Here is a 115,343-nt window from a genome sequence, read left to right as displayed (position 1 = left end):
ATCATCGACGGGCCGGCGGATTTCAGCACCCCGGCCGAACCGAGGAACAGTCCGGTACCGATCGCGCCACCGAGAGCGATCAGTTGAATGTGGCGATTTTTCAGGCCGCGTTTAAGCTCGCCTGAATGCGAGTTTTGTCCACTCATGAAAAGGGTCTCACGCAAGGTTTGATGATGTTCAGTAGACGTTGCTGCTCATTTGCAATTTCAAGCAGCGCCGATCAAACCCCAGCGCAAGCACCAGGAGTTCAGCGTATTTACAACGGTCATGCGTCACCTGTTTGTTTTTATCTGTGACGAAATCGAACCCGACACGCTTGTGGCGCGGCGGAATGAACAAGACGGGTAGCCTTGAAGTTTGCGCAGATGCGCAGGAGGTCACAGTTAAAACGCGGCGCATTGTACACCGCTAACCCCCTGCTGCCAGACACTGCTGGATCAGCGCGTCGGTTGCCGGGATTGCCTGTGTCCGCGTCGAGGGTCTCGGGCGGCTGCAAAAAGGAAGTCAGACCTTTGCAGGTCATCGACGCAGGGGATCAAACAATCCGCCCACGGGGAGAGATGGAGATGAGTCACGGCGTTCATTGCGCCTCCTTCTTGTTATGCACCTGCACGACAGGCATGGGGCGCATCTCACCCTTCAAACGCCGCTGAAACAAGCGCGCCAGAGCCCTGCGCAGCGCCTGACCCGACGGGCTTCGGCAGCTTTTCCTTACACCCTCGATGGACTCGGCCATTCACTGGCCTTTGACGTGATTTTCGTAAATATTTCTTTACGCGGCGTAACGTTAAATTGCCGTTCGAGAAATTTCTGTAGGACGTCTGCAAATTGACGGTCGCTAGCTGGCTAATGAAATAACCCATTTAGTTTTATGTTTTTAAATAAGAAAAACACGCCTGAAAAACAGAATAAAAAGTCTATTTAAAAATTAAATAAATAATTTTTTGCATAACAAAAAACCCTCAACTAGGTTCTCCACGTCTCGTCGGCCATCTGACCGGCCAGTCACCGCGCTGCTCGAAGATGAGCGCGCGACGCTTTGATAACCGTGAAAGTCATCTAGGAGATTCACAATGCAAGTAATTGAAAAAGACTTGGAAACTGAACTGCAACTGGACGATTGGTTTGAAGCGCCGACCCATGACGCCGCCGTTGAAATGATGCAAGCCGACGCGATTGTTCCGTTCGGCACAGCGATGTGGCCTCTGTAAGACATCCCGGCAGGTACGATCCGGCCGGTCGTGCCTGCCACTTTTTCTCGGTTTGTCAGGGAGGACTACATGGATAAGCAACGCGCCATTTCGCATTTCCTTTACTACCTCGAACACCACCCGGCCCTTGTCGGCATCAACCCGGCGAAGGTCTTGCTCGGCCACACCGCTGATTACGAGGCACTGACTGGCAACATCGCCGAACAGGCCGGTAACAGCCCACAATTCAGCTTCAGCGCCATGCGTCTGGACCTGGAGCCCACGGATTTGCTGGCCCAGGCGATTGCCGACAGCGATCTGTACATTTTCTTCTACGACTCTTCCACCCTGCCCAACCCTCGCCCCGACGGCCCGGAGTTTGTCCGTGCGCTGCAAGGCGTCATGGCGGAAAACTGGAAGAAGTCGCTGCTGTTCAAGGATTACGGCGATTACTTCTACGACACCTTCAGTGTCACGCCTCAGCGTATTGCCGGGCTCAATAGCCACTTGATCCAGCGCATGTCCCACGCCACAACATTAAGTTTCAAGGATGACCACGGCTCGTGGTTTGAAACACCGCTGAGCAGTATCAAGAAGTGGACGGACATCAACGGCGTCGGCAACTTTGACCTGGCGCCCGGCGAAATCGCGACCCACAGTGAGGAGATTAATGGCCGGGTGAAGTTTATGGGGACGTTCCTCAGCACGATCCCCTTCGCCCGCAAGTACGGGGTACTGGAGTCGCCGCTGGAGTTGTGGATCGAGAACTCGACTATCAGAAAAATCGCCACGGATGTGCCGGGGCTTGGGCATGACTTCAACAAATACCTGGACGCCAATCCGTCGAATCGGCGGATTGAGGAGCTGGGCATTGGCACCAACGAAGGCGTGAAGGAGCTCTATGCGCGCAACGCCGGGTTCGAGGAGCGCCATTGCGGCTTGCACCTGGGGTTGGGGGCGGGGCCAAGGGCAGCCATCATCTGGATCTGATCTTTTCTGGCGGAGTGTTGGCGCTGGATGACAAGCCGTTGTTTGACGGACGGTTTGTGTTCTGAGCGACTGGCGCCTTCGCGAGCAGGCTCGCTCCCACAGGGGGATTGTGTACGACACAGATTCAATATGGGAGCGAGCCTGCTCGCGAAGAGGCCGGATCGGGCAACACAAATCTTCTGGCAGACGAAAAAAACGCCAACGCTGCGGTTGGCGTTTTCGCTTTAGCTTGAAGCTTGTCGCTAGAAGCTCACAGCTGCCTTATTCCGGCTTTTTGCGACCGAAACCTGGACGCTGACCGGAACCTGCCGGTGCACCGCGTCGCTTGCCCGACGGCTTGTCACCGTCGACCAGCTTGATGCCCGGACGCTTCGGCGCAGGCTTGGCCGGACGCTTGTTGGTAGTGTCCGCTGGACGATCCGCCACTGGCGTACCACGACCGGCAGGAGCCCCACGTTCGCCACCCTCAGTGCGACCGTTGGCCGGACGCGGAGCGCGCTCGCCGTCACGGGCGACTGGCTTGCGACCTGGGCGCTCGCCTTCGATCTGCGGCTCACGGCTCGGACGAGGGCCAGTCGGCGCGCCAGCGGCTGGACGCAACGAGCGCACGCGCTCGGTCTTGCCCATCGGACGCGACGATTTACGCTGCATGCGGTCGAGTTTGTCTTTGCTCTTGGCGTTCATCTGCGGCATGGCCACAGGCGTCAGGCCCACTTCAGCACTCAGAATGTCGACTTCGTACTGGCTCATTTCGCGCCAGCGACCCATCGGCAGGTCGGAGTTAAGGAACACCGGACCGAAACGCACGCGCTTCAGACGGCTGACCACCAAGCCCTGGGATTCCCACAGACGACGAACTTCGCGGTTGCGACCTTCCATCACCACGCAGTGGTACCAGTGGTTGAAACCTTCGCCACCTGGAGCCTGCTTGATGTCGGTGAACTTGGCCGGGCCGTCCTCGAGGACGACGCCTGCCTTCAGACGCTCGATCATTTCGTCGTCAACTTCGCCACGGACACGTACCGCGTATTCACGGTCCATTTCGTAGGAAGGGTGCATCAGGCGGTTAGCCAATTCACCGTCAGTGGTGAACATCAGCAGACCGGTGGTGTTGATGTCGAGACGACCGATGTTGATCCAGCGACCTTCTTTGGGGCGCGGCATCTTGTCGAAAACGGTTGGACGGCCTTCCGGATCAAGGCGGGTGCAGATTTCGCCGTCGGGCTTGTTGTACATGATCACGCGGCGTACCGACTCGGCGGCTTCTTCGCGCTTGATCACCTTGCCATCAATGGTGATGGCGTCGTGCATGTCGACGCGCTGCCCGAGGGTGGCGTCTTTGCCATTGACCTTGATGCGGCCGTGGCTGATCCAGGCTTCTACGTCACGGCGCGAGCCGACGCCGATACGGGCGAGGACTTTCTGCAGTTTTTCGCCTGCTGGGCCGATTTCGGCGTCGTCTTTCTGGTCGTTGATACTCATCTGGGCACCTCCCGGTGTGGTCTGTTCAGGCAGCTCTGAAGTGAGGGTCCTGAAGCGATGTAAAACTGGGCACTCGGGCGAAGGGATCGCCGGAGGGTCGCGAATCATACGCTCATGCAAGCGTTTGCGCATCAGAGACTAGCTGATCAATGGAGACTTACTTGCCTTTGCGCCGAACGGTGGCACCGAGCTTGATCAAACGCAGCGCCGCTTCGGCGAGTACGGTGCGTTTGTCGGTCTTGTCGAGCTTCTTCCAGGCCTTGATTTCGCGCTTGCTGCGGCCGCAGCCAAGGCAAATGTCGTCGGTGAACTTGCAGACGCTGATGCAGGGGTCTTTGGTTGAGGTCATCAAATACTCCAGTCAACACCAATCACTGTGGGAGCGAGCCTGCTCGCGAAGGGGCCGTGTCAGTCGACATCATTGTTGACTGACACTCCGCTTTCGCGAGCAAGCTCAGCTCCTACAAAAGAACGAGCAGCGGTCAGTCTTCGAACTCGCGGCGTTCGGCTTCGATGGCTTCGGCCAGGGCGCGGGCTTCGGCTTCTTCTTCGCTCAGTTCGGGTTCTGGCGCGGATTGTCCGAGGGCGGCGACAGCGGCCAACAGCTTTTCGCGGGCTTCGGCGACGCCAAGAATGTCCTCTTCCCGTTCGGCTTCTGGCTCGGCTTCAAGTTCAACTTCGATGGTTGGCTCGGCGATCTGTGGTTCAGACTCAGTCTTGATTTCTGCTTCAACCGTCGGTGCCTCGCCATCGGCGGCATCACGCAGCAAATCGTCGAAGTCGGTCTTGATCCCCTCTTCCATGCTGTCCAGTTCGAGCAGCAAGGTATGGAAACTGGTCTCTTCCTTCTCCTCTTCCGGCTCGGCGCTGGCGTCGACCCGTTCCTGCAAGCTCTGCGGCACCGGGGCGTCGTCGAAATCGAGCACCGGGTCCGGTTCCATCTCCCGCAGCTCGGCCAGCGGTGGCAAATCGTCGAGGTTTTTCAGGTTGAAGTGGTCGAGAAACGCCTTGGTGGTGGCGAACATCGCCGGTTTGCCGGGTACGTCGCGGTAACCGACGATGCGAATCCACTCGCGCTCCAGCAAGGTCTTGACGATGTGACTGTTGACCGCCACGCCGCGCACGTCTTCGATCTCGCCCCGGGTGATCGGCTGGCGATAGGCGATCAGCGCGATGGTTTCGAGCATGGCGCGGGAATAACGTTGCGGGCGCTCTTCCCACAAGCGGCCGACCCACGGCGAGAACTTCTCGCGGATCTGCAAGCGATAGCCAGAGGCGACCTCTTTGAGCTCGAAGGCACGGCCGTCGCAGGACTTGGCGAGAATCGTCAGGGCTTTCTTGAAGACCGGCGGCTCTGGCCGTTCGCCTTCTTCGAAGAGTTCGAACAGGCGTTCAAGCGATTGCGGTTTTCCCGAGGCCAACAGAAAGGCTTCAAGCAGTGGCGCCAGCTCGCGGGGTTCAGTCAGGTTCATGGTTCAACTCGTTATTCGGCTCGGGCCCGCACGTGGATCGGCGCGTACGGCTCATTCTGTACCAGCTCGACCAAGGATTCCTTGACCAGTTCAAGGATCGCCATAAAGGTCACGACCACGCCCAGCCGCCCTTCTTCGGCGGTGAACAGCTCGACAAACGGCACGAAGCCGCCGCCCTTGAGCCGTTCCAGCACGTCGCTCATACGCTCGCGGGTGGACAGCGCCTCGCGGCTGACCTGGTGGCTTTCGAACATGTCGCCCCGGCGCAGGACCTCGGCCATGGACATCAGCAATTCCCCCAGGCTCACGTCCGGCACCAGCTTGCGCGCCCGGGCTTCTGGGGCATCCAGCTTGGGCACCACCACATCGCGACCAACCCGGCTCAAGCCGTCGATGCCTTCAGCGGCAGCCTTGAAGCGTTCGTATTCCTGCAAGCGCCGGATCAGTTCGGCCCGGGGATCGTCTTCCTCGGCTTCGATGGATTCGGCGCGCGGCAGCAGCATCCGCGACTTGATCTCGGCCAGCATCGCGGCCATCACCAGGTACTCGGCGGCGAGTTCCAGGCGCACCGACTGCATCAACTCGACATACCCCATGTATTGACGGGTGATTTCCGCCACCGGGATGTCGAGGATATTGATGTTCTGTTTGCGGATCAGGTACAGCAGCAGGTCGAGCGGGCCTTCGAACGCTTCGAGGAACACCTCGAGGGCATCCGGCGGGATGTACAGGTCCAGCGGCATTTCCATGACCGCCTGGCCATAGACCATGGCGAAGGGCAGCTCTTGCTGGGCTCCGGCCTGACTGTCGACGGGTTCTACTGCAGACATCTAGGCCTCGGCCATGAACGGCGCAGGGTCGCCGCAACCGACGCGGATCACTTGCGGCTCGCCGTCGGCAAGGTTGATCACCGTGGACGCCTTGATCCCGCCGAAACCGCCGTCGATGATCAGGTCGACCTGGTGCTCCAGCAATTGGCGCATTTCGTGAGGGTCACTCAACGGATCGGTGTCGCCGGGCATGATCAGCGTCACGCTCATCAGCGGCTCGCCGAGCTCTTCCAGCAGCGCCAGCGCAATCGGATGGCTCGGCACCCGCAGGCCGATGGTGCGCTTCTTGGCGTGCAGCAACAGGCGCGGCACTTCGCGAGTGGCGTTGAGGATAAACGTATAAGGCCCAGGTAAATGGGCCTTAAGAATACGGAACGTACCAGTGTCGATCTTGGCGAATATGCCCAACTGCGACAGGTCGCTGCAAATCAGCGCGAAGTTGTGCTTGTCGTCCAGCTGACGCAAGCGGCGTACGCGTTCCACGGCATTCTTGTCGCCGATCTGGCAACCAATGGCGTAGGACGAGTCTGTGGGATAAATCACCACCCCGCCTTTGCGGATGATCTCGACCGCCTGTTTGATCAGGCGCGCTTGCGGGTTTTCCGGATGAATCTGGAAAAATTGACTCACATTTTCTACCTGTTCAGACGGCGGCAATAATTGGGTCATGTTTGAATCGACACCAAAGCGGTGGCAGATCCTCCGGAACCGGGCGGTATTCACCGATTTCCGACCAGCCTCCAGGGCCATGAAAATCACTGCCGGCGCTGACCAGCAGACCGAACTCGCGAGCGAGAATGGCCAGACTGCCCACCTGTTCTGCGGGCTGATGACCATTGACCACTTCGATAGCGTGGCCCCCTGCTTGAATATAGTCAGAAATCAGGCGGCGACGCTTGCTGCGAGTGAAATCGTAATGCCAAGGGTGCGCCAGGCTGACCCAGGCACCCGCCGCGCGCAGGGTCGCGACGGTGTCTTCCAGGGTCGGCCAGTGTTGCTTGACGTCCCCCAGCTTGCCGGCGCCCAGCCATTTGCGGAACGCTTCGGCGCGATCCTTGACGAAACCTTCACGCACCATCCAGTCGGCAAAATGCGGACGGGCCGGCGCGTTGCCGCTGTCGCCCAGCGCCTGCTGCATCTCCCGGGCGCCTTCCATCGCACCGGGCATGCCTTTCAACGCCAGTTTGCGACTTATTTCTTCGGACCGTAGCCAGCGGCCATCGTGCAATTTGGCGATCGCCTCGACCAACGGTGCGGCATTGACGTCGAAGCCGTAGCCCAGTACGTGAATGGTCGCGCCGCCCCAGGTGCAGGACAATTCGACGCCGTTGACCAGTTGCATCCCCAGCGCCGTTGCGGTGCTGCGGGCCTCGTCGAGCCCCTCAAGGGTGTCGTGATCGGTCAAGGCCAGGACTCGCACGCCTTTCTCGAACGCACGCGCAACCAGTACCGCAGGCGCCAGGGCGCCATCGGAGGCCGTGCTATGGCAGTGCAAATCAACATTCACAGGGCTTTGTAACCTCAAATCAGCTGGCGCTATCGCGCGCCAATATGTTTGTTATTATGCCGACACATCCTGCTTCTGGCTGCCACTGTGAAACAATTCATCGACTTCATCCCGCTTCTGCTGTTTTTCATCGTCTTCAAAATCGATCCACGGGTCGTCGACATCGCCGGACATGAGGTCACTGTAGGCGGTATTTACAGTGCCACCGCGATGCTGATCATCAGCTCCCTGGTGGTTTACGGCACGCTCTTCATCAAGCAGCGCAAGCTGGAGAAGAGCCAGTGGCTGACGCTCATAGCCTGCCTGGTCTTCGGTAGCCTGACCCTGGCGTTCCACAGCGAAACCTTCCTGAAATGGAAAGCCCCGGTGGTCAACTGGCTGTTCGCCCTGGCTTTCATTGGCAGCCACTTCATCGGCGACCAACTGCTGATCAAACGCATCATGGGCCACGCGCTGACCCTGCCGGACGCGGTCTGGACCCGTCTGAACATCGCCTGGATCGGCTTTTTCCTGTTCTGCGGTGCCGCCAACCTGTTCGTCGCGTTCACGTTCCAGAACTACTGGGTCGACTTCAAGGTCTTCGGCAGCCTGGGCATGACGCTGCTGTTCCTGGTCGCGCAGGGCATTTACCTGTCCCGCCACCTGCATGACGCCGATACCACAACACCAAAAACCGAGGACTGACATGCTTTACGCCATCGTTGCTACAGACGTCGCCAACTCCCTGGAAGCCCGCCTCGCTGCACGCCCGGCACACCTTGAGCGCCTGCAAGTGCTTAAAGGCGAAGGCCGCATCGTGCTGGCCGGCCCTAACCCTGCCGTCGACAGCAATGATCCGGGCGCTGCGGGTTTCACCGGCAGCCTGATCGTCGCCGAATTCGATTCCCTGAGCGCCGCGCAAGCCTGGGCCGATGCCGACCCGTACATCGCCGCAGGCGTCTACGCCAACGTTTCCGTGAAGCCGTTCAAGCAAGTCCTGCCTTAAAAGCCTCCCTCGCGATGAACCTTATCGGTTCATCGCGCTCTCAATCGCTCATTATTCTCGTTTGCCTGCCGACAACTTGCCCAATAACTCGATTGGAATCAGGAGTCGTGATGCGCAAGGGTCCGTTGTGTCTGATGTTGGTGACGTTGTCGATCGTGGCCCCCGTGCACGGTGAAGAAGCTGCCAATGGTGGCAACTCCACGCCGTTGTCCTTAAGCGCCGGTAGCCAGATCACCGAATTGCAGCAGCGTTTGAAAGCAAGCGAGCAGCAGCGAGAAGAACTGAGCAAACAACTGCAAAATGCCGATAGCGAGCGTGAAAGCGCCCAGTTGAGCCGGTTGCGCCAAGAGAACCAGCGTTTGAAGCTGCAACTCAAGGAAGCCCAGGCCAGCGGTCCGCTGCCGCGTCTGCTGACCGACCAGCAGCAATGGTTCGTCACCGGGGCCGGGGTAGCGCTATTGGCTCTGCTCTGCGGTATCTTTGCCAGTGGGGCAAGTCGAAAACGTCGGCAATGGCTAAATTGAGTGAGTCATGAGCGAGCTGTTATTAATTGATGATGATCAGGAGCTGTGCGAGCTCCTGAGCAGTTGGTTGAGTCAGGAAGGTTTCGTGGTCCGTGCCTGTCACGATGGCCAGAGTGCCCGCCGTGCGCTGGCTGAATTCTCCCCGGCGGCCGTGGTGCTGGACGTGATGCTGCCTGACGGCAGCGGCCTGGAACTGCTCAAGCAGTTGCGCAGCGACCACCCGGATTTGCCGGTGCTGATGCTCTCGGCCCGCGGCGAACCGCTGGACCGCATCCTCGGCCTCGAACTGGGTGCCGACGATTACCTGGCCAAGCCCTGCGACCCACGGGAACTGACAGCCCGGCTGCGCGCGGTATTGCGCCGCAGTCATCCGGCGGCAGTGTCCAGCCAGCTCGAACTGGGCGACCTGTGTTTCAGCCCGCAACGCGGCGTGGTCAGCATCGATGAACAGGAATTCACCCTTACCGTCTCCGAAAGTCGCCTGCTCGAAGCCCTGATCAAGCAACCTGGCGAACCCCTGGATAAACAGGAACTGGCGCAAATCGCCCTCGGTCGCAAGCTGACCCTGTACGACCGCAGCCTGGACATGCACGTCAGCAACCTGCGCAAAAAGATCGGCCCACACCCCGACGGTCGCCCGCGCATCGTGGCCCTGCGTAGCCGCGGTTATTACTACAGCCTCTAATTGCAACGCGATCCTCCTACGCAGACCGCGCACAGTCGTGTCGGCATCGTGTGATGGTCGGCGGGTGTGGCAGATTTGTCAGGTTCGCTGAAAATCGTCTTTACCCAAGCTTTACGCTCCGCTGACCGCCGCTGACCTTGATCTCCGTAATCTGAACTCATCCGGAACGTACCGGGAACGAGACAAGGAGATTCACCATGCGCAAGACTCTTATCGCTCTGATGTTCGCTGCCGCTCTGCCGACCGTTGCCATGGCCATGCCTGAAGGTACCGGCCCGATGGGTGGGCCGATGGACGGCTCGCACCATGGCGGTCAGATGCACGGCATGCACGGCAAAGGTCCGTACAGCCAACTGGACCTGAGCCGCGAACAGCGTGAGCAGATCCGCAAAATCATTGGCGAGCAAATGCACGGTCGTAAGCAACTGGTCGAGAAATACCTGGAGAAACTCTCCCCGGCTGACCAGAAAGCCATGAAAGATGAAATGACTGCCAAACATCAGAAAGCCGAAGCCGATGTGCGCGCCATTCTGAAACCGGATCAACAGAAGAAATTCGACGAGATCCAGAAAAAACAGGCAGAGCGTCGTGCCGAGTGGGCCGAATTCAAGGCCTGGAAAGCGCAACAGCCACAAAAAGCGCAATAATGCAGTAACCCCGAACCCGACGGCCAACGCCGTCGGGTTTGCCTTTGTGGCGAGGGGATTTATCCCCGTTCGGCTGCGGAGCAGTCGCCAAATCATTGCATGCGATATTTCTGATGTTTCTCAATCGCAGGTTTTGGGGTCGCTGCGCGACCCAGCGGGGATAAATCCCCTCGCCACAGGAGCCGCATCCAACATGGGCTTTTATGTTTGATTGAGGATTTACTGTGCGCTCATTGTTCTGGCGTATTCTGGCCAGCTTCTGGCTGGCCATCGCTCTGGTTGCAGGGCTCTCCCTATTGCTGGGGCACATGCTCAACCAGGACGCGTGGATTCTCAGCCGCCACCCGGGCCTCAACACCCTGGCCGAAGAGTGGACGCAAACTTACGAAGCCCAGGGCGAAGACGCTGCACAGGCCATCCTGGAACAACGCAAACGCCAGTATCACATCGACGTTCAGGTACTCAACGAGAGCGGCGACCCTGTGGTGCGCGGCACTTTCCCACGTCGGGCCGCAGCGTTTGAAGCTCGGCAGAACGATGATGATCGCCGCCTGCCGTGGCGTCGCCTGACCGCGGAGTACACCAGCGAAAAAACCGGCAACACTTACCTGCTGATCTACCGCATCCCGCATCCGGAACTGGACTCATGGCACCGCGAAAGCCTGCTCTGGCCGTTGAGTGCGCTGGGTATTGCGCTGGTGGTACTGACCTTGTTCAGCCTGTTGGTGACGCTCTCGATCACCCGCCCGCTCAACCGTTTGCGCGGCGCGGTGCATGATCTGGGGCAAACCACCTATCAGCAGAACAGCCTGGTCAAACTGGCCAACCGACGCGATGAGTTTGGTGTGCTGGCCAACGACTTCAACCGCATGGGTGCGCGCCTGCAAAGCCTGATCGGCAGCCAGCGGCAACTGCTGCGTGACGTGTCCCACGAACTGCGTTCGCCCCTGGCCCGATTACGTATTGCCTTGGCCCTGGCTGAACGCGCCAACCCTGAAGAGCGGGAAAAACTCTGGCCACGCCTGACCCGCGAATGCGACCGGTTGGAAGCCTTGATCAGCGAAATCCTGGTGTTGGCTCGGGTCGATGCGGATAACGCCAGCGCCGAAGATGTGGATCTCAACGTCTTGCTTCATACCCTGCAAAAGGATGCGCAACTGGGCTTCCCGGAACAGACCGTGCGCTTGGACGCCGAGTCGCAGCTAAGCCTCAAAGGCTGGCCAACCATGATCGAACGCGCCGTGGACAACCTGCTGCGCAATGCCCAGCGCTTTAACCCGGTGGGCCAACCGATTGAAATGCAGGCCTCGCGTCAGGGCGAGCGGATGGTGGTCAGCGTGCGTGACCACGGCCCGGGGGTCGAGGCCGCGCACTTGAACCTGTTGGGCGAACCGTTCTACCGAGCGCCGGGTCAGACAACGGCCGGACATGGCCTGGGGCTGGCCATTGCCCGACGTGCGGCGGAACGACATGGCGGGAGCCTGGTGTTGGCCAATCACCCGGAGGGCGGGTTTATTGCCAGCCTGGAATTGCCGTTGGTGCCGGGGGCTTTGGTCCAACCTTAATCCCCTGTGGGAGTGAGCTTGCTCGCGATGACTCAGGCACATTCAACATCGCAGTGCCTGACCTACCGCTTTCGCGAGCAAGCCCGCTCCCACATTAGATCAGTGTCTTCAGGCCTTGTCGGGCCAGGCGCTGACAAATTCAGCGAGGTCAACTTTCTCGGCAACCCGCGGCTCTTTCTGCGGTGTCCCGAGGTAGAGGAACGCAATCACTTCTTCACCCTCCGCCAGTCCCAGGCCTTTGGCGACATGCGCCGAATACGCCAGTTCACCAGTGCGCCACACCGCACCAATGCCTTGGGCATAAGCCGCCAACAAAATCCCGTGAGCGGCACAACCCGCCGCCAGCAATTGTTCCGACTTCGGGTATTTGACGTGATCCTGCACCCGCGCAATCACCACGACCACCAGCGGTGCCCGCAGCGGACCGTTGCGCGCCTTGTCCAGCGCCGCCTCAGCCGCATCGCTGTCCTGCAGCTTCGCCGCTTCGGCGAGCAACTCGCCCATTTGCTCGCGAGCCGCACCTTCGACTGTCAGGAAGCGCCAAGGCTGCAAATGGCCGTGGTCCGGCGCGCGCATCGCGGCAGCGAACAGCACTTCCCGTTGCTCGGCAGTCGGCGCTGGGTCCAGCAGTCGTGGAACGGAAACACGGTTGAGCAAAGCGTCGAGAGCCTGCATCGGCCACCTCCTGTAAAAAATGTTTGGCTATTCTAGCCAGAAGCGCTCCGGACTGCCGGTTTACATGGCAGACCTCGCAGGTAGAATGGCGCCCTCCTCACTTTCAGCCCGAGCAGACTTCATGGCGTTGCCGACCTTACGGATCATTGGTTTCATCATCGGCATCTTCCTGATTACCCTGGCCATCGCCATGGTCGTACCCATGGCCACCCTGGTGATTTTCGACCGCACCAGCGATCTGCCATCGTTCCTCTGGGCCAGCATGATCACCTTCGTCGCCGGCCTGGCCCTGGTCATTCCCGGTCGCCCCGAACACATACACCTGCGCCCCCGTGACATGTACCTGCTGACCGTCAGCAGTTGGCTGGTGGTGTGCATTTTCGCCGCGCTGCCGTTCCTGCTGACCCAGCACATCAGTTACACCGACTCGTTCTTCGAAAGCATGTCGGGCATCACCGCCACTGGCTCCACGGTGCTTAGCGGCCTGGACACCATGTCCCCCGGCATCCTGATATGGCGCTCATTGCTGCACTGGCTCGGCGGTATCGGCTTTATCGGCATGGCGGTAGCGATTTTGCCCTTGCTGCGCATCGGCGGAATGCGGCTGTTCCAGACCGAGTCCTCGGACCGTTCCGAAAAAGTCATGCCCCGCTCACACATGGTGGCGCGCTTGATCGTGGCGGCCTACGTCGGCATCACCATTGTCGGCAGCTTGGCGTTCTGGTGGGCCGGGATGAACCTGTTCGATGCGATCAACCACGCCATGTCGGCGATTTCCACCGGCGGTTTCTCCACCTCCGACGAGTCCCTGGCCCATTGGAAACAACCGGCGGTGCACTGGGTGGCGGTGGTGGTCATGATTCTCGGCAGCCTGCCGTTCACCCTGTACGTGGCGACGTTGCGCGGCAATCGTAAAGCCTTGATCCGGGATCAACAGGTTCAAGGCTTGCTCGGCATGTTGCTGGTGACCTGGCTGGTGCTCGGCACTTGGTACTGGTGGACCACCGACCTGCAATGGTTCGACGCATTGCGCCACGTGGCCGTGAACGTGACTTCGGTGGTCACCACCACGGGTTTTGCGCTGGGGGACTACAGCATCTGGGGAAATTTCTCGCTGATGCTGTTCTTTTATCTGGGCTTTGTCGGCGGGTGTTCAGGCTCGACGGCGGGCGGGATCAAGATATTTCGCTTCCAGGTCGCCTACATCCTGCTCAAGGCCAACCTGAATCAATTGATTCACCCGCGCGCGGTGATCAAGCAAAAGTACAACGGTCACCGGCTCGACGAAGAAATCGTAAGGTCGATCCTGACATTTTCGTTCTTCTTTGCCATCACCATCTGCGTGATCGCGCTGATGCTGTCGCTGTTGGGGCTGGACTGGATGACCGCACTGACCGGCGCGGCAAGTACTGTTTCCGGCGTCGGCCCGGGGCTGGGCGAGACCATTGGCCCGGCGGGCAACTTCGCGACCCTGCCGGATGCCGCCAAGTGGATTCTGTCGTTAGGCATGCTGCTGGGCCGGCTGGAGATCATTACGGTGTTTGTTCTGTGCATTCCGGCGTTTTGGCGTCACTGACCTGGTTGGGCGCGTCCAGCAAACGCGCCCGATACTCACCGGGGGTGGCATCGAACCAGCGGCGGAAGGCCCGGAAAAAGTTGCTCGGGTCGGCAAATCCCAACAGGTAGGCAATTTCCAGTAGCGTCATGCTCGGCTGCGCCAGGTATTGCTCGGCCAGTTCCCGTCGAGTGTCGTCCAGCAATGTCTGAAAACTCGTGCCTTCTTCCTGCAAGCGACGCTGCAAGGTGCGCTGCGACAGGTGCAGGGTCTGCGCCACCGTATCGCGTTTGGGTTCGCCCTGGGGCAGCAAACGGCAGAGTACCTGCCGGGCCTTGTGGGTCACGCGGCTTTCGGAAAATCGCGCCAGGTACTCGCCGGCAAACCGGTCATGCAGCAGCGCCATGGCCTCGTTGGCGGTGGGCAGCGGCGCCTCCATGTCGGCGCGCTCGAAGATCAGCGCATCGTAAGGTGCGTTGAACACCAACGGCGCGTGGAAGGCTTGTTTATAGGGTTCGAGGTCGGCGGGCTCATCTCCCTGCACCAACACCTTGCGCGGTTGCAGGGTGCGCCCGGTCAGCCAACCGCACAGGCCCAGCGCGCAGGCCAGTGACGCTTCGGCGCTTTGCCGGGTCGGCGGCAGGTGGTCGCCATGGACCGTCAGAATCAGTGCGTATCCCTCGTCGAGCAAGCGGAAACTCAGGTCGGCGCTTTCAGCAATGATCCGCTGATAACGCACCAGGCGTTGAAAGCCCTCGGCCAGGGTCTGACTGGACATCAACGCGTAACCCGCCACATGAAAGGACGCCGGTCGCACCACTTTGCCCATGTTCAGGCCGATCGCCGGGTTGCCGGACAGCTCGACCGCGCGCTGCCACAGCCGCGTCATGGAGTCTTGCGGGAAGCGCGCATCCGGATCATCCAACGAGGCGTAATCAAGCCCCAGTTGCTTGAACAGAACCCGGCAATCCAGGCCGTCCATCTCCAGTGCTTTGACAATCCCCATCGCCCAACTTGCAGAAGTCGTTCGTTCGCTCATGGCGTTTACTTACTTTATGAGCCGTCTGACGCGGCTAATTTGCGAAGGATACTAAAGTGGCGCCTATTGTCACTGGCTGATGCCATTGATCACTCTAGACTCAAATAGGCTACCCGCAGAACAACTTGCCGTCAGAACAATAACCACAGAGATCGCAGTCGTGGAAAACATAAAGCGTTTCAACAGCTTCGCTGAGTTTTACCCGTATTACCTGAGCGAACACAGCAACAGTACTTGCCGACGATTGCACTTTGTCGGCACCTCCCTGGTTATTTTCATTTTGGCGCTGACCATCGGCAAAGGCGCGTGGCCGCTGCTCATTGCCCTGCCGCTGGCCGGTTACAGCTTCGCCTGGGTCGGGCATTTCTTCTTCGAGAAGAATCGTCCTGCAACCTTCCAGCATCCGCTTTACAGCCTGCTCGGCGATTTCGTCATGTACCGCGACATGATCCTGGGCCGCGTGCCGTTCTAGGCTTCACGGGCCAGCAATGCGTCCCGCGCAGCCAGTGCGCCAGTGGATCCAAGTCCTACACTCGATACATCACTCGTCAAAAACAAGAAGATCGCCGATGAACGCCAACGCCCGCTTTACCCACATGAAGGACGGCACGCAGGAAGACTGGGCAATCATTGCCGCAGACTTCAGTGCCTATGCGCGGCAATTGCCAACACGGATTGTGGCGCATCTGAAACTGCTGGAGGGTGACTTTGGCGGCTTCCCGGTGGATCGCCTGACCCATTCCCTGCAAACCGCCACCCGCGCCTTTCGCGATGGCCGCGACGAAGAATACGTAATCTGCGCCCTGCTCCACGACATCGGCGACACCCTGGGTTCCTACAATCACCCGGACATTGCGGCGGCAATTCTCAGGCCGTTCGTCAGCGCCGAAAATTTGTGGATGGTGGAGAAGCACGGGATTTTCCAGGGGTACTACTTCTTCCATCACCTGGGCATGGATCGGCATCTGCGCGAGCAATTCAGCGGGCATCCGCAGTACCAGGCGACCATCGAGTTCTGCGCCAAATACGATGCCGCGGCGTTTGATCCGGGGTACGAGAATTTACCGCTGAGCTTCTTCGAACCGATGATGGAGCGGTTGTTTGCGCATCCGAAGAACTCGATTTACAAGGCTGCGATGGAAGAACACGCGCCGGCCTAAGATCAATGGTGATTGTGATGTCCCCTTCGCGGGCAAGCCTCGCTCCTACAGGTTATGGGGTGAGCACGTGATCGTGTACCACCACAAACCTGTAGGAGCGAGGCTTGCCCGCGAAGGCGCCAGACCTGCTTACGCTGGTTCCGCGACCTTCACCGCCTTCAACTCCGCCTCCCGCGCCTGGGCATCCGCCAGCCGATACAACTCGATCGACCCGTCCCAATGCTCGATCAACGCCGTACACGACTCCACCCAATCCCCGCAATTGAGGTAATCCACCCCGCCGACCTTGCGGATCTCGGCATGGTGAATATGCCCGCACACCACGCCATGCAACTCGCGTTTGACGCATTCGTGGGCGATGGCTTCTTCGAAGTCGCTGATGAAGCTGACCGCGGTTTTCACCTTGTGCTTGAGGTACGCCGACAGCGACCAGTAGCCATAGCCATAACGGGCGCGCCAGTGATTGAGCCAGCGGTTGAGGGTCAGGGTGAATTCGTAGGCCGAGTCGCCGAGAAAGGCCAGCCAACGGTGGTAGCGAGTAATGACGTCAAACTGATCGCCGTGGATCACCAGCAAGTGACGGCCATCGGCGGTCACGTGCACCGCCTCGTCCACTAACTGGATGTTGCCCAGGATCAACTTCGAATAGCGCCGCAAGAATTCGTCATGGTTGCCAGTGACGTAGATCACCTCGGTGCCGCGCTTGCTCATGGTCAGCAGACGGCGAATCACGTTGGTGTGGGCCTGGGGCCAATACATGCCGCCACGCAGTTTCCATCCGTCGATGATGTCGCCCACCAGGTAAATCTTGTCGGCGTGGTAGCCCTTGAGAAACTGCGACAGGTGCTCCGCCTGGCAATCCCTTGTGCCCAAATGCACATCGGAAATCCATAAGGTGCGCACACGTTGTTTACGGCTGGGTTTGGCGAGCTCGGCGCTGGTCATGGACAACCCTCTGCGATGTTTTTACAAGTTTGCGCCGGCCGGGTTAATTGCCCATGACAGTGACGAGTCAATCCTGTGACAGCGTCCGGCCGGTGTAGACTGGTCGCATCTTGCCAGGAGACCTGCGATGAGACCGATCCTCACGCTGCGCCAATACACCGAAGACCTGATCATCCACAGCCATGCCCACGCGCAACTGGTGTTCGGGCTGTCGGGTGCACTGGATTTCGAGGTCGACGGACGTGGCAGTCAGGTGGTGCAGCAAAGTTTCGTGGTGGTGCCGGCCGGCATGCATCACGCCTGCGGCAGCCCAAACGGCAGTCGTTGCCTGGTACTGGATGTGCCCGGCGATCAATGGATTGCCCAGTCGCTGGGGGAGCACGCCGACGCCAGCCGCCGCTTGCTCGACAACGCCGGACGACTGCCACTGGATGCCGGGCAAAGCCAATTGGTCAGTTGGCTGGCGGGCAGCCCGGTGAGCGATCCGCTGATCGCCCAGCAAGGCGCGGTGCTGTTGCTGGCCAGCCTTAATCATGCGCAACCAGCCGAGCTTGCCGCCCGTCGTTTGCCCTATGCGGCGCTGGATGCACACATCGAGCAAAACGCCGCTTATCCGCTACAGGTTGCCGATCTGGCGCGGGTCGCCGGGCTCTCAAGCGCGCGCCTGCATGCACGCTTCATGGCCGAATGCGGGCAGACGCCGATGGATTACATCCGCAGCCGGCGGCTGCATCTGGCCGTGCAAATGCTCCGCGACACGGTTTTGCCGATGGGCGAAATTGCCAACCGCGTCGGTTACAGCTCGCAGAGTGCCTTTTCAGCGGCGGTTCTGCGTGAGTTCGGCGCATCACCCGGCCAGATTCGGCGCGACTCCTGCGACAAACGACGATAGTCCGCCGACAGACTTACTGACCTCTACACGCTTAAATGTAGGAGCTGCCGCAGGCTGCGATCTTTTGATCTTGTTTGTTTCGAAGCAAGATCAAAAGATCGCAGCCTGCGGCAGCTCCTACATTTGAGATAGAAGGAATGCAATGACTCCCCGTACCGCCCTCGGCGCCCTGCATATCGGCGCATTGATGTTTGGCCTGACCGGTGTGTTCGGCAAACTCGCGGCCGCCTCCCCCGCCGTCATCGTTTTCGGTCGCGCGGCGTTCGCGGTGCTGGCGCTGGCGTTTTTTGCGCGGTTCGCCAGCAGCACCCGCTGGCAAAAACTCGAAGCCGTGGACTGGCGTCGTCTACTGCTCAGCGGCTTGCTGCTGGCCGGGCACTGGGTCAGCTTTTTCATTGCGGTAAAAGTCGCGGGCGTGGCGATTGCGACCCTGGGGTTTGCCAGTTTCCCGGCGTTTACCGTGATCCTCGAAGGACTGATCTTCCGCGAGCGAATTCGCGCCAATGAAATCCTGCTGGTAGTGCTGGTCAGCGTCGGTCTGGTGCTGGTCACGCCGGACTTCGACCTCGCCAGCGGCGCCACTATCGGCCTGCTCTGGGCGGTGGGTTCGGGCCTGCTGTTCGCCCTGCTGTCGCTGACCAATCGCGCCAGCTCCGGGCGCATCCCGGCGGTGCAGGCCGCGTTGTGCCAGAACGTGGTCGTCGCGTTGTGCCTGCTGCCGGTGGCGGCACCGCAATTGAGCGAAGTGCGCACCCTCGACTGGTTGTGGATCGGCCTGCTCGGGGTCTTCTGCACCGGGGTGGCCCACAGCCTGTTCGTCGCCAGCCTGGCGGTGATCAAGGCGCGGACCGCCGCGGTGGTGTTCGCCTTGGAGCCGGTCTATGGCATCACCGTGGCCTGGCTGCTGTTCGATGAAAACCCGACCCTGCGCATGTTGATCGGCGGGGCGTTGATCATCGTCGCGATCGTGGTGTCGAGCCGACTGTCAGGCAGCTCCAGCAAAAAAACCGTGGCCGCCGAAGCCGCCTCTCACTGAGTGCGATCGTTGTGCCCGAGGTCGCGGTCCGGGTCGATCTGATCCCGGACCCGCTGCTTGAGCACCTTGGCTTCGGGGAAACCACCGTCAGCCTTGCGCTCCCAGATCTGCACCTCGTTACAAAAAATATGAAACACGCCGCCAGTGCCCGGCACCAGGGAGACTTTGCCCAACTCATCGCCGAAGGTACTGAGCAGCTCCTGGGCCAACCAGGCGGCGCGCAACAGCCACTGGCATTGCGTGCAATAGGTGATGACGATTTCCGGTTTTTGTACGGTCATGTTCGTTGAAACTCCTGAGCCAGAGGGGCGCCGCTATAATAGCCGCCTTTATCGCTCGCCCCGAGATCCACGATGCGCCGTTTGCTGTGTTGCCTGTTGCTTTGCCTCTTCCCTTTGATCGCCCAAGCCGCCGATGCTCCCCGACCGAAAATCGGTCTGGTGCTGTCCGGCGGTGCTGCCCGTGGCCTGGCGCACATCGGTGTGCTCAAGGCTCTCGAAGAGCAAGGCATCAAGATCGATGCGATTGCCGGCACCAGCATGGGCGCGGTGGTCGGTGGGCTGTACGCTTCGGGTTACAAAATCGATGAGTTGGAAAAGCTCGCCTTGAACATCGACTGGCAACAAGCCCTGTCCGATGCCCCGCCGCGGGAAGACGTGCCATTCCGGCGCAAGCAGGATGACCGGGACTTCCTGGTCAAACAGAAACTGAGCTTTCGCGATGACGGCAGCCTTGGACTGCCGCTGGGAGTGATTCAGGGCCAGAACCTGGCGCTGCTGCTGGAAAGCCTGCTGGCCCACGCCAGTGACACACGTGATTTCGACAAGCTGCCGATTCCGTTTCGGGCCGTGGCAACGGACATCGCCAGCGGCGAAAAAGTGGTATTCCGCAAAGGTCATTTGCCCCAGGTGATTCGCGCCAGCATGTCGATCCCGGCCGTGTTCGCGCCCGTCGAACTGGACGGCCGCCTGCTGGTGGATGGCGGCATGACCGATAACATCCCGCTCGACGTCGCGCGTGAAATGGGCGTCGACATCGCCATCGTGGTCGACATCGGCACCCCGCTGCGCAATCGCAAACAACTGACCACCGTGGTCGATGTGCTAAACCAATCGATCACCCTGATGACCCGGCGCAACTCCGAAGAACAACTCGCCGCCCTGCACAAGGACGACGTGTTGATCCAGCCGTCGCTGGCGAGTTTCGGCGTGACCGACTTCGGCCGTGCCCAGGAAATGATCGACGCCGGTTACCGCGCGACCAAGATCCTCGAAGCGCGCCTGGCACGACTCAAACCGGTGCAACCACTGGACGCCGACCTGACCGCCGCCCGCACACCGAGCCAGCGCACGCCAATCATTACCGCGATCAAAGTGGAAAACGACTCGAAAGTCGGCGACGACGTGATCCGTTACTACATCCGGCAAAACGTCGGCGAACCGCTGGACATCGGCCGCCTGCAAACCGATATGGGCACCCTGTACGGCCTCGATTACTTCGAACAGGTGCAATACCGCGTGGTGCACAAGGGCCAGAATCACACGCTGGTGATCACCGCCCGAGGCAAACGCAGCGGCACCGATTACCTGCGGGTCGGTTTGAACCTGGCGGACGACATGCGTGGCGACAGCGCTTTCAACCTCGGCGCCAGTTACCGGGTCAACGGCATCAACCGCCTCGGCGCCGAATGGCTGACCCGGGCGCAAATCGGCGACAAACAGGAGCTCTACAGCGAGTTCTATCAACCGCTGGACGTCGGTTCACGCTACTTCATCGCGCCCTACGCCGCGTTTGAAGCGCAGAACGTCGAGTCGATCCTGGACAACGACCCGATTGCCCAGTACCGCGTCGAACGCTACGGGTTTGGCTTGAACGTCGGTCGACAGATCGGCAACAGCGGCGAGATCCGCTTCGGCGTCGGCGAGGCCTGGGGCAAGGCTGACGTACGCATTGGCGACCAGAATCTGCCGAGCGAAAGCTTTAACGAGGGGTTCTATCAGCTCAAGTATTCATTCGATTCGTTCGACAACGTCTACTTCCCCCATGAAGGCAAAGACATTGGCCTGACATTCCGTCAGTTCGAACCGGGACTGGGCTCAGACAAGCGTTACCGGCAATGGGAGTTCAAACTGGACAAGGCCATGAGCAGCGGCCCGGACACGTTTATTCTCGGCGGGCGCTACGGCCGAACCCTGGACAATGCCAACGTGGTCACTTCGAGCTTCCTGCTGGGCGGTGCGCGGCAGTTGTCGGGCTTTCGCGAGGATGCGGTTTCCGGGCAGAACATCAGCCTGATGCGCGGGGTTTACTACCGGCGCCTGACGCCACGTTCCTACCTGCCACTGGATTTCCCGCTGTACATCGGCGGCTCGCTGGAGCGCGGCCGGGCGTGGAACAACGACAATGAGTTCGACAGCGGCTACATCAACGCCGCCAGTGTGTTCATCGGTTTCGACACACCGCTGGGGCCACTGAACTTCAGCTATGGCTTCAACGATGCGGATGAGCAGGCGGTGTACCTCAACCTCGGCCAAACCTTCTGACCCACGATAGGAGCTGTCCCAGGCTGCGATCTTTTGACTGTGTTTTTGAAGATCAAAAAATCACAGCCTGCGGCAACTCCCACAGGTGATTTGTGAACACCATTCAAATGTGGGAGCGAGCCTGCTCGCGATAGCGTCGGCATGTTCACCCCATCAACAGCAGGCAAAAAACTCAGCGAATCCCTGCCAGCAACGTCCGCGCCGTTTGTTTGAGCGGCTCATCGCCTTCCTTGAGCAGCTCATTGAGCAAGGCAATCGCGCTGTCGATGTCACCGTCATCGATGCACGTCTGTGCCTGTTCGAGCTTGCCAGCAGCGGCCTCATCGACAGGATCGGCCAGTTGCAGATCCAGCGGCTCCAACGCCAGCGACGACGGCGGATCAGCGAACTCATTGAGAAAGTCATCGTCCAGCGGTTGCGCATCGGGCTCGGGAATCCATTCCAGCTCGGCTTCTTCACTGGCCGCCACCTGAGGCAGTTCGAAGTCCTGCGGCAGCACTTGCAGGCGTGCACCGAGACCCGACGCAGGTGCCGATGGCTCAATGGCTGCTGTTCGACTGTCGTCCAGATCCCAACTGGAGTCCATCGACAGCTCACCCAGATTCAATTCGAAATCATCCTTGACCGGCGCAGGTTCAGAGTCGGCTGCGACGAGGGGCACGACACTGGCGACCACTGGCGCAGCAGCCGCCAGCGGTGCAGCATTCAGCAGTTTCGGATAACGCTCGCGGATGGCATGCAATTGCTGCTCATCGACGCCCTGCTGCCGCAGCTGACTTTCCTGCTGCTCGTACGCCGCGCTATCGCCCTGTCGCCCGAGCACTTCCAGCAATTGCACACCGAGGTCGATGCGTTCCGGCTCTTTGTGCAAGGCTTCGCGCAGCAAACCGACAGCCTCCCCCAAACGCCCGTAGGCCAGATAAATCCCCACCGCTTCCAGCACATCGCCCGCCGCCGGCTCTTCGCGATGCTCGGCTGTGGCGTGTGTTCCAACCGCAGGGCTGCTGTCAGCTTGATCAACCTCAGGCTGATTGTCTGACGGCAGCACTGCCAGCGGCACTTCACCATGTGTTTGTTGACGACGGCGCAGGATCCATCCACCCACCAGCGCGCCGAGCAATAGCAACAATCCGCCGAGCAACCAGCCGTTCGGCGCGTCGTCAGCCGATTCAGCTGGAGCAACGACCGGCGCCGGAGTCGGCGTCACCACAGCCGGCGGCGGCGTCTTTTGCAGCTCGACCAGGCGCGTTTGCAGTTCGCTCATCTGCTTTTTGCCGTCAGCGATCAGCGCCTGTTGCTCCTGCAGTTTGGTATTCAACTCATCGATGTTTTTTTGCAACTGCTGGTTTTGCAGCACGCTGGCGGCCAGTTGCTCGGCGAGCGCATCGTTGGCGGGTGCCGCGAGTGGTGGTTGCGTCGGGACTGTTGCGGGCTTGCCCTGCGCTGCCTGGGGAGGCGCCGTGGCAGGTTCGACGGTGGGAAATGCGGAAGATTGCGGGCGCGGATCCGGCTCATCGGTCGCCGGCACAATCCCCGGTGAGCCCGGCGGATCGATCAGTACGGTGTACTCGCGCAGCAAGCGCCCGTTGGGCTGATTAAGCTGCACCACGAAATTCAGAAAGGGTTCATTGACCGGTTTGCTGGAGGTCACCCGGATCAGCGCGCGGTTGCCCCGCAGGATCGGTGCGAATTTCAGATTATTGAGGAAGAACAGCCGCTCGACGCCGGCACGGCTGAACTCCTCGGCCGTCGCCAAGCTGACCGAGATATCGTTTTGCGTCAGCGCACCGACATCCACTAAAGCGATGTCAGCCTTGAGCGGCTGATTGAGGGCTGAATGGACGGTGATGTCACCCAGCCCCAACGCCATCGACCCGGTCGAATAGCTGAATACGCCAGCGATCAGCAACCTTTTGGCGCCACCGCGCAGTACCACGTGCCAACTCTCGAGCATGAGCATCCCTTAGATTAAGCAGAACCAACCTGTATGCGTTCGCACATCCGGTACGAACACGATATTGCCTAGTAGTTCTTTATAGTCTGCCCAACGGGGTATCTCAAAAACACGGCGTAAGGTTTTGCCTCAAGACTTTTCGAGGTTGGCCAGGATGTGACCGTGAACCCGCATGCAAACCTTCAAATCCGCTTCATCAACGCCTTCGAACAGCTCGTGGCGCAGTTGCGTGGCAATGGTTTCAATTTGTTCGATCAACGGCCGGGCCGGAGCACACAGGACGATTTTTTTTGCCCGGCGGTCTTCCAGCACCGACTGGCGCTGCACCAAACCCTGGGATTCAAGGCTGTCGAGCAGTCGTGCCAGGGTCGGTCCTTCAACGCCGACGCTTTGTGCCAGTTCCCGCTGGGTCGGTGCGTCCTCGAAGCGAGCCAGGTGCAACAGCACCAGCCAGCGCGCCTGAGACAAACCCAGCCCAGCCAGACGGCGGTCCAGTTCGGCACGCCAGCCACGGGACATTTGGGCCAGTTGCATGCCAAAGCGGTGTTGATCGGTTAACGGCATAAAAAACTCATGATTAGACTGAAATAGAGAAAAACTAATTATTAGTCAGCTAAGCATGACCTTTGGCTATAGGCAAGGCTTGCTCTGTACTGAATCGTTACATCTATGAGTTCGGTCAGTTAAATCTCGAATTCAGATTGCAACGCAGCCCGTACGCAGTACAAAACCCCTTCCGGCACCCGACCGGCGAACAATGCGGCGATCTCCGCAACCGGTGGTAACTCGCCTTCGCCATCGAGGAACGCGTCCTGGATTTCGCCCATCAGCTCTTCTGGCAGGTCCAGCGCCTGCTCCAGCGACAACTGCTGCTTGCCGATCGCCTCGGCGAGCATGGTGTAGACGTTCTTTTCCGAGCATTGCAGTTGACCGGCGATCTGCAGCGGCGTCATGCCGGCCCGGGCCAGGGTGATCAGTTCGTGGCGCACGTCGGCCACCACTTTCGGCGCCTCGACCTGGCCGCCAAGCACTTCGAGGAAGGCCTCGCCGTAACGCTCGAGCTTGCGTGCGCCGACGCCGCTGACCGTGGCCATTTCCGCCAGCGAGGTCGGCTGGCTGCGGAGCATTTCCAGCAAGGTCGAGTCGGGGAAGATGACGTAAGGCGGCACACCGTGTTCTTCGGCGAGCTTGCGGCGCAGGGCACGCAGCGCTTCCCACTGTTCGCGCTCTTCGCCACGGACCAGTTGGCTCGCCGGGCTCTTGCTGCTTTTGGCGGTGGTTTGCGGCTTGAGATCGCGGCGCAGTTCCAGGGTCACTTCACCCTTGAGCAGCGGCCGGCACGTGTCGCTCAGGCGCAGGCCACCGTAGCCTTCAAGGTCGATGTCCGCCAGACCACGGGCAACCAGCTGTCGGAACAGGGAGCGCCATTCACTCTCCCCCAACGCCTTGCCGACGCCATACACCGACAGGTGCTGATGGCCGAAACTGCGGATTTTCTCGTTGTCCTTGCCCAGCAGCACATCCACCAGATGCCCGACGCCGTAGCGCTGGCCGGTACGGAAGATCGCCGAGAGCGCCTGACGGGCCGGCTCGGTGGCGTCCCAGGTCTGCACGCCATCGACGCAGTTGTCGCAATGGCCACACGGCTCGGGCATGTCTTCGTCGAAATAGGCCAGCAGCGTCTGGCGCCGGCAGCGGGTTTCTTCGCACAGCGAGAGCATCGCGTCGAGTTTGTGCTGCTCCAGGCGCTTGTGGCGCTCGTCACCTTCGGAGTTTTGCAGCATCTGCTTGAGCATCACCACGTCTTGCAGGCCGTAGGCCATCCAGGCGTCCGCCGGCAGGCCATCACGGCCGCCGCGACCGGTTTCCTGGTAATACGCTTCCAGGGATTTCGGCAAATCGAGGTGAGCGACAAAGCGCACGTTGGGTTTGTCGATGCCCATGCCGAACGCCACGGTGGCGACCATGATCAAGCCTTCCTCGTTGAGGAAGCGCTTTTGATGATGGGACCGCGTCTCGTTGGGCAGGCCGGCGTGGTACGGCAGCGCCGGAAAGCCTTGTTCGCTGAGGAACACTGCCACTTCGTCGACTTTCTTGCGCGACAGGCAATAAACGATGCCGGCATCGCTGCGCCGCTCGGCGAGGAACGCCAACAACTGCTTGCGCGGCTGTTCCTTGGGGACGATGCGATAAAAAATGTTCGGACGGTCGAAACTCGACAGGAAGCGCTCGGCATCCTGCAAATGCAGGCGATCGACGATTTCTTCCCGGGTGCGCTTATCGGCGGTAGCGGTCAGGGCAATACGCGGGACGTTGGGGAACAGCTCCGCCAACTGGCCCAGTTGCAGGTATTCGCGACGGAAGTCGTGGCCCCATTGGGACACACAGTGCGCTTCGTCGATGGCGAACAGGGCAATTTCAAGGCTTTGCAGGAAGGCCAGCATGCGCGGCTGCACCAGACGCTCGGGCGCGAGATACAACATTTTCACTTCGCCGCGTTTGATCCGCGCGGCCAGATCGCGCTGTTGCTCGGCGCTCAGGGTCGAGTTCAACGCAGCGGCCGCTACGCCCAGCTCTTCAAGGGTCGCGACCTGGTCATCCATCAAGGCGATCAGCGGCGACACCACCACCGCCAGGCCTTCGCGCAGCAGCGCCGGGACCTGGAAGCACAGGGATTTGCCGCCACCGGTAGGCATCAGCACCAGGGCGTCGCCGCCATTGGCCACGCGCTCAATGATTGCACCCTGGCGGCCACGGAAACTGTCGTAGCCGAAGATGTCCTTGAGGACGCGTTGAGCCTGTTCGAGCATAAAAACTCCAAAAATCACCGAAACATCCCTGCAAGGCTGGTTCAGAACCACGCAGGCTGCACTGACAAATCGTAAGTGCGCGTTGCATGACGCTTCACATCTTAGCCGCGACGCCAGCAGGGCATCACAAAACGCGGGAGTATACCCGAGCCCTCCCCGGCAAAGGGTGCCGCTGATAAGACACACAGGGGCAAATGCAGATCCCCTGTAGGAGCTGCCGAAGGCTGCGATCTTTTGATTTTGCTTTTAAAGACAAGATCAAAAGATCGCAGCCTTCGGCAGCTCCTACAGGGAATGGTGGCGTACATGGGCTGCAAATATGCCGCGCGGCTGGCCTGAGTGCTCAAGAAGGCCTAGAATTCCCGCATCTGTTTAATTCCCCAAGGTAGCTTTTAATGTCCTTCGCTGAGCAACTAACCCGCCTGCAAGTCTTCCTCGACGCTGATGAACTGCATGACGAGGCGCTGGACTACGTGGCCGCCCACGGCTACCTCACTGCGCTGTCGATCTGTTCCGAAAGCGTTCCCGACCGTGAATGGATCGACGCACTCTTCGCTGAAGAGCCGCACTACGCCGACGACACCGAGCGTGAAGCGATCGAATCCACCCTGCTGGCCCTCAAGGCTCACATCGCTCGCCAACTGGCGTCCGACGAAGAGTTCGAGCTGCCGTGCGACCTGGACCTGGGTGAAGAGCCGGATGATTCCGACTTGCGCGGCTGGTGCATCGGTTTCATGGAAGGCGTGTTCCTGCGCGAAGCCGCCTGGTTCGAAACCGCCGAAGACGAAGTCAGCGAAATGCTGCTGCCGATCATGGTCGGTTCCGGTCTGTTCGACGAACAGCCTGAGTTCGAAGACATCGCCAAGGACGCCAACCTGATGGACGATATGATCGTGCAGATCCCGGAAGCCCTGACCGCGCTCTACTTGCTGTGCCAGGCACCCGACGAAAAACCGGCGATCCTCAAGCCACGTCACCACTAAGGTTTTGCCTATGGACCACCCCATAGGCAACCGCTCCCTGGTGTTGCGCTACGTGCTGCTGGCCATCGGCTGGCTGAGCGTAGCGTTGGGGGTGATCGGGATTTTCCTGCCGGTATTGCCCACCACGCCTTTCCTGCTGCTGGCGGCCGCCTGTTTCGCCCGCAGTTCGCCGCGTTTCTACCAATGGCTGGTCGAGCATCCGCGCCTTGGGCCGTGGATTCGCGACTACCTGGACGGCAACGGCATCCCGCTCAAGGGCAAGGTCTACGCCATCGGCTTGATGTGGGCGAGCATTCTGTTCTCCTGCTACCTGGTGCCGCTGCCTTGGGCGCGGGGGTTTATGTTGACCAGTGCGTTACTGGTGACGGTTTACATCCTGCGGCAGAAGACTTTGCGCAAATTCTGATCCCCCTTGAACGGGTTAAAAAACACCGCCAGACACGTCTTTCAAGCTCCACATCCTTACGCCTTTGCCTACAGCTACGCCAGAATCCGCGGGCTTGTAAGTTTTCCCAACGGCTGCCGGCTCCTATACCAGCCCGCCACGCGCGGTCAGTGCCGGACTGGAAAGCGCCGTACCTCGTTCGGTTCTGGCCTACAGTCCGGGCAAGACCATCAGCGTGATTTACACCCTCATCCGCGATGGCATACCTACCCCGTCAACCGCACTGCGCTTGAACATTCTGGTATTGCCGGTAACTGCATTGATTCCGCCAAAGATCGTCGAGGCCGACGCCAACAACTTTCTGGATGTCACCGCGTTGGGCACAAACGCCTCACCGGCCCCTTTTATTACGCTTCAAAAAATCCCACGAAACCGTCGATCCGCGCTCGACCACTACAGCGGCCCGGCCTGCCGTGGGCTTCGCAGCACCAGACGCTGCTGGGATCGCCCAGTTGATCATGCTCGGTTAATGGGGAAGCAGTTAAGGGTGTTGCTGCGTTTATCCACCGTTAATCTGAAACCCTGATGTACCTGTCAGATATGACAGTAGGCAATGTCCTCGACCGGGGATCTAATCCGCCTTATTGGTGCCGCCGTTCATTCCAAAGGTGCCTCCTTAGGTGATACTTAGATGAACAGCCCCATAAGCAGCACCAGTTCAGCCGCCCATCAACAAATTCTGGTCTTCCCGCCAGGCCGCGGCATTGGCGTTCTATCGGTCTCCCCGCCCTTCCCGGTCAACTTCAAACCACAGGCAGACGGCGCGCTGGGGATCAACATCAACATGGTGTACGGCGACCGGAAAGGGCTGCTCGTCTACATCCTGGCCTACCTGAATATGGCCGTCGGCGACAGCCTCCGAGTGTTCATCGACACCGACAGAGTACCGGTGGCCGAGTTATCGGTCACCGATGCACATTTCGATGACCAAGGGCTGGCGAAAAACATTCCCTTCTACATTTCGGCCCAGAACATGGAAGCCCGTTTTGCGCCACTGAAGAACGAGAACAAGCTGCTCTGGTTCGTGGTTCAGCGCGTGAGCGGCAACCCCGGCGAGTCGTCACCGCGCGCACCGTTGTTTTACAAATATCCGGCGCCGGGCGAGGCCGACACAGATGGTGGCAAGCCATTCAATCAGGGTCTCAAGCTGCCCGTCGCCTCAGAGACCGTGGTCGATCAGTCGGTCATTGCCGAAGGCATGACGGTGACCGTCGCGCAATACTTCAATCAGTCCATCGGGGATGTGGTGGTGCTGGCCTTCGGCTCATTGCTGTTTGAGATTATCGTCACGGCACTGGGTGACGTGATCTTCGAACTGACCCCGCAGCAACTCGCCAGCCTTGCACCGACCAACAGCCTGGTGGTGCGCTGGGAAGTGTTTGATCGGGTGGAAAACGCCAGCGGCTGGTCGGATTCACTCAACCTTGCGTTCAAACCTGGCGTGGCGTTGCTGAACGCGCCGATTTTCGACCAGGCCGATATCGACAACGTGATTGATCACAACGCGCTGGCGGGCCGCCCGCTGGACATCCTGGTCACCGGGGTGTTCGCCAAAGACGATGTGATAGAGCTGACCCTGGAAGGGCTCACCCGGGGTGGGGATCCGGTTACCGAACTCAAAAGCCAGACGCTGGCAGTCACCAGCAGGTCAGTAAAATTCACGCTCGATAACGAACATGTGCGCAACCTGATTGGCGGGGCGCTGCATGCGCACTATCAGCTGATCAGGACCGGCAAGCCGCAACAGTCAAAACCGGCGGATGCGACCATCAGCGGCACTTCGCAGCTTCTGGGTTTACCGATTCTGGAACCGTTGGTGGACGGCAAATTGCCGGTCGACACTGCGCAAGCCACCGTACGCGTGGCCGCTTACTGGCCGCTGAAAAAAGGTGCCACGGTCGAACTGCGCTGGCAAACCACCGATCGGCAAGGGATTGTGGCGCTGTTCGTTTTCCGTCAGATCGTCACTGACACAACGCTGCCCATCACCTTTCACGTCGACGCCAACTATATCGCGCCCTATGCCAACACCCCACTGACGCTACAGAACACCATCGCCAACCCGGGTGAGGTCCAAGTGCAGTCCGAGTTGCTGCAGTCGAAGATTGGTGAAGAGACAAAGATCGAGTTGTTGCCACCGTTACTGCTGCCGCCGGCAGTCAGTCCGATCGATGTGCTGGCCTATGTGAATGGGCTGACGCTGCGGATTGAATATTTACTTGCACTGGCGGGGGACGAGGCGCAACTGGTGGAGATCAATCCGCCGGCCGGGTCGGCACCATTTCCTTTGCTGAAGTTTGGTGGCAGCAAGCGCATCGACACCGTACTGACAGCTGCTTTTCTGGCGGCTCGGCATGGCAGGGATCTTGAGCTTACGTGGCGTTTAAATCGTAACAATGCGGTGATTGGCACGTCGTCCGGGTTGAACTTGACTGTATTGCGGATAAAGGACAATGACTCCAGATTGCCCATGCCAAAGGTTATTCAAGCGCCGGACAACCTCAATTTCAATTTAGGCAATTTCACCGGAGATGCTGGAATACGACTGGCACCCTTGCCAGGTGCTCATTTGGGACAAAGAGTGTGGTTGAAATGCTCAGGGATCCTGGAGAGCGGCGCAAGTCACACCATCACTCTTCTAACCTCACACCTGCTCACCGCAACAGAAGTTGCTAACGGCTTTACGAATATCACTCTGCCGCGAAGTCAATTGACCCTACTGAAAAACGATAGTCTTTTCTCTGTAGACGCAAGCGTTGCATTCAATGGCGAAGCAGACCTTCTCAAGTCGACCCACCTCCCAACCTTGAAACTTAATTTTAAAAAGCCAAACCTGGTGTCGGGATCCGAAAATTTTGAAACAGTTCCCGTGCAGACCTTTAGACAAAATATCCCAGTCAAGCTTAACAGCGGCCTGACCGTTCGCGTGCTCGCCGATAGCCCTGGGTCGACTTATAACGTGCAAACACTACAAACTAACGGCCAATACACACCGAGGTTCGGAAACAGAACACTACTCGCAGACCATGGGGCCATTTTCAGATTGGAATTTAACGGAGAAGCAAGAAACGCCAGCATTGAGCTTTCTGTTGTAAACACAATCGGCACAACAGTATTTTTTTGCAACAAAAATAATTCAAATTTACAAATCACCGCCATCCCGATAACGGCACATCCAAATGTCCACATAGTTTCATACACAGCACAACCGGGGAAAGAAGCATCTTATATATTGATACAGGTAGGTCCCGAGGCTGATGGTGGGATCTGGGTCGACAATATAGTTTTTTGGAACTAGACAGTTCAGAAAAGAGTGCGGAGCCACCCACTTTTTTTAACTCCCTGAACAACCAATGTATTCAATCAACTTGCGGACGTGACTGGCAGACTACAAACCCCTGCGCCTCTGGATATAGCTACGCCAGAGTCCGCCGGCTTGTGCGCACCAGTGCTCCAAAGCTCATCGAAGACGATCTGTCTGCGATTGATGTCATGGCGGCTGTGCGTGGGAGACCAATTGCCGACTAAAAAACACACCCTGTAGGAGCTGCCGAAGGCTGCGATCTTTTGATGTTTCTTTTAAAAGACAAGATCAAGGGATCGCAGCCTTCGGCAGCTCCTGCAGCGGACGGTTTCAGTTCAGGAATCCACAACCGTACCCACCCGCCGGCCTCAGGCTGACCATTGGTCTTAAACGTTAGCGCACCTGTCAGATCTGACAGTAGGCGGTGTCGGTCAGTGCGGTTCTAATCGAGGAAATCAATGTCGCCCGCCAGGGCATCCGCCTCCCCGACGATGGGTTATTGCTCATGAGCCAGACCACCAGCAGCGCTAGCGCTTCAGAAGAACAGGTCGTCATCTTTCCACCGCCGTCCGGCAACATTGGCGTGCTTGCCGTACCACCGCCGTATGTCATCGGTTACAAACCGCTGAGCGATGGTGCGCTGGGAGTCAACTACAGCATGGTACACAGCGATGTTCAGGGCTTGCTGGTGTACATCCTCAGCTATCAGCAGATGGCTGTCGGTGACCATATCGATGTTTTTCTCGGCGATGTCTTTGTCCCCGTGGCCTCGTTTCCTGTAACCATTGAAAATTTCGATGCCGACGGCGCGCCCCGAGATGTGCCTTTCCATATCTGCGCCAGTGACATGAGTTCGAGGTATCCGCATCCGGGAAACCAGCCGCTGTCTATCACTGTGAAGCGCATCAGCGGTAACGCCGAAAGCTCAACGCCCTATTTGCTGTTCTACAAAAGTTTTCCGCCGGGCAAACCGGACATCGACGGTGGCAAGCCATTCAACCAGGGCTTGCCGCTGCCTATCGCCTCGGAAACGATCATTGACCAAAGCGTGATCGATAACGGCATGCGCGTGACCATAGAACCCTATTTGCATCAGGCTCTGGAGGATGTCGTGACACTCGCGTTCGGACCACTGACGCTGGTATTCACCGTCACCAATGCAGCGGCCGCCATTATTTTTGAACTGACACCCAAATTGCTCGCCACACTGCCACCAACCGATTCGCTGGTGGTGCGCTATCAGTTGACCGACAGGGTTCATAATCAGAGCGGCTGGTCGGACGCACTGCTCCTGCAAAGCAAACCGGGAATCACATTGCTGCCAGCCCCCGCCGTCGAAAGGGCACCGGGCAACATACTCAATCATGACCTGCTCCTTGGTGGGCCGGCGCGAGTGGTGATTTTCCTCAGCAACTATGCAAAGAATGACCAGTTGCAACTGACTCTGCAGGGCCTCACGGAAACGGGCGAAGCGGTCACGTTCACGTACACCCAGTCCTTGGACGGGATGAGCAGCGTGATTTATTTTGAAGTTGAAAATGAACGCGTGCTGGCGCTGATCCGGGGCTCTCTGCGCCTGACTTACACCCTCAGCAAAGGAGGCACTGGCGCGCCGCAACTGTCCAAACCGACCAATATCACCATCCAGGGCGGCGCCTTCACGCTACGCCCGCCGTTCATCGAGCAAGTCGTGGAGAACGAGCTACCCGCCAACACCAGCATGGCGAAGGTGTTCATTCCCGATTACTGGGCCTTGAAAGCCGGTGCGTCGGTGCAACTGTTCTGGCAGGTCGTCGATCCACTCGGGGTCACGCTTCGCTATATTTTCGGGCGCACCATTACTGACCCCAACCTGCCCCTGACCTTTGATGCAGGCAGCCGTTACATCGCACCTTTCGCCGGCAATCCTCTGACGGTGCACTACAAGGTGATCAACCCCGGCCGCGCGTCAGTGCAATCACCTTTGCTGGAACTGCGGATCGGCAAGGCGACCGAGCCGCCGCTGGAGCACGACCTGACAAATTTTGACCTATATGACTGGAATGGCTGGCGTCGGGGTCCAGCAACGCGTCCGAATGACTGGACCATCGTGTTCGAGCAAGGCAACTACAGGGCGCAAAATTACACCTACAGCGACAACTCGGCGGGCGTTGTGCTGCAGAAACAATTCGCCAATCTGAAGCCCGGTGGCCGATATTCGTTGACGATCAACTGCTTCCGTTTTCGCGGTGACTATGCTGCACCGTCGCTGTCGCTGAGCGCCGGAGGCGTTGCCATTACCGGGCCGATAACCCTCAGAAACCTGGTCTGGACAAACTTGTCAGGCAACTTCGTCGCCAGCGCCAGCGAGATGACTCTGGCTATTGTCAGTCATGTCGATTCGGGGGTCGGCAACGATTATCAGGTGGACAATCTGGAACTGCAGTTACTCGACTTATAGCGCCTGAAGAGCATGCCGTCAGAAAGACAAGACCGCCGTCCTGTTTCATCAGGGCGGCGGTCTTGTCGTCTCAGCCCTCGATCAAACCGTATCCACCTTCAACGAATGATCATTCAACATCCCGCTGATGATCGTCGCCGTGTCGTGCCCGCTGGCGATCATCCCGCCCGCCCCAGGCGTTACGCCGTAGTGGCTGGCAAGGTTGACGCCGGCGAGGTCGATGGTCTGGTTCGGCGTAGCGCCGGCCATCGCGCTGACGTCGATGCTGGTCACGACTGACGCGCCGGTACCGGTGACGGTGAAGTGCAGGTAGTCGTCCAGCGACGCTGTGGTGCCGTTTTCGCCTTGGAGCAGTTGCGACAGGTCGAGCTTGTCGGTGCCGGGGGTGAAGTCGGTGATGGTGTCGTGGCCGCTGTTGCCCTTGAGCCACTGGAAGGTGTCGGCTCCCGGCCCGCCAGTCATCGTGTTGTTGCCCATGCCGCCGATCAGCAAGTCATCGCCGCCACCGCCGTTGAGGATGTCGTTGCCCAATCCTCCGTTGATCACGTTGTTATTGTTGTCGCCGGTCAGGGTGTCGTTGAAGTTCGAGCCGACGAGGTTTTCGATGCCGGTGAGGGTGTCGGTGCCGGCACCGATGGTGTTTTGCGCACCGAGCAGGCTCAGGTTGACCGTCACCCCCGCTGTGGCGTGGGCGTAGCTGGCGGTGTCGATGCCGGTGCCGCCGTCGAGCAGGTCATTGCCCGGACCGCTGTAGAGCAAGTCGTTGCCGGCGCCGCCGTGCAGTTCGTTGTTGCCACTGCCTGCGGTGAGCACGTCGTTGCCGTCGCCACCGTTGAGGATGTTGTCGCCAGTACCGGCCACCAACACGTCATCCCCCGAGGTCCCGGTGAGAGTGTGGCCGTCCTGATAAGTGATGGTCACGTTGGCCGTGTCGCTGCCGCCATGGTTGTCGTTGGCGGTGTATGTGCCGTGGTAGTCCGGGGTGATGTCGTGCGCCCCGGCGTAGTTGACCGTCATGGTCAGTTGATAATTTTCCGCCGCCGTCGGGTTGCTGCCGCTGGTGTTGGTAATGTTGGTGATGTGGATCTGGTAGGTACCATCGGCGCTGGCGGTGATGGTGCCGCCGTCGGCAATGGCGACGAACGCGCCGCCATTGAGCGAATACTCCATGGTGATGTGCCCGGCCGCCAGGTTGTGATCCAGGTTGAGGGTTTCGCCCTGTTTCAGTTTGACGGTAATCAGGTCTTCATCGTTGGCATTGGCAGTGTTTACCGCGCCGAGATAGCCGCTGACCACAAGCATGGCGGTCATCGCCGCGGTGTTGGCGGCGAACGAATTGCGCACGTCGGCCAGGCTCTGGTTGGCTGCAGTGTTGCCCGTACCATTGAAGGTGATCGCACCTGTGCCGGTGAAGTCCGCACCTTTGGCGGCCCAACCGGTGTTGAAGGTGGTCGGCGAGGCGTTGAGCGTGTCGCCATTTGGATCGGTGTCGTTGGCCAGCAGCAGTTCGCCTGGCACGACGATGTTGCTCGACAGCACGTTGGTGATGACGTGGTCATCCGCTGCCACCGGAGGCGCGTTGGGGATCACTTTCACCGTCAGCGTCGAGCTGGCGAGGTCGCCGTCGTTGTCGCTGAGGGTGAAACCGATGTTCTCGGTGATCACCACCGCCGTGGTTTTCTGCGAGGTGTAGGTGTAGTCGCCGGTGTCGAGGTTGATCACCAGCGTGCCGCTGTTGTTGGTGGCGATGCTCAACGTGTTGTTCACAGTGTTGAAGGTGCCGTGGTTGACGCCTCCGGTCGCGGTCAACGAGCCTTGGCCGCTCAGGGCTTTCGGATCGTAGGTGTAGGTGGTGCCGTCAACGACGATGGATTTGATGAAGCCGCCATCGGCGCCGAACGTACCGCCCTCGCCCAACAGCGAACCGGTGACTGGCGCGCCTTCCACGGTGCCGGACAACACCGAGTTGAGCTGGTTGAGATCGGTGACCACCACCGCATTGGTGTTGGTGTGGCTGATGCCGTCATACGCCAGTGGATCCAGGTTGGCGTTGCTCACGCCGCTGCCGAGGCCGATCGCGTAGTTCTTGATGTTGTTGGCATCAAGGAACGCTTTGAGCGTGGCTTCATCGCTGGTGCCGATGTCCTGGCCATTGGTGGGTTTGCCATCGGAGAAGAAGTACCCGACGTTCTGCGCCCCGGTGAGTTTGCCCGAGGTGTTGAACGCGTTGTACATGGTCGCCACCGCGGCGTCATAGTTGGTGCCGCCACCGGCATTCAGGCCGGCGAGCAAGGCCTTCGCCGTCGCGACGTCGACCCATACCGAGGTGCGGTCGGTGGCGCTGCTGCTGAAGGTCACCAACTGTACTTTCACATCACCGAGATCATCGTATTTGTCGAGCAAGGCGCTGATCGCCTGTTTGGCCAGATCCAGCCGTGACAGGCCCGGCACGCCCGAGGCATCGGCCATACTGCCGGAGATGTCGAGGACGATGAGGATGTTCGAGTCGATCTCCACGGCGGCCACCGAACGATCCGAAGCGACCGCTTTCGGTACGTCGTCGACGATGTTGACGACGATGGTGCTGGTGGTGCTGTTGCCCAGTGCATCAGTGGCTTTGTAGGTGAAACTTTCGCTGAGGGTGTTCGCGCCGTCGTTAGCATTCGGCGTGGTTTTCGGTGCCGAGGTCAGCGTGTAGGTGTAGGTGCCGTCGGCGTTGAGCTGGATCTGCCCGTAAGTGCCGGTGGCGCTGCCGACGAGGGTGTAAGTGATCGCGCCGCTGCCGCCCGTGACCGCGCCGACCAGCGTGCCGGTGGCGGTTTCACCGGTGTTGGTCGGATCGCTGCCGGTGACCGTACCGGGGGCCAGATCCTGGCCGTCCTTGGTCAGGTCGAGGGCTTTTTCGTAGACCGTCACGTCCTGGTCGACCGAGGCCACCAATTTGCTGTCGGCGACGTTGACGGTGATGGTCGTGGTGCTTTCGTCGCCGTCACCGTCGCGGATGGTGTAGGTGAACGTGTCGGTCGCACCCGGTGGGCTCACCGAGTTCGGATTGCTGTGATAAACGGCGTTGCCCAAAGCATCCAGGGTCAGGTAACCGAAGTTGCCGTTGATGTTGCTGTTGAGTCCGCCGATCGCCGACGTCGCGGTGTTGCTGCCGGCGCGCACGCCCACCACCGCACCGCCCGCCGCTGCGCCATCGGCACCGGTGACGTCGTTGCCGAGCACGCTGATATTGACCGTGCCGCCCTCCGTCACCGAACCAGTGTCGGCTTTGGCGGTAGGCAAATCATCGATGATATTGACGTTGATCTGCCCGGACGCGGTGCTGCCGTCGCCGTCGGTGGCGACAACGTTGAAGTTCTCAGTGAGGCTGTTGGCACCGTTACCGGTCGGATGCGCTTCGTTATCGACCAGGGTGTAGCTGTAGCTAACGACGCCAGTGCTGGCGTTATAACCGGTGATGGTCAGCGTGCTGCCCAGCGGCGTGGTAACCGATTGCGGGAAGCCTGCGGCGACACCGTTGGTGACGACGGCAATGCCGCCCACGGTCAGGGTTTGCAAGCCATCGAGTGCGGTGACGGTGAAGGTGCCGCTTTGGGTCAGCGCCGTCGGGTTGGGGCTAGTGCCGTCGCTGAGGTTTTTCTCGTAGACGGTGAGTTCACCACCATTGACGTCGAGGCCGTTGAGGATCACCGGGTCGTCGTTGTTGTGGATGTTCAGCACCAGATTGGCAGTGCTGGTATCGCCGTCCGAATCGGTGATGGTGTAGGTGAAAGTTTCGGTGCCGTTGCCATTGCCGTGCAGGTTTTTGAAATCGGTATCGTTGGTGTTCAGCGTGTAGGTGTAAGTGCCGTTGGCATTCAGCACCAAGGTGCCGTAGGTGCCGGTGAAGGTCCCAGCGGTGACCGGGCCAGTCGGTACTCGGTCGGCGCCTTGTACGTCGTTGGTCAGGACATTGCCGGTGAGGATCAGATTGGTTTCCGAGGCGGTGCCGACGTTGCTGTCGTTCACGGCTTTTGGCAGGTCGTCGATGATGTTCACATCGAGCGTCGCGTTGGCGGTGGTGCCGTTGTCGTCGACCACGGTGACGGCGAACTGCTCAGGCAAGTTGTTCGCGCCGTTGGCGGATGGATGCGCTTCGTTGTCGACCAGGGTGTAGCTGTAGCTGACAACGCCAGTTGTGGCGTTGAACCCGGTGATGGTCAACGTGCTGCCCAGCGGAGTGGTAACCGATTGCGGGAAGCCTGCGGCCACGCCGTTGGTAACGACGGCAATGCCACCGACGGTCAGCGTGGTGACACCGTCCAATGCGGTGATGGTGAACGTGCCGTTTTGGGTCAACGCAGCGGAATCGGGTGCACTGCCGTCGCTGAGGTTTTTCTCGTAAACCGTCAGCTCACCACCGTTCACATCGAGACCGCTGATGACCACTGGATCGTCGTTGTTGTGGATCTGCAGGACGAGGTTCGCAGTGCTGGTGTCGCCATCGGAGTCAGTGATGGTGTAGGCGAAGGTTTCGGTGCCGTTGCCACCGCCGTGCAGGTTTTTGAAGTCGGCGTCGCTGGTGTTGAGGGTGTAGGTATAAGTGCCGTTGGCATTCAGCACCAAGGTGCCGTAGGTGCCGGTGAAGGTCCCGGCAGTGACGGGGCCGCTGGGAACGCGGTCGGCGCCTTGCACATCGTTGGTCAGGACGTTACCGGTGAGGATCAGATTGGTTTCCGATGCGGTGCCGGTGTTGCTGTCGTTCACCGCTTTTGGCAGGTCGTCGATGATGTTCACATCGAGAGTCGCGTTGGCGGTGGTGCCGTTGTCATCGACCACGGTGACGGCGAACTGCTCAGGCAGGTTGTTCGCGCCGTTGGCGGTTGGATGCGCTTCGTTGTCGACCAGGGTGTAGCTGTAGCTGACAACCCCGGTAGTAGCGTTGAAACCGGTGATGGTCAGTGTGCTGCCCAGCGGTGTGGTGACCGATTGCGGGAACCCGGCAGCCACGCCATTGGTGACGACGGCGATGCCACCGATGGTCAGCGTGGTGACACCGTCCAATGCGGTAATGGTGAACGTGCCGTTTTGGGTCAACGCAGCGGAGTCCGGGGCACTGCCATCGCTGAGGTTTTTCTCGTAAACCGTCAGCTCACCACCGTTCACATCGAGGCCGCTGATGACCACTGGATCGTCGTTGTTGTGGATCTGCAAGACGAGGTTCGCAGTGCTGGTATCGCCATCGGAATCGGTGATGGTGTAGGCGAAGGTTTCGGTGCCGTTGCCACCACCGTGCAGGTTTTTGAAGTCGGCGTCGTTGGTGTTGAGGGTGTAGGTGTAAGTGCCGTTGGCATTCAACACCAAAGTGCCGTAGGTGCCGGTAAAGGTCCCTGCGGTGACCGGGCCAGTCGGTACGCGGTCGGCGCCTTGTACGTCATTGGTCAGGACGTTGCCGGTGAGGATCAGATTGGTTTCCGAGGCGGTGCTGACGTTACTGTCATTCACCGCTTTTGGCAGGTCGTCGATGATGTTCACATCGAGAGTCGCGTTGGCCGTTGTGCCGTTGTCATCGACCACGGTGACGGCGAACTGCTCAGGCAGGTTATTCGCGCCATTGGCGGTTGGATGCGCTTCGTTGTCGACCAGGGTGTAGCTGTAGCTGACGACACCGGTTGTGGCGTTGAACCCAGTGATGGTCAACGTGCTGCCCAGCGGTGTGGTGACCGATTGCGGGAACCCGGCAGCCACGCCATTGGTGACGACGGCGATGCCACCGACGGTTAACGTTGTCACGCCATCGAGTGCTGTAATGGTGAAGGTGCCGTTTTGGGTCAACGCAGCGGAATCCGGCGCACTGCCGTCGCTGAGGTTTTTTCGTAAACCGTCAGCTCACCACCGTTCACATCGAGGCCGCTGATGACCACCGGATCGTCGTTGTTGTGGATCTGCAAGACGAGGTTCGCCGTGCTGGTGTCGCCATCGGAGTCAGTGATGGTGTAGGTGAAGGTCTCGGTCCCATTACCACCACCGTGCAAATTTTTGAAATCAGCGTCGGTCGGATTCAGCGTATAGGTGTACGTGCCATTGGCATTCAGCACCAAAGTCCCGTAGGTCCCGGTAAACGTACCCGCAGTCACCGGGCCGGTCGCTACACGGTCTGCGCCCTGCACATCGTTGGTCAGAACGTTGCCGGTCAACGTCAGATTGGTTTCCGACGCCGTGCCCGCATTCGAGTCATCCACGGCTTTTGGCAGGTCATCGACAATGTTCACGTCCAGCGAGGCATTGGCAGTGGTGCCGTTGTCATCGACCACCGTCACCGCGAACTGTTCGTTGAGCGTGTTGGCGCCATTGGCTGTCGGGTGCGCGTCGTTGTGATCCAGGGTGTAGCTGTAACTGACAACACCGGTCGCAGCGTTGAAACCGGTAATGGTCAGTGTGCTGCCCAGCGGCGTGGTGACCGATTGCGGGAACCCGGCAGCCACGCCATTGGTGACGACGGCGATACCACCAATGGTCAGCGTTGTGACGCCATCGAGTGCCGTGATGGTGAACGTGCCGTTTTGCGTCAACGCCGCAGAATCCGGTGCACTGCCGTCGCTGAGGTTTTTCTCGTAAACCGTCAGCTCGCCACCCTCGACGTTCAAGCCGTTGATGATCACTGGGTCATCGTTGTTGTGGATCTGCAAGACGAGGTTTGCGGTGCTTTTGTCACCATCCGAATCGGTGATGGTGTAGGTGAAGTTCTCTGTGCCGTTGCCGCCGCCGTGGAGGTTTTTGAAGTCGGCGTCGTTGGTGTTCAGCGTGTAGGTGTAAGTGCCGTTGGCGTTGAGTACCAGCGTGCCGTAAGTGCCGGTAAAAGTGCCAGCGGTGACGGGGCCGGTCGGTACGCGGTCGGCGCCTTGCACGTCATTGGTCAGCACGTTGCCGGTCAGCGTCAGCGAGGTTTCCGAAGCCGTCGAAGCGTTGCTGTCATCCACTGCTCTGGGCACGTCATCGGTGATATTGACGTCGAGCGTGCCAGTCGCGGTGTCGCCATTGCTGTCGCCGGCAATCACCGTGAACTGTTCGCTGAGGTTGTTCGCGCCATCACCGGCAGCGTGGGCCTCATTGCCGTTGAGGGTGTAGCTGTAAGTGACCACGCCGGTGGCCGGGTTGTACCCGGTGATGGTCAGGGTGTTGCCCAATTGTGTGGTGATCGACTGCGGAAAACCGACCGCCACCCCTGCATTGATCAGGTTGATGCCGCCAACACTGAGGCTGCTCAAACCGTCCGGCGCCGTCACCGTGAAGCTGCCGCTCTGCGTCAGCGCACCGGGATTGGCAGCCGAGCCGTCAGGCAGATTGGCTTCATTGAGAGTCAACTCACCGCCAGGCACGGCCAGGCCGCTGAGGGTCACGATGTTGTTGATCGGTGGCGGCACGATGGGCGCCGGGGTGCCGTTGTCGACGACAACGTTGTGCCGCTCTTCGGGAAACTCGGGAATACCGCCGAACCCGGCAGTCGGGAAGCCAATGATCGGGTCTACCCGCCCGCCGACTTCCGTCAGCAAGACAAAACTGTGACCGCCGCCCAATTCTCCAGGCGCGCCGCCCGGTGCGTTGGGGCCGGCGGCGGTGGCTTCAGCGGTTTTGGTCGGGTCGTCACCGGCGGCAATGGCTTTCTGGATCTGCTCGACGTCGGTCAGTTGCGCTTCGCTCGGCGTCACCGCCTCCGGCGCATTCACATGCGCGGCCTGATCGGCGAGCAATTGGCCGGTCATGGTCAGGCTGCTGTCGCGGCCCAGGGTCAGTTCCTGGCCATTTTGCAGATGAACGGCAACGGCGCCTTCCGCCCCGGTGATCAGTTGATCGCCGGCAAACAGGCGGTCGCCCTCAACCAGAGCACGACGGGTGCCGTCGGTTGCCTGGGCGAAAACCTGGCCAATGACTTTAATGACTGTACCGATGAGCGTTGCCATGTGAAATCCTCCGCTGCCGACCACCGTCGGCACTGGTAAGCGAAGCAGCCCATGGCTCAATCGGGTTGTCGGGGCGACGCTCGCACCCTCGACAGTTCGTTTCGCAGGTCGCGCCCGATGAGGAAATTTCAGTGCTATCAAGCACTTCCGAGCCCTGATCAAGACCGCTTGCCTGCTAACGCTACGTAACGGCGGTGAATCACCCGAGTGACAAAAAACTGTCGCTCATTTGCCGCTACGCGTCCCTCCCCTTCAGCAGTACTTCGCCGTATGTCGCAAAGTGAGTGGAACTTTCCTCAAGCCTTTTTGCGCTCCCTAAAGCACCTAAAACAAAGGCTTTCGTGCTGAACAATGTGCCGGTTTTTACAAAGCGCATAAGTTTTTTCGGCATAAGCCTTATGAAAATTTTTTCTTAGCTACGCTTCAGGATGTTCTTAGCTCTGTTGTTACAAGAGTGAAACGCTTACAGCTAAAAATATCGTCAAATATTTGGCGACAGTAACACACCATCAGGACTCAGGGAGATGCACCCATGCGCGTTCTAACCCCCCTCTGCAGCGCGGTTTTGCTGGCCATGGCTTGCACTTCTCAAGCCCAGGCCATGAACCTCACCGAGGCGATCCAAAGCACCATCGCCACCCACCCGGAACTCGCCTCGCGCGTGGACGCCCGCCTTTCAGCTGATGAACAAGTCAAAGTGGCCAAGGGCGGGTTCTATCCGTCCGTCGACTTGAACGCCGCTTACGGTCGCGGCTACAGCGATAACACCAACACTCGCGCGTTTGGCAATCACGACACGCGCATTCTCAATTACACCCAGTCCGAGCTGCGTCTGCGGCAAATGCTCTTCGACGGTTTCAACACCGCCAACGAGGTCGAGCGCACCAAGGGCGTGTCCAACTCGCGCGCTTACTACGCACAAGGCACTGCTCAGGATCTGGCGCTGCGCACCATTGAGGTCTACCTCGAAGTGCTCAAGCGCCGCGAACTGGTGACACTGGCCCGGAACAATTTGCAGGCGCACTTGCGGGTCAACGATCAGATCGGCCTGCGCACCGAGCGCGGCATTGGCAGCACCGCCGACTCCGATCAATCGGTCGCCCGTAAAGCGCTGGCGCAAAACAACCTCGACACTGCCGAAGTCGACCTGGCGGATGCCGAGTCGAATTTCTACAGCGTGGTCGGGCGCATGCCCGACGAGTTGGAAGCGCCACCGTCGACCCGTGGGGAATTGCCCACGAGCCTGCCTGAAGCCCAGCAGAGCATGGTCGAGAACAACCCGTATCTGAAATCGGCGCAGGCTGACGTGCAATCGGCCGAGAGCCAGTACGAAGTTGCCAAGTCGCCGTTTTATCCACGCTTCGACGCTGAAGCAGCGGTGGGCGCGAACAACAACGTGCAGGGCGACGAAGGCCACGACAACGAATGGCGTGTCGGCGTGATCATGAACTACAACCTGTTCCGTGGCGGCAGCGACAAGGCCCGACTGGCCTCCGACGCGCACCAGATCAATCAGGCGATGGACATCCGCAACAACGCCCTGCGTCAGCTCAACGAAAACATTCACCTGGCCTGGAACGCGATGGTCAATGCCAAGAAGCAAACCCCGACCGCCCGCGAATACGCCGAAACCACCAAACGCGTACGCGCCGCGTATCAGGATCAGTTCGGCCTCGGCCAACGTACCCTGCTCGACTTGCTCGACAGCGAAAACGAGCTCTACAACGCCAACCGCCGCTACACCGAAATTCGCTACACCGAGGAATACTCGATGTACCGCGTGCTGGCGAACATGGGTCAGTTGTTGAGCAAACAACGGGTGGTATTGCCAGCGGATGCGATCGCCGCGACCGAGGTGAAAAACGAAGCACGCCTGCCGGAACTGAAGTAACCCTTTATGTAGGAGCTGCCGAAGGCTGCGATCTTTTGATGTTTTTCAGCGTTCCCACGCTCCGGAATGTAGCCAGTGACGCTCCGCGTCACGGGACGCAGAGCGTCTCTAGAGGCGTTCCCACGCGCCGCGTGGGAACGATCAAAAGATCGCCGCCTGCGGCAGCTCCTACAGGGGTGATGTGTGGATACTCGAGCCAGTCCAACAGAGGCGATCAATATGACCAGCATGGAACCCGGCCACTCCGGGGTCGATCCGCGGCTGAGCTTCGATGATCCGTTACTCGACGGTCTGTTGATCCTCTGCAAACTCCATGGCGCGACAGTCAGTCGTGCCAGCCTGAGTGCCGGGCTGCCGTTGAACAAACAACGCCTGAGCCTCGACCTGCTGCCCCGCGCCGCCGCCAGGGCCGGTTTGCAGGCGCGGATTTTGCGCCGCGAACTGAAAAACATCTCGCCACTCAACCTGCCGATCCTGTTATTGCTCAACGACGGTCGCACCGCCGTGTTGCGGCGTTTTGGCGATGACGGCAAAGCGCTGATCCTGCCCAGTGAAGCCGATGGCGGCGAGCAGTGGGTCAGCCGCGACGAACTCAGCGAACACTACAGCGGCCAGGCGCTGTTCGCTCGGCCCCGGCATGAACTCGAAGACCTCCGTTCGCCGCTGGTACCCCGCGTGCATGCCTGGTTTCGCGACACCTTGAAGCTATCGAAATGGCTCTACAGCGACGCGATACTCGCCAGTTTCCTGATCAACCTGTTGGGCCTGATGGTGCCGCTGTTCGTCATGCAGACTTACGACCGCGTGGTGCCGAATCAAGCCACGTCGACCCTGTGGGTGCTGTCGATCGGCCTGCTCATCGGCACCGGTTTCGAACTGGTGCTGCGGGTGGTGCGCGCGCACTTGCTCGACACCGCCGGGAAGAAAACCGATGTGATTCTTTCTGCGACGTTGTTTGAACGCATCACTGGCATGTCGATGAAGGCACGGCCGGCGACCATCGGCGGTTTCGCGCAGAGCATTCATGACTTCCAGGGCCTGCGTGAGTTTCTGACAGCGGTGACGTTGACCAGCCTGATCGACTTGCCTTTTGTTGTACTGATGCTGGTGGTGATCGGTTTGCTCGGCGGCTGGCTGGTGGTCATTCCGTTGCTGGCGTTTCCGATCACCATCATCTTCGCGCTGGCGATTCAAGTGCGTCTGCGCGACACCGTACAGAAGAGCCTGAGCCTGGGCGCCGAACGTCAGGCGGTGCTGATCGAAACCCTCGGCGGGCTGGAAACCCTCAAGGCCTGCAGCGCCGAAAGCGAGCGTCAGCACAAATGGGAAAGTACCCACGGCGCCCTCACCCGCCTCGACAGCCACGCGCGCAATCTGTCGGCGCTGGCGACCAATGGCACACTGTTCATTCAGCAGTTTTCCGGGATGGCGACGATTGTTGCCGGGGTTTACAGCATCATCGCCGGCAACCTCAGTGTCGGCGCACTGGTCGCCAGTTACATGCTCGGCAGCCGTGTACTCGCGCCGCTGGGGCAGATCGCCGGGCTGATCACCCGTTACCAGCAAGCGCAACTGACCATGAAAAGCACCGATGCGCTGATGTCGCTGCCGCAAGAGCGCGACGGCAAACAGCGACCGCTGGAACGCACACAACTGCAAGGCGCTCTGGACGTGAGCGGCGTGACTTTTCACTACAACGGCCAGAATGCGCCGGCCCTGAGCAATGTCAGTTTCAGCCTCAAACCGGGTGAGCGGGTCGGCATCATTGGCCGCAGTGGTTCGGGCAAAAGCACCCTGGCGCGACTGGTGATGGGCTTCTACGAACCCGAAGAAGGCCAGTTGCTGCTCGATGGTCTTGACCTGCGGCAACTGGATGTCGCCGACCTGCGCCAGCAGATCGGATACGTCGCCCACGACCTGCCGCTGCTGGCCGGCAGCCTGCGCGACAACCTGACCCTCGGTGCGCGCTACATCAGCGATTCACGCATGCTCGAAGTGGCGGAGCTGACCGGTGTCACCGAGTTGGCCCGCCAGCATCCGCAAGGTTTCGACCGGCCAGTGGGCGAACGTGGACAACTGCTCTCCGGGGGCAACGCCAAGCGGTGTTGCTGGCGCGCTCGCTGCTACTCGACCCGCCGATCATGTTGCTCGACGAACCGACCAGCGCCATGGACAACAGCAGCGAAGACCAACTGCGGCAGAAACTGCATGACTGGGTACAAGGCAAAACCCTGCTGCTGGTCACCCACCGCACCTCGATGCTGAGCCTGGTGGATCGGCTGTTGGTGCTGGACAACGGTCGTGTCGTCGCCGACGGCCCGAAAGACGCGGTCATCGATGCACTGCGCAAGGGCCGCGTCGGCTCGGCGGCGGTGTAGATGCGTACACATGATCATGGCTTTCACCAACCCAATGGTTTGCATAGAACCTGTGGCTACACAGAACCTGTGGCCTGCACAGAGCCTGTGGTCTGCACAAAACCTGTGTCCTGCACAGAACCTGTGTCATGCACAGAGCCTGTTTCCTGCACAGAGCATGTGGCCTGCACAGAACCTGTGGCGAGGGGATTTATCCCCGTTTGGGTGCGCAGCGCCCATAAGATTTTTGGGGCTGCTGCGCAACCCAACGGGGATAAATCCCCTCGCCACGGGGAAACTCTCTGGCCACAGAGAAGTTTCTGGTCACTGGGAACTCTCTGGCCACAGAAAAGTTTCTGGTCACTGGGAACTCTCTGGCCACAGAGAAGTTTCTGGTCACCGGGAAGCTCTCTGGCCACAGAGAAATTTTCTGGTCACTGGGAAACTCTCTGGCCACAGAGAAGTTTTCTGGTCACAGGGAAATTCTCTGGCCCACAGGGAAGCTTTCTGCTCACTGGGAAGCGTATGGGTCACTGGTTTGTCATGCAGTTTGATTTTTCTTAATTGAGGGGTATCGCCCCATGTCGGCTTCTTCAGATAGCAAATCACGCGGCTACTTCGACAGCTTCGGCAAAAGCGCCGAGGCCGAGTTCATGCCGGAAACCGCCGGCGCCTCGTTGCAGGATTCGCCGCGCTGGTCGCGCGTTACCGTGTGGCTGGCGGCGGCGTTGCTGATCAGCGCACTGGTCTGGGCCAAGTTCGCCGTGCTCGAAGAAGTGACCATGGGCGAAGGCAAGGCGATTCCATCGAGCAAGGTCCAGGTGATCCAGAACCTTGAGGGCGGCATCGTTACCGAAATCTTCGTGCGTGAAGGGCAGATGGTGAACAAGGGCGACAAGCTGTTGCGCCTGGATGACACGCGTTTTCTATCGAACAAGGGTGAAAGCGAGGCCGATCGCTATGCGCTGACCGCGCAGGTTGAACGCCTCTCCGCCGAAGCCGAGGGACGTCCGTTCAAGCTGTCTGACGAGGTGGTCGCCAAGGCGCCACAGGTCGCCGAAGACGAACGGGCGCTGTACGACCAGCGCCAGCGCCGGCTGGCCAGTGAGCAACGCACCCTCACCGAACAACTGCGCCAGAAAACTCAGGAGCTGGCCGAATTTCGCTCCAAGCAAGGCCAGTTCAGCTCCAGCCTCGCGTTGCTGCAGCAAGAGATGAACATGTCGGCGCCGCTGGTCGGCACGGGCGCGGTATCGCCAGTGGAAATCCTGCGGCTCAAGCGCAGCGCGGTGGAAATTCGTGGCTCGCTGAACGCGACGACGCTGGCGATCCCCGGGCGGAATCGGCGATCAACGAGATCAAGAGCAAGATCGACGAATCGGAACAGACCTTCCGCTCCGACGCGGCCAAGGACCTCAATCAGAAACGCACCGACCTGTCGAAAATCACCGCTTCCAGCATCGCCATCGACGACCGAGTCAGCCGCACAACCGTCACTTCGCCGGTGCATGGCGTGATCAAGCAACTGAAGGTCAACACCATCGGCGGCGTGGTTCAGCCGGGCAGTGACATGGTCGAAATCGTGCCGCTGGAAGACAATTTGTTGATTGAAGCCAAGGTGCGGCCGCAGGACGTCGCGTTCCTGCATCCAGGTCAGAAAGCCATGGTCAAGTTCAGTGCTTATGACTACACGATTTACGGTGGGCTGAGCGCCAAGCTTGAGCTGATCGGCGCTGACACGATTACTGACGACAAGGGCAACAGCTTCTATCTGATTCAGGTCAGGACCGATAAAAACCATTTGGGCGGGGACGTGAAACCGTTGCTGATCATTCCGGGGATGGTGGCGACGGTGGATATTATTACCGGGGAGAAAAGTGTCCTGGATTATCTGCTGAAACCGGTGCTGAAGGCACGGACCGAGGCGATGCGCGAACGATAGACACTGCGAACAGTGCATGGATAGATCTGACGCATTCGCGAGCAGGCTCGCTCCCACAAGGGGATGACACAGAGTTTGTGCCCACCTTCGATCAAATGTGGGAGCGAGCCTGCTCGCGAAGAGGCCAGCCGCTTCAGCAATTATTTATCGCCATGATTACGCTGAAAGGTCTCCTCCCCCATCGCCGCAATCTGCCCCTCGATCAACGCCTCAAACGGTTTTAACAACGGCTCAAACGTCATCGGCGCCTCGAGTGTCTGCAACGCCTGCACAATCGCCTCCACCGTCGACAACGCCCCCGGCCCCGGCGCCTTGCGCAACCGATAGCGCGACACACCTCCATCCAGCAACGTCACTCGGGGCAACGCCGCCAGCAACGGATTAAGGTGCAGCATCTTGCGCGCCTTGCGCCAGGTGCCGTCCGGAACCACCAGCAGCAGCGGTTCATCGGATGCAGCGTAAGCCTGCAATGGCCGCGCCTCTTCGGCAGGAAACAACAACCGCGCCTGATAGCCCGGCCGGTTCAACAGCGCCGGCAAATCCTCGAACACTTCACCCACGATCAACTCGGCATTCTGCAATCCCAACGCCGCTAGTCGTGCGGTGTTCAGCGCATGGTTCACTTCGCTGGGATGCTGCAACAGCAACACCCGGGTGCGGCTGTCGAGGCTCGGGATCAGCGGACACAGGCAATGGGTTTGTGGGCGCAGGCAGCGCGGGCATTGGATTCTGGACATGCTTGCTTTTCCTTTAAGCAGCCGGGTTGAGCTGTGCTTTGAGCAAGTCGCGGAAGGTCTGGATCAGCGGTTCGCGGCTTCGGCCACGGCGCACGATCATCGAAAACGGTGCCTGATAGCCGAACGTCGCCGGCAGCAACACCCGCAGATCGCCCTTGTCGGCCCAAGCCTGGGCGTAGTGCTCCGGCAGGTAGCCGATGTAGGCGCCGGACAACACCAGAATCAGTTGGGCTTCCATACTTTCCACGGTGGCGGCGCTGTGTTTGAAGCCGTGACGCGCCAGTTCCGCCTGGCTCCAGTAACCGCGCCCGACCATGCGTTGCTGGGTGATGACTTGTTCGGGAATCCGCCGTTCGGTGAACAGCGGATGCCGACTGCTGCAATACAGCCAGTGCTGTTCGCGGTACAGCGGCATATAGACCAGCCCGCTCATGCGTGTGGAAAACGCACCGATGGCCAGATCGAGGCGGTTGTCCTGCACGCCGAGTTGCAGTTCGTAAGGGCTCATCACCGACAAGTGCAAATGCACGGCCGGGTGTTCCTGGGTGTAGGCGCCGATGGCTTCGGCGAAAGGCAACGCCTTGTCGCTGACGGTGGAATCGATGACGCCGAGGTTCAGCGTGCCGCGCAGTTCGCCCTTTAGCGCTGCCGCGTATTGTTCGAAGCCTTCGAGCTCGCCCAACAGACGCAGGGTTTCCTGGTGGAACAACTCGCCCTTGCTGGTCAGGCTGAAACCACCGCGACCACGATGGCAGAGCACCAGGCCAAGCGCGGCTTCGAGCTGGCTCATGTAAGTGCTGATCGCCGAGGTCGAGAGGTTGAGCTCTTGCTGGGCGTTGGCGAACCCCTGATGACGGACCACGCTGACGAAGATGCGTAATAGTTTCAGGTCGGGTAAAGCGTTGGCCATGTCTACTCCGGGCTTTGCCACTGTGTGTCTGTAGGAAAAGCCCCTCACCCCAGCCCTCTCCCCGAGGAGAGGGAGCTGATCTCCAAGGCTTTCAAATCCTGAGTTCGACTCGATTTTTCAGGTCGATGCAGATTCCGCCAACAACTCGGTCGGCCCCCTCTCCCTCTGGGAGAGGGCTGGGGTGAGGGGCGGCGATGTTCAGCCAGGCCAGAATCCCAAGAGGGCAAAGTCTAATCCGCCCACCACCATTAGTTTAGAAAAATCTGAACTAAGTATTTGCCCATAGCGATTCTTCCCGCCCACTACATTTCGCAGAATCGCCGCCACAAGGTTCGCCCGTGTCTCCCCGACCGGTGCAACCAACATAAATAAAACAACGACGATGAGGCCTTACCCGTGGACAAGATTCTTCACCAACCACTGGGCGGCAATGAAATGCCGCGCTTCGGCGGCATCGCCACCATGATGCGACTTCCCCATTTGCCTACCGCTGCCGGCCTGGATGCTGCCTTCATTGGCGTGCCGCTGGACATCGGCACCTCGCTGCGCCCCGGCACCCGTTTCGGACCCCGCGAAATCCGCGCTGAATCGGTGATGATCCGCCCGTACAACATGGCCACCGGCGCTGCACCATTCGATTCCCTGTCGGTCGCTGACATCGGTGATGTGGCAATCAACACGTTCAACCTGCTGGACGCCGTGCGGATCATCGAAGAGTCCTACCACAGCATCCTCGAACACGATGTGATCCCGCTGACCCTAGGCGGCGACCACACCATCACCCTGCCAATCCTGCGTGCGATCCATAAAAAGCACGGCAAGGTCGGCCTGGTGCACATCGACGCCCACGCCGATGTGAACGATCACATGTTCGGCGAGAAAATCGCCCACGGCACCACCTTCCGTCGCGCTGTCGAAGAAGGCCTGCTGGACCCGGACCGCGTCGTGCAAATTGGTCTGCGCGCCCAGGGCTACACCTCCGAAGACTTCAACTGGAGCCGCAAACAAGGCTTCCGCGTTGTTCAAGCCGAAGAGTGCTGGCACAAATCCCTGGCACCACTGATGGCCGAAGTTCGCGAGAAAGTCGGCGGCGGTCCGGTGTACCTGAGTTTCGACATCGACGGCATCGATCCGGCTTGGGCACCTGGCACCGGCACCCCGGAAATCGGCGGTCTGACGACCATTCAGGCGATTGAAATCGTCCGTGGCTGCCAAGGCCTCGACCTGGTCGGCTGCGATCTGGTAGAAGTCTCGCCCGCTTACGACACCACCGGCAACACCTCGCTGTTGGCTGCCAACCTGCTGTACGAAATGCTCTGCGTACTGCCTGGCGTGGCCCACCGCTGAGGATTGGTCATGAACGAACGCGATCAGGTTCTGAAAGCTGCCGCCGACCTGGTGACAGCCTTTACCCGTAACGATCGCGAAGCCTACTTCGGTGCGTTCAGCACCGACGCGAGCTTCGTGTTCTACACCCTCGAACAGCCCCTGCTGTCGCGCGATGCCTATCAGGCGTTGTGGGACAACTGGCGCGCCGAGGATGGCTTTGAAGTGCTCTCGTGCACCTCGAGCAACGCCTTCGTCAGCCTGCAGGGTGACGTGGCGATTTTCATCCATGACGTAGCCACCGAGCTGCGCATGCAAGGGGAGCAACACTTCAGCCAGGAGCGCGAGACGATTGTTTTCAAGAAACAAGCGTCTGGCCAAGAACAACAAGGCCATTGGCTGGCCTGCCACGAACATTTGTCCGCAATGCCGGAAGGGCTGCCATCCCCTTAGCCAAACAGGTGACGCTCACGCACGATGAGCGCGCCTTTATGATCGGAGCTGATCATGAATAAAAACAACAAAGACAAAGACCAAAGCCTTACGCAAATTGAAACCTACGGGGTCGAACAGATCCCGGACAGCGAACGTAACGCAGGCCCGACGGATTTGTTCCGGATGATCTTCGGCGGTTCGAATACCTTTGCCACCGCCGTGCTCGGCAGTTTCCCGGTGCTGTTCGGTCTGTCGTTTCAGGCCGGCGTCTGGGCGATTGTGTCGGGCGTATTGCTCGGCTCGCTGATCCTCGCGCCGATGGGCCTGTTCGGCCCGATCAACGGCACCAACAACGCCGTGTCCTCCGGCGCGCACTTCGGTGTGCACGGGCGGATCGTCGGTTCGTTCCTGTCGCTGTTGACCGCCATCGCCTTCTTCTCGCTCTCGGTGTGGAGTTCAGGTGATGCGCTGATCGGTGGTGCCAAACGCCTGATCGGCTTGCCGGAAACCGACCTGACACTGGGCCTGGCCTATGGTCTGTTCGCGATTCTGGTGCTGACGGTGTGCATCTACGGCTTCCGTTTCCTGCTGTGGGTCAACAAGATCGCGGTGTGGAGCGCCAGCCTGCTGTTCCTGCTGGGCATCTTCGCCTTCGCCGGGCCTTTCGATGTGAACTTCGCCGGCACCGTCAGCATGGGTCAACCGGGCTTCTGGGCCGCGTTCATCGGTGCTGCGCTGGTGGCGATGAGCAACCCGATTTCCTTCGGTGCGTTCCTCGGCGACTGGTCGCGCTACATCCCGCGCGATACACCAAAAGGCCGGATCATGGCGGCTGTGGTGATTTCGCAGATCGCGACCTTCATCCCGTTCCTGTTCGGCCTGGCCACCGCGACCATCGTGGCGATCAAGGCACCGGACTACATCGCGGCCAACAACTACGTCGGCGGTCTGCTGGCGGTGTCGCCGAACTGGTTCTTCCTGCCGGTGTGCATGATTGCGGTGATCGGCGGCATGTCCACCGGCACAACCTCGTTGTATGGCACCGGGCTGGACATTTCCAGCGTGTTCCCTCGGCTGCTGTCGCGGGTCAAGGCGACGTTGCTGATCGGCGTGATGTCGATTGCCTTCATCTTCATCGGGCGCTTTGCGGCGAATCTGGTGCAGAGCGTGTCGACCTTCGCCGTGCTGATCATCACCTGCACCACGCCATGGATGGTGATCATGATCATCGGCCTGGTCGTGCGCCGCGGCTTCTACTGCCCGGATGACCTGCAAGTGTTCACCCGCGGCGAGAAAGGTGGCCGCTACTGGTTCACCCACGGCTGGAACTGGCGTGGCCTGGGTGCCTGGATCCCGAGTGCGTTGGTAGGTTTGTGCTTCGTGAACCTGCCGGGGCAATTTGTGGGTGTGCTGGGCAACCTGGCCGGCGGTATCGACATCAGCCTGCCGGTGACCCTGGGCCTGGCGTCGCTGGTGTACCTGGCGTTGTTGAGCCTGTTCCCGGAATCGCGGGAAGTGTTTGGCCCGGACGATGTACGCAGCAAGGGCACGGATTCGCTCGCTAAACCGGCGATGCGCCAAGCCGCCTGATAAACAAAACATGCTGATGTGGTGAATACCTGTGGCGAGGAAGCTTGCTCCCGCTCGACTGCGCAGCAGTCGCAAAACAGGCGATTGGGTTTCCCCTGAAGAAACTCGGTTGCGGAATTTGGGGCTGCTTCGCAGCCCAGCGGGGGCAAGTCCCCTCGCCACAAAAGCCCGCATCACAGCAATGCTATTCAGCCTCACCATAAAAAAGACAATCGGAGACACGCCATCATGGCACTGGATTTAACCGTCGTACTCATCTACGCCGCCGCGATGCTGTTACTCGGCTACTACGGCATGCGCAAAGCCAAGACCAACGAAGACTTTTTGGTCGCCGGTCGTAACCTCGGCCCGAGCCTCTACATGGGCACCATGGCCGCCACCGTACTCGGCGGCGCGTCCACCGTTGGCACCGTACGCCTGGGCTACGTCCATGGCATCTCCGGTTTCTGGCTGTGCGCCGCACTGGGTTGCGGGATCGTCGCGCTGAACCTGTTCCTCGCCAAACCGCTGCTGAAACTGAAGATCTACACCGTTACCCAGGTGCTGGAAAAACGCTACAACCCGATGGCCCGCTCGGCGAGCGCGGTGATCATGCTGGCGTACGCGCTGATGATCGGCGTGGTCTCGATCCTGGCCATTGGCACCGTGCTGCAAGTGCTGTTCGGCCTGCCGTTCTGGATTTCGGTATTGCTCGGTGGTGGCGTGGTGGTGATCTACTCGGCCATCGGCGGCATGTGGTCGCTGACCCTGACCGACATCGTCCAGTTCGTGATCAAGACCGTGGGCCTGATGTTCATCCTGTTGCCAATCTGCCTGTACCGCGTCGGTGGTTGGGATCAGTTGGTGTTGAAACTGCCGGCGAGCGCCTTCAGCTTCACCACCATCGGCTGGGACACGATCATTACCTACTTCATGATCTACTTCTTCGGCATCCTGATCGGTCAGGACATCTGGCAACGGGTGTTCACCGTCAAGAGCGCCAAAGTGGCTCAGGTCGCCGGTACATTCGCAGGCTTCTACTGCATCCTTTACGGACTGGCCTGCGCCCTGATCGGCATGGCCGCTCACGTACTGATTCCGGACCTGGACAACGTCAACAACGCCTTCGCCGCCATCGTTAAGCTGTCCCTGCCGGACGGTATCCGTGGCTTGGTAATTGCCGCGGCACTGGCTGCGATGATGTCCACCGCCAGCGCCGGCCTGCTCGCCGCTGCCACCACCCTGACCGAAGACCTGCTACCGAAACTGCGCGGCGGTAAACAGTCGAGCCTGGGCATGAACCGTCTGTTCACCCTGCTGACCGGCCTGGTGGTGCTCGGCATCGCCCTGGTGGTCAACGACGTGATCAGCGCCCTGACCCTGGCGTACAACCTGCTGGTAGGTGGCATGCTGATCCCGTTGATCGGTGCGATTTTCTGGAAGCGCGCAACCACCGCCGGCGCCATCGCCAGCATGGGCATGGGCTTCGCCACCGCGCTGGTGTTCATGTTCAAGGACGGTCTGGACGCCAACACGCCGATCTATTACAGCCTCGGCGTAGGTCTGGTGAGCTTTGTGCTGGTCAGCCTGATGTCCCGTCGCCCTTCCGTGGTGGCGAGCGCCGTCTAAGCTTTCTATAGAGACTTGATGCTTTCTTCGACGGGTGTGGCGTCGGTTGCCACACCCGTTTTTTTTCGTCTGGAGAAAACCTTTGATGAAGATTGTTTCTCGTGATCAGTGGTTCGAGGTCAAACAGCTCAGTGACGGCATTCACCTGATTCACGAGCCTTACATCCGCCCCTTCTACCGCTGCAACCTCTGGCACATCCAGGGCCGCGACAAGGATTTGCTGCTGGACAGCGGCTCGGGGCTGGTGAGCCTGCGCGAGCAACTACCGTGGATCACCGAGCGGCCGCTGGTGGCGGTGGCCAGCCATTGCCATTTCGATCATATCGCCGGGCATCACGAATTTGCTGAACGACTGGTGCACCCGGCCGAAGCGCAGATTCTCGCTGCGCCCGACGGCGAGAACACCTTGAGCACGGCGTTTGTCGGCGACGAGATGTTCGAAGCGCATCCCGATTGCCCGCTGTGCTACGCCGAATACCGGGTCAAAGCCGCGCCGGCCACGGGCATGATTGAAGAAGGCGATGTGCTGGACCTGGGTGATCGCGTGCTGCAAGTGCTGCACACGCCGGGGCATTCGCCGGGTGGTATCAGCCTGTATGAAGCGGCAACCGAGACGCTGTTCAGCGGCGACATCATCTACGACGGGCCGCTGATCGAAGACGCCTACCACTCCAACCTCGACGACTACGCCCGCAGCCTGCAACGCTTGCATGCGTTGCCGATCCGCACGGTACATGGCGGGCATTTCGGGAGTTTTTCCGGGGAGCATTTACGCGGGATGATTGACGAGTGGCAGCGCTCGCACGGCTGAAGCCTGCTGTACTCAGCGCAGGGACAACAACAATAACGCCCTCGAAGAGCGACCATGAAAAGAGCTGCCGTTCGTGCTGCTGTGCATCGCTTTATCAGCCGCCTGCTGGAAGATCGGAAGGACTTCGACGACCACGTCAGCCTGGCGCAGTTGGGATTGGATAAAGAAGATATCGAGGAGCTGATCTTCCATCTGGAAGATGAGCTGGGGTTGACCGCGTTTACGGCGGAGGAAGACCGGATGCTCAAGACCGCCAGGACAGCGAATGATTTGAGTCGGTTTTTAATTGAGATTGGACAGCATTGAGAAGGAATGCCAAATACATCCATCAGGATGTTAGAGATCCCTGTGGCGAGGGGATTTATCCCCGTTGGGCTGCGAAGCAGCCCCAAAACTATTAAACCCGGTTCGACCTGTAAGAATGTGATTGCTGCGAATGTGATTGCTGCGAATGGGGCTGCTGCGAATGGGGCTGCTGCGCAGCCCAACGGGGATAAATCCCCTCGCCACAAATAACCCCATTCACCTGATGCTTACGTGTGCCTACCGCCGACGAGGCTGGCGTCGACGCTGTTCGTCGTCAGTGCGAATAGGCACAGGTTGCAGAGGCGGTTCGATCAAACCGAGTGCGACACCCAGGTCATGCAGCCAGTTTTGGATTTTCTCTTTCATGGTGCCCCCTTCAGGGTAGTGCCGAGTGGCCGGAATTCTGTAGCCACTTCGCACTGATAATAGTCCGAAGTCCTACGCAATGCTCGCCCAAGATCGCAATGATCTGTTACTGAATTGATCCAAATAGCTGACCGTTAGTTCAAGCCGTCGCCCGAGCCTGACTCGGCAGCGCCGGATAGACCGCTTGCTGCTGCTCAAGCCACGCGTTCAAGTTCGCCCCAAGCATGCCTTTACGCCACATCAGCCACGTGGTGGCGCTGGCAAATGGCTCGGCCAGCGGGTGCACCGCCACGCTTTCTCGACCCGGCAGGCTGGCGAGCATCGACTCCGACATCAACGCCACGCCGGAGCCAGCGATCACACAGGCGAGCATCCCCGGATAAGACTCGATCTCCATCGCCCGGCCCATGGCCGCGTGGTAATGGGCGAACCAGGCCTCCAGGCGCATCCGGTAGGAACAACCCTGCCGGAAGGTGAACACTGAACGCCCTTCCACATCCAGCGCACTGTGGATCGGCGGGTGATCGGCCTCGCTGATCAACACCAGCCGTTCGTCGCAAAACGGCACGCCGTCGAGGCCCGCGAGTTCCAGCGGACCGTCCACCAGTGCCGCATCGAGACGCCCGGTGAGCAAACCTTCGAGCAATTCGCCGCTGGGACCGGACTGCACTTGCAGGTTCACCGCCGGGTACGTGCGGTGATAGCGCGCCAACAGCCCCGGAAGGTGGATAGCCGCCGTGCTGTACATGGTGCCAAGCACGAAGTCACCGGCCGGTTGCCCGCCCTGCACCGCCGCGCTGGCTTCGTCGTGCAGGGCAAACAGCTTGGCGGTGTAATCCAGCAGGACTTTTCCCGCAGGCGACAACTGCAAACGCTGACGCTCGCGAAGGAAAAGTTCGACACCGAGTTGCTCTTCCAGTTGTTTGAGCCGAGTCGACAGATTCGACGGCACCCGGTGCAAGCGTTCGGCAGCGCGAGTGATCGAGCCCTCTTGCGCCACAGCCTGGAAAATCCGCAATTGGCTGAATTCCACACCATTCTCCAATACAGAACAAGTCACTCACTATTATTCATTTTAAAAGAAAGTCAATCAGTCCTAGCCTGACGGTCATTGATCCTCGAATGGAATTCAGACCATGTCCCCTCTGATTCGCTTAATCGCCAGCTTCATCGCCCTGATGATGGCCATGGGCATCGGGCGTTTCGCCCTGACGCCGCAACTTCCGCACCTGCTCAGCGAAGGGCAGATCGACCTGACCGCCGCCGGTCTGATTGCTGCGGCCAACTACCTCGGCTACTTCCTCGGTGCGGTGGACGCGATGTTCTCGCGCCGCCCCGAGCAAGTCCGCCGGCGCCTGCTCGGTGGCTTATGGCTCTGTGTGCTGCTGACCCTGGCGTCGTTCTGGGCCAACGGTTTCTGGTCTCATCTGCTGCTGCGCTTCGGCACCGGCGTCGCCAGCGCCTGGGTGTTGGTGATGATCACCGCATTGAGCCAGCCACTGGCAGCCGCGGCCGGTCGTCCACGGCTTGGCGCGCTGGTGTTTGCCGGACCGGGGTTGGGGATTTTTCTGACGGGGTTGCTGGCCTTGGGCTCGAACCTCCTCGGGCAATCCTCCGCGACCTTGTGGCTGGTGTATGCCGCTGTCGCGCTGGTGATGCTGCTGGTCATCCTGCCGTTCCTGCCACAATCGACTGCCGCAGCACCAACACCGACGGCCAATACATCAGGCAATCAAGGCATCGGCCGTTTAGGGGTGATCTACGCCTTGTACGGTTTGGGCTACATCATCCCGGCCACGTTTCTCTCGCAAATGGCCAACGCGCAGTTCCACGGTCAGTGGATGGCCGATCTGTTCTGGCCGTGCTTCGGTCTCGCGGCGGCGGCCGGGGTGTTGCTGGTGAGTTTGCGCCGGCACAACCCGAACGCCACGCGGCACTGGTTGATGGCGACGTTGTGGCTGCAAGCCGCTGGGGTGTTCGCCTGCTTGCTGGGCAGCGGCCCGGGCCTGGCGTTGGGCGTGATCCTCTGCGGCACGCCGTTCCTGGCCTGCATGCAATTGGTGATGCAACGCTCCCGGGAACTGGCACCCCACGCCACCCAGCGCAACGCCGGGCTGCTGACCGCGTGCTTTGCCGTGGGTCAGCTCAGCGGGCCGTTGCTGGCCGCATTGAGCAGCCATTTCAGTGGCGGTTTGCAACCCGCGCTGGTGATCGCCGGAAGCGGTTTGCTGATCGCAGGCGGTTTGCTGCTGGGCCCACTCACTGCTGGCCGAGGGCTTTGCGCAAACGACGGCGCACCCACTGTTCAGCGCTGACAAACGTGATGCCGAGCAGCACCAGCACCGCGCCGACCACAAAGTTGAGGCTCAGGTCTTCACCCAGCAACACCACGCCGAACGTGACGCCGAACAGCGGCGTCATAAACGAGAACACCGCAAGGTTGGCCGCCAGATAACGGCGCAACAGCCAGAACCAGGTCAGGTAACTGAAGAACGACACCACCAGGCCCTGGAACAGCACACTGGCCACCGCCACGGTGGTCAGGCTGACGTGGGTCACCTGGCCGCTAAGGATGGCGATCAGCAACAGGCCGACAAAACCGACGATCAGTTGATAGAACAGGGTCAGGGTCACCGGCGCTTCCGACAGGCGCGAAGCACGCACCACCACGGTGGTCGCACCCCAACTGGCACCGGCCAACACGCCCAAGGCATCGCCCATCAACATGCGGTGGTCGAGGTTGTCCCAGGACACACCGCCGGCAAACGCGATGGCGATCCCGACGAATGCGAGAAAAATCCCCAACCATTGCACCGGCCTTAAACGCTCACTCGGCAACAGCCAGTGAACGCCCAACGCGGTGAAGATCGGTGCGGTGTAGAGAAACACCGACATGTGCGCAGCGGTGGTCAGTTGCAGGCCTTCGGAAATGAAGAAGAACTCCAGGCCAAACAGCGCACCGGCCAGTAGTCCACCGCGCCAGGTTGTGCTGACCTGATCCCAACCGCCCTTCCAGCAGATGAGAAGTCCTACAAGCAACGCAGAAATACCCGAGCGCCCGGCAGCCTGCATGACCGGCGCGATGTCGGGCGCTGCCCACTTGATCATCACTTGTTGCACGCCCCAGATCAGGCACAGCCCGATCATCACTTGCAGGGCAAATTTATCGGCGCTACGCCGGGTGGCGCTCACCGGAACACCTCGACAACACAATCCATGGCAGGCCATCCAATGGTCAGAAATCAGTGTCGAGGATTATCAATGACTCGGGCGGAAAAAGCCGTCTGGAAAAGACATTTAGTTCTTCCGTTGCGTCAGCGGTGAATGGCTGTCGGCTGCGCCGCCAATCGCTGGCAAGCCAGCTCCCACAGTGACCGGGTTGCTCACTGATGGTTTATTCAACACCAAACCCTGTGGGAGTCTGGCTTGCCAGCGATGGCGTCAGTTCAATCAACCCTGCTCAAGGATTTGAATTCAGAAGTCGTTTAGCTAGCAAAAACCCGACGGTACACGCCACCGCCGTGGCCAAGGTGCCCCACGCCATATCCATCACCGCCAACTGCGCCGACCAGCCGTTCAGCGTCGCCCAGTTACTCAAGTCATAAGTGCCGTAAGCCACCAACCCCAATAACGCGCCCATCCGCGCAGCTCGCTGCCAGGTACTCGCGGGCAATACCACGAACACCACACAACCGATTACATAAAGGAGATAGAACACCGCTGCCGGAACCAGCAGCGGTTGATCGAGCATCAGGGGTCCGAGCAGCGCCCGGTAAGTCGGGGCCATCAACACGCCGAGCCAGAGGCCATCGAGCAGGAGAAACGCCAGCAAGGTGCCAGCGTAGGCGAACAAGGCTTTTTTCATAGCACCCGACCTCATGTGAACTCCGTGTAGGAGCTGCCGCAGGCTGCGATCTTTTGACTTTATAAGATCAAGATCAAAAGATCGCAGCCTTCGGCAGCTCCTACAGGGGCCGATGCGAGGTCAGCTTAGTTCAATGCGATCCGCATGAATGACGATCTGGCCGTTCTTGTACAACGCGCCGATAGCCTTCTTGAAGTTGCCTTTGCTGACGCCGAACATACTGCTGATCAGGGTCGGATCGCTCTTGTCGCTGATCGGCAACGTGCCGTTGTTGTCGCGCAGCTTGGCGAGGATCTTCGAGTTCAGGCTGGTGGCGGCTTCTTCGCCGACCGGTTGCAGGCTCAGGCTGATCTTGCCGTCGGTACGGACTTCTTTGATAAAGCCCTTCTCTTCTTTACCGGCGCGCATGAACTTGAAGATTTCATTCTTGTGAATCAGGCCCCAGTGCTTGTTGTTGATAATTGCCTTGAAGCCCATGTCCGTGGCTTCGGCAACCAGCAAATCAACTTCCTGGCCCGGGGTGTAGCTGGCCGGGGTCTTGTCCAGGTAACGGTCCAGACGCGCGGTCGCAGTGATGCGGCGGGTGTGCTTGTCGAGGTAGACGTGCACCACCACATATTCGCCGGCGGTCATCTGGCGTTTTTCTTCGGAGTACGGCAGCAACAGGTCCTTCGGCAGACCCCAATCCAGGAACACGCCGATGCTGTTGACTTCAACGACTTTCAAACTGGCGAATTCACCGACCTGAACTTTCGGCGTTTCGGTAGTTGCGATGAGTTTGTCATCGCTGTCCAGATAAACAAAAACGTTGAGCCAGTCTTCATCTTCGCTGGGAATATCTTTGGGGATATAACGATTAGGCAGAAGGATTTCACCATCCGCGCCACCGTCCAGATATAAACCGAAGTTAGTGTGTTTAACCACTTGCAAACTGTTGTAGCGCCCGACTAAAGCCATTTCCAATACCCTCATTGCGTGGGCGGCATTCTACCCGGTTTTACGGGCTGCGCTCGCCGGCCAGCCCGGTGGCGCGAGAAAATCCTCCGAAGGCCTTAATTTTCCTGGGTTTTGGCGCCAGGCTCGCGGCCGCTCGTCAGACTGACCTGGCGCCAATGGCCATCATCCGTCGAGCCGAAGGCGCTATTTTCCCAGCTGTCTTCTTATTTAAAACAGCAGCTTAGCCGGGTATTTCGAACAATAACTTGTGAATAATCGAGTGATGGCCCAGGTTATTTCAGGGGGATATTTACCAAGCAATTGTCAAGTATTTCCTGTACGATGCCTGGCCAAGTTAATTTTCTACAGGTTAATGGCCGCCATGCGTGTAAAAGCATCCAACAGCAAAGCAAAGCCAGCTCCAGCCGTTGAAACCAGCGAATCGATCAACAACCAGATTGCTGCGTTCCTCAAGTCCGGCGGTGAAATCCAGCAAATTGCCAAAGGCGTCAGCGGCCAGACATTCGGCCCGTCCAAGCAAATCACGCTCGGCAAAAAGTAACACGGTGCTTTAACTGGTCCATAAGCGCTTTGAGCTTCGAAGCGCTTGGACTGGAACCCTCCCGCAACACCCCGAAAAACCCATCAATATTCCAAAAATCGACGAACGGCCCTCGATGCCGAGCATTCGCCGGTATGCTTGCACACGTCTAGATTAAGCGTTTCAGCAGACTTTGATGACTGCTCCCTCGCTGATCATGGAGTGACGCATGTTCAAACCCTCCTGTTTATTGCTCTGCAGCCTTCTGCTGTCGTGCCCGCTTGCCAATGCGCAAATCTTCCAGCGCGAACTGGGCGACTTCAACCTCAAACTCGGCACCACTCCCAGCCGCAGCATGGCTCAGGGGTTGGTCAAGCCCGCCAGTACCGGCTCATTCCATGGCGGCCTCGACTTGAGCCATGACAGCGGATTCTACGTCGGCCAATGGTCACCAAGCGCAGGGTTGACCCCGGGCAGTAACCTCGAAGTCGATTCCTACATGAGCTTTAAACAGCCGTTCGATCACACCCTCGGCTACGAAGTCGGCATGATCCATTACAGCTATCCAAAACTGGACACGCTCGACAGCCAGGAGCTGTTCGGTGGCTTGACCTTCCTGGGCAGCCGTTTCGGCGCAGCCTTCAGCGACGACCCGGACAAACAGAACAGCACCGTGTTTGCCGATCTGGGTGGCAATCAGCCGTTCGGAATCGGGATCAGCCTGAAATACACCACCCACCAGCTCAATTCACCGGTCTCCGTCGACGGAGGCTCGGTCAGCAGTTTCAACGATTGGTCGTTGCAACTGTCCCGTGCGTTCATGGGGGTCGACCTGAACCTGATCTACAGCGATTCCAACCTCAGCGGCAGTGAATGCTCCGCCTACTCAGGGCACAACAGCCAGTGCGATGGGCTAGTGACCCTCAAGGCTGAACGCAGCTTTTATTGATCGGCTTGAACTGCCGGGCTTATCTTGCGTTCACATAAAGACCCTCATCAAAGAAGCCAGGCCTTCGCAAGGACTCGCCCATGTCGCGCTGGTTTAAACACATTGCCGTCCTGATTACCCTCTCCCTCGCCCTCGGCGCATGTAGCCGCGTGGGGCTGGCGTACCGCAATCTCGACGTGATCATTCCGTGGACGCTCAGCGACTATCTGGACATGAACGGCGAGCAAAAAGGCTGGTTCAACGAGCGCCTCAAGGAGCATCTGAGCTGGCACTGCACGACCCAACTGCCGGGCTACCTGGATTGGCTGGACCGTTTGCAGGCCATGGTCGAGACCAATCAAGTCACTGACGAAGCGCTGCAGGCCCGCACCCAGGAAGCCAAAAAAGCCATCGCCCAGACCGCTCGGGAAATAACCCCATCCGCCATCGAGTTGTTGCAGGGGCTGGATGACCAGCAGGTGGCGGAGATGAACGATGCCTTCGCCAAGGACCAGCGCAAACGTCAGGAGGAATACCTCAAGCCGTCCCTTGATCAGCAAATCAAGGAGCGTGGCGTGCGCATGGACAAACGTCTGAACGACTGGCTCGGCCCGCTCAACCCCAGTCAGCAACAACGGGTTGTGGCCTGGTCGAACGCCTTGGGTGACCAGAATCAGCAATGGATCGCCAACCGTGTCCATTGGCAAAAACAGTTCAGTGCGGCAGTCGCGCAGCGCCATAGTCCAGAATTCCCACAGCGAATCGAGACACTTCTGGTCAATCGCGAGAGTTTGTGGACAGCGGATTACCGCTTGGCCTACGCCAACACCGAGGCTCAAGCGCGGGGGTTGCTGGTGGATTTGATGGCCGAGAGCACACCGGCTCAGCGTCAGCGGTTGTTGAAGAAGATTGATGGGGTAAGGAAGGACTTCACTGATTTGAAATGTTTGAAGGCGGTGCAGCAGGGGTAAAAACAAGATCAAAAGATCGCAGCCTTCGGCAGCTCCAGTGTTTTGTGTACACCTGTAGGAGCTGCCGAAGGCTGCGATCTTTTGCTGTTTGCAGGAAGTCAGGCAATCTGTGCCTTCGACGCCACCTCATCAAACGTCACTTCATCCAGCGCATCCGCCTGTTCATCCAGCACCTGGCGCGGATGGTCATTGCCCGGAATGCTGCTGTCGATCAGGCTCAACAAACTCGAGCCACGAGGCGTCAAAACGAAGTTCTCGCCATTTCCCCCCTCGTCCTCAGGTCGCGATGCGATAAAGCCACGATCCAGCAGCAACTTTTCGTACTCGGTGGCGATCACTTTCAGGTGGTCGAGGTTGCCAATTAGCTCGCCCTCTTCCGCCTTTTCCGCCGAAAGCTGTTCAGCGTAGGGCCTTGGAGTAAAGCTATGGCCGGCACTGTTCTGCACTTCGTGCAGCAAGCGTTCAATCAAATCCCAGTTATAAGTCGTCATCCTGATTCAACCTCCAAAGCCAGTGAGTGTGATGGCCTTCATAGGTTGTGACCGACACGGCGGGAAGCCGTTCAGCCGAGGTTTTGAACGGCACCGATCGGCGGTATGTCGAATTTTGCATAGGTCAAACGACTAGGCTGTGTACGTCGCCTCCCAGCACCGCGCAGGAGAAACCCCCATGAACATTCAGAATCATCCGGTCGTATCGCGAGAAGAATGGCTCGCCGCCCGCAAACAACACCTGGCCAACGAAAAAGCCTTCACCAAGGAACGCGACAAACTCAGCGCTGAGCGTCGCGCCCTGCCCTGGGTGAAAATCGACAAGGACTACCGCTTTCAAAGCACCCATGGCGAACAGAAACTGGCCGACCTGTTCGGCGGTCGCAACCAGTTGGTCATCTACCACTTCATGTTCGCCCCAGGCTGGGATGAAGGCTGCCCCGGTTGCTCGTTTTTGTCCGACCACATCGACGGTGCCAACCAGCACCTGGCCCATCATGACGTGGCAGTAGTGGCGGTTTCCCACGCACCGCTCGCCGAATTCCAGGCCTTCAAGCAACGCATGGGCTGGAAGTTCGACTGGGTATCGTCCGAAAACAGCGACTTCAACTACGACTTTGGCGTGTCGGCCCGAGCCGAAGAGGTCGCCGCAGGCACGGCTACCTACAACTACGAAAAATCCGACGGTGCCGAAGAAGAACTCCCCGGCCTCAGCGTGTTTTATCGCAACGACGCCGGCGACATCTTCCACACCTATTCCACCTACGCCCGGGGCCTGGACATGTTGGTGGGCGCCTACAACTACCTGGACCTCACGCCCAAGGGCCGCAATGAAGAGGAAATCATGGAGTGGGTTCGGCACCATGACCGCTATGAGGGAGAGACAAAATCCAATTGTTGCCAGGGTCGTTGATGCCCCGACATTACTGAACTTTTGCCCGCTTAAAGGCCTCAACCGGATAACCCGCCTTAACCGGAACTGAGGCCTAGTCTATGAAAGCCCTGCTGAAACTCACCCTCGCCGCGACCCTTGCCTGCGCCCTCCCCGTTTGGGCTTGCACGCCAGAGGAAGCCACCGCCAAGCGCGAACAACTGGCCCAGGAAGTGGCCAAGCTCACGCAACAGAATCCGAAGAAGGCCAAGGAGATCAACGATGAGTTGCAGAAGATGGACTTGGGCACGGCCAGCGCGGATCTGCCGGACAAGTGCCAGTTGATCGATCAGCGTTTGAAGGAACTGGATGCGGCGGGCAAAAAGGCTGAGGGTTAACAGGCAAGATCAAGATCACGATCTTTCGAACTGGAATTTGCATTAGTGCATTTAATTATTTGCACAAACGCATATTCAGACCTAAGGTCACCTCGAGCCCGAGATCGGAGCCGCCATCAAACAGGGCAAACCGCACACGCCGATCGCTCAGCAACACCGCTACACACCCACAAGCTGGACGCTTGTTTTCACTCATGGAGGATTGAAAAAATGTTAACCACTGAAGCAACGCAATTCACCGGCGAGACACTGCCAAGGTGCCTGACCGGTCATCTGCTTAACCCGCAATTGTCCGACGTCGAATCGGCTGCACCGCTCAAGGCGTCGGCCGCTGCCAGCCTCAACTTCACGATGCAGAAGCAAACCCAGACCAACTGGTGCTGGGCGGCCGTTTCCGCCTCGGTCGGCAACTATTACGGCACCGGGTCCTGGACCCAATGCGGCGTTGCCACCGCTGCGCTGGACCGCAACTGCTGCAATCAACCGGGGCCGTGCAACGTTTACGGCTATCTGGATTCAGCGCTGACGATCACGCGCAGTTTCAACGGCATGAATCAAGGTTCGCTGCAGCTGTCGGCTATCGAAAACCAGATCAACATGGGCCGACCGATCGGCTTGCGTTGTGCCTGGTACGGCGGCGGTGCGCACTTTCTGGCGATCTATGGCACCAATGGCAACTACCTGCTGATCGCGGATTCCATCTACGGTTACTCGACCCGAGCGCTGAATGCATTCCCCGGTTCGTACAACGGTGGCGGCAACTGGACCAACACTTACTTCACCCGTAAAAACTAGGAGGGCACATCATGCAACTGACTTATCCAAAGGCGCCTTCCAACGGCGTGCAGACACTGCGTCCGGCGCTTCAAGCCGCCCTGCAATCCCAAGGCTTCGGCGTTAATCGCCAGTTCGCCAGCGCGACGGCCAGCAAGATTAGCCTCAGCGAAGCCTACCGCGGCTACTCGCTCAGCCTGGAGGACCTGACCCAAGGCAAAGGCCTGAAAGACGCCAAGGTTGGCGATTGGCATTACCTGGTGTTTTCCGGTGGCGTGACCATTGCCGATGCACAACTGGCGGAAGTCCGCGGCCATGTCGAGTTCTCCTCGCTGAACCACGGGGCCATGGCGGCCGCCACGGTCGCTGCGTTAAAACTGGCAGAGCAATCGCCGCAACTGCAGGGTAAAACCGTTGAACTGCGGGTGCTGTTTGTTTCGGCAGTTCACCTGGTCGCGATCTGGCTGCATGCCGACAGTGAAGACGTGCTGATCCCGATTGAGCCGACGCCCAAGGAGCTGGCGGTCACTCAGTTGTACAGCGAAGCCAAGCTGCTCGCCCGGCTCAAGCCAGCGGCTGATCAAGCCAAGCAACGCTTTGATGCAGACACCAGTGGGCTGTTGGGGAGCTGACAAACGCTAGCCATAAAAAAAACCGGACACTGTCCGGGTTTTTTCTGTGTGCCTGAAACGACTTATTCAGCAGTAGGCGCTTCCGGCTTGCGGCGCTTGAGCGGCGCCATGCCGTCCTTGCTGACCAGCGACAGAGCGTCGGTCTTCGGACGGTTAGCGATCTTGCGCTTGGTCGGTGCCTTGGCGCCGGTTTTCTTCTTGTCGCCTTTGGCGTCGACTTTTTTCTTCTTCACGCCAACGGCTTTGCCCGAAGCCTTGACCTTTTTCGGTCCGCCGTAGGTGCCTTTGACTTCCTTGATGGTGCGGCGCTCGAAGCTCTGCTTGAGGTAGCGCTCGACGCTCGACATCAGGTTCCAGTCGCCGTGGCAGATCAGCGAGATGGCCAGGCCATCGTTGCCGGCACGCCCGGTACGACCGATGCGGTGAACGTATTCGTCGCCGCTGCGCGGCATGTCGAAGTTGATCACCAGGTCCAGGCCTTCCACGTCGAGGCCGCGAGCGGCGACGTCGGTGGCAACCAGGATCTTCACGCCGCCCTGCTTCAGGCGGTCGATCGCCAGTTTGCGATCCTTCTGGTCCTTCTCACCGTGCAGCACGAACGCTTTGTATTCCTGCGCCACCAGCCGGCCGTAGATACGGTCGGCCATGGCCCGGGTGTTGGTGAACACGATGGCCTTCTGATAGGTCTCGTTGGCCAACAGCCAGTTCACGATCTGTTCTTTGTGCTGGTTGTGGTCAGCGGTGATGATCTGCTGACGCGTGGTCGCGTTCAGGTCGCTGACGTTGTTGAGCTGCAAGTGCTCAGGGTTGTTCAGGACCTTGGCGACCATGTCGCGCAGGCCTGAACCACCGGTGGTGGCGGAGAACAGCATAGTCTGCTGACGGTTGGTGCACTCTTCCACCAGACGTTGCACGTCTTCGGCAAAACCCATGTCGAGCATGCGGTCGGCTTCGTCGAGCACCAGCACTTCGACTTCTTTCAAATCGAGGTTGCCGGCGTTCAGTTGCTCGATCATCCGGCCCGGCGTACCGATCAGGATGTCCGGCACCTTGCGCAGCATGGCGGCCTGGACCTTGAAGTCTTCACCGCCAGTGATCAGGCCGGACTTGATGAACGTGTACTGGGCGAAGCGCTCGACTTCCTTGATGGTCTGCTGGGCCAACTCACGGGTCGGCAGCAGGATCAGGGTCTTGATGCTGACGCGGACTTTCGCCGGGCCGATCAGACGGTTGAGGATCGGCAAAACGAAAGCAGCGGTTTTGCCGCTACCGGTTTGCGCTGTCACCCGCAGGTCACGCCCTTGGAGCGCCAGCGGAATAGCCGCTGCTTGCACTGGCGTTGGCTCGACAAATTTAAGCTCGGCCACGGCTTTGAGCAGGCGTTCGTGCAGGGCGAATTGGGAAAACACGGGTGCTACCTCGAAGAAATACAAAAAAACAGCTGCATAGGGTAACGGTTTCGAGCGCCGAGGCCGAGTTTCTTTATGCAATCGACAGTAAACAGTGGCTTTTTTGTTGCCTGATTTGTCTCCAAACCTCATCGGCAACGTCTTAAATGCTCTAATCGCCCCGTCGCAACCTACAGAAGAATCGTTTTTACCCATGGATATGAAACAGCTCTGGCTCAATGCCCAAGACCTTTGGGGCGCCCTCGACCAGCACCCACTCCTGCATTCCAGCCTGGCGCTGATCCTGCTTTTAGTGGTGGCATTGGTCCTCGGACGAGTGGCGCGCTACCTCATTCTTCACGCGACCAAAATGCTCGGCCGCCAACCCGCGCTGCACTGGATCAACGACCTACGACACAACAAGGTCTTTCATCGGCTGGCGCAAATGACGCCGTCGCTGGTGATCCAGTTCGGTCTGTACCTGGTGCCGGAACTGAGCAAAACCAGCCTGATCTTCCTCGGCAACGTCGCCCTCGCCTTCACCATCCTGTTCCTGCTGCTGGCGGCCAGTGCCCTTCTCAGTGCGTTGCTGGACATCTACGCCCGCACCGAACACGCCCGCACCCGCTCAATCAAAGGCTACGTGCAACTGACGAAAATGGTCTTGTACGTGCTGGGCGCGATCATCATCGTCGCCACGTTGATCGACCGCTCGCCGCTGTTGCTGCTCTCGGGTCTGGGTGCGATGTCGGCGGTGATTCTGTTGGTCTACAAGGACACCCTGCTGTCGTTCGTCGCCAGCGTGCAACTGACCAGCAACGACATGCTGCGAGTCGGTGACTGGATCGAAATGCCGCAAGTCGGCGCTGACGGTGATGTGGTCGATATCACGCTGCACACGGTCAAGGTGCAGAATTTCGACAAGACAATTGTGTCGATCCCGACCTGGCGCCTGATGTCCGAATCGTTCAAAAACTGGCGCGGCATGCAGCAGTCTGGTGGACGACGGATCAAGCGCAGCCTGTTCATCGACGCCAGCGGCGTGCGGTTTGTGCGCGATGACGAAGAGGCGAAACTGGCCCAGGTGCACCTGCTGACCGACTACATCAGCCGCAAACAGGCAGAACTCAAGGCCTGGAACGAAGCCCAGGGCAACGTCGCGGCAATGTCAGCCAACCGCCGGCGCATGACCAACATCGGGACCTTCCGCGCCTATGCATTGGCGTATCTGAAAAGCCACCCGGAAATCCAGCCGAACATGACCTGCATGGTCCGCCAGATGCAGACCACCGCCCAAGGCATCCCGCTGGAAATCTACTGCTTCACCCGCACCACCGCGTGGGCCGATTACGAGCGGATCCAGGGCGATATCTTCGATTATCTGCTGGCGGTGCTGCCGGAGTTTGGGTTGAGTTTGTATCAGCAGCCGAGTGGCGGGGATTTGCGTTCGGGGCTGTTGCCGGCCGTACTCGGCTCAGCCCACATTCCCGAGCCACAAAAACACTTGATGTAACGCCACTGAAACCTGTGGGAGCGGGCTTGCCCGCGATGAGGGAGTGTCAGCGAGAAACTCATCGTCTGATACTCCGCTATCGCGGGCAAGCCCGCTCCCACAGAGATATTTGTCAGTCGGAAGTCAGCTGGTAACTGGTGATTTGCGGATGCCCAATCGGCTGATCCATACGGCGGCGAGGATGACGCTACCGCCAAGGAACAACCGCCCCAACTCTTCATGTTGATTCCAGATCAACAAATTGATCAGCAACCCCACTGGCACATGCAGGTTGTTCATCACCGCCAGCGTCCCGCCATTGACCAGGCACGCACCTTTGTTCCACCAGTACAAACCCAGCGCCGTCGACACCAGCCCGAGGAACACCAGCACGCCCCATTGCAGCAGCGCTTCAGGCAGGAAGTTCTGTTTGCCGAACAGCAGGAACGCCGGCAACGCCACCGCCAATGCACCGAGATAGAAGTAACCAAAGCGCCGGTAATGCGGCAGATCACTCGGGTGACGCGCCACCAGATGCTTATAAAGCACCTGCCCGGCGGCGTAGGTGAAGTTGGCCAGTTGCAGCAGCAGGAAACCCATGAAGAAGTCCGGGTTGATCCGGTCGTAGCGAATCACCGCCGCGCCCAGCACCGCCACCAATGCCGCGACCAATGCCCACGGATTGAAGCGCCGGTTCAACGCATCCTCGATCAACGTCACGTGCAGCGGCGTGAGGATGGTGAACAGCAGCACTTCCGGCACCGTCAGCACCCGAAAGCTCAGGTACAGGCAGACGTAGGTCACGCCGAACTGCAACGCGCCGATCAGCAACATGCCGCGCATGAAGGCAGGCTCGACCGAACGCCAGCGCGTCAGCGGAATAAACACCAGCCCGGCCAGCAACACGCGCACCAGCACCGCAAAGTAGCTGTCGACATGACCGGCAAGGTATTCGCCGATCAAGCTGAAGGAAAACGCCTGGATCAGCGTGACAAAAAGTAGATAGCCCATGCTCGCCTCGTTTTGAATGGCGGCGACGATAGCGGGTTTTACTCTTCACCGCGAATCGTCAGACCACACACAAATCCACTGTGGGAGCGGGCTTGCTCGCGAAGGGGCCGTGTCAGTCAACATCAATGGTGAATGACACACCGTTTTCGCGAGCAAGCCCGCTCCCACAGGGGTCGTGTGCCAACTCATCAAATCCCAGACAAAAAAAAGCCCGATCTCGCTAAAGCGTTCAATCGGGCTACACACTCAGGAGCAACAAGTGCAAAGGGAGGTCGATGCGCGTACAGGCTTGAAGGGTTGCGCCAGGTCACTAGACCATCCAGCGATTATCTGGCGATTAACGGATCAGGCGACCTGGGAAAGCTTGGCGTTGGCCTGGTTCAGGCCCTTCTCCTGGAAGTCGCCGCCCAGGTTCATGCCTTCGGCGTGAATGAAGGTCACGTCGTGGATACCGATGAAGCCCATGACCTGACGCAGGTACGGTTCCTGGTGATCCGCCGGGCCGCCAGCGTAGATCCCGCCGCGAGCAGTCAGCACGTAGGCACGTTTGCCGGTGAGCAGACCTTGCGGGCCGGTGTCGGTGTACTTGAAGGTCACGCCGGCACGCAGCACGTGGTCGAGCCAGGCTTTAAGGGTGCTCGGGATCGCAAAGTTGTACATCGGCGCAGCCATGACCAGCACGTCGGCGGCCAGCAATTCGTCGGTCAACTGGTTGGAGCGATCCAGGGACGCCTGTTCGATGTCGTTGCGTTGTTCGGCAGGTTTCATCCAGCCGCCCAGCAAGTTGATGTCCAGATGCGGCACTGGATTAACGGCCAGGTCACGAACGGTGATCTGATCGGCCGGGTGTGTAGCTTTCCATTGGCTGATGAAGGTCTGGGTCAACTGACGGGAAACCGAGTCTTGCTGACGGGCGCTGCTTTCGATGATCAGAACGCGGGACATGGGATGTAGCCTCCATCTGAGAATGCTGTAAGTCGATGGAGTGGAGATTAAACAGAGTCATATCGATGAAAAAGCGCAAATAACTGCTATAAAGCATCGATAAATTCGTTTATAAGCGGAGCATGCCCAGTGGGCCTGCTCCGCAGGACGTCATTTTGGGGTGCAGGTCAGATCGATTCGCATCTTGATAATGGTCCGGGTGAACTTGGCGGTAGCGTTGGTGTGCTTGCCGGCAGGCACATCGATATTGCGAGTTCGCGGCGCTTCCGGGCCATTGTTGAAAACCACCTTACAGATTGCGTCGGTGGTGCCGAAGTTGTTCACCTGAATGGAGGCCATGTCGCTATCCGTGTCATAGGAGTTGTAGTCGATGCTCAAGCCATTGAGCGTTTTCTGAACATCGATCGGATAGGCAAACGCAGTCAGCGGCAGCATCACCAGCAGCGCACAACCCGATACCACACAACAGAATTTTTTCATTCGGCAGTCTCCAATAAGGACTGCCAGCTTAGGACAAGAGGAGCTCATCATGAAAGCGCCCCGCGTGACCCTTGATCAATGGCGAACGTTGCAGGCCGTGGTCGACCACGGTGGTTTCGCCCAGGCCGCCGAAGCGCTGCACCGCTCGCAATCCTCGGTGAGCTACACCGTGGCACGCATGCAGGACCAGCTCGGTGTGCCGCTGTTGCGTATCGACGGCCGTAAAGCAGTGCTCACCGAAGCCGGCGGCGTGTTGCTGCGCCGTTCGCGGCAATTGGTGAAACAGGCCAGCCAACTGGAAGACCTGGCCCACCACATGGAGCAAGGCTGGGAAGCGGAAGTGCGGCTGGTGGTCGATGCCGCTTACCCGAGCGCCCGCCTCGTCCGCGCCTTGACCGCGTTCATGCCGCAAAGCCGTGGCTGCCGGGTGCGCTTGCGTGAAGAAGTATTGTCGGGTGTGGAAGAAGTCCTGCTCGAAGGCGTGGCCGACCTGGCCATCACCGGTCTCAGCATTCCCGGTTACCTGGGCGCCGAATTGAGTGACGTGGAATTTGTCGCCGTCGCTCACCCCGAACACCCGCTGCATCGCCTAAACCGCGAAATCAACTTCCAGGACCTGGAAACCCAGATGCAAGTGGTCATCCGCGACTCCGGCCGCCAGCAGCCACGGGACGTTGGCTGGCTCGGTGCCGAACAGCGCTGGACCGTCGGCAGCCTGGCCACGGCCGCCACGTTTGTGGGCAGCGGGTTGGGTTTTGCCTGGTTGCCCCGGCACATGATCGAACGGGAATTGAAGGAAGGTACGCTCAAGCTGCTACCGTTGGACCAGGGCGGCAGCCGCAACCCGAGCTTTTATCTGTACTCGAACAAGGACAAACCCTTGGGCCCGGCGACGCAGATCCTCATCGAACTGCTGCGCACCTTCGATACCGCGCCGCTGGATGCGCCCTTCGCCGCCCCTGAACAAGCCTGACACGGAGTTTTTGCATGGCCTATTTCGAACATGAAGGTTGTAACCTGCACTATGAGGAATATGGCCATGGCACTCCGCTGCTGTTGGTCCACGGGCTGGGTTCCAGCACTCTGGACTGGGAAATGCAGATCCCGGCGTTATCCGCCCACTACCGGGTGATCGTCCCGGATGTGCGCGGCCACGGTCGCTCGGACAAACCTCGCGAGCGCTATAGCATCGCCGGCTTCAGCGCCGACCTGATCGCACTGATGCAACACCTGAACCTCGGGCCGACCCATTACGTGGGCCTGTCCATGGGCGGCATGATCGGTTTTCAACTGGCCACGGATCAGCCGCAACTGCTCAAGAGCCTGTGCATCGTCAACAGCGCACCCGAAGTCAAACTGCGCAGCCGCGACGATTACTGGCAGTGGTTCAAACGCTGGAGCCTGATGCGCGCGCTTAGCCTCGGCACCATCGGCAAGGCCTTGGGTGGCAAGCTGTTCCCCAAACCGGAACAGGCCGATTTGCGACAAAAAATGGCCGAGCGCTGGGCAAAAAACGACAAACATGCTTATCTCGCCAGCTTCGATGCCATCGTTGGCTGGGGGGTTCAGGAACGACTTTCCAATGTGACCTGTCCAACCCTGATCGTCAGCGCCGACCGTGACTACACGCCGGCAGCGCTGAAAGAAACCTATGTAAAACTGCTGCCCGATGCGCGGCTGGTGGTGATCGCCGATTCGCGCCACGCCACCCCGCTGGATCAACCCGAACGTTTTAACCAAACCCTGCTCGAGTTTCTCACCGCAGTCGACACCACTACTCAGGATCACTGACCCATGTTGAAAAAAATCGCCCTCGTCGCCGGCTCCGTACTGTTTGCCGCCAACCTGATGGCTGCAACGCCTGCCAAGGCGCCACACGTTGAGTTGGTCACCACCAACGGCACCATCGAAATCGAACTGGACCCGGTCAAGGCGCCGATCAGTACCAAGAACTTTCTGGATTACGTCAACAGCGGCTTCTACAACAACACGATTTTCCACCGCGTGATCCCGGGCTTCATGGTTCAGGGCGGCGGTTTTACTCAACAGATGACGCAAAAAGACACCAAGGCGCCGATCAAGAACGAGTCCAAGAACGGTTTGCATAACGTCCGTGGCACGCTGTCCATGGCCCGCACTTCCGATCCGGATTCGGCCACCAGCCAATTCTTCGTCAACGTCAAAGACAACGACTTCCTCGACAGCGGCGACGGCTATGCCGTATTCGGCAAAGTGGTCAAAGGCATGGATGTGGTGGACGTCATCGTCAACTCGCCAACCACCACCAAAAGCGGCATGAAAGATGTGCCGGCCGATCCAGTGTTCATCAAGTCGGCCAAAGTCATCAACTAAGCTTCATTGGATGTTTTGAGCGGCTGTCGCTTTGCGGCACCGCTCACACTGTTCAAAGGAGAGCCCCAGCGCGGGCGGAGAACCAATGCTTTATCGCCGTTTTGAAAGACTGATCGACATCTTCCGCGATGCACCGACGGCGGCTCCGCCGGATCGGGTTCTCCCCTTCTACACCTATTACTTGAAGCAGGTCTGGCCGAGTTTCGCCGCCCTGCTGGTCGTCGGCCTGTTCGCCTCGTTGATCGAAGTGGCGCTGTTCAACTACCTGAGCCGCATCATCGACCTGGCCCAAGGCACGCCGAACCCCAACTTCTTCCAGGACCACGCGCTCGAACTGACCTGGATGGTGGTGGTCACCCTGATCCTGCGCCCGATTTTCTTCGGCCTGCACGACCTGCTGGTGCATCAAACCCTGACGCCGGGCATGACCAGCCTGATTCTCTGGCAGAACCACCGCTACGTGCTCAAACAGAGCCTGAATTTCTTCCAGAACGACTTCGCCGGGCGCATCGCCCAGCGCATCATGCAAACCGGCAACGCCCTGCGCGACTCCGCCGTGCAAGCCGTGGACGCCTTGTGGCATGTGCTGATCTACGCCATCAGCGCGCTGGTGCTGTTTGCCGAAGCCGACTGGCGCCTGATGATCCCGCTGATCACTTGGATCGCAGGCTTCATTGGTGCACTTTATTACTTCGTGCCACGGGTCAAGGATCGCTCGGTGCAGTCTTCCGATGCGCGCTCAAAACTCATGGGGCGGATCGTCGACGGCTACACCAACATCACCACCCTGAAGCTGTTCGCCCACACCAATTTTGAACAGCAGTACGCCAAGGAGGCCATCAAGGAGCAAACCGAAAAAGCCCAGTTGGCCGGCCGTGTGGTCACCAGCATGGACGTGGCCATCACCAGCATGAACGGCCTGCTGATCGTCGCCACCACCGGCCTGGCCCTGTGGTTGTGGTCTCAGTCACTGATCTCGGTCGGCGCGATTGCCCTGGCCACAGGCCTGGTGATCCGCATCGTCAACATGTCCGGCTGGATCATGTGGGTAGTCACCGGCATCTTCGAAAACATCGGCATGGTCCAGGACGGTTTGCGGACCATCGCCCAACCGGTCAGCGTCACCGACCGCGAGCAGGCCAAACCGCTGGCCGTGGCGAGTGGCGAAGTGCGTTTCGAGCAGGTGGATTTCCACTACGGCAAGAAGAGCGGGATCATCGGCGGCCTTAACCTGACGATCAAACCCGGTGAGAAAATCGGCTTGATCGGGCCGTCCGGTGCCGGTAAATCGACCCTGGTGAACCTGTTGCTACGCCTCTATGACGTCCAGGGCGGGCGAATCCTCATCGATGGCCAGAACATCGCCGAGGTCGGCCAGGAAAGCCTGCGCGAACGCATCGGCATGATCACCCAGGACACCTCGCTGCTGCACCGCTCGATTCGCGACAACCTGCTTTACGGCAGGCCCGACGCCACCGACGCCGAACTCTGGGAAGCGGCGCACAAGGCCCGGGCTGACGAGTTCATCCCGTTGCTCTCGGACGCCGAAGGCCGCACCGGCTTCGATGCGCATGTCGGTGAGCGTGGGGTGAAACTTTCCGGCGGCCAGCGTCAGCGGATCGCTATCGCCCGGGTGTTGCTCAAGGACGCGCCGATCCTGATCATGGACGAGGCCACCTCGGCGCTGGACTCGGAAGTCGAAGCAGCGATCCAGGAAAGCCTGGAAACCCTGATGCAGGGCAAAACCGTGATCGCGATTGCGCACCGGCTCTCGACCATCGCCCGCATGGATCGGCTGGTGGTGCTGGAGAACGGCAAGATTGCCGAGAGCGGCACCCACGCCGAACTGCTGGCGCATCGCGGGTTGTATGCGCGTTTGTGGGCGCACCAGACCGGAGGGTTTGTCGGGATCGACTGATCCAAAACCAGAAGATCAAAAGATCGCAGCCTCGTTTCACGCGGCAGCTCCTACATTGGAATGCGTTCTCCTGTAGCTGCCGAAGGCTGCGATCTTTGCTTTTGTAGCCGCTGGAAATCCGTTAAAACCCTGCTGTACTCAGCCAAGGCTTCGGAACGGAGCCTGTCGTAAGTCTGCAAGGACGCACAACCCGATGCAGTCTCGATAGCAGCGCTATCAAGGACTCTTCTCATGTCTCTGTTCAAACGTTCAGTCACGGAGTTGCTGGGTACGTTCTGGTTGGTATTGGGTGGGTGTGGCAGTGCGGTGATCGCCGCGTCGTCGCCACTGGGAATCGGCGTGCTGGGGGTGGCCCTGGCCTTTGGTTTGACGGTGTTGACCATGGCGTTCGCCATTGGTCACATCAGCGGATGTCATCTCAACCCGGCCGTGTCGGTCGGTCTGTTTGTCGGAGGTCGGTTTCCGGCCAGAGAACTGCCCGCCTACATCATCGCCCAAGTGCTGGGCGCGATTCTGGCCGCAGCGCTGCTTTACTACATCGCTAGCGGCAGGGAGGGTTTTGACATCGCCGCCGGCCTCGCCTCCAACGGTTATGGCGAGCACTCGCCGGGCAAGTATTCGATGGCGGCCGGGTTTGTCACGGAACTGGTGATGACCGGGATGTTCGTGATCATCATCCTTGGCGCCACCGACAAACGAGCGCCTGCGGGGCTGGCACCGATTGCCATCGGCCTGGGCCTGACCCTGATCCACCTGATCTCCATTCCCGTCACCAACACCTCGGTCAACCCGGCGCGCAGCACCGGGCCGGCGCTGATGGTCGGCGGCTGGGCGATCGCGCAGTTGTGGATGTTCTGGGTCGCGCCGCTGCTGGGCGCGGTGGTGGGCGGCGGGATCTACCGCTGGTTGGGCAAAGAAGAGTAACCAAGGCAAACACTTAACCCTGTAGGAGTCGAGCTTGCTCGCGAAAGCGTCGCGTCAGTCGATACTTGCGCGACTGACCCACCGCTTTCGCGAGCAAGCTCGGCTCCTGCAAGGAATCTAGGCTTGCCGATAAGGCAAGGCGGTCCTCGCTTCCTCGGCATACGCCAGGACCCCGACACGTTCTTGCTGCAAAAAGTCTTTGACGGCTGCTTTCAAACCGGGATGACGCAGGTAATGCCAGGAATGGGTGATCACCGGTTCGAACCCACGAATCAACTTGTGCTCACCCTGCGCCCCGGCGTCAAAACGCTGGAAACCATTGGCAATGGCGTAATCCATGCCCTGATAGAAACAGGTTTCGAAATGCAAACGGTCGTACTCCGCCAGGCAACCCCAGTAACGGCCGTAGAAACTGTCGCCACCCACCAGGCTGAACGCCATGGCCACCGGCCGTGAGCCTTGTTTGGCCAGCACCACGCGAATCGACTCCGGCATGCGCTCGGCCAACAGGCTGAAGAACTCCCGCGTCAGGTACGGCGTTTGTCGACGCACCGCGTAGGTATTGGCATAGCAGGCGTAGACGAAATCCCACTGCGCCTGGGTCAGTTGCGCACCCTCAAGCCATTCGAACTCAATGCCCTGCCCGGCCACTTGCTCGCGTTCCTTGCGCATCTGTTTGCGCTTGCGCGAACTGAGCGCGTCGAGAAAATCCTGGAAGTCCCGATAACCGCGGTTCTGCCAGTGATACTGACAGCCGATGCGCTGCAACCAGCCGGGTTGTTCGGCCAATGCTGCGTCAGTAAATGGATCGGTGAAGTTGATGTGCGCGCTGGAGAGTTCTTCGATTTCCAGATACCCCGGCAGGCTTTTCAGCAACTCAAAGCCATCCTCGACATTGGCCGCCAGCAAACGCGGCCCGCTGACCGGGCTGAACGGCACGGCGGTCAACAGCTTGGGGTAATACTCGATACCGGCACGCGCACAGGCATCGGCCCAGGCGTGGTCGAACACGTACTCGCCATAGGAATGCCATTTGCGATAACTGGGCAATGCAGCGATCAGGCGGTCGCCTTCGATGTGCAGTAAATGCTCAGGCTGCCAGCCTGAATGCGGGCCGACGCTGCCACTGTCTTCCAGGGCGCAGAGGAAAGCGTGACGCAGAAACGGCTGATTTTCAGGTACCAGCGCGTCCCACGTTTGCGGCGCGATTTCGGACAGACTTTCCAGACGTTGCAGCGGCATCAACTGGCTCTCCACATCTGGGTTTCGGCGCCCGGCGAGTATCGCCGATTGCGCTGCTTCGCACACCCGCAATCGGCCGACAGCGCTCTAGATCAATCGTTCAAGGCCAGATCGCAACGTCATCAACCTGCCATCACTGTGCCACTGCTCTGTCATAAACCATCGCGATACTGGCGCCTGTTTTTAGAGCGCCGGGTTCTACCCGGACACTGTTTTCCGACGTCCAAATCGTCGGTTGTGCCCAGGATGGTTCAGCCATCCTCTCTCATCTTCGGAGATTGCTATGCGTCTTGCTTCCACGAAAACTGCGGCGGCCCTGTGCGGTGGCCTGTTGCTGGCCATGAGTGTTCCGGCCAGTGCCGCAGTCGACGCCAAACTGCTCGACATGCTCAAGGCCAACGGTTCGATTTCCCAAGCGCAGTACGTAGAACTGCAAACTGAACTGGCCAAGGATCAGAAGGCTCAGCAAATCGCGCAGCAGGCGCAGCAAGAGACCAATGAACAAGTCGCGGCTGTCGCGAAGAAGACCAACGAACAAAGCGCTTTCGACCAGAAACTGGCGTGGGCCGCCAAGACTCAGTTCAAGGGCGATGTGCGTATTCGTCAGGAGACCGTCAAGATCGACGGCGAGTCCAACAATGGCGGCCGCGACAAGGATCGCCAACGCATCCGTGCCCGTCTGGGTGCCTACAGCGAGATCAACCCGCAAGTCGACACCGGCATCCGTATCGCCACCGGCGGCGGCGATGACGCTCGCTCGACCAACCAGGACATGGACAACTACTTCGACAAGAAGCAGATCTGGCTCGACCTCGGTTACATCGACTACCACCCGGACGCGATCAAGAACCTGCACGTGATCGGCGGCAAGATGATGCAACCGTGGGTGAGCATGGGCGACGTGATCTGGGATAGCGACATCAACCCGGAAGGTCTGGCCGTCACCTACAAATACCCATTGGGCAGCAGCGCCGAACTGTTCGGCAGCCTGGGCAACTACACCCTCAAGGACAACGTCGACGGCGAAGGCGTGCAATTCCGTCACGACTTGCGTCTGACCGCTGGCCAGTTGGGTAGCCGCCTGGCGCTCACCGACAACCTGAAACTGACCCTCGGCGGCAGCGTCTACGCCTACCAGAACGACGAAGACAGCCGCTGCACCGGCACTTCCACCCCGTGCGCGCTGGCAGTCAACGGCAACTCCGCCAACAACCAATTCCGTCTGTATGAGGGTTTCAGCCAGATCGACATCGGCGGCCTGCCAATGCCACTGTCGTTCTACGGGCAGTACGTGAAGAACAACGATGCCGTCACCGATCAGGACACGGCGTGGTTGCTCGGTGCCAAGTCGAAAGTTTTCGGCTTCAACCTCGATTACAACTATCGTGACGTGCAGCGCAACGCTGTGGTCGGCGCCTTCACCGACTCCGACTTCGCCAACGGCACCACCGGTTCGCGTGGTCACAAGTTCAAGGTCGGTTACGACATCGACAAGAACTTCGCCCTCGGCGCCACGTACTTCCTGACCAAGGCCGACTTCGCCAGCCGAACCCAGCGTGACGCAGACACCAACACCCTGCAGCTGGACGCGGAAGCCAAGTTCTAAAAAAGCAGTTGCTCTTCTTTAGTCTGGTTCGGGCGGGACGATCCCCATCATCCGTTCGTTTCACCCGCGCCGGGCTATTTTTGCAGGATGCAAAAAACCCCTGTAAGAGCTGCCGAAGGCTGCGATCTTTTGATCTGAACAAACAAGATCAAAAGATCGCAGCCTTCGCAGTTCCTACAGGGGCTTGTCTTTACGGCGCTGTTCGGCCAGTCGTTCTGCCAGCGCATCGACATCTTCTACAGGCTCTTGCGGCATGGCCTTCAAGGTGGCTTGCATCAAGCGCATCTGACGAATGAAGCGCCTGCAGTTGGGGCAAAACATCAGGTGATGACGCACCATCAGCTTCTCGCGGAAGTTCAACTGGCCATCGAGATAATCGCTGGAGCGCGCTACTTGTTCCTTACAGGTCAACATTCCCCGGTCTCCTCAAAATGCTCCACGGTCGCGAAGACTTTCAGCCGCGCACGATGCAGCAGCACTCGGACATTGGAGAGCGAGATCTCCAGAAGATTACAGATCTCTTCCAGTTCAAGGCCCTGACGTTCGCGCAGCAACAAAACACTGCTTTGCAGTTCCGACAGGCTCAGCAGCGTGCGCTCCAGGCACTCGCGCAACTCGCTTTCGGTCAACAGCGCTTCCGGGGTGTCCTGATGCCAGGCGAAAGGCGCCACCAGCCAATGGCCATCACCAGGAGAAAAACGGTCATCATCAATAGTGCCGTGAGGCGACGGCAGGTCATCCATCAGCACTTCGCGGCGATTGAGCTTGTAACGACTCTTGGCCGAGTTGGCGGTGATGGTCAGTAACCAGGTCTTGAGACTGGAACGGCCCTCGAAGCTGCCAATATGGCGTACCACCGACAGCCAGGCGTCTTGCACCACTTCCTCGACATGACGCTGGCCGACGATCGCATACGCGACGGCGCGCATCGCGCTTTGATAGGTCGTGACCAGTTCCTTGAAAGCCTGCTGCTCGCCTGCCAGCAAACGCACGAGCAGTTGGGTGTCGTCAGCCGCCATCGATCAATCTCCTTGTTGCGACGTCGAAAATGATAACGGCAGGACTCGCTAAAAGCGTCTCCTGCCGCAATTTCCGAAAGCTACAGCGTTCCGACGGTTTCGGATGTAGGAAAAATCAGCGCGATAGAGGAAATTAAACCGCTTTTCAGCGCTTGCGCAGAATCACACTACCAATCGAATACCCGGCACCAAACGAGCTAAGCACCGCCAGTGAACCGCTGGCCAGATCATCCTGGTTCTTGTGAAACGCAATCACGGAACCGGCGGAGCTGGTGTTGGCGTAGGTGTCGAGGATCACCGGTGCTTCTTCTTCGCTGGCTTCGCGGCCCAGCAGTTTCTTGACGATCAAGTGGTTCATGCTGAGGTTGGCCTGGTGCAGCCAGAAGCGCTTCACGTCACCGACATTCAGCTTGTTCTCGTCCAGGTGCGTGGCGATCAGCTCGGCAACCATCGGGCACACATCGCGGAATACCTTGCGGCCTTCCTGCACGAACAGTTTGTCCCGGGCGCCAACGCCCTCTTCCGCCGCGCGGTTGAGGAAGCCAAAGTTGTTGCGGATGTTGTTGGAGAACTTGGTCAGCAGTTTGGTGCTGACAATGTCGAACTGGTACGGGGAGGTCGCCAGGTCGGCACGTTCGATGATCACCGCGGTGGCGGCGTCGCCGAAGATGAAGTGGCTGTCACGGTCGCGGAAGTTCAGGTGGCCGGTGCAGACTTCCGGGTTGACCATCAGAATCGCCCGGGCCTGGCCCAGTTGCACGCTGTTGGTAGCGGCCTGGATGCCGAAGGTCGCCGAGGAGCACGCGACGTTCATGTCGAAACCGAAACCTTGAATGCCCAGGGCTTCCTGGACTTCGATGGCGATGGCCGGGTAGGCGCGTTGCAGGTTGGAACAGGCGACGATCACGCCGTCGATGTCCGCGGCGGTCTTGCCGGCGCGTTGCAAGGCTTGCTCGGCAGCGCCGATGGCCATCTGGCAGAGCACCGACCATTCGTCGTTGGAACGCTCGGGCAGGCGTGGTGCCATGCGTTGCGGGTCCAGGATGCCGTCCTTGTCCATGACAAAGCGGCTTTTGATGCCGGACGCTTTTTCGATAAACGCTGCACTGGACTCGGTCAACGCTTCGATCTCGCCGCGCGCGATGGCATCGGCGTTGTCGGCGTTGAATTGCGCGACGTAAGCGTTGAAAGACTGCACCAGCTCTTCGTTGGAGATGCTGTTGGCCGGGGTGTACAGGCCGGTGCCGCTGATGACGACATTATGCATGGTCGTTTCTCTAATCTGTTCAGGCAGAAAGCGTTGGCACCGACGTACCAACACACAAAGGGTCTTTTCCCGTCCAGGGAAGCAAACCTGGCAACGCTTTATTCCGATCCGCGTGTGCCTGTGAAGGCTCAAAACTGCGGGGCCGGCGTTTATAGGCGCGAAGTTTGCCATAAACGCTGGGGTTTAGCCCCTTTTGCAAGCGCAACGGCATAGCTGTCAGGGCTTATGTGGCGAGGGGGTTTACCCCCGTCCGGCTGCGAAGCAGTCGTAAAACCGGCGCACTCGGTGCAACTGATGCACCGCGGTTGCAGGTTTTGGGGCGGCTTCGCCACCCAACGGGGGTAAACCCCTCGCCACAAAAGCCGGCTCCCGCAGGAGTTTATGGCTCTACTTGCGTCCACTGTTTGTTCAGACGCTTATCCGAAATCGGCACCTTGGTTCCCAATTGCTGGGCGAACAGGGAAACCCTGTATTCCTCCAGCCACCAACGATACAACTCCAGCTGCGGATCGCGCTTGCCTTCCTGGGCGTGTTTGTTGGCGCGAGTCTGATACTGCGTCCACAGGCCTGACAATTCGCCGCTCCAGACCCGATCCCGCTGCACTTGCGCGCCGATTTTCTCGAAGCGCTGCTCGACCGCTTTCAAATAACGCGGCAGTTCCTTGAGCCACTGCATCGGGGTTTCCCGGACAAAACCTGGATACACCAGATGACTGAGCTGCTGCTTGATGTCATTCAGGGCTACGGCCTGCGCCAGATCGATCTTGCCCTTGAAGCGTTTTTGCAGCCCGTGCCAGAGCTTGAGAATCTCCAGCGTCAGCTTCGCCAGACGTTCGGCGTGCTCAGTCCAGCCACCGCGCTTGCGCTCGGCCAACGACGCCAAACCGGCGCCATCGCGGGGCAACGGATCTTCGCCGTCGAGAATGCAGCTGTCGAGGCTGGCCAACAGGATGTCCTCCACCAAGGCATCGATGCGCCCCAGCTCCCGGTACATCAGCCCCAGCTCAGTCAACCCCGGCAACTTGCCGCGCAGGAACTTCGCCGGCTCGGCCAGTTGCTGCATCAGCAAGCGCTGCAACGCGCGGCGATGCTGGAACTCGGCTTCGGCCGGGGTCGAGAAACGCCCTTCCTTGACCGTGCCCGCCTCCTCCACCAGCGCCGGATACACCGTCATCGACAGCCCGGCGATCTTCTGCTGGGTTTTCTCGGCGACGGCCGCAAAGACTTTCGGCTCCACCGGTTGCTGGTTTTTCGCGGTTTGCGGAACGGCCAATGCAGCCTGGCTCGCTTCAGCGAAGCGTGCGGTCAACTCGGCCAGATCACGCCCCTCGCCAAGGAACTTGCCTTGGCCATCGACGATTTCCAGGTTCATCCGCAGGTGGCTGTCGACCTGTTGAGAAGCTTCCGCCCAGGCTTCATCGCTGACCCGCGCCCCCGTCATGCGCAGCAGTTCGCGGCCCAGCGCCTGAGGCAGCGAGCCCTCGGCGAAGGTCATGCGCTGCAACGCGGCTTTGACGAAGTCCGGCACTGGCACAAAGTTCTTGCGCAGGGCTTTGGGCAGGTTGCGGACCAACGCGATGCACTTGGCCTCGATCACGCCCGGCACCAGCCATTCCAGGCGTTCCGGCGGCAGCATCGGCAACAGCGGCGCCGGAACGCGCAGGGTCACGCCGTCGCGCGGGTGATTCGGTTCGAAGTGGTAGCTCAGCGCCAACTCCAGATCACCGATGTGCAAGGTGTCCGGATAATGCAAGGCGGTGACTTCACTGGCCTCGCGGGCCAGCACGTCTTCTTCGCGCATGATAAGCAGTTGCGGGTCTTTTTGGCTGTTGACCTTGTACCAACTGTCGAAGGTCGCGGTCTGGTGAATCTCCGCCGGCAGTCGCGCGTCGTAGAAGGCGAACAGGGTTTCTTCATCGGCCAGGATATCGCGACGACGGGCCTTGGCCTCCAGTTCGTCGAGCTGTTCCAGCAGTTGCGCGTTGGCCGTCAGGCACTTGGCCTTGGACTGAATCTCACCGCGCACCAAGCCTTCACGAATGAAAAACTCGCGAGACACGACGGGATCAATCGGCCCGTAATGCACCGGCCGGCGCCCGACGATGATCAGCCCGAACAAGGTGATCTGCTCAAACGCCACGACCTGGCCGCGCTTCTTCTCCCAATGCGGTTCGAAGTGGTTTTTCTTGATCAGGTGCCCGGCCAGCGGCTCGATCCAGTCGGCGTCGATCTTGGCAACCATCCGCGCATAAAGCTTGGTGGTTTCCACCAGCTCGGCAGTCATCAGCCATTGCGGGCGCTTCTTGCCCAGCCCGGACGATGGGTGAATCCAGAAGCGCCGCTGACGGGCGCCGAGGTAATCACCGTCTTCGGTTTTCTGGCCGATCTGGCTGAGCAACCCGGACAGCACGGCTTTGTGCAGTTTCGGGTAATCGGCCGGCTCTTTGTTGATGGTCAACTGCATGTCGCGGCAGATCAGGCTCAACTGACGGTGCGAGTCGCGCCATTCGCGCAGACGCAGGTAATTCAAGAAATTCTTGCGGCACCAGTTGCGCAGCGGACTCGCCGTCAGCGCCTGGCGCTGCTCTTCAAAACCACGCCACAAATTGACCAGCCCGGCAAAGTCCGAGTCCACGTCTTTCCATTGCGCGTGCGCCTGGTCAGCGGCTTGCTGACGCTCCGGCGGACGCTCGCGCGGGTCCTGAATCGACATCGCACTGGCGACGATCAGCACTTCCTGCAAGCTGCCGAGTCTGGCCGCTTCCAGCAGCATGCGGCCCATGCGCGGGTCCACCGGCAAGCGCGCCAGATTGCGCCCCAGCGGGGTCAACTGACTGTTGCGATCCACCGCCGAGAGTTCTTGCAGCAGGTTGAAACCGTCGCTGATCGCCTTGCCATCCGGCGGCTCGATAAACGGGAAGTCGGTGATCTCGCCGAGGCGCAGATGCAACATCTGCAAAATGACCGCCGCGAGGTTGGTCCGCAGGATCTCCGGATCGGTAAATTCCGGGCGGCCAATGAAATCTTCTTCGCTGAAAAGGCGAATGCAAATGCCCGGCTCGACTCGCCCGCAACGACCTTTACGCTGGTTGGCACTGGCTTGGGAAATCGCTTCGATGGGCAGGCGCTGGACCTTGGCGCGGTAGCTGTAACGGCTGATGCGCGCGGTGCCGCTGTCGATCACGTAACGAATGCCCGGCACGGTCAGCGAGGTTTCCGCAACGTTGGTCGCCAGGACCACCCGGCGCCCTGGGTGCGACTGGAAAATCCGCTGCTGCTCGGCCGGCGACAAACGTGCGTAGAGCGGCAGGATTTCGGTGTGCTTGAGCTGAGCCTTGCGCAGCATGTCCGCCGCGTCGCGAATCTCGCGCTCGCCGGGCAGGAACACCAGCACGTCGCCTGGGCTCTTGCCTTCGCTGCGTTCAAACGCTGCAATTTCGTCGAGGGTGGCGAGGATCGCCTGGTCCACCGTCAAGTCGTCCTCGACGCGGTTGCCCTCCTCGTCCTGCTCAAGGGTCAGCGGGCGATACCAGGTTTCCACCGGGAAGGTCCGGCCCGAGACTTCAACGATTGGCGCGTCATCGAAATGCTTGGAGAAGCGCTCCAGGTCGATGGTCGCCGAGGTGATGATGACTTTCAGGTCCGGGCGGCGCGGCAGCAGGGTTTTCAGATAGCCGAGCAGGAAGTCGATGTTCAGGCTGCGTTCGTGGGCTTCGTCGACGATGATCGTGTCGTAGCGTTCGAGGTAGCGGTCGTTCTGGGTTTCCGCCAGCAGGATGCCGTCGGTCATCAGTTTGATCAGGGTGTTGGAATCGCTCTGGTCCTCGAACCGCACCTGATAACCGACCAGCGCGCCCAACGGCGTCGACAACTCTTCAGCCACCCGACTCGCCACACTTCGCGCAGCAATTCGACGTGGTTGGGTGTGGCCGATCAGGCCATGTTGGCCGCGACCGATTTCCAGGCAAATTTTCGGCAACTGGGTGGTTTTACCCGAACCGGTTTCGCCGGCAATGATCAGCACCTGATGCTTGAGCAGCGCTGCCTTGATTTCGTCGCGTTTGGCGGCGATCGGCAGGCTGTCGTCGTAACGAATCACCGGCAGGCTGGCGCGCCGCGCCAACACCTGATCACAGGACGCCTGCATGCGCGTCACCCACTGGGCCAACTTGGCTTCGTCAGGTTTCTTGCGCAGCTCAAGCAACTGCCGCCGCAGCCGGTGGCGGTCGGCGAGCATGGCGTGATCGAGGTTTTTCAGCAGTTTGTCGATGGAAGGCGATTCGTCAGTCATCAGGTACGCAATAAGTCGTCTAGTGGCGCAAGGGGGGCGATTGTCGCAGATTTGGCGAATTTGTGGCGTGTCAGGGGATTGCCTGCCCTCACCCTAGCCCTCTCCCAGGGGTAGAGGGGACCGACCGGGGTTGCTTCAGAGCTACTTCGACCTGAACGAACTCTACCGAATCCATAATCGCCAAGATCTTTCAGGTCGATGTTTGACGCCGGACACTTCGGTCGGCCCCCTCTACCTCCGGGAGAGGGCTGGGGTGAGGGGCTTTTAAAAGAGTTATTCGTTATCGAAGCCTTTGCGCCGATACGGGAAAACGTCGATCACTTTGCCTGCCCGAATCGCCTCTTGCAGGCTCTTCCAGTAATCGGCGTTGTACAACTCGCCATGCAACTGATCAAACAACCGCCGCTGCCCCGAATCGGCAAACAAAAACGGCGGAAACTCCTCGGGAAACACATCCAGCGGCCCGATCGAATACCACGGTTCGGAGGCCATTTCATCTTCCGGTGTGCGCGGTTGCGGGATGTGGCGGAAGTTGGCTTCAGTCAGGAAGCAAATTTCGTCGTAGTCATAAAACACCACGCGTCCGTGCCGGGTGACGCCGAAGTTCTTCAGCAGCATGTCGCCAGGGAAGATGTTCGCCGCCGCCAGTTGCTTGATCGCCAGGCCGTAATCTTCCAGCGCTTCGCGGACCTGCGCCTCGTTGGCGTTTTCCAGGTAGAGGTTCAGCGGCGTCATCCGCCGTTCGGTCCAGCAGTGGCGAATCAGCACGGTATCGTCTTCGACCGACACCGTGGACGGCGCCACATCGAGCAGTTCTTCAAGGCACGCCGGCTCGAACTTGCTCAGCGGAAAACGGAAGTCGGCGAATTCCTGGGTATCGGCCATGCGCCCGACACGGTCGACGCTTTTCACCAGCCGGTACTTCTCGATCACCGTGGCCCGGTCGACGTTTTTCGACGGTGAGAAACGGTCTTTGATGATTTTGAATACGGTATTGAAACCCGGCAGGGTGAACACGCTCATGACCATGCCGCGCACACCGGGGGCCATGATGAACTGGTCGTCGGTGTTGGCCAGGTGATTGATCAGCGCCCGGTAGAACTCGGACTTGCCGTGCTTGTAGAAGCCGATCGAGGTGTACAGCTCGGCGATGTGCTTGCCCGGCAGGATGCGTTTGAGGAAACCGATGAACTCCGCCGGCACCGGCACATCGACCATAAAGTACGAGCGGGTGAACGAGAAGATGATCGACACGTCCGCTTCATCGGTGATCAGCGCATCGATCTGAATGCCGCGACCTTCGCGGTGCAGCAATGGAATCACCAGCGGCCATTGTTCGTCCTGGGTGTAGATGCGCCCCACCAGGTACGCGCCCTTGTTGCGGTAAAGCACCGAGGAGAACAGTTCGACGGACAGTTCCGGGTCTTTGCAGACCCAGTCCGGCAGGTTCTCGCGCAGTTGCGCTTCGAGCCGGCGCAGGTCGCCGGCCAGGTCGGCGTAATCCTCGCTGAAACGGTAGTCGGCAAAGATGCTCGCCAACATTTCCGACAAGTGCCCCTGAGGCTTGTAGGTGCGGGTTTGCGCAGCCCTGGCCCGGCGCAGGCTCGGCCGGGTGGTGTGGATGAACATGCAGCCGTCGCTAATGAGGTCGTGGCTGAACAGCCCGCAGAAGATCGAGTTGTACCAGGTCTCGGACAGTTCATCGTCGAACCGCAGGTCGATCAGCGTGATGTAGGCGCTTTTGACCAGCGGCCAACTGCTGACGTCCATCAACGTGTCGGTCTCGAAGGACGCCCGCAGGCGCTCCACCGTCTCGCCGACTTTATCTTCGTACAGATTGATCCGCGCCGCCGACGCCGATTGCGTCTCCTGCCACTGGGCCTGCTCGAAGCGGGCCCGGGCGCCGTCAGTGATCTGGCGAAAATGCTCGCGGTAGTCGTCAAAGCCATCGAGGATCATTCGAGCGATATCGGCGGCTGGCCAATGCTGCGGCATGGTGAGACCTCTGCGGAATTCTGGAAGCCTGAGCTTAGCCAGTGAACCCGGTGCAGGAGAAGCGTAATTTTTGCCATTGATGTCGATAGTCGAGCGGGCCTTTGCGACAGTTTTTTAATCGACCATCAGGTCAGTAAACAGTCCAGCCGGTCACGTCGGCGCCGCTTGACCGATTCTTCTGCACGCCGCCAATCTCACTCGCCTCATCAATTAAATGCCCGATTTGCGGTTGCCATCGTCAGGGCTCTCGGCAACACTTCCGTCCCCATAAAGGAAGGAGTGCACCGTGAGCCCTGTCGATATTGTTCGTTTACTGTCGCTGGCGGCAATCTGGGGCGCGAGCTTCCTGTTCATGCGCATCATCGCCCCGGTGATTGGCACTATTCCCACGGCGTTTTTCCGGGTGTCGATTGCAGCGGCCGGTTTGCTGGTGATCCTCGGGCTGATGCGCATCAGCTGGGATTTCAAAGGCAAACTCAAGACGGTGATGCTGCTCGGGGTGATCAACTCCGGGATTCCGGCGACCCTGTATTCCGTGGCCGCGCAAGTGCTGCCGGCCGGCTACTCGGCAATCTTCAACGCCACTACGCCGTTGATGGGCGTGCTGATCGGCGGGTTGTTCTTCCATGAAAAACTGACTGCGGCCAAGCTTGGCGGAGTGTTCCTCGGGCTGTTTGGTGTTGGCGTCCTGACCCGTGCCGGCCCGGTGGCGTTCGATATGCAACTGCTGATGGGCGCCCTCGCCTGCTTGCTGGCGACGACCTGCTACGGCTTCGCCGGGTTCCTCGCCCGCCGCTGGCTCGATCAGGCCGGCGGTCTCGACAGTCGTTTGTCCGCGCTGGGCAGCATGCTGGGTGCCACGTTGTTCCTGTTGCCGTTGTTCGGCTACAGCGTGATCAGCAATCCACCGGCGAGCTGGGGCGGCTGGAATGTCTGGCTGTCGCTGCTGGGGTTGGGGCTGGTGTGTACCGCGTTTGCGTACATCGTGTACTTCCGGTTGCTGAGTTCGATCGGGCCGGTGAAGTCGATGACAGTAACCTTCATGATCCCGCCGTTCGGCGTGCTGTGGGGCGCGCTGTTGCTGGATGAGCCGTTGTCGATGGCGCACATCTATGGCGGGGTGTTGATTGCCGCGGCGTTGTGGCTGGTGTTGAAACCGGCGGTGGTCAAACCCGCAGAGGTGGTAAAACTGTAGAAGCTGCCGCTGGCTGCGATCTTTTGACTTTTAATCTTCAAGATCAAAAGATCGCAGCCTCGTTTCACTCGTCAACTCCTACAGGGATCGCGTTATTTCGTTTTACGGAATACGAATGCCAGACCGACAATGATCAGCAACATCCCCAGCACGCTCAACATTGCCAGCCGATTACCAAAAATCAGGTAATCCATCACCGCCGTCACTGCCGGCACCAGGTAAAACAGGCTGGTGACATTCACCAGATTGCCCCGCGCAATCAGCCGATACAGCAGCAACGTCGCCAGCACCGACACCACCAATCCCATCCACAACACCGGCACGACAAACCCTGCGCTGTGTTCGAAGTGGAACGGCTGGAACGGCACGAAAATCCCGCACAGCAACAGCCCGGCCAGGTACTGCACCGGCAGCGTGCCGAGCGGGTTTTCAGTGATACGTTTTTGCATGATCGAGCCGAAGGTCATGCTCGCCAGCGCCAGCAATCCAAAGAGCATCCCGGCCAACGACATCCCGGCCAGACCGATGCCTTGATAAACCACCATGATCAACCCGGCCAAACCCAGCGCCAGACCGAATATCCGACTGATTGAGCGCTGACGTTCCATGATCACCACGGTCAGGATCGGCTGCACGCCCATGATCGTCGCCATCACGCCGGGTGTGACTTTAAGGTCCAAGGCCAGCAGATAGAAAATCTGATAAGCCCCCAGCAACACCACGCCGGTGGCCATCGCGTACAACATCGGCTTGCCGCCCTTGGGCAGTTTCAGCTTGAGCAACGGTGCCAGCAGCAGCAACCCGCACAGGGCGATGGTGAAGCGGATCAGCAGGAAGGCAAAGGGTGAGGCGTGGGCCAGGCCCCATTTGGAGAAGATCGCCCCGCTGCTCCACAGCAGAACGAACAGGCTCGTGGACGCCGCCGCGAGCGCGGATTTTTTCGAAAGGACAAACATGAAATACCACCTGTCATCAGGCAAATAAAAAGCCAACTCAGCCGAAGCTGAAGTTCAGTAGTTTTTTCAGACGGACACTTTTCAGACGGGCATGGAACAGCAGGAAAAGCTGATCAGCCCGAAATGCCAACGCCTGGCGGTGATACGACTGCGCACACCGGCGTGCTACTGACAGGAGGGGGGTAATGGCTGATCTGCGCAGGCTGCTGAATCCCGCACGGCACGACACCAGCGTTGACCGCTGAATCGACTACCGCGTTGATGAGGGAAGCAGGCATGGGCTGATCTTTTATGAAGGCCGTGCTCGGGAGAGCAGGCGAGCACCGACTATAACCAGCCCGCGACACAGATTGCAATGACTTGGACAAAGGGCCAGTAACGACAGGTCGGTGGGAGGTGAATAGGCTGGGCCCAACTACGGGGGGACAGGGAATGTATGGGATCACATGCCAAGGGAAAGAACTCAGCTTAGATATCAGCTGTACAGATCAATGGCCAGAAAACAGGCGAGTAGCAGTATTGCTCTGCTTCAGCATCAACTTGAACGAGAAAAGCGTGCCGTCATCGATTTGTCGAAAGTACGCTTCGAACCCATCGACACTCTTGCAGTGAATGCCTCGTTACGCTGGGAGATCCCGCAATTCTGTTGGCGTGAAGTCATGGCATGGAAGGCTCGCGAGCCTCTGTCACTGGACTTTTCGATCTGGTTTGAAGAGGAGCTATGTGGGCTGTGTTTCGCAAATCCGAACAACAGTCGCAGGAGAATTCGAATTGTGCGTCTGGAGGGACGTTCGGGAGAGGCTCACCCACTGAAAAACCGAATTGGGACGCTGGCATTGATCGTGATTGAACAGTATGCGCGGATCATCGGCAGTGAGGTACTAGAGGTTCAGGAACCTTTGGTGGGTGCAATTTCCCATTATCAAGAACTTGGCTTCCGCTTTGATGTGGAAGGACGCCTTGTCAAAAACGTAGGGAACCGGGTATCGTGAAAACTGCTCAATTAATGATCAAAACTGGTGAAAACGTGAACAAGCCTGTTAAAAAATCTTCCATCAGACCAGGCAGACCTTTAAGCGCCAAAAAGGATGCTGATGTCGGCTTGACTGCCAGTCAACAGCGTCTTCTGCAAATACTTATAACGGGTACCGAAACCAAAGAGCCCAACGTACTCGCAGCAGGTCGTCTTTAAATATTCTGGTAAAAAACCGCTCAACTGGAGCGGTTTTTCATATTGCTACATTCAGTCTTAGCCCCAAGTCGTCACTGGCACTCAGACGTAACGTTTACTGCCGCACTCTTCCGGCGGATACCCCTTGAACACCTCAGGCCCATCCATGGTCAGCAACAGTTTTCCGCCCTGGCGCGTGAGCCACGGGGTCGCTTCGCTGGTGCTCTCGGAGGTGATACCGGAGGGGCTCAGTTCAATGTGATCAAGGTCGATCTCGATCAAGCCGATCACGTAGGTGTAGACCGTGCTGCTGAACTCATCGTCCTCGAACTCGAAGGCGCACTCGACAACCTGATCGCCGTACTCCATACGCATTTTCGGTTTAAGTGAAGCCACCGAGACGGCGCCGTTGTCCAGCGCAGAATAGACGCTGCAGACCAGCGCAACCTTGCCCCCCATGTGCTGGGAGATCGCCGGGTTGATGTCGACCGTTTCAATGGCCGGTGCCGAATCGCTGGCACTGACCACGTCGCCGGTATGGAACACGAAGGGATCGATATCGAAGGCGCCGCTCTTGTCCGGGGCCTGGATGAAGGACATTCGACCATCGGGCCGCAGGATGCCGATCCTGAGGTCAAGATCGTCATTGTCGTCGTCATCGCCGTTATCCACCCAGGTCGCGCTGACGCGGATGACTTTCGGTGCAGACGGGCCTTTTTCCAGGGAGACCTTGTGGCTGGTGCCCGGTTTGTCGAGGGTGATCAGCGATTTGGCGATGTTTACCGGTTTGGCCGCAGGAGCGGCTGGCGCCTCTTCTTCAACCTCTACCCCGTAGAGGCCGCAAAGCCCGGCAAGTCCCGAGGCAAAACCCTGCCATACCGAACGCGCCTTGAACTGGCCATTTCGAACGTACAGATCGAGCACGATAATGCCCGTCTCCTGGCTGAATGCCCCCGGTGCGAGTTCCAGAATCTGGTCACCGACAACGACTTGGGCACGCAGATCCTTTACCGCTGCAAAACCACCACCGCTGCCATCTTGCGTCAGGGTAATGGCGATTCTGGTGATGCCGGACGGCATACGCGCCAGATCAAAACCGATGCGGTGGCTGACGATGCCGCTTTGTGTGACCGGAGCGATAAACATGGCGGCGCCGGACGCGTGTTCCGGGGCATTGAAGAAAACCATATCGCTGTCACCCGTGACCTTGCCGGCGTCAGTGACGAGAAAGGCCGTGAGGTTCACGTCGAGATTGTCGCCTGCGGCATGAGTGACAACGACGTGCCCTTTGGGCAGGCCGAGGGTGGTGTTTTCGCCAGGCTTGAGGGATTGATTCAAGGGGATTCGCCTATTCCATGGGATGTATATCAGCACAATGCCGGTGTGCCGCGCCTTCATTGAGGGGGTTGCGCGAGGGAGTTTAACGGCTGATGCAGAACGATGGCGCGTGATGCACGCTCAGACGCGCATAAAAAAACCGCTCATACAGAGCGGTTTTTTGTTCGAGGCCGGTTTAGCCAAACAGCCAATAGCCCAGCAGCGTCAGGACCAGCACCGCCAGTATCGGACGCATCACACGGTAAGCCTTGGGATTGCGACGTTTCCACTGTTTGACCACACCGCTGAACTTGTCGCTGAAGTTCTTGCTCCAGGCGTACGCCTGATTGATCCCGCCGACACGCTCATCATCGAGGTTCTGCGGTGCGGTAGCACGGCCGAGCCAAGCACTGATGGCGCGGTTGACGCGGGTCATGAAGCGGTTGCTCAGCGGACGTTCAACGTCGCAGAACAGAATCACGCGGGTCTTTTCGGTTTCATTCTTGACCCAGTGCACGTAAGTCTCATCGAACATCACGTCTTCGCCATCGCGCCAGGCGTAGATCTGACCGTCGACGAAGATCCGGCAATCGTCGGAGTTCGGTGTCGACAGGCCGAGGTGATAACGCAGGGAACCGGCAAACGGGTCGCGGTGCGGATTCAAGTGACTGCCGCCCGGCAGCAACGCGAACATCGCACCTTTGACGTTGGGTATTGCACTGACCAGCGCCACGGTCTTCGGGCACAGGGTTTCGGCCGATGGCAGGGGTTTGTCGTACCACTTGAGGTAGAAACGCTTCCAGCCCTTCTTGAAGAACGAGCCGAAACCAGCGTCGTTGTTCTTTTCGGCGGCGCGAATGTAGCCCTCGTCGAACAGGTGCATCGCTTCGTCGCGAATGACTTCCCAGTTATCGCGAAGCACATCAAGTTCCGGGAACTTGCTGCGATCGAGGTAGGGTTTTGACGGAACGCCGGAGAACAGGTACATCAACGCGTTATACGGGGCAAACAGCGCCGAGTGGTTGACGAACTGACGCAGGACCGGCAATCGCGCCTTGCCGCGCAAATGCACATACAGCGTGCTGCCGAGGAACAACAGCAACAGCAACGCCTTCGCGGCAAAGGAAAAGGTCATTAACGACTCCTTGAGAATAGGCAACTGTGCGCAACGCCATTTACCCGACGTGGCAGCCGGCCATGATAACCACTACCGGCCCGGGGAAAAACCCGCCTGACTGAACATTCAGTGTTAAGGATTGCGCAACAAAGCACTTATTAACATAAGGTTCCTGAACCTCGGCTGACCTGAGTCAATTCGTTTTACTGCTGGTTCTCCGCCTCGGTAAACAGATCACTGAACAACATGCTCGACAGATAACGTTCGCCGGAGTCCGGCAGGATCACCACGATGGTCTTGCCCTGCATTTCCGGGGTTTCGGCCAGACGCACCGCAACCGCCATCGCCGCACCGCATGAGATACCGCACAAAATCCCTTCCTCCTGCATCAGGCGCAGGGCCATGGCCTTGGATTCATCGTCGGTGACCAGTTCGACCCGATCGACGATCGACAAATCGAGGTTCTTCGGCACAAAACCGGCGCCAATGCCCTGAATCTTGTGCGGGCTCGGCTTGATCTCTTCGCCGGCCATCGCCTGGGTAATCACCGGCGACGAAACCGGCTCCACCGCCACCGAGATAATCGGTTTGCCCTGGGTATTCTTGATATACCGCGAAATACCGGTAATGGTTCCGCCCGTTCCGACGCCTGCCACCAGCACATCGACCGCGCCGTCGGTATCGTTCCAGATTTCCGGGCCGGTGGTTTTTTCGTGGATGGCCGGGTTGGCCGGGTTATCGAACTGCGATGGCATGAAGTACTTGGCCGGGTCGCTGGCGAGAATTTCCGCAGCCTTTTCGATTGCGCCCTTCATGCCCTTGGCCGGCTCGGTCAGCACCAGTTCGGCCCCGAGCGCCTTGAGTACCTTGCGGCGTTCAATACTCATGGACGCTGGCATGGTCAGCATCAACTTGTAACCACGGGCAGCAGCAACAAACGCCAGGCCGATGCCGGTATTGCCGGAAGTCGGCTCCACAATGGTCATGCCAGGCTTGAGTTTGCCGGTGCTTTCGGCGTCCCAGATCATGTTCGCGCCAATCCGGCATTTGACCGAATAACCGGGGTTGCGCCCCTCGATCTTAGCCAGGATGGTCACGCCGCGCGGCGCGATGCGATTGATCTGCACCAGCGGCGTATTGCCGATGGAATGGGCGTTGTCAGCGAAAATACGGCTCATGGCTGGGTCCTTATGCAGCGTTGGATAAGCCGTCCAAGGTATGCCTGTTGCCCGTGGTCGTCCAGTCAGGTCGAACGTCCGCTGGCGGTAGCAGTCAATGACTTTATACTGCCAAGGAATTGCCACCATGAAGCGTCGATACAGTTGGCCTCTGTGGACCCTCGCTGGCCTCGTTGTGCTGCTGATTGCCGTGCACATCGCCCTGCCCTACATGGTGCGCGATTACCTCAACGACAAACTGGCCGACATGGGCGACTACCGTGGCCAGATCACTGACGTGGACCTGGCCCTGTGGCGCGGCGCCTACAAAATCAACGGACTGAAGATCGTCAAGGTCGATGGCAAAGTCCCGGTGCCGTTCGTCAATGCACCGCTGATCGACCTCGCTGTCAGTTGGCATTCGCTCTGGTACGACCATGCCGTGGTGGCCAAGGTGCAGTTCATCAAACCCGAGCTGAACTTCGTCGACGGTGGCACTAACAAACAGAACTCCCAGACCGGTCGCGGCACGGACTGGCGCGCTCAACTGAGCAAACTGCTGCCTATCACCCTGAACGAAGTGCGGATCAACGACGGGAAAATCAGTTTTCGAAACTTTAGCTCTACCCCGCCGGTAAACATGAACGCCACCCAGGTCAACGCCAGCATTTATAACCTGACCAACGTCGTCGACACCAAAGGCAAGCGCGACGCCCGTTTCGAGGGCAAGGCGCTGCTGTTGGGCCAGGCCCCGCTGGAAGCCACCGCCACCTTCGATCCGCTGAGCAACTTCGAAGACTTCGAATTTCGACTGCGAGTCAAGAACATCGAGCTCAAACGCATGAACGACTTCGCCTCGGCCTACGGCAAATTCGACTTCAACGCCGGCCATGGCGACGTGGTGATCGAAGCCGAAGCCAATAAGGGCCAGCTCAAGGGCTACATCAAGCCACTGCTGCGCGACGTCGAAGTGTTCAATTGGCAACAAGATGTCGAGAACAAGAACAAAAGCTTTTTTCGCTCGGTCTGGGAAGCCATCGTCGGTGGCACCGAAACTGTGCTGAAGAACCAGCGCAAGAACCAGTTCGCGACCAAGGTCGAACTCAGCGGCAACGTACACCAGCAAGATATCAGCGCGTTCCAGGCGTTTTTGCAGATTTTGCGCAATGGTTTCATCCAGGCGTTCAATGCCCGGTATGAACAGCCCAAGCCGGATGCGGGTTAGGGTTAGGGTTTACGCGTGACGGTGTAGCGACCCGTTTCCTCGGCCGCCTCCAATGCTGAACATTGCTGCAAGGAATCCCAGCCCAGACAGGCCAGGGCTAATGACCTGGGTACCGCTTCGCGTCCGCTGCTGTAGCGGCTGATACTGCGGGCACTGACGCCCAGTGCTTCAGCGGCCTGATTCAACGGCAACCCGGTGCGGGCGCGCCAGTTGATGAAGATCCGGGTGTTTTCGTCGGTAGCGTTTTGCGCAAGAGCATCAAGGTACAAAGAGTCTGCACCAATCTGAATATCCGGCTCGGGCCACTCCACCGTCCAGCCATCATCGCCGAGGGATGCGCCTTCAAAGACATGATCCGCAAGCAACGGCTGCAACCCCGGATAAGCGTGCAAATCCGCACTCAAATCCAGTGTCAGCTGTTGACCGTCAATAAACGTCAGCGCCAGACGATAATCCGGCAAAGCCCTGACAGCGTTCAGCCGTGGGCGCTTCATGGGTAACATCGTTTCCAGTCCTCCAACAATTGCACCTGATGGGCTCCCACCCATTCCAATGCTTCCCTGATAATCAACGGCGGCGCCCTTCCTGCCATGACTTCGACGGTTTCCAGGCTGAGCATCACGTCCAACCCGCCACCGGTCAGGTGAACGTGGGGCGGTGGATGATCCTTCTCGCGCAACTGAATGCGGTACTTATCGCGAAATCGGTATTTAGTAGACATGCCGCGAAGGCTATCGCCAAATCGGCGATACCTGAATGCTGGCCTTGCGCCGAGACTGAGTCAAGATGTGACGCCCCATTCAGAGACTGAATAACCCGTCTGCGTTCACAGTCGACCGGGCAGCGCGTTATAGTCGGGGGACTACACTTATTGCGCCCCGCCCTGCCCCGTTCAGGTCGGCGTTACCGTTCGAGGATTAGCAGATGAAGTTCGAAGGCACCCAGGCCTACGTCGCCACCGATGACCTGAAGCTGGCGGTCAACGCCGCTATCACCCTGGAGCGTCCGCTGCTGGTCAAGGGCGAGCCGGGCACCGGCAAGACCATGCTCGCCGAGCAACTGGCCGAGTCCTTTGGCGCCAAGTTGATTACCTGGCACATCAAGTCCACAACCAAGGCGCATCAGGGCCTGTACGAGTACGACGCGGTCAGCCGTCTGCGTGACTCGCAACTGGGCACCGAAAAGGTCCACGACGTTCGCAACTACCTGAAAAAGGGCAAGCTGTGGGAAGCCTTCGAGTCCGAAGAACGGGTGATCCTGCTGATCGACGAAATTGACAAGGCTGACATCGAGTTCCCGAACGACCTGCTGCAAGAACTCGACAAGATGGAGTTCTACGTTTACGAGATCGACGAGACGATCAAGGCCAAGATTCGCCCGATCATCATCATTACCTCCAACAACGAGAAAGAGCTGCCGGACGCATTTCTGCGCCGCTGCTTCTTCCACTACATCGCCTTCCCGGACCGCGTGACGATGCAGCGGATCGTCGATGTGCACTACCCGAACATCAAGAAAGACCTGGTCAGCGAAGCGCTGGACGTGTTCTTCGACGTGCGCAAAGTGCCGGGCCTGAAGAAGAAGCCGTCGACCTCCGAACTGGTGGACTGGCTCAAACTGCTGATGGCCGACAACATCGGCGAAGCAGTGCTGCGCGAACGTGATCCGACCAAGGCTATCCCGCCGCTGGCCGGTGCGCTGGTGAAGAACGAACAGGACGTGCAATTGCTTGAGCGCCTGGCGTTTATGAGCCGTCGCGGCTCTCGCTAAGTATCGCTTTTTTTAACAAAAGCGGAGGCGATCGCCATGCTGCTCAACCTGTTCAATGAAATGCGCGCCGCCAAGGTGCCGGTCTCGGTGCGCGAGCTGCTGGACCTGATCAACGCGCTGAAACAACGCGTGGTCTTCGCCGACATGGACGAGTTTTATTACTTGTCCCGGACGATTCTGGTGAAGGACGAAAAGCATTTCGACAAATTCGACCGGGCTTTCGGCGCCTACTTCAATGGCCTGGAAAAACTCGACGACCACCTTCAGGCATTGATTCCGGAAGACTGGCTGCGCAAGGAATTCGAGCGTTCCCTGAGCGATGAAGAACGGGCGCAGATCCAGTCCCTCGGCGGCCTCGACAAGTTGATCGAAGAGTTCAAGAAACGCCTCGAAGAACAGAAAGAACGCCATGCCGGCGGCAACAAATGGATCGGCACCGGCGGCACCAGCCCGTTCGGCTCCGGCGGCTTTAACCCGGAAGGTATTCGGGTCGGCGATGCCGGCAAGCGTCAGGGCAAAGCGGTCAAGGTCTGGGATCAGCGCGAGTACAAGAACCTCGACGACTCGGTGGAACTGGGCACGCGCAACATCAAGGTTGCCCTGCGCCGGCTGCGCAAATTTGCCCGTCAGGGTGCGGCCGAAGAACTGGACATCGACGGCACCATCGACCACACCGCCCGCGATGCCGGGCTGCTGAACATTCAGATGCGGCCGGAGCGGCGCAACACCGTCAAGCTGTTGCTGCTGTTCGACATCGGCGGCTCGATGGACGCCCACGTGAAGATTTGCGAAGAGCTGTTCTCGGCCTGCAAGACCGAGTTCAAGCACCTGGAGTACTTCTACTTCCACAACTTCATTTATGAATCGGTGTGGAAGAACAACATGCGCCGCACCTCCGAGCGTTTCTCGACTCAGGATCTGCTGCACAAATACGGCGCCGATTACAAAGTGATCTTCATCGGCGACGCCGCCATGGCGCCCTATGAAATCACCCAGGCTGGCGGCAGCGTGGAGCACTGGAACGAAGAGGCGGGTTATGTGTGGATGCAGCGCTTCATGGCGAAGTACAAGAAGCTCATCTGGATCAACCCGTACCCGAAAGACACTTGGGGCTACACCTCGTCGACCAACATCGTGCGCGATTTGATCGAAGACCAGATGTATCCGCTGACCTTGCGCGGGTTGGAGGAAGGGATGCGGTTTTTGTCCAAGTAGAGATGATTGTTGTCCGGGATGACACCATCGCGGGCAAGCCTCGTTCCTACAGGGTTAACACCGAAACCTGTAGGAGCGAGGCTTGCCCGCGAAGCTTTTAGCGATTCACAAACTGACGCAAATACCCGACCTGCTCCCGATGCGCCACGTCCTGCACCACCGGCCGCAACCGTACCTTCGCCCCGGGCAAACACTGCGCCAGCCGCGCCAGGGCCAACGGCGTCAATGCGCCTAATCTCGGATAGCCGCCAATGGTCTGTCGATCATTGAGCAACACAATCGGCTGTCCGTCCGGTGGCACCTGCACTGCGCCCAGCGGGATGCCTTCGGAGATCATCGGCTTGCCCTGGTACTGCAACGGCGTGCCCAGCAGGCGAATGCCCATGCGGTCGGCACGACTGTCGAGGGTCCAAGTGCTGTTGAACGCATCAAACAGGCTTTGCCCGCTGAACGCGCCGATCTGCGCGCCGAGCACCAGGTCCAGAGGCACATTCGATTTCAGATCCGGCCGTAGCGCCAACGGCACCTCACGAACCCACCGCGACTCACCGCGATAACTCAGCGTCGAACCCTTGACCAAAGGCCGGCCCATGCCATCCAGCCCGCCGAGTTCCTCACGGATCACCGTCGCGCTGCTGCCCAACACCTTCGGCGCGTCGAAACCACCCGGTGCTGCCAGATAAGCCCGCGCTCCGAGCAGCGGCTGGGTGAATTTCAACGTCTGCCCTTTGCTCAATTTGAAACTGCGCCACGGCGCCAACGCCTCGCCATTCACCTGCGCGCCCAGATCCGCGCCCGCCAGCGCCAGCACACAATCTTCCTCGGCCAGCACGCTGAACCCGCCAAGGGTGATTTCCACCACAGGCGCATCCAACCCGTTGCCCAACAGCCAATTCGCCCATGACATCGAGCGCCAGTCCAGCCCGCCGCCCTGGGTCACACCCAAGTGCCGCACGCCAAAACGGCCAGCGTCCTGCAACAGGCACAGCGGCGTACTCGCTTCAATCCTCAGACGGCTCATGCCTGGGCCTCCAGTGGCGTATCGTCACCGCCCAGGTTGATGAACTCGGCATGACTGACGGCTTCGAACCGCACCGTGTCGCCGGGTTGCATCAGGCTATAGCCGTCACGTTCGCGGTCGAACAGTTTGGCCGGGGTACGGCCGATCAGGTTCCAGCCTCCGGGCGACACCACCGGATAAGCGGCGGTTTGCCGCTCGGCAATTCCCACGCTACCCGCTGCGACTTTCTTACGCGGGGTGTTCAGACGCGGCGCGGCGAGGATTTCCTCTACTAAACCCATGAAGGCGAAACCTGGTGCGAAGCCCAGCGCGAACACCTGATATTCGCGATCGCTGTGGCGGCGGATTACGTCGTCCACCGCCAACCCGCTGCGTTGGGACAACAGGCTCAATTCGGGGCCGACGCTCAAGTCATACCAGACCGGCAGCACATGGCATTTGCCGCTGGTACTGGCATTGGGCGATAGATCGATCAACGCTTGCGCGATCAATTCCCGCGCCTGAACCGGGCTCAATGCAGTCAGGTCGTAATGCACCATCAACGTCGTGTAGGACGGCACAAGGTCGATCAAATGCCCGGCAAACGCTGCGCGCAGCCCTTCGCTGGCCGCGAGCATCCACGGCATGTTCGCTTCGGCGATTTCATCGAACAGGCGCACCATCAGGCAGTCCAGCGCGACTACTTCAACCCGTGGTTTCATGACGCACTCTGCTGATTCAAGGCCTCACGAATACGCTGCACGGCGGCCACAGAACTGGCGTTGTCGCCGTGGACGCACAAGGTGTTGGCCTGCAAGTGCAAAGCGCTGCCATCGCTGGCCGTGAGGTTGGCGCCACGGGCAATGATTAGCGCCTGCTCAATGATTTTCTCGGGATCGTGATGCACCGCGCCCGGCAATTGTCGCGAAACCAACATGCCGGCGCTGTCGTAGGCGCGGTCGGCGAAGGCTTCGAACCACAGCGTCACGCCGTATTCGTCGCCCAATTGTTGCGCGGCACTGTTGTCGCGGGTGGCCATCAGCATCAACGGCAACGTGCGATCGTAGGCGGCCACAGCCTGGATCACCGCACGCAATTGCGCCGGATTGGCCATCATGTCGTTGTACATCGCGCCGTGGGGTTTGACGTAACTCACCCGCCCGCCCTGAGCCCGACAGATGCCGTCGAGGGCGCCGATCTGGTAATGCAGGATGTCCTGAAGTTCCTGGGCGGTGTAGGCCATGGAACGTCGACCGAACCCGACCAGGTCCTGATAGGCCGGGTGCGCTCCAATCTTCACGCCGCGGCTCAGGGCCAGGCTGACGGTCTTGCGCATGATGCTCGGGTCGCCGGCATGGAAGCCGCAGGCGATGTTGGCACAATCAATGAAGGGCATGACCTCGGCGTCCAGACCCATGGTCCAGTTGCCGAAACTCTCGCCGATGTCGCAGTTCAATAGCAGGCGGCTCACGGTGAACACTCCTGTAGGCATATTCTTTTTTTACTGTCGGGCAGATGCCCGGCAGATTATCAGTTGCTGATTATTAAGCTATTGGGCGTCGAGTTGCTTGCCACGAGTTTCCGGCAGGCTCAAGGCTGCGAGGATCACCACGCCGTAGGACACCGCCGCAAACGCCCCGATGCCAACGCTTAACGGCACCGTCTGGCTGAGCAAACCGATCAACAGCGGAAACAACGCCGCCAACGCACGACCGATGTTGTAGCAAAAACCCTGGCCCGAGCCGCGAATTCGCGTGGGAAACAACTCGGTCAAAAACGCGCCCATGCCACTGAAAATCCCCGAGGCAAAGAAGCCCAGCGGGAAGCCCAGCCACAGCATCACGCCGTTGCTGACGTGTAATTGGGTGTAGAGCAACACGATGGTGAACGAGCCGACGGCGAACAGAATGAAGTTCTTCTTGCGGCCGAGGATGTCAGTCAAATACGCGCTGATGACATAACCGACGTAGGAACCGACGATCACCATCGCCAGATAACCGCCCGTGCCGAGTACGCTCAACCCCCGTTCGTTCTTCAGAAAAGTTGGCAACCAAGAGGTAATCGCGTAGTAACCGCCCAGTGCGCCAGTGGTCAGCACCGAAGCGCGAATCGTGGTGAAGAGGATGCCGGGAGCGAAGATCTCGTAGAATTTTGCCGGGTTGCTTGGTTCTTGCTTGGCTTTGGCTTCGCGGTAAATCTCCGGGTCCTTGACCAGTCGACGGACGAAAATCACAAAAATCGCCGGGACGATGCCAAGGATAAACAGTGCGCGCCAAGCGTCTTCCGGCGGCAACACCGAGAACAGCAGCGCATACAGAATCGCCGTCAATCCCCAGCCCAACGCCCAGCCCGATTGCACCATGCCCACGGCTTTGCCACGGTCCTTGGCGCGAATCACTTCGCCCATCAGCACAGCCCCGGCGGTCCATTCACCACCGAAACCGAAACCCATCAAGGTGCGGCTGATCAGCAGTTGTTCGTAGTTCTGGGCGAAGCCGCAGAGGAAGGTGAAGAAGGCGAACCACAGCACGGTCAGCTGCAACGTGCGCACGCGGCCGATGCGGTCGGAGAGAATCCCCGCCACCCAGCCGCCGATGGCCGAAGCGATCAGGGTGCTGGTGTGAATGAGTCCGGCCTGCCCGGTGGTGATGCCCCACATGGCAATCAGGGTCGGCACCACGAAGCTGAGCATCTGGGTGTCCATGCCGTCCAGGCCATAGCCGATCTTGCAGCTCCAGAAGGTCCGGCGCTCCTGTTTGTTGATGTTGCGATACCAGTCGAACGGTCCCGGGCGAGTTGTGGCCTTGGGGAGGTCGAGGGTGTCGGGCGCACTCATGGCAAATCTCCGTGCAAATTTTATTGGTATTGTTCGAAGCCCCGACGACGCCTATCGTGGGAACCGGATGCGCCGATTTTTGGACGCCCGGCCCTGCGGCGTCCAACTAATAAAAACCCGCTCCAGACATAAGAAAAAGTTGATTACATGAACCTGAAGTTCCTAGAGACCTTTGTCTGGGTCGCCCGACTCAAGAGTTTTCGCCTGACTGCGGACAAGCTCTTCACCACCCAGGCGTCGATTTCCAGCCGCATCGCCGTGCTCGAAAGTGAGCTGGGGGTGAAGCTGTTCCTGCGCGATTCCCGGGGTGTAAGCCTGACGCCGGAAGGTTTGAAAGTGCTCGAATACGCCGAGCAGATGATGGACACCATGCAGGCGCTAAAGCAGTCGATCGAGACCCGTTCGAGCAAGGTCGGAAGGATTCGGATCGGTGTGATGGACACGGTGATTCACACCTGGCTGAGCCCGTTGGTGGCGCAGATGATGGATCACTATCCGCTGGTGGAAATCGAGCTGGTGGCCGATACCTCGCTCAACCTCTGCGATCAGCTGCAAAAAGGCTTTCTCGATCTGATCCTGCAAACCGACCTGTTGCGTCAGGAAAGCGTGCGCAGCCTGGAACTGGCCAGCCACCCGATGGGCTGGATCGTCGCCAGTAACTCAATCTACAACCGCAACTACGCCGACCTCGCTGAACTGGCGCAGGAACGGATCATTACCTACTCGAAAAACTCGCATCCGCATCAGGATATTTTGGCGTTGATGCAGGCCAACGGCGTGATGGCGCCACGATTGAACTGCGTGAATTCGGTGTCGGCGATTACCCGGTTGTTGCGCGACGGCTTCGGGATTGGCGCGCTGCCGCCGGTGTTGGTGGCCGAGGAACTGGCGCGCGGGGAGTTGACCTTGCTGGCTATCGATCAACGGCCACCGAATTTGCAGGTGGTGGTGTCGTGGCGGGTCGGGGTTGAGTGGGTCGAGGAGATCGTGACGTTGTGTCAGCAGGTGTTGGCGGGGTATGCGCAGAAGGTGGGTGATGGGTATGTGGTTTTGAACCCCTGAACAGCAAAAGATCGCAGCCTTCGGCAGCTCCTACAGAGATTGGAGTAGGAGCTGCCGGAGGCTGCGATCTTTTGATCTTTTGTTCTTACAACCCACGCACATCCCGATCTTCAATCGGCCGGCTCTGGCGCAGGCGTTTGCCGCCGAGCACCACCCAGTCGATCAACCGGAACAGGCATTCAATGCCGAATGACAACAGCAACGCGCCACTCATGCCCCAGATCATCGCTTCCGGGGTCAGCAGGATCTGGTAGCTGTAGCCGTTCCAGGTTTCCTTGCGAATATCCGGGTCGGCGGCCAGCGCCACTTGCAGGACGCGGATGTACCACGGACCTTGCATGGCCTGGAACTGTTTATCCAGGGCCAACTGCCGGGTGAGCAAGGTGCTCAAGCTGTCGGCATCGCTGCGAAAGATCGGGTCTTCGCTTTCGCGGTAGTGGGCGACCAAGGCCTGCATATCGCCCTTGAAGAACTGATTGGCGGTGCCCTGGAAACCACTCAAACCGGTCTGCGCTTCAATCAGATGCGCTTCGACCCGTTTCGCGTAGTCGCTGATGAAGCCCGGCACCTGGACACCGATCAACAGGCCCGCCGCAAACAACACCAGCCGTAGATAACTGAGCAACATTGAGGTGAGTCCTTATTCGGTCTTGCCCTGGCTGACGCATTCACCGCGTCGCCAGAGGCTCCATTGGCCCGGTTCGTAGCGGGTCCAGGTTTCGTTTTCGGTCAACGGTTCGGTGGCGATCACCGTGACCACATCGTTAGGCGTGGTTTCGGCCTGGAAGTCGACGATCACATCGACATCCTTCAGGCGCGCCGGGCCGAACGGGGCGCGGCGGGTGATCTGCGCCAGTTTGGTCGAGCAATAGCAGAACAGCCAGTCGCCGTCGCTGAGCAGGCAGTTGAACACGCCTTTGCTGCGGTACTCGGCGCAGGCGGCCACCAGGTCTGGCAGCAGTTCTTCGATCTCGACCGGTTCAGGGAACGCTGCCCGCACCCGGTTGAGCAAGTCGCAGAACGCCGCTTCGCTGTCGGTATCACCGACGGGGCGGTAAAAACTCTTGATTGGCTCAAAGTCCGCGAGCTGGCCGTTGTGAGCGAAACACCAGTTACGCCCCCACAACTCGCGCACAAACGGGTGGGTGTTGGACAGGCAGACCTTGCCGACGTTGGCCTGGCGGATGTGCCCGATCACCACTTCGCTCTTGATCGGGTAGCGCTGCACCAGGTTCGCTACTTCGGACTCGCAGCTTGCCGCCGGGTCCTGGAACAAGCGCAGGCCGCGGCCTTCATAGAAAGCGATGCCCCAGCCGTCACGGTGCGGCCCGGTACGCCCGCCGCGCTGCATCAGCCCGGTGAAGCTGAACACGATATCGGTCGGGACATTGGCGCTCATGCCCAATAACTCACACATGCTCGGACTCTCGCTTCAATGCAGGGGCAAGGTTACAAACGCGGTTCGATGCGCGAACGCTGGGGGTTGTTCGGGACCGGTGGACGGCCGTAGCGATCATCGCCGGCAACGCCGAACGGTTGATCGTTATCGCGTTCCTCAGCCTTGATCGCCGCCTTCGCCGCAGCAGCCTGTTCTTTGCGGGCGTTGGACGCGCGCTCGATCGGCCAGCGGATCAGTACGAAAATCAGGTACAGGCCAAACGCGATCATGCCGTACATGAACAGATCGGAAATTGCCCGCCAGGCGTTGTTACCCACCTTGAACGCCAGGTCCAGGGCGGTAATGGCGATGGCCGGGGCGACTTTTTCCTTCACCGGATCGATGATGGTCGGGCTGAACAGCAACACCGCCACGAGCAGCCGCAGTGGCTCGCGCAGGTAGCGCCACATCCAGCGGGTCAAGCGCATCCACACCAACAGGCAGCCTAAAGCGGCAAAGGCGTAGAGGCCCCAAGCGATCAGATAGTCGTTCTCGGTCATGGTGTCCATGGCAAGGCAGGCAAAGAGGCGCTTATAGTAACGACTTTTCGCCCGTCAGGCTTGTCCCAATAGACACACGACCTGCGGGAGCAAGCCTGCTCGCGAATACGGACTGTCAGTTGAAACATGATTGTCTAACCCAGCGCTTTCGCGAGCAGGCGAAGGCCTGCAGGGTTTGCGGTGATATCCAGATTTGCGAAACCCCCTATTCCGTACATTGTCCGAGAGCCCTTCATGCCCTTATCCGTCAACGTCACCAGCGCCCCGATTGCCCGCAAGGCTGAAGGTTCTGACCCGTATGCCTGGCTCCAGGAGCGCGACACCGACGCGGTGCTCGATTACCTGAAGGCTGAAAACAGCTATCAAGAATCGCAAACCGCTGATCAGGCCGGGCTGCGCGAAACCCTGTTCGAAGAGATCAAGGGCCGGATTCTCGAAACCGACCTGTCCCTGCCTTCGCCGTGGGGGCCGTACCTGTATTACACCCGCACCACGGCCGGCGACGAATACGCCCGCCATTACCGCTGCCCCCGCCCGGCCGATGACAGCCTGCTCATCGATGAAAACCAGGAACAATTGCTGCTGGACCCGAACGTACTGGCCAATGGCGGCTTCTTCTCCCTCGGCTCGTTCAGCATCAGCCCGGACCACCAGCGTCTGGCCTACAGCCTCGACGCCACCGGCGATGAGATTTACACGCTGTTCGTGAAGGAGTTATCCAACGGCAAGGTCAGCGAACTGGAATTCGAGGACTGCGACGGCAGCATGACCTGGGCCAACGACAGCCTGACGCTGTTTTTCGGCGTGCTCGACGACACTCACCGCCCGCACAAACTGTTCCGTTATCGCCTGGACGGCACGGCCGCCGAAGAAGTCTTCCATGAAGCGGACGGCCGATTTTTCCTGCACTGTTACCGTTCCAGTTCTGAACAGCAATTGCTGCTGTCCCTGGGCAGCAAGACCACCAGCGAAGTCTGGGTGCTCGATGCGTTCCAGCCGCAGCAGGCTTTTACCTGCCTGGCGCCACGGGTTGAGGACCACGAATACGACGTCGACCACGGCGCGCTCGATGGCCAATGGACCTGGTTTATTCGCACCAACCGCGACGGCATCAACTTCGCCCTGTACACCGCCCTCGATACCGGCGTCGCGCCGACCGAGGCGGACTGGCAGAACCTGATTCCCCACAGCGACAGCGTGATGCTCGAAGGCCTGAGCCTGAACGTCGAAGCCGTGACCCTGAGCCTGCGCGAGGGTGGCTTGCCGATCATCGAGGTTCGCCCGCAAGGCTTGGCGCCTTATCGCGTGCAATTGCCGGACGCAGCCTACAGCCTGCATGTGCAGAACAGCCTGGAATTCGTCAGCGACAAGATTCGTCTGCGTTACGAGGCGTTGAACCGTCCGGCGCAGGTTCGTCAGTTGGACTTGGCCACTGGCGAGCAGAAAGTCCTGAAGGAAACTCCGGTGCTCGGCCCGTTCGACGCCGACGCCTACGTCAGCCAACGCCTGTGGGCCACCGCGCCGGACGGCACGCAAGTGCCGATCAGTTTGGTCATGAAACGCGAAATGGTCGGCAAAACAGTGCCACTGTATCTCTATGGCTACGGCGCTTACGGCGAAAGCCTCGACCCGTGGTTTTCCCATGCCCGTTTGAGTCTGCTGGATCGCGACGTGGCGTTTGCCATCGCTCACGTGCGTGGCGGCGGTGAGCTGGGCGAAGCCTGGTACCGCGCCGGCAAGCAGGAGCACAAGCACAACACCTTCAGCGACTTCATCGCCTGCGCCGAGCATTTGATCGCCAACGGTTTCACCACGCCACAGCAGTTGGCGATCAGCGGTGGCAGTGCCGGTGGATTGCTGATCGGCGCGGTACTCAATCAGCGTCCGGAGTTGTTTGCGGCGGCGATTGCCGAGGTGCCGTTCGTCGACGTACTGAACACCATGCTCGACCCGGATTTACCACTGACCGTCACCGAATACGACGAATGGGGCAATCCGGAAGAGCCAGACGTCTATGATCGGATCAAGGCCTACGCCCCGTACGAAAACGTCACCGCCCAGGCGTATCCGGCGACCCTGGTGATCGCCGGCTACAACGACAGTCGCGTGCAGTATTGGGAAGCGGCCAAGTGGGTGGCGAAATTGCGCGCGACCAAAACCGACAACAATCCCCTGCTGCTCAAGACCGAACTGGGCGCCGGGCATGGTGGAATGAGCGGTCGATATCAGGGATTACGTGACGTAGCCCTCGAATACGCATTTGTTTTCAAGGTTTTGGGCATCGCCTGAGGAACTCCACCGGTCACTTGGGTCTTAACTCCAGACCCATTGTGGCGAGGGGATTTATCCCCGTTGGGCTGCGAAGCGGCCCCAAAACCTGCAAACTCAGTATTCCTGAAGCACCGAGTTGGCAGGATTTGCGACTGCTGCGCAGCCGAGCGGGGATAAATCCCCTCGCCACAAAAGCCCGTTCCTACGGGATCCGTGTATAGCCTTGAAATGTGAAAACAATAAAGACCGTGACGACATGTCAGAACCGACCTTACTGAACAACGAAATTCGCGACTGGCTGATGGACTGCGGCCTGTTCGATCAACTGCTGCCAGCCGACTTCGCCGCCGCTTCCGGCTATTTCAGCATCAGCACCATCGCCCAGGGCAAAGAGATCTTCCACGAGGGCGATGCCGGCAGTTTCATGTGCATCATCCACACCGGCCAGGTGTCGGTGCAAAAGACCAACGGCGACGGGCAAACGGTGATCATGGCCACCCTGCGCAGCGGTCGGGCGTTCGGCGAGATGGCCGTGCTCGATGGCGAGCGGCGCTCGGCCAGTTGTGTCGCAGCGAGCAATTGTCAGTTGCTCAACCTGGGCAAGGACTCGCTGGAAAAAATGCTCAACGATGCGCCAAAGATCGCGGCGAAAATCATCCGCGCCCTCGCCGTCTCCCTTTCCAAACGCCTGCGCATGGCGGATGGGCAACTGCTGTCACAGCAAGTGTAAGTGTCGCTCCTCGCCTGACGACAACAGCCACTCGTCAAAAGAGGAACGTATTTGTGAGACAGGACACTACCCACCCGGCGATTTGATTTTGGTGCTGTTCTGCTCAAGGCCCGGCAAGGTCTGGTCCTTGGGTGGGCTCGGCATTTCGATCGGCTCCAACGGCTGGCTGCCGCTGCCCGAACCGGCACGGGGTACGTTGGTGGGGGTGATCTGCGGGTACGGCGTGGGTGTCGCAGTACCGGGTGATCCGGGCATCGGCGCGGGACTGGTGGGGATGGTTTGCTGCTCCTGGGCCTGCACTGCAGTAATCGAGAGCGCGGCCAAGGCAATGACCGTTAGAATAGTGCGCTTCATCAATGGCTCCGTTGGCCTTGTTGTCTGCTTGCAGGCTACTCCCAACTGCGTCCGTTTGCCTTATGCCAATTTTCCTCAAGAGCCTCCCATGAAACGTTTCGTTCTGCTCGACACCGCCCCTATCCCTGAAAACGGCGGTGCCCTGTGCCTGTTCGAATACGGTGAAGATTTCGTCATCAAGATCCAGGGTGGCGACGGCGGGCAGTTGATGAACACCCGCATGCACGGCTCCGAAGACGCCCTGGCCGAGATCCCGTGCCGCAAGGTTGCCGGCCGCCCGAACTCACGCGTTTTGATCGGTGGCCTGGGCATGGGCTTCACTCTCGCCTCGGCCCTCAAGCATTTGGGCAAGACCGCTGAGGTGGTGGTCGCCGAACTGGTACCGGGCGTGGTCGAGTGGAATCGTGGGCCGCTGGGCGAAAAGGCCGGCAACCCGCTGCTCGACCCGCGCACCGTGATCCGCATGGAAGACGTCGCCAAGGTGCTGCAAGCCGAACCGCAGGGTTTCGATGCGATCATGCTCGACGTCGACAACGGCCCCGAAGGCCTGACCCAGCGCGCCAACAGCTGGCTCTACTCCGCCGGTGGCCTGAGCGCCTGCGCCAAGGCCCTGCGCCCCAAAGGCGTGCTGGCCGTCTGGTCGGCCAGTGCCGACAAGCAGTTTTCCGACAAGTTGAAGAAGGCCGGTTTCAAGGCCGAGGAAGTGCAAGTCTTCGCCCACGGCAACAAAGGCACGCGCCACACCATCTGGATTGCCGAGAAGCTCAAGGGCTGAGCTAAACTCACTGCGTAACCGTCATTAGTCTTTTTACAAAGGTGAACCCATGAGTTCGTCCACCCCGACCAACACCTCGAAGCTGGACCGTATCCTCGCCGACAACCAGCGCGACAAGGAAATGGGTTACCGCGACAAGGCCCTGAAGATGTACCCGCACGTGTGCGGCCGCTGCGCCCGTGAGTTCGCCGGCAAGCGCCTGAGCGAACTGACCGTGCACCACCGCGACCACAACCACGACAACAACCCGCAGGACGGCTCGAACTGGGAACTGTTGTGCCTGTATTGCCACGACAACGAACACTCCCGTTACACCGACCAGCAGTACTTCAGCGAAGGCTCCCTCAGCACGCCGAAAGTCGCCAAGGCTACGCACAACCCGTTCGCGGCGTTGGCCGGGCTGATGAAAAAAGAAGACTGATGATCTTCAGCGCTTGAACTGGTCCCTTCGCGAGCAGGCTCGCTCCCACATTTGATCGGTGGTGTACACAAAATGAATGTGGGAGCGAGCTTGCTCGCGATGGCGGTTGCCCAGGCACCGCCAATCCCGAAACTGACCGCTCCCGTCCAATCCCCGTATAATCGCGCTTTTTCCCCGAAGGCACCCCGCTCGTGGCAGATAAACGGTACAGCTGCATTGGTTTGTATAACCCCAAGTCACCGGAGAACGTCGGTTCGGTGATGCGCGCCGCTGGCTGTTATGGCGCGGCTTCGGTGTTCTACACCGGCAAGCGCTATGAACGCGCCGCCGACTTCGTCACCGACACCAAGCGTGTGCACTACGACATTCCGCTGATCGGCATCGATGACCTGAAAAAGATTCTGCCGCTGGGCTGCACACCAGTTGCCGTGGAACTGGTGGAAGGCGCTCGTTCGCTGCCGGAATACACCCACCCGGACCGTGCCCTCTACATTTTCGGCCCGGAAGACGGCTCACTGGATCAAGACATCCGTGACTGGTGTGAAGACGTGATCTACATCCCGACCACCGGTTGCATGAACCTCGCGGCCACGGTCAACGTCGTGCTCTACGACCGCATGGCCAAGGGCCTGAACACTCGCTCCGGTCCGAAATTCCGCTGATTCACCGCACATCTGATGGAACAAGCTGCCCGCCCCGGCAGTCAGCTTAACTATCCATTACTGCCTGGAGACAGATCATGAGCGAACTCAAACGCGTAGAGCGCATTCAATCCACGCCATTCCAGACCTCCCCTGACCAGAACGTCGAGGGCTGGGAGCGCATCGGCTCCCTGGCCGGCGGCATGGTAATGGTCGGCAAAGGCCTGCGTCGCGGCGGCGTGTTCGGTTTGATTCAAGTGGCGATTGGCGGCGTGGCGTTGGCCCGTGGCATCACCGGGCACAGCTCGGTGAAAAGCCTGCTGGAAAAAAGCCGTCAGGACATGAACAACGTGCGGGCGAAGATTCAGCGGGCGGGGGAAGAGTTGAGCCAGTTGAAGGCGAATGCCGAGGCGGCGACCAACACCGCGACCGTGACCGGCAATGATTCTTTGAATTCGCCCAAAGCCGGGGGCTGATCCGATATTGCGGTGAGGCTTATGGCCTCATCGCGAGCAAGCTCGCTCCCACAGTTGACCGCGTTGTCCAGACGGCCGCGGTCTAATGTGGAAGCGAGCCTGCTCGCGATGGCGGTGTTACTGAAGCAACTCCGTATCGAGCACCTTGGAAGACTCACCAATGACGCTCTCGGCAAGCTGAACAAATTCCTTGGTATCAACACTCCCCAGATGCATCGCCCCACGCAACACATCATCGAGCGAGCGTTTGTTGCGGGTCTTCAGGCGAATCTCGCGATCCAGTTCCCCCAGCAAAATCACTGTTTTTGACACCTGCGCCGGGCTGAGCTTCTCACCGCGCAAGGTCGTGACCTGCTGGCTGTCCTTGGCCAACTTTTTCTGCAAGCTCTCGTACCGTTCATCACTCATGCCGCCGGCACGGCGCACCAGTTCGATGGCGTAGAACTCGGCAAACCCTTCACTGATCCAGTCGCTGCGCTCACGGTCATTGATTCGCCCGAACACTTGGACCATCTCCCGCACCAGCGCACTGCTGCCGCTTTCGCTGACCAGCGGCATTCGGCTGTTGAGGTAGATCGACTCCCGCGCCGCCAGACTGCCACGCCACATCGGGTCACTGGCGCCGACGATCAGCAACTTGCTCGGGTGACGCGGGAACACCGCTTGTGCTTGCGGCCAGACAAAGGTCAGCAGTGTCAGCACATCCATGCGATGCATGCCCTGCCCTTGCGGCGAGGCCACGGTCACTTCGGTTTCACCCAGGCGCGTGCGGCGACTGCCAAGGTGGCCGGCGAGCATCCATCCCGTCGGGCGGTCAAACAGCCGTGACGGGTTGTCGATGCGGAATTTGTTTTTACCGATGCGCGGCCAAGCGGTTTCGACGCTCTTCCAGCCGTCAGGCAATTCAAATTGCAAACGCGAGACCAGCTCAGTGCCGTCCTGTTGATCCAGTTTTGCGGGGGCACCAATTCGTCGCCGCGCATCAACGCCCAATTCGGGGTCATGCGCGTGTCGAAGCTGCCGTTCTTGCGGTCGTGGCTGATGCGTACGCGGTAGGTCAGGCTGGCTTTTTCACTGGAGGGGCGCCAGACACCGCGCGCCTGTTTGCCCGGGTTCAGCAACCACTGGCCGTCGGCTTTGAAGTCGCTGTAATGGCTACCATCGCCGAGGTCGAAATCGATGCTGCGCACCGCTTCGCCTTTGGCCAATGTGAGGCGCACTTCCGCCTGATCGCTCTGCGGTAACAGGCGCACGTGGTAATCGAGGTCGACTTTCTTTGCCGCCCACACCGGCGTACTGAAGACCAGCAGGCCGAACAGCAGCGCTCGCAGCAAACCCACAGCCATACACACTCCTTGTGGCAGTCAGAATTATTTTGTCAGTGCCGGGCACTCAGCGGCACGGTGCGGCGATCCGATGAGCGCCCTCGCCACGGATTAACCCGCGCGGAAAATCAGGTGATCTTCCCAGTCGTCTTCGGCCACGCTGCCTTCGGCGAGCATGCGCCCGGACTGGGAAATACGTTCGTGGTGCACCGCATCGCGGTCGCCGCACACCAGGTGATGCCACAGCGGCAGGTCCTTGCCTTCGCTGACCAGTCGATAACCGCAGGTCGGCGGCAGCCACTGGAACTCCTCAGCCTTGCCCGGCGTGAGCTGAATGCAATCCGGCACGAAGTCCCGACGGTTCGGGTAGTCAGTGCACTGACAGGTTTTCAGGTCCAGCAGTTTGCAGGCGATGCGCGTGTAGTAGACGCTGTTGTCGTCTTCATCCTCGAGCTTTTGCAGGCAGCACAGACCACAGCCGTCGCACAGCGATTCCCATTCCTCTGGATCGAGTTGATCGAGGGTTTTGCGTATCCAGAACGGTTCGACTTTGGCGGCCATGGCTCGAGCATCAACATCAGGTGGTGAAAAGGCCGCCAGTCTAGTGCCCAAGGCCTCGCGGGCCAAGCGCTGGCGACTGTCGGTAGAACTTCACTTGTCAGTTTTTGCGCCGCCGAGTAGCTTTGCCAGTCGCAACGAGCCAAACCTGAAGGCCATTAACGCGCAACCGCGTTGCATTCCGGTGAACTGCCACGGCTCAAGAAAACCTTATCCCTCAGCTCAACTGCGGCCGCTGGTTTTTATTTGACTCCCTGTCCAAACGTAGTAAGGAATCTCTGAATGAGTGCCAATCCACGCGTTGCCGATCATGCCATTCACCCACAGTTCACCAATCGTTGGTCGCCACGGGCCTTTACCGGCGAAAGCATCCCGGAAGAAACCCTGCTGAGCTTCTTCGAAGCCGCGCGCTGGGCGCCGTCGGCCTACAACTCGCAGCCTTGGCGGTTTCTCTACGCGCGCCGCGACACGCCGAACTGGGAGCGTTTCCTGGGCCTGCTGAACGAGTTCAACCGCGGCTGGGCGCAACACGCCTCGGCGCTGGTGATCGTGATCTCGAAAACCACCTTCACGGCGCCCGGTGCCACCGAAGAAACCCCGGCGCTGTGGCACACCTTCGACACCGGTTCGGCCTGGGGCCACCTGGCGCTGCAAGCGAGCATCAGCGGCTGGCACACCCACGGCATGGCCGGTTTCGACCAGGACCTGACCCGCAAAGAACTGAACATCCCCGAGGGCTACGCCCTGCACGCAGCAGTGGCCGTGGGCAAGCTGGGAGATAAAGCGACGCTGGCGGATTACCTGCAATCGCGCGAAGAACCGAGCCCGCGTCGTCCGTTGAGCGAGCTCGCTGCTGAAGGTGACTTCACCCTCTAAGCCAGCACAAAAACAAATGTGGGAGCGAGCCTACTCGCGAAAGCGGTGTGTCAGACAGCAATGATGCTGGTTGACACTCCCTCTTCGCGAGCAGGCTCGCTCCCACATTTTATCCAACGAACACTCAATACCCGCGGTTGAAATCCACTTCACCGCGCAACGCTTTATTCGCCTGATACGCCCTCAGGTTGTCGACAAACAACTGCACCATCATCGATGGCGAGGTCGGTGCCGAGCTGTGGCCGGTCAGCAACAGGCCCCAGGCGGTCCAGAACGGATGCCGTTGCGGCAACGGTTCCTGACGGCAGACGTCGATCACCGCGCCCGCCAGATGCCCTTCTTTCAAGGCTTCGACCAAGTCCGCATCGACTACCGCCACACCGCGCCCGACGTTGATGAACACGCCGGTCGGCTTGAATTGCTTGAACAGCGCCGCGTCATACAGGTCGTGGGTGTTCGGCGTGTTGGGCAGCAGATTGATCACGTAATCCACTTCGCCGACCAGCCGCGGCAAGTCGCTCAGCGCACCGACCTCAACAAACGGCACCTGCTCGCGGGCTTCGCTGGCGATGCCATACAACTCGACGCCAAACGGCACGAGGAATTTCGCCACGGTCTGGCCGATGTCGCCAGTGCCGACGATCAACACCTTGCGCCCTGCCAGGCTCTGGCCCAGGCGATTGTCCCACTTGCGCTCGACCTGGCTGACCAGTCGCGCCAGCACTTCGCGTTCGTGG

The 115,343-nt window shown here is 59.4% G+C and carries 105 protein-coding genes and 4 pseudogenes (2 of these 109 cut by a window edge); 57 read left to right on the top strand and 52 right to left on the bottom strand.

Annotated features, from left to right (window positions below; all coding sequences use genetic code 11):
* A protein-coding gene (locus tag JFT87_RS12540) for an amino acid permease (RefSeq protein WP_201201686.1) crosses the window boundary here: on the bottom strand, positions 1-146 show its 5' end (the start). It extends 1,273 nt beyond the left edge of the window; 146 of the gene's 1,419 nt are visible here — the first part of the coding sequence; its start codon is at positions 144-146; the stop codon falls past the left edge of the window.
* 927 nt (positions 147-1,073) lie between these two features.
* Here JFT87_RS12540 and JFT87_RS12535 point away from each other — a divergent pair.
* The gene (locus tag JFT87_RS12535; RefSeq protein ID WP_201201684.1) at positions 1,074-1,211 is read left to right on the top strand and encodes a hypothetical protein; all 138 of its coding nucleotides are present in this window, start codon (positions 1,074-1,076) and stop codon (positions 1,209-1,211) included.
* A 69-nt stretch (positions 1,212-1,280) separates the two neighbouring features.
* Positions 1,281-2,245: pseudogene (locus JFT87_RS12530) on the top strand (leucyl aminopeptidase).
* A gap of 196 nt (positions 2,246-2,441) precedes the next feature.
* On the opposite strand, the gene rluB reads toward JFT87_RS12530, so the two are convergent.
* The 6 genes from rluB to JFT87_RS12500 form a co-directional block, all read right to left on the bottom strand.
* On the bottom strand, positions 2,442-3,662 hold the full coding sequence (rluB, locus tag JFT87_RS12525) for a 23S rRNA pseudouridine(2605) synthase RluB (protein WP_201201683.1): 1,221 nt from the start codon (positions 3,660-3,662) through the stop codon (positions 2,442-2,444).
* Between the two features lie 157 nt (positions 3,663-3,819).
* Positions 3,820-4,011 carry a DUF1289 domain-containing protein gene (locus tag JFT87_RS12520; RefSeq protein ID WP_201201681.1) on the bottom strand — a complete coding sequence of 64 codons (192 nt, stop codon included), beginning with the start codon at positions 4,009-4,011 and terminating at the stop codon, positions 3,820-3,822.
* A 133-nt stretch (positions 4,012-4,144) separates the two neighbouring features.
* Positions 4,145-5,134 (bottom strand): SMC-Scp complex subunit ScpB, encoded by a 990-nt coding sequence (scpB, locus tag JFT87_RS12515; protein ID WP_201201679.1) that lies wholly within the window; start codon positions 5,132-5,134, stop codon positions 4,145-4,147.
* Between the two features lie 11 nt (positions 5,135-5,145).
* Entirely contained in the window at positions 5,146-5,904 is a 759-nt protein-coding gene (locus tag JFT87_RS12510; RefSeq protein ID WP_201205169.1) for a segregation and condensation protein A, read from the bottom strand.
* A gap of 60 nt (positions 5,905-5,964) precedes the next feature.
* Positions 5,965-6,594: an L-threonylcarbamoyladenylate synthase gene (locus tag JFT87_RS12505; RefSeq protein WP_201201672.1), complete on the bottom strand. Its 630-nt coding sequence runs from the start codon at positions 6,592-6,594 to the stop codon at positions 5,965-5,967.
* A 13-nt stretch (positions 6,595-6,607) separates the two neighbouring features.
* Positions 6,608-7,471, bottom strand: coding sequence for a PHP domain-containing protein (locus JFT87_RS12500; protein ID WP_201201665.1), 864 nt, complete (start codon positions 7,469-7,471; stop codon positions 6,608-6,610).
* Between the two features lie 87 nt (positions 7,472-7,558).
* Between JFT87_RS12500 and JFT87_RS12495 the strand changes: the two genes are divergently transcribed.
* From JFT87_RS12495 to JFT87_RS12470, 6 genes are all read left to right on the top strand, one after another.
* Positions 7,559-8,155 (top strand): septation protein A, encoded by a 597-nt coding sequence (locus JFT87_RS12495; RefSeq protein ID WP_123509093.1) that lies wholly within the window; start codon positions 7,559-7,561, stop codon positions 8,153-8,155.
* Between the two features lies 1 nt (position 8,156).
* Entirely contained in the window at positions 8,157-8,456 is a 300-nt protein-coding gene (locus tag JFT87_RS12490) for a YciI family protein (protein WP_084320523.1), read from the top strand.
* A gap of 110 nt (positions 8,457-8,566) precedes the next feature.
* Positions 8,567-8,980, top strand: a complete 414-nt coding sequence (locus tag JFT87_RS12485) for a translation initiation factor 2 (protein ID WP_201201663.1) — start codon at positions 8,567-8,569, stop codon at positions 8,978-8,980.
* A gap of 7 nt (positions 8,981-8,987) precedes the next feature.
* A complete protein-coding gene (locus JFT87_RS12480) occupies positions 8,988-9,665 on the top strand; it encodes a response regulator transcription factor (protein ID WP_201201661.1) in 678 nt (225 codons plus the stop codon).
* Between the two features lie 197 nt (positions 9,666-9,862).
* Positions 9,863-10,312, top strand: coding sequence for a Spy/CpxP family protein refolding chaperone (locus tag JFT87_RS12475; RefSeq protein WP_201201659.1), 450 nt, complete (start codon positions 9,863-9,865; stop codon positions 10,310-10,312).
* 224 nt (positions 10,313-10,536) lie between these two features.
* Entirely contained in the window at positions 10,537-11,877 is a 1,341-nt protein-coding gene (locus JFT87_RS12470) for a sensor histidine kinase (protein ID WP_201201657.1), read from the top strand.
* A 108-nt stretch (positions 11,878-11,985) separates the two neighbouring features.
* Here JFT87_RS12470 and JFT87_RS12465 read toward each other — a convergent pair whose 3' ends face one another.
* Positions 11,986-12,552 (bottom strand): NAD(P)H nitroreductase, encoded by a 567-nt coding sequence (locus tag JFT87_RS12465; RefSeq protein WP_201201656.1) that lies wholly within the window; start codon positions 12,550-12,552, stop codon positions 11,986-11,988.
* A gap of 121 nt (positions 12,553-12,673) precedes the next feature.
* On the opposite strand from JFT87_RS12465, the gene JFT87_RS12460 reads away from it, so the two are divergent.
* Positions 12,674-14,128 carry a TrkH family potassium uptake protein gene (locus tag JFT87_RS12460; protein ID WP_201201654.1) on the top strand — a complete coding sequence of 485 codons (1,455 nt, stop codon included), beginning with the start codon at positions 12,674-12,676 and terminating at the stop codon, positions 14,126-14,128.
* On the opposite strand, the gene JFT87_RS12455 is transcribed toward JFT87_RS12460, so the two are convergent.
* Positions 14,085-15,146, bottom strand: a complete 1,062-nt coding sequence (locus JFT87_RS12455; protein WP_201201653.1) for an AraC family transcriptional regulator — start codon at positions 15,144-15,146, stop codon at positions 14,085-14,087. The two genes, JFT87_RS12460 and JFT87_RS12455, sit on opposite strands and share 44 nt — an antisense overlap.
* Before the next feature lie 160 nt (positions 15,147-15,306).
* Here JFT87_RS12455 and JFT87_RS12450 point away from each other — a divergent pair, with 160 nt between their 5' ends.
* Both JFT87_RS12450 and JFT87_RS12445 read left to right on the top strand, forming a co-directional pair.
* The gene (locus JFT87_RS12450) at positions 15,307-15,618 is read left to right on the top strand and encodes an Mpo1-like protein (RefSeq protein ID WP_201201651.1); all 312 of its coding nucleotides are present in this window, start codon (positions 15,307-15,309) and stop codon (positions 15,616-15,618) included.
* A gap of 97 nt (positions 15,619-15,715) precedes the next feature.
* Positions 15,716-16,306 carry an HD domain-containing protein gene (locus JFT87_RS12445; RefSeq protein WP_201201649.1) on the top strand — a complete coding sequence of 197 codons (591 nt, stop codon included), beginning with the start codon at positions 15,716-15,718 and terminating at the stop codon, positions 16,304-16,306.
* A gap of 129 nt (positions 16,307-16,435) precedes the next feature.
* Here the strand turns inward: JFT87_RS12445 and JFT87_RS12440 are convergent, their stop codons facing one another.
* Positions 16,436-17,251 (bottom strand): UDP-2,3-diacylglucosamine diphosphatase, encoded by an 816-nt coding sequence (locus tag JFT87_RS12440; RefSeq protein ID WP_201201647.1) that lies wholly within the window; start codon positions 17,249-17,251, stop codon positions 16,436-16,438.
* Between the two features lie 127 nt (positions 17,252-17,378).
* Here JFT87_RS12440 and JFT87_RS12435 point away from each other — a divergent pair, with 127 nt between their 5' ends.
* Complete coding sequence (locus JFT87_RS12435; RefSeq protein WP_201201646.1) at positions 17,379-18,143, top strand: helix-turn-helix transcriptional regulator; 765 nt, start codon at positions 17,379-17,381, stop codon at positions 18,141-18,143.
* 142 nt (positions 18,144-18,285) lie between these two features.
* Positions 18,286-19,179 (top strand): DMT family transporter, encoded by an 894-nt coding sequence (locus JFT87_RS12430; RefSeq protein ID WP_201201645.1) that lies wholly within the window; start codon positions 18,286-18,288, stop codon positions 19,177-19,179.
* Here JFT87_RS12430 and JFT87_RS12425 read toward each other — a convergent pair.
* Complete coding sequence (locus JFT87_RS12425) at positions 19,173-19,460, bottom strand: SelT/SelW/SelH family protein (protein ID WP_201201644.1); 288 nt, start codon at positions 19,458-19,460, stop codon at positions 19,173-19,175. The two genes, JFT87_RS12430 and JFT87_RS12425, sit on opposite strands and share 7 nt — an antisense overlap.
* A gap of 72 nt (positions 19,461-19,532) precedes the next feature.
* On the opposite strand from JFT87_RS12425, the gene JFT87_RS12420 reads away from it, so the two are divergent.
* Complete coding sequence (locus JFT87_RS12420) at positions 19,533-21,722, top strand: patatin-like phospholipase family protein (protein ID WP_201201643.1); 2,190 nt, start codon at positions 19,533-19,535, stop codon at positions 21,720-21,722.
* Positions 21,723-21,894: 172 nt separating this feature from the next.
* On the opposite strand, the gene JFT87_RS12415 is transcribed toward JFT87_RS12420, so the two are convergent.
* From JFT87_RS12415 to recQ, 3 genes are all read right to left on the bottom strand, one after another.
* Positions 21,895-23,676, bottom strand: coding sequence for a FimV/HubP family polar landmark protein (locus JFT87_RS12415; protein WP_201201638.1), 1,782 nt, complete (start codon positions 23,674-23,676; stop codon positions 21,895-21,897).
* Positions 23,677-23,805: 129 nt separating this feature from the next.
* Positions 23,806-24,240, bottom strand: a complete 435-nt coding sequence (locus tag JFT87_RS12410) for a MarR family transcriptional regulator (RefSeq protein WP_201195114.1) — start codon at positions 24,238-24,240, stop codon at positions 23,806-23,808.
* Between the two features lie 119 nt (positions 24,241-24,359).
* Complete coding sequence (gene recQ / locus JFT87_RS12405) at positions 24,360-26,486, bottom strand: DNA helicase RecQ (RefSeq protein WP_201201636.1); 2,127 nt, start codon at positions 26,484-26,486, stop codon at positions 24,360-24,362.
* Between the two features lie 395 nt (positions 26,487-26,881).
* Here recQ and JFT87_RS12400 point away from each other — a divergent pair, with 395 nt between their 5' ends.
* The 5 genes from JFT87_RS12400 to JFT87_RS12380 all read left to right on the top strand — a co-directional run bounded on the left by JFT87_RS12400 (position 26,882) and on the right by JFT87_RS12380 (position 33,658).
* Complete coding sequence (locus JFT87_RS12400; protein WP_030130067.1) at positions 26,882-27,469, top strand: UPF0149 family protein; 588 nt, start codon at positions 26,882-26,884, stop codon at positions 27,467-27,469.
* Positions 27,470-27,479: 10 nt separating this feature from the next.
* Entirely contained in the window at positions 27,480-27,875 is a 396-nt protein-coding gene (locus JFT87_RS12395) for a YbaN family protein (protein ID WP_201201634.1), read from the top strand.
* A 214-nt stretch (positions 27,876-28,089) separates the two neighbouring features.
* Complete coding sequence (locus JFT87_RS12390) at positions 28,090-28,440, top strand: hypothetical protein (RefSeq protein WP_201201633.1); 351 nt, start codon at positions 28,090-28,092, stop codon at positions 28,438-28,440.
* Positions 28,441-28,545: 105 nt separating this feature from the next.
* Positions 28,546-31,212 (top strand): hypothetical protein, encoded by a 2,667-nt coding sequence (locus JFT87_RS12385; protein ID WP_201201631.1) that lies wholly within the window; start codon positions 28,546-28,548, stop codon positions 31,210-31,212.
* Between the two features lie 511 nt (positions 31,213-31,723).
* Positions 31,724-33,658, top strand: coding sequence for a hypothetical protein (locus JFT87_RS12380; RefSeq protein WP_201201629.1), 1,935 nt, complete (start codon positions 31,724-31,726; stop codon positions 33,656-33,658).
* 81 nt (positions 33,659-33,739) lie between these two features.
* Here JFT87_RS12380 and JFT87_RS12375 read toward each other — a convergent pair whose 3' ends face one another.
* Together JFT87_RS12375 and JFT87_RS28380 are read right to left on the bottom strand one after the other, a co-directional pair.
* Positions 33,740-39,478 (bottom strand): Ig-like domain-containing protein, encoded by a 5,739-nt coding sequence (locus JFT87_RS12375; RefSeq protein ID WP_242487253.1) that lies wholly within the window; start codon positions 39,476-39,478, stop codon positions 33,740-33,742.
* Positions 39,475-41,604 carry a retention module-containing protein gene (locus JFT87_RS28380; RefSeq protein WP_242487252.1) on the bottom strand — a complete coding sequence of 710 codons (2,130 nt, stop codon included), beginning with the start codon at positions 41,602-41,604 and terminating at the stop codon, positions 39,475-39,477. Before JFT87_RS28380 ends, JFT87_RS12375 begins: the two co-directional genes overlap by 4 nt.
* Positions 41,605-42,136: 532 nt before the next feature.
* Here JFT87_RS28380 and JFT87_RS12370 point away from each other — a divergent pair.
* The 3 genes and pseudogenes from JFT87_RS12370 (at position 42,137) to JFT87_RS12360 (ending at position 47,794) form a co-directional block, all read left to right on the top strand.
* Positions 42,137-43,495, top strand: coding sequence for a TolC family outer membrane protein (locus tag JFT87_RS12370; protein ID WP_201201628.1), 1,359 nt, complete (start codon positions 42,137-42,139; stop codon positions 43,493-43,495).
* A gap of 219 nt (positions 43,496-43,714) precedes the next feature.
* Positions 43,715-45,873 (top strand): annotated as a pseudogene (locus tag JFT87_RS12365) (type I secretion system permease/ATPase).
* 560 nt (positions 45,874-46,433) lie between these two features.
* A pseudogene (locus JFT87_RS12360) lies at positions 46,434-47,794 on the top strand (HlyD family type I secretion periplasmic adaptor subunit).
* 140 nt (positions 47,795-47,934) lie between these two features.
* On the opposite strand, the gene JFT87_RS12355 reads toward JFT87_RS12360, so the two are convergent.
* Entirely contained in the window at positions 47,935-48,531 is a 597-nt protein-coding gene (locus JFT87_RS12355) for a tRNA-uridine aminocarboxypropyltransferase (protein WP_201201627.1), read from the bottom strand.
* Positions 48,532-48,544: 13 nt separating this feature from the next.
* On the bottom strand, positions 48,545-49,441 hold the full coding sequence (locus JFT87_RS12350) for a LysR family transcriptional regulator (protein ID WP_201201626.1): 897 nt from the start codon (positions 49,439-49,441) through the stop codon (positions 48,545-48,547).
* A gap of 396 nt (positions 49,442-49,837) precedes the next feature.
* On the opposite strand from JFT87_RS12350, the gene speB reads away from it, so the two are divergent.
* The 6 genes from speB to JFT87_RS12320 all read left to right on the top strand — a co-directional run bounded on the left by speB (position 49,838) and on the right by JFT87_RS12320 (position 55,517).
* On the top strand, positions 49,838-50,788 hold the full coding sequence (speB, locus tag JFT87_RS12345) for an agmatinase (RefSeq protein WP_123515356.1): 951 nt from the start codon (positions 49,838-49,840) through the stop codon (positions 50,786-50,788).
* 9 nt (positions 50,789-50,797) lie between these two features.
* A complete protein-coding gene (locus tag JFT87_RS12340; protein ID WP_201201625.1) occupies positions 50,798-51,220 on the top strand; it encodes a YybH family protein in 423 nt (140 codons plus the stop codon).
* 54 nt (positions 51,221-51,274) lie between these two features.
* The gene (locus tag JFT87_RS12335) at positions 51,275-52,792 is read left to right on the top strand and encodes a purine-cytosine permease family protein (RefSeq protein ID WP_201201623.1); all 1,518 of its coding nucleotides are present in this window, start codon (positions 51,275-51,277) and stop codon (positions 52,790-52,792) included.
* A gap of 228 nt (positions 52,793-53,020) precedes the next feature.
* A complete protein-coding gene (locus JFT87_RS12330; RefSeq protein WP_201201622.1) occupies positions 53,021-54,400 on the top strand; it encodes a sodium:solute symporter in 1,380 nt (459 codons plus the stop codon).
* A gap of 85 nt (positions 54,401-54,485) precedes the next feature.
* Positions 54,486-55,211, top strand: coding sequence for an MBL fold metallo-hydrolase (locus JFT87_RS12325; protein WP_201201620.1), 726 nt, complete (start codon positions 54,486-54,488; stop codon positions 55,209-55,211).
* A gap of 54 nt (positions 55,212-55,265) precedes the next feature.
* A complete protein-coding gene (locus JFT87_RS12320) occupies positions 55,266-55,517 on the top strand; it encodes an acyl carrier protein (protein WP_201201618.1) in 252 nt (83 codons plus the stop codon).
* Between the two features lie 237 nt (positions 55,518-55,754).
* Here the strand turns inward: JFT87_RS12320 and JFT87_RS28675 are convergent, their stop codons facing one another.
* Complete coding sequence (locus tag JFT87_RS28675; protein WP_003184145.1) at positions 55,755-55,883, bottom strand: PA1414 family protein; 129 nt, start codon at positions 55,881-55,883, stop codon at positions 55,755-55,757.
* A 139-nt stretch (positions 55,884-56,022) separates the two neighbouring features.
* Positions 56,023-56,916, bottom strand: a complete 894-nt coding sequence (ptrR, locus tag JFT87_RS12315) for a putrescine utilization regulator PtrR (protein ID WP_201201616.1) — start codon at positions 56,914-56,916, stop codon at positions 56,023-56,025.
* A 103-nt stretch (positions 56,917-57,019) separates the two neighbouring features.
* Between ptrR and JFT87_RS12310 the strand changes: the two genes are divergently transcribed.
* Entirely contained in the window at positions 57,020-58,198 is a 1,179-nt protein-coding gene (locus JFT87_RS12310; RefSeq protein ID WP_201201614.1) for an MFS transporter, read from the top strand.
* On the opposite strand, the gene JFT87_RS12305 is transcribed toward JFT87_RS12310, so the two are convergent.
* The 3 genes from JFT87_RS12305 to JFT87_RS12295 form a co-directional block, all read right to left on the bottom strand.
* A complete protein-coding gene (locus JFT87_RS12305; RefSeq protein ID WP_201201612.1) occupies positions 58,143-59,075 on the bottom strand; it encodes a DMT family transporter in 933 nt (310 codons plus the stop codon). The genes JFT87_RS12310 and JFT87_RS12305 overlap by 56 nt on opposite strands.
* Positions 59,076-59,343: 268 nt before the next feature.
* On the bottom strand, positions 59,344-59,748 hold the full coding sequence (locus JFT87_RS12300) for a DUF2177 family protein (protein WP_201201611.1): 405 nt from the start codon (positions 59,746-59,748) through the stop codon (positions 59,344-59,346).
* A gap of 120 nt (positions 59,749-59,868) precedes the next feature.
* Positions 59,869-60,705: a CvfB family protein gene (locus JFT87_RS12295; protein WP_201201609.1), complete on the bottom strand. Its 837-nt coding sequence runs from the start codon at positions 60,703-60,705 to the stop codon at positions 59,869-59,871.
* Positions 60,706-61,057: 352 nt separating this feature from the next.
* On the opposite strand from JFT87_RS12295, the gene JFT87_RS12290 reads away from it, so the two are divergent.
* The 3 genes from JFT87_RS12290 (at position 61,058) to JFT87_RS12280 (ending at position 63,124) form a co-directional block, all read left to right on the top strand.
* Entirely contained in the window at positions 61,058-61,246 is a 189-nt protein-coding gene (locus JFT87_RS12290) for a hypothetical protein (RefSeq protein ID WP_017337097.1), read from the top strand.
* Between the two features lie 208 nt (positions 61,247-61,454).
* On the top strand, positions 61,455-62,174 hold the full coding sequence (locus JFT87_RS12285; RefSeq protein WP_201201607.1) for a TorF family putative porin: 720 nt from the start codon (positions 61,455-61,457) through the stop codon (positions 62,172-62,174).
* A gap of 80 nt (positions 62,175-62,254) precedes the next feature.
* Complete coding sequence (locus tag JFT87_RS12280; RefSeq protein ID WP_201201606.1) at positions 62,255-63,124, top strand: DUF6279 family lipoprotein; 870 nt, start codon at positions 62,255-62,257, stop codon at positions 63,122-63,124.
* A 98-nt stretch (positions 63,125-63,222) separates the two neighbouring features.
* Here the strand turns inward: JFT87_RS12280 and JFT87_RS12275 are convergent, their stop codons facing one another.
* Positions 63,223-63,615, bottom strand: coding sequence for a transcriptional regulator (locus JFT87_RS12275; protein ID WP_201201604.1), 393 nt, complete (start codon positions 63,613-63,615; stop codon positions 63,223-63,225).
* Between the two features lie 178 nt (positions 63,616-63,793).
* Here JFT87_RS12275 and JFT87_RS12270 point away from each other — a divergent pair, with 178 nt between their 5' ends.
* From JFT87_RS12270 to JFT87_RS12255, 4 genes are all read left to right on the top strand, one after another.
* Positions 63,794-64,528 (top strand): DUF899 domain-containing protein, encoded by a 735-nt coding sequence (locus tag JFT87_RS12270; protein ID WP_201201602.1) that lies wholly within the window; start codon positions 63,794-63,796, stop codon positions 64,526-64,528.
* 80 nt (positions 64,529-64,608) lie between these two features.
* The gene (locus tag JFT87_RS12265) at positions 64,609-64,884 is read left to right on the top strand and encodes a hypothetical protein (RefSeq protein WP_201201600.1); all 276 of its coding nucleotides are present in this window, start codon (positions 64,609-64,611) and stop codon (positions 64,882-64,884) included.
* A gap of 210 nt (positions 64,885-65,094) precedes the next feature.
* A complete protein-coding gene (locus tag JFT87_RS12260) occupies positions 65,095-65,679 on the top strand; it encodes a papain-like cysteine protease family protein (protein WP_201201598.1) in 585 nt (194 codons plus the stop codon).
* Between the two features lie 11 nt (positions 65,680-65,690).
* Positions 65,691-66,290, top strand: a complete 600-nt coding sequence (locus tag JFT87_RS12255) for a hypothetical protein (protein WP_201201596.1) — start codon at positions 65,691-65,693, stop codon at positions 66,288-66,290.
* 62 nt (positions 66,291-66,352) lie between these two features.
* On the opposite strand, the gene JFT87_RS12250 is transcribed toward JFT87_RS12255, so the two are convergent.
* Positions 66,353-67,699, bottom strand: a complete 1,347-nt coding sequence (locus tag JFT87_RS12250) for a DEAD/DEAH box helicase (RefSeq protein ID WP_201201594.1) — start codon at positions 67,697-67,699, stop codon at positions 66,353-66,355.
* Between the two features lie 193 nt (positions 67,700-67,892).
* On the opposite strand from JFT87_RS12250, the gene JFT87_RS12245 reads away from it, so the two are divergent.
* Complete coding sequence (locus tag JFT87_RS12245) at positions 67,893-69,191, top strand: mechanosensitive ion channel family protein (protein ID WP_201201592.1); 1,299 nt, start codon at positions 67,893-67,895, stop codon at positions 69,189-69,191.
* A gap of 123 nt (positions 69,192-69,314) precedes the next feature.
* On the opposite strand, the gene JFT87_RS12240 is transcribed toward JFT87_RS12245, so the two are convergent.
* The 3 genes from JFT87_RS12240 to JFT87_RS12230 all read right to left on the bottom strand — a co-directional run bounded on the left by JFT87_RS12240 (position 69,315) and on the right by JFT87_RS12230 (position 71,606).
* Positions 69,315-70,181, bottom strand: coding sequence for a carboxylate/amino acid/amine transporter (locus JFT87_RS12240; RefSeq protein WP_201201590.1), 867 nt, complete (start codon positions 70,179-70,181; stop codon positions 69,315-69,317).
* 345 nt (positions 70,182-70,526) lie between these two features.
* Entirely contained in the window at positions 70,527-71,126 is a 600-nt protein-coding gene (locus JFT87_RS12235; RefSeq protein ID WP_201201588.1) for an FMN-dependent NADH-azoreductase, read from the bottom strand.
* Positions 71,127-71,276: 150 nt separating this feature from the next.
* Entirely contained in the window at positions 71,277-71,606 is a 330-nt protein-coding gene (locus tag JFT87_RS12230; protein ID WP_201201586.1) for a 3-phosphoglycerate kinase, read from the bottom strand.
* 49 nt (positions 71,607-71,655) lie between these two features.
* Here JFT87_RS12230 and JFT87_RS12225 point away from each other — a divergent pair, with 49 nt between their 5' ends.
* The 5 genes from JFT87_RS12225 to aqpZ all read left to right on the top strand — a co-directional run bounded on the left by JFT87_RS12225 (position 71,656) and on the right by aqpZ (position 76,800).
* Positions 71,656-72,579 (top strand): LysR family transcriptional regulator, encoded by a 924-nt coding sequence (locus tag JFT87_RS12225; protein ID WP_201195155.1) that lies wholly within the window; start codon positions 71,656-71,658, stop codon positions 72,577-72,579.
* Positions 72,580-72,593: 14 nt separating this feature from the next.
* Complete coding sequence (locus tag JFT87_RS12220) at positions 72,594-73,397, top strand: alpha/beta fold hydrolase (protein WP_201201584.1); 804 nt, start codon at positions 72,594-72,596, stop codon at positions 73,395-73,397.
* 3 nt (positions 73,398-73,400) lie between these two features.
* On the top strand, positions 73,401-73,958 hold the full coding sequence (locus JFT87_RS12215; RefSeq protein ID WP_201201583.1) for a peptidylprolyl isomerase: 558 nt from the start codon (positions 73,401-73,403) through the stop codon (positions 73,956-73,958).
* An 85-nt stretch (positions 73,959-74,043) separates the two neighbouring features.
* Positions 74,044-75,876 (top strand): ABC transporter ATP-binding protein, encoded by a 1,833-nt coding sequence (locus JFT87_RS12210; RefSeq protein WP_201201581.1) that lies wholly within the window; start codon positions 74,044-74,046, stop codon positions 75,874-75,876.
* Between the two features lie 231 nt (positions 75,877-76,107).
* Positions 76,108-76,800, top strand: a complete 693-nt coding sequence (aqpZ, locus tag JFT87_RS12205) for an aquaporin Z (protein WP_201201580.1) — start codon at positions 76,108-76,110, stop codon at positions 76,798-76,800.
* A gap of 117 nt (positions 76,801-76,917) precedes the next feature.
* Here aqpZ and JFT87_RS12200 read toward each other — a convergent pair whose 3' ends face one another.
* Positions 76,918-78,042 (bottom strand): GNAT family N-acetyltransferase, encoded by a 1,125-nt coding sequence (locus JFT87_RS12200; protein WP_201201578.1) that lies wholly within the window; start codon positions 78,040-78,042, stop codon positions 76,918-76,920.
* 283 nt (positions 78,043-78,325) lie between these two features.
* On the opposite strand from JFT87_RS12200, the gene JFT87_RS12195 reads away from it, so the two are divergent.
* Positions 78,326-79,648 (top strand): putative porin, encoded by a 1,323-nt coding sequence (locus JFT87_RS12195; protein ID WP_201201576.1) that lies wholly within the window; start codon positions 78,326-78,328, stop codon positions 79,646-79,648.
* A 174-nt stretch (positions 79,649-79,822) separates the two neighbouring features.
* Here JFT87_RS12195 and JFT87_RS12190 read toward each other — a convergent pair whose 3' ends face one another.
* The 5 genes from JFT87_RS12190 to aceK all read right to left on the bottom strand — a co-directional run bounded on the left by JFT87_RS12190 (position 79,823) and on the right by aceK (position 88,220).
* Entirely contained in the window at positions 79,823-80,062 is a 240-nt protein-coding gene (locus JFT87_RS12190; RefSeq protein WP_201201574.1) for an anti-sigma factor family protein, read from the bottom strand.
* On the bottom strand, positions 80,056-80,667 hold the full coding sequence (locus JFT87_RS12185; RefSeq protein WP_201201573.1) for an RNA polymerase sigma factor: 612 nt from the start codon (positions 80,665-80,667) through the stop codon (positions 80,056-80,058). Before JFT87_RS12185 ends, JFT87_RS12190 begins: the two co-directional genes overlap by 7 nt.
* A gap of 145 nt (positions 80,668-80,812) precedes the next feature.
* A complete protein-coding gene (locus JFT87_RS12180) occupies positions 80,813-81,934 on the bottom strand; it encodes a beta-ketoacyl-ACP synthase III (RefSeq protein WP_201201572.1) in 1,122 nt (373 codons plus the stop codon).
* Between the two features lie 379 nt (positions 81,935-82,313).
* Positions 82,314-86,225: an ATP-dependent RNA helicase HrpA gene (hrpA, locus tag JFT87_RS12175; protein WP_201201571.1), complete on the bottom strand. Its 3,912-nt coding sequence runs from the start codon at positions 86,223-86,225 to the stop codon at positions 82,314-82,316.
* Between the two features lie 273 nt (positions 86,226-86,498).
* On the bottom strand, positions 86,499-88,220 hold the full coding sequence (gene aceK, locus JFT87_RS12170; protein ID WP_201201567.1) for a bifunctional isocitrate dehydrogenase kinase/phosphatase: 1,722 nt from the start codon (positions 88,218-88,220) through the stop codon (positions 86,499-86,501).
* Positions 88,221-88,506: 286 nt separating this feature from the next.
* On the opposite strand from aceK, the gene JFT87_RS12165 reads away from it, so the two are divergent.
* A complete protein-coding gene (locus JFT87_RS12165; protein WP_201201565.1) occupies positions 88,507-89,415 on the top strand; it encodes an EamA family transporter in 909 nt (302 codons plus the stop codon).
* Between the two features lie 92 nt (positions 89,416-89,507).
* Here the strand turns inward: JFT87_RS12165 and JFT87_RS12160 are convergent, their stop codons facing one another.
* Complete coding sequence (locus tag JFT87_RS12160; RefSeq protein ID WP_201201563.1) at positions 89,508-90,371, bottom strand: DMT family transporter; 864 nt, start codon at positions 90,369-90,371, stop codon at positions 89,508-89,510.
* A 113-nt stretch (positions 90,372-90,484) separates the two neighbouring features.
* Positions 90,485-90,649 carry a hypothetical protein gene (locus JFT87_RS12155; protein WP_201201562.1) on the bottom strand — a complete coding sequence of 55 codons (165 nt, stop codon included), beginning with the start codon at positions 90,647-90,649 and terminating at the stop codon, positions 90,485-90,487.
* 213 nt (positions 90,650-90,862) lie between these two features.
* Here JFT87_RS12155 and JFT87_RS12150 point away from each other — a divergent pair, with 213 nt between their 5' ends.
* Together JFT87_RS12150 and JFT87_RS12145 are read left to right on the top strand one after the other, a co-directional pair.
* A complete protein-coding gene (locus JFT87_RS12150) occupies positions 90,863-91,363 on the top strand; it encodes a hypothetical protein (protein ID WP_242487251.1) in 501 nt (166 codons plus the stop codon).
* Entirely contained in the window at positions 91,360-91,563 is a 204-nt protein-coding gene (locus JFT87_RS12145; protein WP_342367173.1) for a hypothetical protein, read from the top strand. The genes JFT87_RS12150 and JFT87_RS12145 overlap by 4 nt, the downstream gene beginning before the upstream one ends.
* 81 nt (positions 91,564-91,644) lie before the next feature.
* Here the strand turns inward: JFT87_RS12145 and JFT87_RS12140 are convergent, their stop codons facing one another.
* The 3 genes from JFT87_RS12140 to cysK all read right to left on the bottom strand — a co-directional run bounded on the left by JFT87_RS12140 (position 91,645) and on the right by cysK (position 95,154).
* Positions 91,645-92,880: a TerD family protein gene (locus JFT87_RS12140; RefSeq protein ID WP_201201560.1), complete on the bottom strand. Its 1,236-nt coding sequence runs from the start codon at positions 92,878-92,880 to the stop codon at positions 91,645-91,647.
* A gap of 175 nt (positions 92,881-93,055) precedes the next feature.
* Positions 93,056-93,994, bottom strand: coding sequence for an aspartyl/asparaginyl beta-hydroxylase domain-containing protein (locus JFT87_RS12135; protein WP_201201559.1), 939 nt, complete (start codon positions 93,992-93,994; stop codon positions 93,056-93,058).
* A 185-nt stretch (positions 93,995-94,179) separates the two neighbouring features.
* Positions 94,180-95,154: a cysteine synthase A gene (gene cysK, locus JFT87_RS12130; protein WP_201201558.1), complete on the bottom strand. Its 975-nt coding sequence runs from the start codon at positions 95,152-95,154 to the stop codon at positions 94,180-94,182.
* Between the two features lie 127 nt (positions 95,155-95,281).
* Here cysK and JFT87_RS12125 point away from each other — a divergent pair, with 127 nt between their 5' ends.
* Positions 95,282-96,358 carry a DUF748 domain-containing protein gene (locus JFT87_RS12125; RefSeq protein WP_201201557.1) on the top strand — a complete coding sequence of 359 codons (1,077 nt, stop codon included), beginning with the start codon at positions 95,282-95,284 and terminating at the stop codon, positions 96,356-96,358.
* A gap of 2 nt (positions 96,359-96,360) precedes the next feature.
* On the opposite strand, the gene JFT87_RS12120 is transcribed toward JFT87_RS12125, so the two are convergent.
* Both JFT87_RS12120 and JFT87_RS12115 read right to left on the bottom strand, forming a co-directional pair.
* A complete protein-coding gene (locus tag JFT87_RS12120) occupies positions 96,361-96,861 on the bottom strand; it encodes a DUF2442 domain-containing protein (protein WP_201201555.1) in 501 nt (166 codons plus the stop codon).
* Entirely contained in the window at positions 96,849-97,079 is a 231-nt protein-coding gene (locus tag JFT87_RS12115; RefSeq protein WP_133839255.1) for a DUF4160 domain-containing protein, read from the bottom strand. Before JFT87_RS12115 ends, JFT87_RS12120 begins: the two co-directional genes overlap by 13 nt.
* 203 nt (positions 97,080-97,282) lie before the next feature.
* Here JFT87_RS12115 and JFT87_RS12110 point away from each other — a divergent pair, with 203 nt between their 5' ends.
* Together JFT87_RS12110 and JFT87_RS12105 are read left to right on the top strand one after the other, a co-directional pair.
* On the top strand, positions 97,283-98,128 hold the full coding sequence (locus JFT87_RS12110) for an AAA family ATPase (protein ID WP_201201554.1): 846 nt from the start codon (positions 97,283-97,285) through the stop codon (positions 98,126-98,128).
* Between the two features lie 36 nt (positions 98,129-98,164).
* Positions 98,165-99,343, top strand: coding sequence for a vWA domain-containing protein (locus tag JFT87_RS12105; protein WP_201201552.1), 1,179 nt, complete (start codon positions 98,165-98,167; stop codon positions 99,341-99,343).
* Between the two features lie 97 nt (positions 99,344-99,440).
* Here the strand turns inward: JFT87_RS12105 and JFT87_RS12100 are convergent, their stop codons facing one another.
* The 4 genes from JFT87_RS12100 to JFT87_RS12085 form a co-directional block, all read right to left on the bottom strand.
* Complete coding sequence (locus tag JFT87_RS12100; RefSeq protein ID WP_201201550.1) at positions 99,441-100,364, bottom strand: 5-oxoprolinase subunit C family protein; 924 nt, start codon at positions 100,362-100,364, stop codon at positions 99,441-99,443.
* A complete protein-coding gene (locus tag JFT87_RS12095) occupies positions 100,361-101,065 on the bottom strand; it encodes a 5-oxoprolinase subunit B family protein (RefSeq protein ID WP_201201549.1) in 705 nt (234 codons plus the stop codon). The genes JFT87_RS12100 and JFT87_RS12095 overlap by 4 nt, the downstream gene beginning before the upstream one ends.
* Positions 101,062-101,814, bottom strand: coding sequence for a 5-oxoprolinase subunit PxpA (locus tag JFT87_RS12090; protein WP_201201547.1), 753 nt, complete (start codon positions 101,812-101,814; stop codon positions 101,062-101,064). Before JFT87_RS12090 ends, JFT87_RS12095 begins: the two co-directional genes overlap by 4 nt.
* Positions 101,815-101,892: 78 nt before the next feature.
* On the bottom strand, positions 101,893-103,179 hold the full coding sequence (locus JFT87_RS12085) for an MFS transporter (RefSeq protein ID WP_201201545.1): 1,287 nt from the start codon (positions 103,177-103,179) through the stop codon (positions 101,893-101,895).
* Positions 103,180-103,326: 147 nt separating this feature from the next.
* Between JFT87_RS12085 and JFT87_RS12080 the strand changes: the two genes are divergently transcribed.
* Positions 103,327-104,241, top strand: coding sequence for a LysR family transcriptional regulator (locus JFT87_RS12080; protein WP_201201543.1), 915 nt, complete (start codon positions 103,327-103,329; stop codon positions 104,239-104,241).
* Positions 104,242-104,326: 85 nt separating this feature from the next.
* Here the strand turns inward: JFT87_RS12080 and JFT87_RS12075 are convergent, their stop codons facing one another.
* From JFT87_RS12075 to JFT87_RS12065, 3 genes are read right to left on the bottom strand one after another with little or no spacing between them, the layout of a single operon-like run.
* Positions 104,327-104,869 carry a DUF2937 family protein gene (locus JFT87_RS12075; protein WP_201201541.1) on the bottom strand — a complete coding sequence of 181 codons (543 nt, stop codon included), beginning with the start codon at positions 104,867-104,869 and terminating at the stop codon, positions 104,327-104,329.
* 12 nt (positions 104,870-104,881) lie between these two features.
* Positions 104,882-105,658, bottom strand: coding sequence for a class II glutamine amidotransferase (locus JFT87_RS12070; RefSeq protein ID WP_054049027.1), 777 nt, complete (start codon positions 105,656-105,658; stop codon positions 104,882-104,884).
* A 32-nt stretch (positions 105,659-105,690) separates the two neighbouring features.
* Positions 105,691-106,188 carry an MFS transporter gene (locus tag JFT87_RS12065; protein WP_201195182.1) on the bottom strand — a complete coding sequence of 166 codons (498 nt, stop codon included), beginning with the start codon at positions 106,186-106,188 and terminating at the stop codon, positions 105,691-105,693.
* Between the two features lie 225 nt (positions 106,189-106,413).
* Between JFT87_RS12065 and JFT87_RS12060 the strand changes: the two genes are divergently transcribed.
* Together JFT87_RS12060 and JFT87_RS12055 are read left to right on the top strand one after the other, a co-directional pair.
* Positions 106,414-108,468: a S9 family peptidase gene (locus JFT87_RS12060; RefSeq protein WP_201201539.1), complete on the top strand. Its 2,055-nt coding sequence runs from the start codon at positions 106,414-106,416 to the stop codon at positions 108,466-108,468.
* A gap of 238 nt (positions 108,469-108,706) precedes the next feature.
* Complete coding sequence (locus tag JFT87_RS12055) at positions 108,707-109,180, top strand: cyclic nucleotide-binding domain-containing protein (RefSeq protein ID WP_201201537.1); 474 nt, start codon at positions 108,707-108,709, stop codon at positions 109,178-109,180.
* Positions 109,181-109,246: 66 nt separating this feature from the next.
* On the opposite strand, the gene JFT87_RS12050 is transcribed toward JFT87_RS12055, so the two are convergent.
* Complete coding sequence (locus tag JFT87_RS12050) at positions 109,247-109,534, bottom strand: hypothetical protein (RefSeq protein WP_201201535.1); 288 nt, start codon at positions 109,532-109,534, stop codon at positions 109,247-109,249.
* An 88-nt stretch (positions 109,535-109,622) separates the two neighbouring features.
* Here JFT87_RS12050 and JFT87_RS12045 point away from each other — a divergent pair, with 88 nt between their 5' ends.
* From JFT87_RS12045 to JFT87_RS12030, 4 genes are all read left to right on the top strand, one after another.
* Positions 109,623-110,309, top strand: coding sequence for a spermidine synthase (locus JFT87_RS12045; RefSeq protein ID WP_027925870.1), 687 nt, complete (start codon positions 109,623-109,625; stop codon positions 110,307-110,309).
* 49 nt (positions 110,310-110,358) lie between these two features.
* Entirely contained in the window at positions 110,359-110,730 is a 372-nt protein-coding gene (locus tag JFT87_RS12040; RefSeq protein ID WP_201201533.1) for a YajD family HNH nuclease, read from the top strand.
* 191 nt (positions 110,731-110,921) lie between these two features.
* Entirely contained in the window at positions 110,922-111,392 is a 471-nt protein-coding gene (locus tag JFT87_RS12035; protein ID WP_201195200.1) for an RNA methyltransferase, read from the top strand.
* Between the two features lie 77 nt (positions 111,393-111,469).
* Positions 111,470-111,847 (top strand): YgaP family membrane protein, encoded by a 378-nt coding sequence (locus JFT87_RS12030; RefSeq protein WP_201201532.1) that lies wholly within the window; start codon positions 111,470-111,472, stop codon positions 111,845-111,847.
* A gap of 117 nt (positions 111,848-111,964) precedes the next feature.
* Here the strand turns inward: JFT87_RS12030 and JFT87_RS12025 are convergent.
* Positions 111,965-113,193: pseudogene (locus tag JFT87_RS12025) on the bottom strand (hypothetical protein).
* A 90-nt stretch (positions 113,194-113,283) separates the two neighbouring features.
* On the bottom strand, positions 113,284-113,733 hold the full coding sequence (locus JFT87_RS12020; RefSeq protein WP_201201531.1) for a YcgN family cysteine cluster protein: 450 nt from the start codon (positions 113,731-113,733) through the stop codon (positions 113,284-113,286).
* 279 nt (positions 113,734-114,012) lie between these two features.
* Here JFT87_RS12020 and JFT87_RS12015 point away from each other — a divergent pair, with 279 nt between their 5' ends.
* A complete protein-coding gene (locus JFT87_RS12015) occupies positions 114,013-114,606 on the top strand; it encodes a nitroreductase family protein (RefSeq protein ID WP_201201530.1) in 594 nt (197 codons plus the stop codon).
* A gap of 124 nt (positions 114,607-114,730) precedes the next feature.
* On the opposite strand, the gene JFT87_RS12010 is transcribed toward JFT87_RS12015, so the two are convergent.
* Positions 114,731-115,343 carry the 3' portion of a D-2-hydroxyacid dehydrogenase gene (locus JFT87_RS12010; RefSeq protein ID WP_201201529.1) on the bottom strand. It continues 320 nt past the right edge of the window, so the window shows 613 of its 933 coding nt (coding positions 321-933); its start codon lies off the right edge, out of view; its stop codon occupies positions 114,731-114,733.

Origin of the sequence: Pseudomonas sp. TH15 (genome assembly GCF_016651105.1) — a bacterium.
GTDB lineage: Bacteria > Pseudomonadota > Gammaproteobacteria > Pseudomonadales > Pseudomonadaceae > Aquipseudomonas.
The sequence above is the reverse complement of the archived record's forward strand: the minus strand, read 5'-3'. Positions and strand labels throughout refer to the sequence as shown.

Bases quoted from the DNA above. Each gene is read 5' to 3' on its own strand.
- JFT87_RS12535 (WP_201201684.1), top strand. From the start codon at position 1,074: ATGCAAGTAATTGAAAAAGACTTGGAAACTGAACTGCAACTGGACGAT.
- rluB (WP_201201683.1), bottom strand. From the start codon at position 3,662: ATGAGTATCAACGACCAGAAAGACGACGCCGAAATCGGCCCAGCAGGC.
- JFT87_RS12520 (WP_201201681.1), bottom strand. From the start codon at position 4,011: ATGACCTCAACCAAAGACCCCTGCATCAGCGTCTGCAAGTTCACCGAC.
- scpB (WP_201201679.1), bottom strand. From the start codon at position 5,134: ATGAACCTGACTGAACCCCGCGAGCTGGCGCCACTGCTTGAAGCCTTT.
- JFT87_RS12510 (WP_201205169.1), bottom strand. From the start codon at position 5,904: ATGGTCTATGGCCAGGCGGTCATGGAAATGCCGCTGGACCTGTACATC.
- JFT87_RS12490 (WP_084320523.1), top strand. From the start codon at position 8,157: ATGCTTTACGCCATCGTTGCTACAGACGTCGCCAACTCCCTGGAAGCC.
- JFT87_RS12485 (WP_201201663.1), top strand. From the start codon at position 8,567: ATGCGCAAGGGTCCGTTGTGTCTGATGTTGGTGACGTTGTCGATCGTG.
- JFT87_RS12480 (WP_201201661.1), top strand. From the start codon at position 8,988: ATGAGCGAGCTGTTATTAATTGATGATGATCAGGAGCTGTGCGAGCTC.
- JFT87_RS12475 (WP_201201659.1), top strand. From the start codon at position 9,863: ATGCGCAAGACTCTTATCGCTCTGATGTTCGCTGCCGCTCTGCCGACC.
- JFT87_RS12465 (WP_201201656.1), bottom strand. From the start codon at position 12,552: ATGCAGGCTCTCGACGCTTTGCTCAACCGTGTTTCCGTTCCACGACTG.
- JFT87_RS12460 (WP_201201654.1), top strand. From the start codon at position 12,674: ATGGCGTTGCCGACCTTACGGATCATTGGTTTCATCATCGGCATCTTC.
- JFT87_RS12455 (WP_201201653.1), bottom strand. From the start codon at position 15,146: ATGAGCGAACGAACGACTTCTGCAAGTTGGGCGATGGGGATTGTCAAA.
- JFT87_RS12445 (WP_201201649.1), top strand. From the start codon at position 15,716: ATGAACGCCAACGCCCGCTTTACCCACATGAAGGACGGCACGCAGGAA.
- JFT87_RS12440 (WP_201201647.1), bottom strand. From the start codon at position 17,251: ATGACCAGCGCCGAGCTCGCCAAACCCAGCCGTAAACAACGTGTGCGC.
- JFT87_RS12435 (WP_201201646.1), top strand. From the start codon at position 17,379: ATGAGACCGATCCTCACGCTGCGCCAATACACCGAAGACCTGATCATC.
- JFT87_RS12430 (WP_201201645.1), top strand. From the start codon at position 18,286: ATGACTCCCCGTACCGCCCTCGGCGCCCTGCATATCGGCGCATTGATG.
- JFT87_RS12425 (WP_201201644.1), bottom strand. From the start codon at position 19,460: ATGACCGTACAAAAACCGGAAATCGTCATCACCTATTGCACGCAATGC.
- JFT87_RS12420 (WP_201201643.1), top strand. From the start codon at position 19,533: ATGCGCCGTTTGCTGTGTTGCCTGTTGCTTTGCCTCTTCCCTTTGATC.
- JFT87_RS12415 (WP_201201638.1), bottom strand. From the start codon at position 23,676: ATGCTCGAGAGTTGGCACGTGGTACTGCGCGGTGGCGCCAAAAGGTTG.
- JFT87_RS12410 (WP_201195114.1), bottom strand. From the start codon at position 24,240: ATGCCGTTAACCGATCAACACCGCTTTGGCATGCAACTGGCCCAAATG.
- recQ (WP_201201636.1), bottom strand. From the start codon at position 26,486: ATGCTCGAACAGGCTCAACGCGTCCTCAAGGACATCTTCGGCTACGAC.
- JFT87_RS12400 (WP_030130067.1), top strand. From the start codon at position 26,882: ATGTCCTTCGCTGAGCAACTAACCCGCCTGCAAGTCTTCCTCGACGCT.
- JFT87_RS12395 (WP_201201634.1), top strand. From the start codon at position 27,480: ATGGACCACCCCATAGGCAACCGCTCCCTGGTGTTGCGCTACGTGCTG.
- JFT87_RS12385 (WP_201201631.1), top strand. From the start codon at position 28,546: ATGAACAGCCCCATAAGCAGCACCAGTTCAGCCGCCCATCAACAAATT.
- JFT87_RS12380 (WP_201201629.1), top strand. From the start codon at position 31,724: ATGAGCCAGACCACCAGCAGCGCTAGCGCTTCAGAAGAACAGGTCGTC.
- JFT87_RS28380 (WP_242487252.1), bottom strand. From the start codon at position 41,604: ATGGCAACGCTCATCGGTACAGTCATTAAAGTCATTGGCCAGGTTTTC.
- JFT87_RS12370 (WP_201201628.1), top strand. From the start codon at position 42,137: ATGCGCGTTCTAACCCCCCTCTGCAGCGCGGTTTTGCTGGCCATGGCT.
- JFT87_RS12355 (WP_201201627.1), bottom strand. From the start codon at position 48,531: ATGTCCAGAATCCAATGCCCGCGCTGCCTGCGCCCACAAACCCATTGC.
- JFT87_RS12350 (WP_201201626.1), bottom strand. From the start codon at position 49,441: ATGGCCAACGCTTTACCCGACCTGAAACTATTACGCATCTTCGTCAGC.
- JFT87_RS12340 (WP_201201625.1), top strand. From the start codon at position 50,798: ATGAACGAACGCGATCAGGTTCTGAAAGCTGCCGCCGACCTGGTGACA.
- JFT87_RS12335 (WP_201201623.1), top strand. From the start codon at position 51,275: ATGAATAAAAACAACAAAGACAAAGACCAAAGCCTTACGCAAATTGAA.
- JFT87_RS12330 (WP_201201622.1), top strand. From the start codon at position 53,021: ATGGCACTGGATTTAACCGTCGTACTCATCTACGCCGCCGCGATGCTG.
- JFT87_RS12325 (WP_201201620.1), top strand. From the start codon at position 54,486: ATGAAGATTGTTTCTCGTGATCAGTGGTTCGAGGTCAAACAGCTCAGT.
- JFT87_RS12320 (WP_201201618.1), top strand. From the start codon at position 55,266: ATGAAAAGAGCTGCCGTTCGTGCTGCTGTGCATCGCTTTATCAGCCGC.
- JFT87_RS28675 (WP_003184145.1), bottom strand. From the start codon at position 55,883: ATGAAAGAGAAAATCCAAAACTGGCTGCATGACCTGGGTGTCGCACTC.
- JFT87_RS12310 (WP_201201614.1), top strand. From the start codon at position 57,020: ATGTCCCCTCTGATTCGCTTAATCGCCAGCTTCATCGCCCTGATGATG.
- JFT87_RS12300 (WP_201201611.1), bottom strand. From the start codon at position 59,748: ATGAAAAAAGCCTTGTTCGCCTACGCTGGCACCTTGCTGGCGTTTCTC.
- JFT87_RS12295 (WP_201201609.1), bottom strand. From the start codon at position 60,705: ATGGCTTTAGTCGGGCGCTACAACAGTTTGCAAGTGGTTAAACACACT.
- JFT87_RS12290 (WP_017337097.1), top strand. From the start codon at position 61,058: ATGGCCGCCATGCGTGTAAAAGCATCCAACAGCAAAGCAAAGCCAGCT.
- JFT87_RS12285 (WP_201201607.1), top strand. From the start codon at position 61,455: ATGTTCAAACCCTCCTGTTTATTGCTCTGCAGCCTTCTGCTGTCGTGC.
- JFT87_RS12280 (WP_201201606.1), top strand. From the start codon at position 62,255: ATGTCGCGCTGGTTTAAACACATTGCCGTCCTGATTACCCTCTCCCTC.
- JFT87_RS12275 (WP_201201604.1), bottom strand. From the start codon at position 63,615: ATGACGACTTATAACTGGGATTTGATTGAACGCTTGCTGCACGAAGTG.
- JFT87_RS12270 (WP_201201602.1), top strand. From the start codon at position 63,794: ATGAACATTCAGAATCATCCGGTCGTATCGCGAGAAGAATGGCTCGCC.
- JFT87_RS12265 (WP_201201600.1), top strand. From the start codon at position 64,609: ATGAAAGCCCTGCTGAAACTCACCCTCGCCGCGACCCTTGCCTGCGCC.
- JFT87_RS12260 (WP_201201598.1), top strand. From the start codon at position 65,095: ATGTTAACCACTGAAGCAACGCAATTCACCGGCGAGACACTGCCAAGG.
- JFT87_RS12255 (WP_201201596.1), top strand. From the start codon at position 65,691: ATGCAACTGACTTATCCAAAGGCGCCTTCCAACGGCGTGCAGACACTG.
- JFT87_RS12245 (WP_201201592.1), top strand. From the start codon at position 67,893: ATGGATATGAAACAGCTCTGGCTCAATGCCCAAGACCTTTGGGGCGCC.
- JFT87_RS12240 (WP_201201590.1), bottom strand. From the start codon at position 70,181: ATGGGCTATCTACTTTTTGTCACGCTGATCCAGGCGTTTTCCTTCAGC.
- JFT87_RS12235 (WP_201201588.1), bottom strand. From the start codon at position 71,126: ATGTCCCGCGTTCTGATCATCGAAAGCAGCGCCCGTCAGCAAGACTCG.
- JFT87_RS12230 (WP_201201586.1), bottom strand. From the start codon at position 71,606: ATGAAAAAATTCTGTTGTGTGGTATCGGGTTGTGCGCTGCTGGTGATG.
- JFT87_RS12225 (WP_201195155.1), top strand. From the start codon at position 71,656: ATGAAAGCGCCCCGCGTGACCCTTGATCAATGGCGAACGTTGCAGGCC.
- JFT87_RS12220 (WP_201201584.1), top strand. From the start codon at position 72,594: ATGGCCTATTTCGAACATGAAGGTTGTAACCTGCACTATGAGGAATAT.
- JFT87_RS12215 (WP_201201583.1), top strand. From the start codon at position 73,401: ATGTTGAAAAAAATCGCCCTCGTCGCCGGCTCCGTACTGTTTGCCGCC.
- JFT87_RS12210 (WP_201201581.1), top strand. From the start codon at position 74,044: ATGCTTTATCGCCGTTTTGAAAGACTGATCGACATCTTCCGCGATGCA.
- aqpZ (WP_201201580.1), top strand. From the start codon at position 76,108: ATGTCTCTGTTCAAACGTTCAGTCACGGAGTTGCTGGGTACGTTCTGG.
- JFT87_RS12200 (WP_201201578.1), bottom strand. From the start codon at position 78,042: ATGCCGCTGCAACGTCTGGAAAGTCTGTCCGAAATCGCGCCGCAAACG.
- JFT87_RS12195 (WP_201201576.1), top strand. From the start codon at position 78,326: ATGCGTCTTGCTTCCACGAAAACTGCGGCGGCCCTGTGCGGTGGCCTG.
- JFT87_RS12190 (WP_201201574.1), bottom strand. From the start codon at position 80,062: ATGTTGACCTGTAAGGAACAAGTAGCGCGCTCCAGCGATTATCTCGAT.
- JFT87_RS12185 (WP_201201573.1), bottom strand. From the start codon at position 80,667: ATGGCGGCTGACGACACCCAACTGCTCGTGCGTTTGCTGGCAGGCGAG.
- JFT87_RS12180 (WP_201201572.1), bottom strand. From the start codon at position 81,934: ATGCATAATGTCGTCATCAGCGGCACCGGCCTGTACACCCCGGCCAAC.
- hrpA (WP_201201571.1), bottom strand. From the start codon at position 86,225: ATGACTGACGAATCGCCTTCCATCGACAAACTGCTGAAAAACCTCGAT.
- aceK (WP_201201567.1), bottom strand. From the start codon at position 88,220: ATGCCGCAGCATTGGCCAGCCGCCGATATCGCTCGAATGATCCTCGAT.
- JFT87_RS12160 (WP_201201563.1), bottom strand. From the start codon at position 90,371: ATGTTTGTCCTTTCGAAAAAATCCGCGCTCGCGGCGGCGTCCACGAGC.
- JFT87_RS12155 (WP_201201562.1), bottom strand. From the start codon at position 90,649: ATGCCTGCTTCCCTCATCAACGCGGTAGTCGATTCAGCGGTCAACGCT.
- JFT87_RS12150 (WP_242487251.1), top strand. From the start codon at position 90,863: ATGGCCAGAAAACAGGCGAGTAGCAGTATTGCTCTGCTTCAGCATCAA.
- JFT87_RS12135 (WP_201201559.1), bottom strand. From the start codon at position 93,994: ATGACCTTTTCCTTTGCCGCGAAGGCGTTGCTGTTGCTGTTGTTCCTC.
- cysK (WP_201201558.1), bottom strand. From the start codon at position 95,154: ATGAGCCGTATTTTCGCTGACAACGCCCATTCCATCGGCAATACGCCG.
- JFT87_RS12125 (WP_201201557.1), top strand. From the start codon at position 95,282: ATGAAGCGTCGATACAGTTGGCCTCTGTGGACCCTCGCTGGCCTCGTT.
- JFT87_RS12120 (WP_201201555.1), bottom strand. From the start codon at position 96,861: ATGTTACCCATGAAGCGCCCACGGCTGAACGCTGTCAGGGCTTTGCCG.
- JFT87_RS12115 (WP_133839255.1), bottom strand. From the start codon at position 97,079: ATGTCTACTAAATACCGATTTCGCGATAAGTACCGCATTCAGTTGCGC.
- JFT87_RS12110 (WP_201201554.1), top strand. From the start codon at position 97,283: ATGAAGTTCGAAGGCACCCAGGCCTACGTCGCCACCGATGACCTGAAG.
- JFT87_RS12105 (WP_201201552.1), top strand. From the start codon at position 98,165: ATGCTGCTCAACCTGTTCAATGAAATGCGCGCCGCCAAGGTGCCGGTC.
- JFT87_RS12100 (WP_201201550.1), bottom strand. From the start codon at position 100,364: ATGAGCCGTCTGAGGATTGAAGCGAGTACGCCGCTGTGCCTGTTGCAG.
- JFT87_RS12095 (WP_201201549.1), bottom strand. From the start codon at position 101,065: ATGAAACCACGGGTTGAAGTAGTCGCGCTGGACTGCCTGATGGTGCGC.
- JFT87_RS12085 (WP_201201545.1), bottom strand. From the start codon at position 103,179: ATGAGTGCGCCCGACACCCTCGACCTCCCCAAGGCCACAACTCGCCCG.
- JFT87_RS12080 (WP_201201543.1), top strand. From the start codon at position 103,327: ATGAACCTGAAGTTCCTAGAGACCTTTGTCTGGGTCGCCCGACTCAAG.
- JFT87_RS12075 (WP_201201541.1), bottom strand. From the start codon at position 104,869: ATGTTGCTCAGTTATCTACGGCTGGTGTTGTTTGCGGCGGGCCTGTTG.
- JFT87_RS12070 (WP_054049027.1), bottom strand. From the start codon at position 105,658: ATGTGTGAGTTATTGGGCATGAGCGCCAATGTCCCGACCGATATCGTG.
- JFT87_RS12065 (WP_201195182.1), bottom strand. From the start codon at position 106,188: ATGGACACCATGACCGAGAACGACTATCTGATCGCTTGGGGCCTCTAC.
- JFT87_RS12060 (WP_201201539.1), top strand. From the start codon at position 106,414: ATGCCCTTATCCGTCAACGTCACCAGCGCCCCGATTGCCCGCAAGGCT.
- JFT87_RS12055 (WP_201201537.1), top strand. From the start codon at position 108,707: ATGTCAGAACCGACCTTACTGAACAACGAAATTCGCGACTGGCTGATG.
- JFT87_RS12050 (WP_201201535.1), bottom strand. From the start codon at position 109,534: ATGAAGCGCACTATTCTAACGGTCATTGCCTTGGCCGCGCTCTCGATT.
- JFT87_RS12045 (WP_027925870.1), top strand. From the start codon at position 109,623: ATGAAACGTTTCGTTCTGCTCGACACCGCCCCTATCCCTGAAAACGGC.
- JFT87_RS12040 (WP_201201533.1), top strand. From the start codon at position 110,359: ATGAGTTCGTCCACCCCGACCAACACCTCGAAGCTGGACCGTATCCTC.
- JFT87_RS12030 (WP_201201532.1), top strand. From the start codon at position 111,470: ATGAGCGAACTCAAACGCGTAGAGCGCATTCAATCCACGCCATTCCAG.
- JFT87_RS12020 (WP_201201531.1), bottom strand. From the start codon at position 113,733: ATGGCCGCCAAAGTCGAACCGTTCTGGATACGCAAAACCCTCGATCAA.
- JFT87_RS12015 (WP_201201530.1), top strand. From the start codon at position 114,013: ATGAGTGCCAATCCACGCGTTGCCGATCATGCCATTCACCCACAGTTC.